The following is a 110,294-nucleotide window of genomic DNA, read 5'->3' as shown; positions in this document are numbered from 1 at the left end:
AAGCTAGTAAGATCCCTGAAAGATGATCAGGTTGATAGGTTCGAGGTGGAAGCATGGTGACATGTGGAGCTGACGAATACTAATAGATCGAGGACTTAACCATATAATATGTAGCAATGTTATCTAGTTTTGAAGGAATATGCCTTCAATAGTTTGGTGATGATGGCAGAGAGGTCACACCCGTTCCCATACCGAACACGGAAGTTAAGCTCTCTAGCGCCGATGGTAGTTGGGACCTTGTCCCTGTGAGAGTAGGACGTCGCCAAGCAAAAACCTAAGTCGTTTCGACTTAGGTTTTTTCGTGTTTATTTATATATATCAAATGTCATAATCCGTAAATTTAGTAATCTTAATGAGAGAAAAGAATGAAAATGAGGCTATTGAGGGTAACTGTTATTTCTTACTACAAGTTTCTTACTACAAGTATATATTTTACATAATGAGAGTAAGAAAAGCGGGATGATATAAGAATGAAAATAAGTATTCAATCATTACAGTAATGAATGCGATACAAAGGAATAGAAACGATATGCTTTATTCCGCATTAACGGGCAGTAAGACCCCCACCTCAAATTTCAGCGGAAGCAAAGAAGCTAGGTGTGGGATCAACTGCCCGTAAAAGCCCGATTGTTGAAGGTTGATTAAAGTTTCACTTTATATAAAAGCATACGGAATTAATATACAAACCGTTTTGTGTATGGTAGATCTCTAGAAATATATATTCTAATTGCTTATCCTTCTTGCATATAGTTACAATTATTCTTTTGAATATAACTAAAACACGAACGTTATTGATGAGTAATAAAAAAACATTCGATTATTTGTTGACATTGTTTATGAAATATTGTTAATATAGCCATAGAAAGAATAATATATAAGACCTCATATAATCGCGGGGATATGGCCTGCAAGTCTCTACCTAACGACCGTTATTCGTTAGACTATGAGGGAAAGTCACTCGGTATTTTTCTATTCACAAGGGATACGTATGCCTGAGTAGAGCGCTTTCTCTCATAGTAAAAGAGAAAATGTTCTATTTCAGGCTTTTTTTATTTGAATCGGGGGGATTCTAATATGAAATCACTAGTTGGAGTCATAATGGGAAGCACGTCAGACTGGGAAACAATGAAATATGCTTGTGACATTTTAGATGAATTAAATATACCGTATGAGAAAAAAGTTGTATCCGCTCATCGGACTCCGGATTATATGTTTGAATATGCAGAGACGGCTCGTGAACGTGGATTGAAAGTTATTATTGCTGGAGCTGGTGGAGCAGCGCATTTACCAGGAATGGTTGCAGCGAAGACGAATCTTCCTGTAATCGGAGTTCCAGTTCAATCAAAAGCGTTAAACGGCTTAGATTCATTATTATCCATCGTCCAAATGCCAGGAGGGGTTCCAGTTGCAACTGTTGCAATTGGTAAGGCTGGTTCAACAAATGCTGGTTTACTTGCTGCACAAATACTTGGATCATTCCATGATGACATATATGATGCATTAGAATTGAGAAGAGAAGCAATTGAAAAAGATGTGCGCGAAGGTAGTGAGCTAGTATGACGAGAATCATTTTACCTGGAAAAACAATCGGTATTATTGGAGGCGGCCAGCTAGGAAGAATGATGGCATTGGCAGCTAAGGAGATGGGATATAAAATTGCTGTTTTAGATCCTACAAAAAACTCACCATGTGCACAAGTTGCTGATATTGAAATTGTTGCATCATATGACGATTTAAAAGCAATTCAGCATTTAGCGGAGATCAGTGATGTTGTCACATATGAATTTGAGAATATTGATTATAGATGTTTACAATGGCTTGAAAAACATGCTTACTTACCGCAAGGCAGTCAGTTGTTAAGTAAAACACAAAATCGTTTTACAGAAAAGCATGCGATTGAGAAAGCAGGATTACCAGTAGCAACGTATAGATTAGTTCAAAATCAAGATCAGCTTACTGAAGCAATCGCTGAATTATCATATCCTTCCGTCTTAAAAACGACGACAGGCGGATATGATGGGAAAGGGCAAGTTGTTTTAAGAAGTGAGGATGACGTTGATACAGCGCGAGAGCTTGCGAATGCAGCAGAGTGTATTTTAGAGAAATGGGTGCCTTTTGAAAAAGAAGTATCAGTTATTGTCATTCGTAGTGTAAGTGGTGAAACGAAAGTATTTCCGGTAGCGGAAAATATTCATGTAAATAACATTTTGCATGAATCCATCGTTCCGGCTCGCATTACAGAAGAACTTTCTCAAAAAGCTATTGCTTATGCAAAAGTGCTTGCGGATGAACTAGGACTTGTGGGAACACTAGCGGTAGAGATGTTTGTTACAGCTGATGGTAAGATTTACATTAATGAATTAGCACCAAGACCTCACAATTCAGGACACTATACACAGGATGCATGTGAAACGAGTCAATTCGGCCAACATATTCGAGCAATCTGTAATTTACCTCTTGGAGAAACAAATTTGTTAAAACCAGTTGTCATGGTAAACATTTTAGGCGAACATATAGAAGGGGTCCTAAGACAAGTGAATAGATTAACCGGGTGCTATTTACACTTGTATGGAAAAGAAGAAGCAAAAGCGCAGCGAAAAATGGGGCATGTTAATATTTTAAATGATAATATTGAAGTCGCTCTAGAAAAGGCGAAGAGTTTGCATATTTGGGACCATCAAGAACAACTGTTGGAGGGAAAAAGATGATTAGTCGTTATACACGCCCAGAAATGGGTGCAATTTGGACGGAAGAGAACAAATTTAAAGCGTGGTTAGAAGTTGAGATTTTAGCTTGTGAAGCATGGGCTGAGCTTGGCGATATTCCGAAAGAAGATGTTAAGAAAATTCGTGAGCATGCATCATTTGATATTGATCGTATTTATGAAATTGAAAAAGAGACACGTCATGACGTAGTTGCATTCACTCGTGCTGTATCAGAAACACCAGCATTAGGCGAGGAACGTAAATGGATTCATTACGGTTTAACATCTACAGACGTAGTAGATACAGCGTTATCTTATATCTTAAAACAAGCGAATGAAATCATATTAAAAGACTTAGAAAACTTCGTAAGTATTTTAGCTAATAAAGCAAAAGAGCATAAATACACGATCATGATGGGAAGAACACACGGTGTTCATGCAGAACCAACAACATTCGGTTTAAAACTTGGTCTTTGGTATGAAGAAATGAAACGTAACGTAGAGCGTTTCAAACAAGCTGCTAATACAGTTCGTGTTGGTAAATTATCTGGTGCGGTTGGTACATATGCAAATATCGATCCATTCGTAGAAAAGTATGTTTGTGAAAACTTAGGATTAGAAGCAGCACCAATTTCAACACAAACATTGCAACGTGATCGCCATGCTCATTACATGTCAACACTTGCATTAATCGCAACGTCTATCGAAAAGATGGCAGTTGAGATTCGTGGTTTACAAAAGAGTGAAACACGTGAAGTTGAAGAAGCTTTCGCAAAAGGTCAAAAAGGTTCTTCTGCAATGCCGCATAAGCGTAATCCAATTGGATCTGAAAATATGACTGGTTTAGCTCGTGTTATCCGCGGTTATATGATGACAGCTTATGAGAATGTTCCATTATGGCATGAGCGTGATATTTCTCATTCTTCAGCAGAACGTGTAATTTTACCAGATGCTACAATCGCGTTAAATTACATGCTAAATCGCTTTGGTAATATCGTTAAAAACTTAACTGTATACCCAGAGAATATGAAACGCAATATGACAAGAACATACGGCTTAATTTATTCTCAGCGCGTAATGCTTACATTAATCGATAAAGGTATGGTGCGTGAAGAAGCTTACGATATCGTACAACCTAAAGCGATGGAAGCTTGGGAAACACAAGTACAATTTAAAGAGCTTGTAGAAGCTGATGAGCGTATTACGAGCAAGTTAACACAAGAAGAAATTAATGAATGCTTCAACTATGAGCATCATATGCAACACGTTGATACAATCTTTGAACGCCTCGGATTAAACGAAGCGTAAAATTTCATATGGCACAGAATAGAGTCATTCTGTGCCATTCTTTATAAAAAAATTATTCACATTTTTCAAACTACAGGGGGCTTGCGAAATGCAAAAGCTAGAATTGCTGTATGAAGGTAAGGCAAAAAGAATTTATCGTACAGAATCAGCAGATATGGTTTGGGTAGAGTACAAAGATAGTGCGACTGCTTTCAATGGGGAGAAAAAAGAGACGATTACAGGAAAAGGTCGTTTGAACAATGAGATTACAACTTTATTGTTCAGAAAGTTACAAGAAGTAGGAATTAAAACACACTTTGTTGAGAAGCTATCTGAAACAGAACAACTTGTTAAAAAAGTGAGTATTATTCCTTTAGAAGTTGTCACAAGAAATGTAATTGCAGGAAGTCTTTCAAAACGATTAGGAATGGAAGAGGGAACTGTACTTGCAGAACCAATCGTAGAATTTTACTTCAAAGATGATGATTTAGGAGATCCGCTTGTAACGGAAGATCATATTCGTGTATTAAACGTTGCATCGCCAGAGCAAGTAAGCGTATTACGAGATATGGCTCTACAAATCAATCAAGTGTTGATTGATCATTTCGCAAGCTGTCGTGTAAGATTAGTAGATTTCAAATTAGAGTTTGGTGTAACGGATGAAGGAGAAATCATTTTAGCAGATGAAATTTCACCAGATACTTGCCGTTTATGGGATGAAACGAGCAATGAGAAGTTTGATAAAGACGTATTCCGTCGTGATCTTGGAAATTTAACAGATGCTTATGAAGAGATTTTAAAACGTTTAGGGGGAATTTCACATGTATAAAGTTAAGGTATATGTAACATTAAGAGAAAGCGTATTAGATCCACAAGGAACAGCAGTAAAAGGAGCACTTCATAGCCTTTCATTCACAGAAGTACAGGATGTTCGAATTGGAAAATACATGGAACTAACAATTGATAAATCGGTAACTGACTTAGATAGCAAGGTAAAGGAAATGTGTGAAAAACTATTAGCAAACGTTGTAATGGAAGACTTCCGTTATGAAGTTGAGGAGGTTGTCGCACAGTGAAATTTGCCGTAATAGTATTTCCAGGTTCGAACTGTGATGTCGATATGTTCCATGCAATTAAAGATGAGCTTGGCGAAGAAGTAGATTACGTTTGGCACGATACAGAGAATTTAGATGAATATGATGCAATTCTACTACCAGGTGGTTTCTCTTACGGTGACTACTTACGCTGCGGTGCTATTTCTCGCTTTGCAAATGCAATGAAAGCAGTACAAAAAGCTGCTGAGCAAGGAAAGCCAATTTTAGGTGTATGTAATGGATTCCAGATTCTTGTTGAATCAGGATTATTACCAGGAGCATTAATGAGAAATGAAAACTTAAAATTTATGTGTCGAACAGTTCAGTTACGTGTTGAAAATAATGAAACGATGTTTACATCACAATATGAAAAAGATGAAGTAATCAATATTCCAATTGCACATGGTGAGGGGAATTACTATTGTGATGAAGAGACTCTTAAACAATTAGAAGAGAATAATCAAATCGCATTTCGTTACGTAGAAAACCCGAACGGAAGCGTTTCAGATATTGCTGGTATTGTAAATGAAAAAGGAAATGTACTTGGTATGATGCCACACCCAGAGCGTGCTGTAGATGAACTACTTGGCGGTGCTGAAGGGTTAAAAGTCTTTCAATCTATCTTAAAACAGTGGAGGGAAACATATGTCGTTAATGCTTGAACCAAATCCAACACAAATTAAAGAAGAGCGCATATATGCGGAAATGGGGCTAACAGACGAAGAGTTTGCCATGGTTGAAAAGATTTTAGGTCGTCTGCCAAATTATACAGAAACAGGTTTATTCTCTGTAATGTGGTCAGAACATTGTAGTTATAAAAATTCAAAACCAGTGCTTAGAAAATTCCCAACAACAGGTGAGCGCGTCTTGCAAGGACCTGGGGAAGGTGCTGGAATTGTAGATATCGGTGATAATCAAGCGGTTGTATTTAAAATGGAAAGCCATAACCATCCTTCTGCTATTGAACCATATCAAGGAGCAGCAACAGGCGTTGGTGGTATTATCCGTGACGTATTCTCTATGGGAGCACGTCCAGTAGCTCTATTAAACTCACTTCGATTTGGGGAATTACAATCACCACGTGTGAAATATTTATTCGAAGAAGTAGTAGCAGGGATTGCAGGATACGGTAACTGTATCGGTATTCCGACTGTTGGCGGCGAAGTACAGTTCGATCCATGTTATGAAGGAAATCCACTTGTAAATGCAATGTGTGTAGGCTTAATTAACCACGAAGATATTAAAAAAGGGCAAGCGCACGGTGCTGGAAATACAGTAATGTACGTAGGAGCATCAACTGGTCGTGACGGTATTCACGGTGCAACATTCGCATCTGAAGAGTTATCTGAAAGCTCAGAAGCGAAGCGTCCAGCAGTTCAAGTAGGAGACCCATTTATGGAGAAACTTCTTATTGAAGCTTGCTTAGAACTTATTCAATCAGATGCACTTGTTGGAATTCAAGATATGGGGGCAGCTGGTTTAACATCATCTTCTGCAGAAATGGCAAGTAAAGCAGGAATGGGTATTGAAATGTACTTAGATGATGTACCACAGCGTGAAACAGGAATGACACCATATGAAATGATGCTATCTGAATCACAAGAGCGTATGCTAATAGTTGTGAAAAAAGGTAGAGAGCAAGAAATAGTAGATTTATTTGAGAAGTATGGTCTTGCAGCCGTTACGATGGGGAAAGTAACGGAAGACAAAATGCTTCGTTTATTCCATAAAGGTGAAATGGTAGCTGAAGTGCCAGCAGATGCCCTTGCAGAAGAAGCGCCAATTTATCATAAACCATCAAAAGAAGCAGCATACTTTGCTGAATTCCAGCAGATGAAAATGGAAACACCAAAAGTAGAAAATTATAAAGAAACGCTATTCGCTCTATTACAACAACCGACGATTGCAAGTAAAGAGTGGGTTTATGATCAATATGATTATCAAGTTCGCACAAGCACAGTTGTTACACCAGGTTCAGATGCAGCGGTTGTACGTGTACGCGGTACAGAAAAAGGATTAGCAATGACGACAGACTGTAACTCTCGCTACATTTATTTAGATCCAGAAATGGGCGGTAAAATTGCAGTAGCAGAGGCAGCACGTAATATCGTATGTTCTGGCGGGGAGCCACTTGCAATTACAGATTGCTTAAACTTCGGTAACCCAGAAAAACCAGAAATCTTCTGGCAAATTGAGAAATCAGTAGATGGTATGAGTGAAGCTTGTCGCACATTACAAACACCAGTTATTGGCGGAAATGTATCAATGTATAACGAACGTAGTGGTGAAGCGGTATACCCAACACCGACAGTTGGGATGGTTGGACTTGTACACGATTTAAAACATGTAACAACACAAGAGTTTAAGCAAGCTGGCGATTTAGTTTATGTTATCGGAGAGACGAAAGCTGAGTTTGGTGGAAGTGAATTACAGAAAATGCTTCACGGCAAAATTTTCGGCAAATCACCAAGTATCGATCTAGACGTAGAATTAAAACGTCAAAAACAAGTATTAGCAGCAATTCAAGCTGGCCTTGTTCAATCTGCACATGACGTTGCTGAAGGTGGTTTAGCAGTTGCGATTTCAGAAAGTGCAATTGGTGCTAACGGCTTAGGTGCTACTGTGAAATTAGACGGGGAAGCAACAGCGGCATTATTTGCGGAATCACAATCTCGCTTCGTGATAACTGTAAAACGTGAAAATAAAGAAGCGTTTGAGAAAGCGGTAGAAGCAATTCAAGTTGGAGAAGTAACAAATACAAATGAAGTGACAATTCATAATGAAGAAAATGAAGTGTTACTTACAGCAAATGTAGATGAAATGAGAAAGGCTTGGAAAGGGGCAATCCCATGCTTGCTGAAATAAAGGGGTTAAACGAAGAATGTGGCGTTTTCGGAATTTGGGGGCATGAAAATGCGGCACAAGTTTCATACTACGGATTGCACAGTTTACAGCACCGTGGACAAGAAGGCGCAGGCATTGTCGTAAATAATGGAGAAAAAATCGTCGGTCACAAGGGGTTAGGCTTAATATCAGAAGTGTTTTCAAGAGGAGAGCTAGAAGGATTGAACGGAAAATCAGCAATCGGACACGTACGATACGCGACGGCTGGTGGAAGTGAAGTGGCTAACGTTCAACCATTACTATTCCGTTTTTCTGATCATAGTATGGCATTAGCTCATAACGGGAATTTAATTAATGCAAAAATGCTTCGCCGTGAATTAGAGGCAGAGGGAAGTATTTTTCAAACAAGTTCAGATACAGAAGTACTTTTACATCTTATTAAACGTAGTACGAAAGATTCGTTAATTGAAAGTGTAAAAGAAGCTCTAAATAAAGTGAAAGGTGCGTTTGCATATCTTTTACTAACTGGAAATGAAATGATTGTTGCGCTAGATCCAAATGGATTCCGTCCCCTTTCAATTGGAAAGATGGGAGATGCTTACGTTGTAGCATCTGAAACATGTGCTTTTGATGTAGTAGGTGCAACATACATTCGTGATGTAGAACCGGGTGAATTACTTATCATTAATGATGAAGGAATTCACGTAGATCGTTTTACAAATGATGTAGAACATGCAATTTGCAGTATGGAATACATTTACTTCGCACGCCCAGATTCAAATATCGCTGGTGTTAATGTCCATGCAGCACGTAAAAACATGGGGAAACGTTTGGCGGCAGAAGCTCCTATTGAAGCTGATGTTGTTACTGGTGTACCAGACTCTAGCATTTCAGCAGCAATTGGTTATGCGGAGGCGACAGGCATTCCATATGAGTTAGGATTAATTAAAAATCGTTACGTTGGACGTACGTTTATTCAACCTTCTCAGGAACTGCGAGAGCAAGGGGTTAAGATGAAGCTTTCAGCAGTAAGAGGTGTAGTTGAAGGGAAACGAGTTGTTATGATTGATGATTCTATCGTACGAGGAACAACGAGTAAACGAATTGTTCGTATGCTTCGCGAGGCTGGAGCGACAGAAGTTCACGTAAGAATAGCTTCACCACCTTTGAAATATCCATGTTTCTATGGCATTGATATTCAAACGAGAAAAGAATTAATTGCAGCAAATCATACGGTAGAAGAAATTCGTGAAATGATTGGTGCAGACTCATTAACATTTTTAAGTGAAGATGGATTAGTAGATGCAATTGGACGTCCATATGAAGGGAAATACGGTGGCCTATGTATGGCGTACTTCAATGGAGATTATCCAACAGCTCTTTATGATTATGAGCAAGAGCTTTTAGAAAGTATAAAATAAGAAGAAAAAAGCTTCTACTTCTTTTTGATGTAGAAGCTAGCTTCTTTCTTAAAACGGCCCGCACAGGATAGGGAGAAATTAAAAGACGAGGTGTAGATAACGATGGCGAATGCATATAAGCAAGCAGGAGTAGATATTGAAGCTGGATATGAAGCGGTATCTCGCATGAAAAAACACGTACAAACAACAATGAGAAAAGAAGTACTAGGCGGTTTAGGCGGTTTTGGAGGTATGTTTGACCTATCAAAATTTGCATTAGAAGAACCTGTATTAGTATCTGGAACAGATGGCGTGGGAACGAAATTGATGCTCGCTTTTATGGCAGATAAACATGACACAATTGGTATTGATGCGGTTGCAATGTGTGTAAATGATATTGTTGTGCAAGGAGCAGAGCCGCTTTTCTTTCTTGATTATATTGCTTGTGGTAAAGCTGAACCTAGTAAAATTGAAAACATCGTCAAAGGTATATCAGAGGGCTGTCGCCAAGCAGGCTGTGCTTTAATTGGTGGAGAAACAGCTGAAATGCCAGGAATGTATTCTACAGAAGAATACGATTTAGCTGGTTTTACAGTTGGGATCGTTGATAAAAAGAAAATTGTAACAGGTGAAAAAATTGAAGCTGGTCACGTATTAATTGGCTTAGCATCTAGCGGTATTCATAGTAACGGTTATTCTTTAGTACGAAAAGTATTACTAGAAGATGGAGAACTATCTTTAGATCGCATTTACGGACGCTTAGAGCTACCTCTTGGTGAAGAATTATTAAAACCAACGAAAATTTATGTCAAACCTATTTTAGAACTATTGAAGAAATATGAAGTATACGGTATGGCACATATTACAGGTGGCGGATTCATTGAAAATATTCCACGTATGTTACCAGAAGGAATCGGTGCAGAAATTGAATTAGGATCTTGGGAAATTCAGCCGATCTTTAGTTTACTTCAAGAAGTTGGCAAGTTGGAAGAGAAAGAAATGTTCAATATTTTTAACATGGGTATTGGTATGGTAGTAGCGGTGAAGGAAGAAGATGCAAAAGATGTTGTTCGTCTTCTTGAAGAGCAAGGAGAAACTGCTCGTATTATTGGACGCACTGTACAAGGAGCTGGCGTTACTTTTAATGGAGGCACAGCGCTATGAGTAGATTAGCAGTTTTTGCTTCTGGAAGCGGATCTAACTTTCAATCTCTCGTTAATGCAGTAGAAGAAAAAAGATTGGATGCGGAAATTAGTTTATTAGTATGTGATAAACCAGAAGCACGCGCTGTTGGGCGAGCACATTATCATCATATTCCGTGTTTCGCTTTTTCAGCGAAAGCATATGAGTCAAAAGAAGCGTTTGAAAAAGAGATATTAAAGAAGCTAGAAGAGTATGAAATTGATTATGTTATTTTAGCTGGATATATGCGTTTAATTGGACCAACTTTACTAGAAGCTTATGGCGGAAGGATTATTAATATTCATCCATCACTATTACCGAGTTTTCCAGGGAAAGATGCTGTTGGTCAAGCGTTAGAAGCAGGTGTGAAAGTAACTGGAGTAACGATTCATTATGTAGACGCAGGTATGGATACAGGGCCAATTATTGCACAAGAAGCAGTAGTTGTTTCTGAAGGGGATACGAGAGAAAGCTTACAAACGAAAATTCAACAAGTTGAACATAAGTTATACGTAAATACAGTGAATCAAATTGTTCAATCTACGAAAGAACCAACTGTTAACTAACATACAACCAGGGGTGAAGGGTAAATGAAAAAGCGTGCATTAGTAAGTGTTTCAGATAAAACAGGAGTAGTAGAATTTGTTAAAGGTTTACTAGAACAAGGGATCGAAGTTATATCAACAGGCGGTACAAAAAAATTACTAGAAGAAAACGGCTTACAAGTAATCGGTATTTCTGAAGTAACTGGTTTCCCAGAAATCATGGATGGTCGTGTGAAAACATTACATCCAAATATTCATGGTGGTCTATTAGCAGTTCGCGATAATGAAACGCATGTAGCACAAATGAACGAGTTAGGTATAGAGCCAATTGATTTTGTTGTCGTTAACTTATACCCATTCAAAGAAACAATCGCTAAGCCTGATGTAACATTTGCTGATGCAATTGAAAATATTGATATTGGTGGCCCAACAATGATTCGCTCTGCTGCGAAAAATCACAAATTTGTATCGGTAATTGTAGATCCAGTAGATTACGATGTTGTATTAGCAGAACTGAAAGAGAACGGTGAAGTAAAAGAAGAAACGAAACGTAAATTAGCAGCGAAAGTATTCCGCCATACAGCAGCATATGATGCGTTAATCTCTAACTACTTAACAGAGCAAATGGGTGAAGAAAGTCCTGAAACATTAACTGTGACATTTGAGAAAAAGCAAGATTTACGTTATGGCGAGAACCCACATCAAAAAGCAACTTTCTATAAAGCGCCATTCGCAGCAACTTCTTCTGTTGCATACGCAGAACAATTACATGGCAAAGAATTATCGTATAACAATATTAACGATGCAGATGCAGCGCTTAGTATCGTGAAAGAATTTACAGAACCAGCAGTAGTAGCAGTAAAACATATGAATCCATGTGGTGTTGGAGTAGGTACGGATATTCATGAAGCATACACACGTGCTTATGAAGCGGATCCAGTATCCATTTTTGGAGGCATTATTGCAGCGAATCGTGAAATTGATAAAGCTACAGCTGAAAAGTTACACGAAATTTTCTTAGAGATTATTATCGCACCTTCTTTCTCGAAAGAAGCTTTAGAAGTGTTACAAAGTAAGAAAAACTTACGTTTATTAACTGTAAATATTGAAAAGGCGACAAGCGCAAGCAAAAAATTAACTTCTGTACAAGGTGGCCTTCTCGTTCAAGAGGAAGATACGTTATCATTAGATGAAAGTACAATTTCAATTCCAACGAAACGTGAACCTTCAGAGCAAGAATGGAAAGATTTAAAATTAGCTTGGAAAGTTGTAAAGCATGTGAAATCAAATGCAATTGTTTTAGCAAAAGATGATATGACAATTGGTGTCGGTGCTGGACAGATGAACCGTGTAGGTTCTGCAAAAATCGCAATTACACAAGCTGGTGAAAAAGCACAAGGTAGCGCACTTGCATCTGATGCTTTCTTCCCAATGCCAGATACAGTGGAAGAAGCAGCAAAAGCAGGGATTACAGCAATCATTCAACCAGGCGGATCAATCCGTGACGAAGATTCTATTAAAGTGGCGGATACGTATGGGATTGCTATGGTGTTCACTGGCGTACGTCATTTCAAACACTAATAGAGGAAGTTTAAAAAGTCCGGTTAAGATAACCTTCCTTTTTAAACTTTGATTGATATGAAAAAGCAAACTAGGAGCATAGCTTCTAGTTTGTACTTATTTAAATATTGGGGGATGAAATATGAATGTTTTAGTAATTGGACGCGGTGGGCGTGAGCATGCTTTAGCTTGGAAGTTTGCACAATCTGAAAAAGTAGAAAAGGTATATGTAGCACCAGGTAATGAAGGTATGCGTGATGTTGCAACACCAATTGATATTGATGAAAATGATTTTGATGCATTAGTTTTATTTGCGAAAGAGAATCATATTGAGTTAACTTTCGTTGGACCAGAAATTCCACTTATGAATGGAATTGTTGATCGTTTTAAAGAAGAGGGACTTCGCGTATTTGGTCCGAATCAAGCGGCTGCTGTTATTGAAGGTAGTAAAGCTTTTACAAAAGAGCTTATGAAAAAATATAATATTCCAACTGCAGCGTACGAAACTTTTACAGACTATGAAGAAGCAGTAAAGTACATTGAAAAGGTTGGTGCACCAATTGTTATTAAGGCAGACGGTTTAGCGGCTGGTAAAGGTGTAACGGTAGCAATGACACTTGAAGAGGCATTACAAGCTGTGAAAGAAATGCTGCAAGATGTAAAGTTCGGGGAAGCGAGTAAGAAAGTTGTTATTGAAGAGTTTTTAGATGGACAAGAATTTTCATTAATGGCATTTGTGAATGGAACAACTGTACATCCGATGGTAATTGCACAAGATCATAAACGAGCTTTTGATGGTGATAAAGGTCCAAATACTGGCGGAATGGGTGCATATTCTCCAGTACCACAAATTTCGGAGTCAGCAGTTCAAGAGGCGATTAAAACGGTGTTACATCCAACTGCTAAAGCGATGATCCAAGAAAATCGATCGTTTACAGGAATTTTATATGCGGGACTTATTTTAACAAATGATGGTCCAAAGGTAATTGAATTTAATGCACGTTTTGGCGATCCTGAAACTGAAGTTGTATTACCTCGTTTAGAAAATGATTTAGTGGACGTATGTAACGCTGTATTAGATGAAAGTGAGTTAACGTTACAATGGTCAGAGGAATCGGTAATTGGTGTTGTGCTTGCTTCGAAAGGATACCCGGAAGCATATAAAAAAGGTGAAATTATTAAAGGGCTAGATGCATTGCAAGATGTAATTGTTTTCCATGCGGGTACAGCAATGAAACATGGTGACTTTGTGACAAACGGTGGTCGTGTACTATTTGTTGCTTGTAAGGCGAATAGTTTACAAGAAGCAAAAGATAAAGTATATAAAGAAATCGGTAAAATTGAGAGTGATGGTCTATTTTACCGAAGTGATATAGGATATCGTGCAATTGGGCATGAGATGACGAGAAATTAATATGTGAAAAATCCCGCTGATTCCTCAGCGGGATTTTTTATGCATCTTTATCCTTTTTTAATTTCCCTTTTTGCTTTGCCATTTCTCGAAGTAAATATTCGATGTGTGCATTGACGCTACGAAACTCATCATTCGCCCATTTTTCGATGACTGCGTGTAATTCAGGATCAATACGTAATGGAAAGCTTTTCTTTTTAGCCATAAGGATTTACAACCTTTTAGTATAGGCTTCCTGTATTAATAACTGGTTGCGCACCTTTGTCTGAAACGATGGCAACTAATAAGTTGTTCACCATATTTGCTTTACGCTCGTCATCGAGTTCTAGTACGCCTTCTTCATCTAACATATGGATTGAATCTTTGGCCATCTTCACAGCACCTTCAACAATCTCTTTTCTAGCAGCTAATACTGCTTTTGCTTGTTGACGTTGTAGCATTGCATGGGCAATTTCTGTTGCGTAAGCTAAATGTGTTAAACGAGTTTCTAATACTTCTACGCCAGCAATTTCAAGGCGTGCTTCTAACTCACGTTTTAATTCTTCAGAGATTTCTTCAGTGTTTCCACGTAACGTAATGCAAGTTTCATCTTGAAAATTGTCATAAGGATATTTCGTTGCAACGTGGCGGATTGCCGTTTCGCTTTGAATTTCTACAAATCGATCATAATGTTCGACGCCGAACATTGCTTTTGCAGAATCAACAACTTTATATACGATAACAGCTGCAATTTCAATTGGGTTGCCGTCGACATCATTTACTTTTAATTTTTTACTATTAAAGTTTTCAACACGTAACGATACAGTTTGACGGAACGCGAACGGAATCGTTAAAAATAAACCGTTTTGACGAATTGTTCCTAAATAATTACCGAAAAACGTAATGACTTTTGCTTGATTTGGCTGAACAATCCCGATACCTGTAGCAAGAACTGCAGCTAAAATAATAGTTAATGCTGCTCCTATGAAAATTTCTTGTACAAGGAAAAATACACCGATAGCGGCTAAAATTAAAATTCCAATAATCCCAAGAAAACCATTAACGTAAAATACTTGTTTTTCTTTCATATGATCGCCTCCTGATATAAAAATGATATCACTTTTATATCATTTTAAGCAAGGGGTTTACACCTAATTTTCTGAATTTTATTGATTATGTATATTTAAATACTTAAAATAAGAATGTACGTTCTGTTTCGTGGTAAAATAAAGAAGACTTAACCGCCCACTGCAGCAGCTAAGTCCCTTTGAGAGCATCTTGCATCGTGACAAATGATTCAAAGCGGTTTTGCCAGGATTATATCTTCAATCGCTGACTCAATCTCTTTGTCAGAAGCGTCATAACTTCCATTTGACTGTGGTTTGTCGTGATTGGAAGTTTGATTCGCTTCTTCTTTAGTATGTCCCTTTTTAGCAAAATCCATGCTAGGCATTTTAAATGCCCCCATGTTCATGTATTTTCCGAATTTCCACATTTCAACAATAGGGCAGAAACGAACAATTCCCTCTGCAACTTTCATTGCACCAATCCATAGCAAAATGTTAGACCAAGTGCACCAAGGTTTGCGCACGAGTTTCGTTGCACTACAACCGAAGAGGACAAGTCCGAGTGTAATTCGAATTAGGGCATTTATTGTACCGATATTTTGCTTCATTAGAAAAACACTCCTTTTATGAAAGTTGAAATAGATAATACTATTTCTTTTATTAGTATCCCTTTTGATTTTTCGGATATGTAATCCAACATTTGACGTGGAAAAAGATGTTGGATTGTGCGTGTGTGTAAGTAGCTTTTTTTGTTATAATGAAAGAATGCATAAAAGGAAGTTCAAAATTAAATCCTCGCGTTTAAAAAATGTGGAACAGGGGATTTCAAGCTTAATTCTCCGCTTTAAACAAATATTTAAGGTGAACTAAAAAAATCCTAATGAAAATAAACTGTTATTTTAAACAGAAATATATACAACTTGAGAAAAGAAAGGGTGTTTTCATGTACGATATTTCCGGATGGAAACATGTATTTAAACTTGATCCGAATAAGGAATTAAGTGACGAACATTTAGAAATGATTTGTGAGTCTGGAACAGATGCTGTTATTGTAGGCGGAAGTGATGGGGTGACAATTGATAATGTACTACACATGCTAGTTAGCATTCGTAGATATGCAGTTCCTTGTGTGTTAGAGGTTTCTGATGTGGAAGCAATTACACCAGGATTCGATTTTTATTATATCCCAAGCGTTTTAAATAGCCGAAAGGTGGAATGGGTAACAGGCGTTCATCATGAGGCTTTGAAAGAATTTGGGGATATTATGGATTGGGACGAAATTTTTATGGAAGGATATTGTGTTTTAAATCCTGAAGCGAAAGTAGCCCAGCTTACAGATGCAAAGTGTGATGTAACAGAAGATGATGTAATTGCATACGCGCGTTTAGCAGACAAGCTATTACGTTTACCGATATTTTATTTAGAATATAGCGGTACGTATGGAGATGTTGAACTTGTTAAAAATGTGAAAGCAGAATTGAAACAAGCTAAGTTATATTATGGCGGTGGTATTTCTAATGCTGAACAAGCGAAGGAAATGGCGCAGTATGCTGATACAGTAGTTGTTGGAAATATTATTTATGATGATATAAAAGCAGCGTTAAAAACGGTTAAAGCAGTAAAAGGAGAGTAGGTGCAGGCATATATGAGTATGACAGATAGATTATTAAATGGTTTAAATCCGCAGCAACAAAAAGCAGTACAAACAACGAACGGACCACTTCTATTAATGGCAGGCGCAGGCAGTGGTAAAACACGTGTGTTAACACATCGTATTGCGTATTTACTTGGTGAAAAAGGAGTAGCACCATGGAATGTACTAGCTATTACCTTTACAAATAAAGCGGCTCGTGAAATGCGCGAGCGTATTGATACACTTGTCGGACCAGAAGCAGAAGATATTTGGATTTCTACGTTCCACTCTATGTGTGTACGTATTTTACGACGTGATATCGATCGCATTGGTATTAATCGTAACTTTACAATTTTAGATTCAGGTGATCAGTTAACTGTAGTCAAAAAAATTATGAAAGAGCGCAATATTGATCCGAAGAAATTTGAACCGCGCTCTATTTTAGCTGGTATTAGTAATGCGAAAAATGAATTGTTATCTGCGGATAAATATGCAAAGAAAATTACAATTGCTGATCCATATGAAAAATTAACGAGCGATGTATATACAGAATATCAAAAACGTCTTTTGAAAAATAACTCATTAGACTTTGATGATTTAATTATGACGACGATTCAACTATTTGAACGTGTTCCAGAAGTACTAGAGTTTTATCAGCGTAAATTCCAGTATATTCACGTGGATGAGTATCAAGATACGAACAAAGCGCAGTACCTTCTTGTTAAACATTTGGCAGCACGTTTTAAAAATTTATGTGTTGTAGGTGACTCAGATCAGTCAATTTATCGCTGGCGTGGTGCGGACATTTCTAACATTTTGTCATTTGAAAAAGATTATGAGAATGCGCAAGTTATTCTGTTAGAACAAAATTATCGTTCATCACAAAATATTTTAAATGCAGCGAATGCTGTCATTGAAAGAAATACGAATCGTAAACCGAAGAAATTATGGACAGATAATGAAGTTGGAAGCAAAATCTCTTACTATCGTGCTGCAACGGAAAAGGACGAGGCGTACTTTGTTGCGAAAAAAATTCGTGACGATATTCAAATGGGAAAACGAAAATATACTGATTTTGCGGTGTTATATCGTACAAATGCGCAGTCTCGTATGGTCGAGGAGATTTTCCTGAAATCTAATATTCCTTACAAAATTGTCGGCGGTACGAAGTTCTACGACCGTAAAGAGATTAAAGACATTTTGGCGTATTTACGCTTAATTGGGAATCCAGATGATGAGATTAGTTTCGCACGTATTATTAACGTGCCAAAGCGCGGAATTGGTGCGACTTCTATCGATAAAATTATTAATTACGGTGTACAAAATGGAATTTCATTAACAGCTGTATTCGATGAGATTGAGCACGTTGGAGTAAGTGCAAAGGTTACAAAGGCAGTAAAAGAATTCGCAGGTTTATTACACAACTGGGTAAATATGCAAGAGTATTTATCTGTTACAGAATTGGTAGAAGAAGTTATTGAGAAAACAGGCTATCGCGACATGTTGAAAAACGAGCGTACGTTAGAAGCGGAAGGTCGTCTAGAGAACTTAGATGAGTTTTTATCTGTTACGCAAACATTTGAATCTCAAAGCGAAGATAAGAGCCTTGTTGCATTCTTAACAGACTTAGCACTTGTTGCAGATATTGATCGTGTAGATGAAGACCCAACTGCTGGTGAGGAAGTTATTTTAATGACGATGCACTCAGCGAAAGGATTAGAATTCCCAGTTGTCTTTATTGTTGGTTTAGAGGAAGGAATATTCCCGCATACTCGTTCTCTAATGGAAGAAGATGAAATGCAAGAAGAGCGTCGTCTTGCTTATGTAGGTATTACTCGTGCAGAAGAAGAGTTGTATTTATCAAATGCACAAATGCGTACTTTATTTGGTAGAACAAGTATGAATGCCGCATCCCGATTCATTACAGAAATCCCGACAGAACTAGTAGAATCATTAAATGAAACAGCGCCGAAGCGTGAAACTTCGTTTGGTGCAAAAGGAAGAACGGCAAGTAGCAGTAAAACGACAACTACAACTACAACACGTTCTCGCTCAGCTTTCGCGCGTCCTGCAGCTAAGACGACAGGCGGCGAACAAATCGGCTGGGCAGTAGGCGATAAAGCTTCCCACCAAAAATGGGGAATCGGTACAGTTGTAAGTGTAAAAGGTGAAGGTGATGCAAAAGAATTAGATATTGCGTTCCCAAGCCCAATTGGTGTTAAACGCTTGTTAGCAAAATTTGCACCTGTGACGAAACAATAGGAAAGGAATGAGGATATGTCAAAAGAGATAGCAAAAAAACGTATAGAAGAACTACGTGATTTGTTAAATACATTTAACTATCAATATCACGTGTTAGACAATCCTTCTGTTTCTGATGCGGAGTATGACCGTAATATGCAGGAGCTTATAAAATTAGAAGCAGAGAACCCAGAGTTTATGAGTGAAGATTCTCCCTCCGTTCGCGTTGGGGGAACGGTTCTTGATATATTTGAAAAAGTAACACACAAGTCACCGATGTTAAGTTTGGGAAATGCATTTAACGAAGGAGATTTACGTGATTTTGACCGACGAGTACGTCAAGGAATTGATGATGCGAATGTAAGATATATATGCGAATTAAAAATTGACGGACTTGCTGTTTCACTTCATTATGAAAAAGGACGCTTCATTCAAGGGGCAACACGTGGTGATGGTGTAACAGGTGAAGATATTACCCAAAATTTAAAAACGATTAAAGCAATCCCGCTTCGTTTAAATGAAGAAGTAACGTTAGAGGCACGAGGCGAAGCTTATATGCCGAAGCGTTCATTCGTTAAGTTAAATGAAGAAAAAGAGCAAAATGGTGAAGATGTATTTGCGAATCCGCGTAATGCGGCAGCAGGTTCAATCCGCCAACTTGATCCGAAAATTGCAGCGAAGCGTAACTTATCTATGTTTGTATACGGTCTTGCGAATGTAGAAGAAAAAACAATCCTATCACATAGTGAATCGCTTGATTTCTTAGGTGAACTTGGATTCAAAACAAATCCAAATCGACGCACATGTGAAACAATTGAAGAAGTTATAGCTTATGTAGAAGAATGGCAAGAAAAACGTCCGCATCTTGATTATGAGATTGACGGGATCGTTATAAAAGTAGATGATGTTGCTCTTCAAGAAAGTCTAGGCACTACAGCAAAGAGTCCAAGATGGGCAATTGCTTATAAATTCCCAGCTGAAGAAGTTGTAACAAGATTAACAGGCATTGAATTAAGTGTTGGTCGTACAGGGGTTGTAACACCGACTGCAGAGCTAGAGCCAGTGCGAGTGGCTGGTACGATCGTTCGTCGTGCTTCTTTACATAACGAAGATTTAATTCGTGAAAAAGATATTCGAATTGGTGACTACGTTGTTGTGAAGAAGGCTGGAGATATTATTCCTGAAGTTGTGAATGTTATTTTCGATAAGCGTACTGGTGAGGAAGAAGAATATCATATGCCAACGCATTGCCCAGCATGTGAGAGTGAACTAGTTCGTTTAGAAGAAGAGGTAGCACTTCGTTGTATAAATCCAACTTGTCCTGCTCAAATTCGAGAAGGGTTAATCCATTTCGTTTCAAGAAATGCAATGAATATTGATGGACTTGGAGAACGTGTCATTACACAACTCTTTGAGGCAGATTATATTCGTACATTTGCTGATTTATATTCGTTGACGAAAGAGCAATTATTACAGCTAGAACGATTTGGAGAAAAATCAGCAACGAATTTAGTACAAGCAATTGAGAATTCTAAAGAAAACTCATTAGAGCGATTATTATTCGGTCTTGGTATTCGCCATGTTGGAGCGAAAGCGGCACGTACATTTGCAGAGCATTTCGAAACGATGGATGCGCTTGTGAAGGCAACGGAAGAAGAACTAAAAGCAATTAATGAAATTGGTGAAAAAATGGCTCAATCCGTAGTAACGTATTTCGATAATGAAGACGTATTAGAGTTATTACAACAATTTAAAGAATACGGCGTGAACATGACATATAAAGGCATGAAAATTGCTGATTTACAAAACGTTGAGTCGTACTTCGCAGGAAAAACTGTCGTTTTAACAGGGAAATTAGAAGTGATGGGACGTAGTGAAGCGAAGAAGAAGATTGAGGCATTAGGTGGAAAAGTAACAGGAAGTGTTAGTAAAAGTACAGATTTAGTTGTTGCAGGTGAAGCGGCAGGTTCGAAATTAGCACAAGCGGAGAAACATAATGTTGAGGTTTGGAATGAAGAGAGGTTCTTACAAGAGCTAAATAAGTAAGAGGTGCAAACTTACCATGAAAAAAATAGCATTAGCGGTATTAAGCCTTGGCCTACTTGTAAGTGGGTGTAGTGCAGGTGCCGATAAAGATGAAAAAGTGGTTGAGAAATCGGGGAAAGCAAAAGAGCAAGCAATCGTCCCGAATTACTCTATTTCGGATGAATATTATAAGACGACTATTCCATTTGAGGGAGGAAACGCACGTGGCTTAGTTGTGCAAGGAGTAAGTAATCGTCTTGATATAGATGAATTTGAAACAGGATTAATGCGTATTGCGAAAGAATCATTTAGTACGAAAGAACATTTCTTTAAAGGTGGAGATGTTCTAGATGCTCAAACTATACAAATGCTTGTTAAAAGAAAGCGTACAGTTGCTGAACAAAAAGAACTAGAGGACAAATTAAAAAAGGATGCAGTTAAGTTTCCAAACATTGGTTTAAACCCAGCGTTAGGTGAAGGATCTGGATCATTAGAGGAAAAAAATAAAAAAAATCCAATATATATTTCGAATATTTTAGAGCATGATTATTATGTGAAAAAAGACGAGAAAGATGAGAAAGGTGAGCTCCAAGGCATTGTAGTTGGCTTAGCGATGAATTCGGTTCATTATTATGAGGAAGAGCATGGTTATCCGCGTGAGGCTAAAATTGAGCAAGAAAAAATGTTAGCTGAAGGGAAAAAAATGGCGCAAGAAATCTTGAAAGTTATGCACGAAAAAAAGTCTGAAGCAAAAAATGTTCCGATAACATTTGCGATTTATCGTCAGGCTCCAAAGTCTTCGCTCGTACCAGGTAACTTTGTTTCTTATGCGAATGTTGAAAAAGGCAGTGAAACGGTTGAGGATTGGAAACAAATTAATGAGAAATACTATTTGTTCCCATCTGAACAAGCGAAAACAGATAATAAACGTGAAGATCTGGCGAGAGTATCAAACTTCAAGGCAAAATTAAGCGATTATTTCCAAGGCGACTATACAGCTGTTATCGGTACTGGTATGTATAGAGACGATGAATTAAGAGAAATAAAGCTCGATATTCCTGTCCAGTTTAATGGGAAAGCAGAAATAATTGGCTTTACACAATATGTAGCCGGGCTTGTTATGGAATACTTCCCGAATTATATGAAAGTACAAGTAACGATTAAATCTGTAGAACGTCCAGAAGCGATTATTATACGTGAGGCGAAGCAAGATGAGCCGTATGTGAAAATTTTAGATTAATTAGAAGGGCCGTTCCTTTATGGAACGGCTTTTTTTCTTGGGTAATTTTGTTATAATTTAAAATGTTATAAATAATGGGATAAGGGGTAAAGCGCATGGACGAATTAAGTTTTCAAGTCATTATTTTATTAATTGCATTCGGTTTTTTAGCAGCTTTTATTGATTCAGTTGTTGGTGGTGGAGGATTAATTTCGCTTCCGGCACTTATGTTTGTTGGTTTACCACCAGCTTCGGCAATTGCAACGAATAAATTAGCTGCAACGATGGGGACGTTTACGAGTGCGATTTACTTTATTCGATCGGGAAAGGTCGATTTTAAAATTGTAGGAAAGTTAATCCCGTTAACTGTTATAGGAGCAGTAGCAGGTGCTTTAGTAGTAAAGTTTATTCCTCCAGATATTTTACGTCCGTTAGTGCTTGTAATGTTGGTATTTATTGCTATTTATATTATTGCGAAAAAGGATTGGGGAAGTGTATCTACCTATAAGAAGATGACGAAAAGAAAAACATTAATATTTTTCTTTGTTATTTTAATGATAGGGTTTTACGATGGATTTTTTGGACCAGGGACAGGATCCTTTTTAATTTTTGCATTTTTATTAATTGGTTTGGATTTTATTCAAGCGGCAGCATCTGGAAAACTTTTGAATTTTGTTAGTAATATCGTATCGTTAATCACTTTTTTATTTTTAGACGTAATTCATTTTGAATACGGTATTATTATGGGATTATCGATGATTTTGGGCGCTTATTTTGGATCGAAATTTGCAGTTCAAAAAGGTGTTGGATATGTAAGAACTTTATTCTTGTTAGTAACTATTTTATTGATTAGCAAAAACGTTTTGGAATATACTCATATTTTGTAGAGTTATACATTTGTATAACTCTGTCTTTTTATTATATTTTAAAAATTAATTAATTTTTAAAATATAAGTCTAGGAATATTTGAATAAATCTAAATTATCGTGTAGAATAATGTTGTAAAATGTAAACGTTTTTCTAAGGGGAGGCTAAAAATAATGGTAGTAGCATACAAACATGAGCCATTTACAGATTTTTCAGTGGAGGCTAACAAATTAGCGTTTGAAGAAGGTTTAAAGAAAGTAGAATCTTATCTTGGGCAAGACTATCCATTAATTATTGGGGGAGAAAAAATCACTACAGAAGACAAAATTGTTTCTGTAAACCCTGCAAATAAAGAGGAACTTGTTGGTCGTGTTTCAAAAGCAAGCCGTGAGTTAGCTGAAAAAGCAATGCAAGTAGCGGATGAAACATTCCAAACTTGGAGAAAATCAAAGCCAGAAATGCGTGCAGACATTTTATTCCGTGCTGCAGCGATCGTTCGTCGTAGAAAACATGAATTCTCTGCTATTCTTGTAAAAGAAGCAGGTAAACCATGGAATGAGGCAGATGCTGATACAGCAGAAGCAATCGACTTTATGGAATATTATGGTCGTCAAATGTTGAAATTAAAAGACGGAATTCCAGTAGAAAGCCGTCCAATTGAATATAATCGTTTCTCTTACATTCCATTAGGAGTAGGTGTTATCATTTCTCCTTGGAATTTCCCATTCGCAATTATGGCAGGTATGACAACAGCTGCTTTAGTTTCTGGTAACACAGTATTACTAAAACCAGCTAGTACAACTCCTGTAGTAGCAGCGAAATTCATGGAAGTATTAGAAGAAGCTGGCTTACCAGCTGGCGTAGTAAACTTTGTACCAGGTAATGGTTCTGAAGTTGGTGACTACTTAGTAGATCACCCTCGTACACGTTTCATTAGCTTCACTGGATCTCGTGATGTAGGTATCCGTATTTATGAGCGCGCAGCGAAAGTAAACCCAGGCCAAATTTGGTTAAAACGCGTTATCGCTGAAATGGGCGGTAAAGATACAATCGTTGTTGATAAAGAAGCAGATCTTGAATTAGCAGCTAAATCTATCGTTGCATCAGCATTCGGATTCTCAGGACAAAAATGTTCTGCATGTTCTCGTGCAGTAATCCACGAAGATGTATACGATCACGTATTAAATCGTGCTGTTGAATTAACGAAAGAATTAACAGTTGCTAACCCAGCTGTATTAGGTACAAACATGGGTCCTGTTAATGACCAAGCTGCATTCGATAAAGTAATGAGCTATGTTGCAATTGGTAAAGAAGAAGGTAGAATTTTAGCAGGTGGCGAAGGAGACGATTCTAAAGGCTGGTTCATCCAACCAACAATCGTTGCTGACGTTGCAGAAGATGCTCGCCTAATGAAAGAAGAAATCTTCGGACCAGTAGTAGCATTCTGTAAAGCAAAAGACTTTGACCATGCACTTGCAATTGCAAACAATACAGAATACGGTTTAACAGGAGCAGTTATCTCTAACAACCGTGACCATATTGAAAAAGCACGTGAAGACTTCCACGTAGGTAACTTATACTTCAACCGTGGATGTACTGGTGCAATCGTAGGATACCAACCATTCGGTGGCTTTAACATGTCTGGTACAGACTCTAAAGCTGGTGGCCCTGACTACTTAGCACTTCACATGCAAGCAAAAACTACTTCTGAAACTTTATAAGAAATAGTAGAAGAGATCTTCGCAGTCTGCGAAGATCTCTTTTTTTTGAAAAACTTTCTATATGTGGATTAAGATACATATAAGTAGAAAAACTAATATAAGGTTTACTTCAGTAAAATAAGGTATATTATATTGGTTGAATAAATTCTCTTTCAAGATAAGAAAAGTAGGTGAACAAAGTGGGAAAATATCAATTGGATTACAAAGGTCAGGTAGCTGTCGCGAAGTTTCATGAAAAACAGACGCCTGTCAAATTTGATAAAAAGCAGCAAATTGAAAAATTGCGTGCGGAGTATTTGAAAAAGAAACAAAAACAAACAGATAAATAATAGGAGAAATTAGTTAATTTGCATTAAAAAACACTTACCATATATTACTATTTGGTAAGTGGAACTAGCTAAAACCTATTCATATCGGGATAAACATGTAAATAGAAATAAAACAATGAGAAAAGTTGACTTATTAGTCACATTTTTTTGTATTCATTTTAAGGATTTCCTGTATAATACAATTTGAAAGAAAATCTATGGTTTGACAAGAAACACTCTTTTCGGTTTTGCTCACTGAAGAGAGTGTTTTTTTGTAGCTAAAAACTCCTCTGTACTCATTACATTTGCATATACGCCATTTAAACTAGCTAAAATTGTATTATGAATATAAACAGCTGGTATCGTAGCATTCTTAAAAGAAAGATCTTTTGTCGCACAAGCATCATGTATAACAGTACATTGCAAGCCGAAATCAAAGGCAGCCCTTACGGTAGCATCAATACACATATGAGTCATCATCCCGCATATGACGAGGTGCTCAATATTTAAACGTTGTAATTGCTCTAGAAGATCGGTTTCGCGAAAACTATTTGGATAATGTTTGAGTATAACGGTTTCTTCTTTAAGTGGGCGTACGCTTTCATGAATATGTACACCTTCTGTATTGGGTAGGAAAAAAGTAGCGTCCTCTTTTATTGCTACATGTTGGATATGAAAAATAGGTTCGTTTTTCTTTCTAAAGAGCTGTAGTAGCCGACGGGCATATGCGCTTGCTTCGACTGGATTACGTAATTCCATTTTGCCGTGTGGAAAATAATCATTTTGAATATCAATGAGTAAAAGAGCTGTTTTCATATATTTATCTTCCTCCGATTTCATATTCAAATAATGGTATTCAATTAGTAGAGAAGATTATCCTTTTAAAAAATATGCAAGAGGAGAATTTTACATAACTTTAAAGATTACTATTTTTTCTTGAATTTTTCATCTGAAAATTTTAATAAAGAAATAATTAATATTTTTCTAAAAAATGTATTGACTCTTATTATTCTGAGTTCTATAATGAGAATTAATTAAACGACAATTAAATCGATACATTCTTATCCAGAGAGGTGGAGGGACTGGCCCTACGATACCTCAGCAACGGGTTTTTTTAATACCGTGCTAACTCCAGCAAGTCTATGAAAGGCTTGGAAGATGAGAAGATGTGAACGAGTACATATAAGTGCTCTCCTTCTTATCTTTATGGTTGATAAGAAGGAGAGCACTTTTTATTTTACCTCGAGAGCTCTGCTTCAAGTTTTCACAGCATATAGGAGGGGAAAAAATGATTTCTTTTAACAATGTAAGTAAAGTATATGAAACAGGTGGGCAATCTGTTCATGCGGTGGAGGATGTAACGTTATCAGTTGAGAAAGGCGAAATTTTTGGCATTATTGGTTTTAGTGGCGCTGGAAAGAGTACGTTATTACGCCTAGTAAACATGTTAGAGAGACCAACGGCAGGAACGATTTCAATAGATGATAAAGAGATTACATCATTATCGACGAAAGAATTACGGAAGCTAAGACAAAGAATCGGGATGATTTTTCAAAGCTTTAATTTATTTAATTCAAGAACAGTATTTGGGAATATTGCTTATCCATTAAAGTTAGCAAAAGTACCAAAGAATGAAATAAAAGAAAGAGTAAATGAATTGCTGAAGTTTGTAGGGTTAGAAGATAAAGCAAACAATTACCCAGAGCAGCTATCAGGCGGACAAAAGCAGCGTGTAGGTATTGCTAGAGCACTTGCAACATCACCAGATATTCTTATATGTGATGAGGCAACATCAGCTTTAGATCCAGAAACAACGACAGAAATTCTAAACTTATTAAAGAAAGTAAATCGAGAATATAATTTAACAATTCTTCTTATTACACATGAAATGCATGTCGTGAAAGAAATTTGTCACCGTGTAGCTGTAATGGAAAAAGGAAAAGTTATTGAAGAAGGAAAACTGTTTGATGTTTTCACACAACCAAAAACAACGACGACTCAAAACTTTGTACGTTCTGTTATTAATGATCATTTACCGGAAAGTGTTTTAGCAAAAATTCAAAATGGTGGTCAGATTTATCGCCTAACATTTACTGGTGAGGAAACAGGACAGCCGGTACTATCATATATCGCAAAAAACTATAACGTGGATGTAAATGTACTGTACGGAAATATTATTGAACTTCAAAATGTGCTATTTGGAAATCTTCTTGTAGAATTGCAAGGTGAACAGAGGGAAATTCAAAAAGCATTACAACATCTAAGACTGCAAGTGCAGCTGAAGGAGGTAGAAGCTCATGCGAGTTGATTGGAGTATATTTTGGCCGCGCATACTAGATGCGACGGGAGATACCCTCTTAATGGTAATTGTAACCCTTATATTCGCTACAATTCTTGGTATACCTCTAGGTTTACTTTTATATGTAACGAGAAAAGGAAACTTTTTAGAAAATAAATGGGTCTTTTCTATTCTTAATATCATCATTAATACAATTCGTCCGATTCCATTCATTATCTTCTTAGTAGCTTTAAGCCCGTTAACAAGAAGTGTTATCGGAACGACAATTGGAACAGCAGCAGCAATTTTTCCAATGACGTTAGTTGCATCAATTGGTATCGCTAGAATGGTTGAAACAAATCTTGTTTCTGTTCCGAAAGGGGTAATTGAAGCAGCGCAAGCGATGGGTGCTTCACCAATTAGAATTGTTTTTGAAATCCTTGTACCAGAAGCGTTAGCACCATTAATTTTAGGTGTTACATTTATGACAGTTGGTTTAATTGAATTTTCTGCAGTTGCTGGGCTTGTCGGTGGTGGCGGTCTTGGTGATTTAGCAATGACATATGGTTATCAACGTTTTGATACATCAGTTATGTTCGTAACGGTCGTTTTACTTATCATTCTCGTACAATTAGCTCAAAACTTAGGAAACTATTTTGCGAAAGTCTTTTTACGCAGATCATAAAAAGGAAGAGGGGAAAAGAAAATGAAGAAAATTTTAGCATTTGCATTATCAGCAATTGTAGGGGTTTCAGCATTAAGCGGCTGCTCAAGTGGAGACACAGGGGCAGGGGCGAAAGAAAAAGTAGTTCGCGTCGGTGTAACTGGAACGGATGGAGACGCTTGGGAAATTTTGAAGAGGAAAGCTGAAAAAGAAGGAATTAAAATTAAACTGGTTGAGTTCTCTGATTACACAACGCCAAATAAAGCGTTAGCTGATGGAGATATTGAATTAAACTCATTCCAGCACATTGCATTCTTAGAACAATTTAAAAAAGAGCATAAGCTAGATATTACAGCTGTTGGTACAACGCAAATTGCGCCAATGGGTTTATACTCTGAAAAATATAAGAAAGCAAATGAAATTCCAGATGGTTCAGAAATTGCAATTCCAAACGATCCAACGAACCAAGCACGTGCATTAAAACTTCTTGATGCAGCTGGATTATTAAAGCTTAAAAAAGACTTTGGTCTATTTGGAGATCCAAGTGGTATTGCTGAAAATCCGAAGAAATTAAAAATTACACCGGTTATCGCACAGCAAACACCTCGTGTGTTAAAAGATGTTGCAGCATCAGTTATTAATAACGGTGTTGCTGGTCAAGCTGGATTAGATCCAGCGAAGGATCCAATTTTCTTAGAAGATCCAAAGAATGAAAATGCGAAGCCATATATTAATATTTTCGCAGCTCGTACGAAAGATAAAGATGATCCAACACTGAAAAAAGTAATTGAATTATATCATTCAAAAGAAGTAACAGATGCAATTAAGAAAGAAACAAATGATGGTTCAATTTCAGTAGATCTTTCACTTGATGAGCTTGAAAAAATCGTAAAATAATGATTGGGTTTAATGGACTAACAGAAGGAACCCCTCCGCTGTTAGTTCGTTCAACATATAATCTACTTAACAAACAAAACAAACCCTAATTCTGTACCTTCCAATTCTGTATAACATAGAATCCAATGTTTGTTAAGTAGAGTAATGGACCAGGAGTTTTCCTGGTCTTTTTTATGAATGAAAGTAGCTAGCGAATAGTAAGGTAATCCAAATTATAATAGGATAAGAAAATAAGCTGAAAGCGAGTGTAATTAAGAATTTATTTTTATGAATTAAGTGTTTTTGGGATGAAAAAAAGAAAATAGAAAAGATAACAATGAAAACTGCGGATATTACGCCAGGATTATAGGAGCGATAAATAAAAAACAAAATAATATGTTGAACAGAGTTGAAGAAGATAGCCCCCTGTATAAAAATAATCCAGTATATAGAAGACAAGATGTTTATTTGATATAGAAAGACGATAAGTAAAACAAAGAGAGTCAATATAGAAATCGCAATGGAAAATTGTTGACTAGTTATAAAAGTAATTGAAAATTGATTAGCAAGATATTGTGGCATTTGGAAAGATTCTTCAAGGTTATGAATGAGAAATAACAAGGGAATTATCCAAAGCATAATAGTGGAATGTTTTTTAAACAACTTACATCACTCCAATATAGAGATAGAAAGCCTAGAAAGGCCCTCTATCCAGAGATGTTCATTCAATTATAATACTTTTCAAATTATCTTCACGATGCCCTTGTTCTTTCGGATAAGCAGCTAGCTCCTCTTGTAAAATATTTAGTATTTGCTTAGCTGATTGCTGGATTGGTGCAGGTAACTCTTCTAATATATGCATACCGATTTTTATTTTTGTACGAATTACCTTCCTTATTAATTCCTCATGCATGCACGACACCTCCAAATCGAATGTTTAGTACATCATCTTCGAATTTTGCTCCTTGAATAGAAAGGTGTGTTAACGTTTTGGGTAATGTGATGTTTCGTTTAACAGAACCAGCACGAATGATAAGCTCGTCACCTTTTTGATTTAATGCAAGTTCACTTTTGTTAGAGAAGGGAATGGACAGAACGAAAATATACTCATCGCCATCTTTTTTTACATATTGAGTGCGACCGTTAAATTTTACTTCAGTAGGACAATAATCTTTTTTAAATAAAGCATCTCCAACGCGTTCTAACATAGGTAAGCCAACAACTTCTTGTTCAAACATTGGAGCTTCGTAAATAGGAAGCGGATCAAAGCTATTTTGAATTAATGTTTTATATTTCTTTTGAGTATCTTTCCAAGCTTGAAAATAAGGATCGATGACAGTGTTAGGGATGACGCGGTTAATCATAATCGCATCTACGTTATAATCGTATAAATTTAAATACGTAAAGCTACGCTGAGCCTCTTTAATAACCATTTTTTCGGGATTTACAACGATGCGGATACTTGTTACGTCTCGGTTTGATAAAATATCTCTCATTTCTCCAAGTTGTTCAAGTGTATTTGTTAATTCGTCCATAATATCATCGGTTGGAAGGGGGACGCCAAGAAGTGGTTGCGCTACAGGGCGAACAACTTTTAAAACTTTTCTTTTAATAGGGAAGAGTTTTTCCATCCACCAGCCGAGCATGTCTGGAAAACTGAGCATGGCTAATGTTTCTCCTGTTGGGGCACAATCAATGATAATAACATCATATGTGTTTTGTTTATAATAATCGAGTACACGAAGTAAGCTAATTAAATCTTCCATACCAGGAAACATCGTTAACTCTTCTGTTGTAATATCATCAGCTGCTTTGGAAGTGAAGAGTAGTGTAATATATTTCTGTAATTTCCCCCAGCCTTTTTCCATCTCATAAATCGTATTAATTTCTTGTGCCCATAGGTTTTCACGAATTTCTAATGGTTCAGAAGATAGTTTTACACCAAATGAATCTCCTAAACTATGAGCTGGGTCTGTGCTCATTACTAAAGTTTTTAATCCTTGTTTTGCGCTTTGAAGTGCAGTTGCTGCTGAAATGCTAGTTTTTCCCACGCCGCCTTTACCTGTATACAAAATAATTCTCATCATTCATATCCCCCTTATTTCGAGTATCGAATATTACGAGTGGCGAAATAAACGATTGAATAAAAACCCAGCTAGGGTTTTATTCAATCGGAATGTTTTTCATTTTAGGTGTTGAAACCTTTTCTTCTGTTTTTTGTTGTGACGTAGCAATGTGATTCATAATCTTTTGGAAGATTTGTAGTAAAAATGCTTTTTCTTCTTCCGATAATGCTTCGGTCACTAGGTTAAAATAATGGGCTGCATTTTGTTTTACTTCTTGAACGAGCAATACGCCGTTTTCTGTTAAACGAATTAATACAATGCGTCGGTCATTTTCGTCACGGTATCTTTCAATATATCCCTTTTTTACAAGACGATTTACAACACCTGTCGTTGTACTCATCGGTATATCAAGAAGGTCAGCGATTTTTGTCATTGTAATATCTGTATTTCGCTCCATCCAAAGTAAACAAAATACTTCAGTTTTAGAAAGTGTTAAATCTAAGCTTACCCATTCTTCAGGATAGAAAAGTTTCTTGGCATTATCTAGCAGTAAGTCTAAAAAATGTTCGTATTGCAACAATTAATTCCACTCCCGTATATTTCGAGGTTCGTAATATTTGTTTTTATTTTATGTAGAATTGAAATAAATGTCAATGGTTTCAATTGTTTTTTCGGATTAGACAGAAAATTCACCTTGAAATATTATTCTTTTATGAAAGATTTATAAATATAAAACTAGAATTTACATAAAGTGAAACTTTAATCAGTGGGGATTTTCTTCATCCCCACTGATTATTAGTTGAACCAATCGGACTTTTATGGGCAGTTGATCCCCCACCTAACTTCTTTGCTTTCGCTGAATTTTGAGGTGGGGGTCTTACTGCCCATTAAAGTGGGATAAAAATTCATCATAGTAAATATACTTATCTATAATAGATGTACAGCTAACGAGGGGGAGAACGATGAGAAGACGTAATACGCAAGCGTTCACGTTTTTAGCATGGACTTCATTTGTTTGCGCGCTTTCAGGTATGCTAATTGGGATTTATACGCTAGATGAAACGCTTAGTGTAAAAGGATACTATTTAATTGGAACACTATTTTTAACGATGTCTTGTTTTGTATTACAAAAAACAATTCGTGATAATGAAGAAGATAACGAGAGATTTCCGAAAAATAAACCGTCAGATAAAGAGTAAATCGTAAAGAAAGGCGTTTGCCTTTCTTTTTTTATGTAAAAATGCTGTAAGTGCCGTGTGTTGACTTGCTTGAAGTACTGAAAATTTGGTATCATCAATAGTATTGTAGATTGAACGATATATTATGGAGGTGGCCTAGCCGTGTCAAGAATTTCCGTTGAGAATGTAAAGCACGTAGCACATTTAGCACGTCTTGCAATTACTGATCAAGAAGCAGAAAAATTTCAAAAACAACTAGATGCAATTGTTACATTTGCAGAACAGTTAAATGAATTAGATACAACAGATGTAAAACCAACAACTCATGTATTAACTATGAAAAATGTTATGCGTGAAGATGTACCAGAAAAAGGTTTACCAGTTGAAGAAGTATTAAAAAATGCACCGGATCACAAAGATAATCAAATCCGTGTTCCAGCAGTATTAGAATAGAGGAGGGGAATTTCGATGTCATTATTTGATCATTCAGTATCAGAGTTACATAAGAAATTAAACAACAAAGAAATTTCCGTTACGGATTTAGTAGAAGAATCTTACAAACGTATTGCGGATGTTGAAGATAACGTAAAAGCTTTTCTTACATTAGATGAAGAAAACGCACGCGCGAAAGCGAAAGAATTAGACGCGAAAATTGGTGCTGAAGATAATGGTTTATTATTCGGTATGCCAATCGGTGTTAAAGATAACATTGTAACTAACGGTCTTCGTACGACTTGTGCAAGCAAAATGTTAGCAAACTTCGATCCAATTTATGATGCGACAGTTGTGCAAAAGCTAAAAGCTGCTGACACAATTACAATCGGTAAATTAAATATGGACGAGTTCGCAATGGGTTCTTCAAATGAAAACTCAGGTTTCTACGCTACGAAAAATCCATGGAACTTAGATTACGTTCCAGGTGGATCTAGTGGTGGTTCTGCAGCAGCTGTAGCAGCAGGAGAAGTATTATTCTCTCTAGGTTCTGATACGGGTGGTTCTATCCGTCAACCAGCTGCATATTGTGGCGTTGTAGGTTTAAAACCAACCTACGGACGTGTATCTCGTTACGGATTAGTAGCATTTGCATCTTCACTTGACCAAATCGGACCGATTACACGTACAGTAGAAGACAATGCATACTTATTACAAGCTATTTCAGGTCTTGACCGTATGGATGCAACTTCTGCTAACGTTGAAGTAGGAAACTACTTAGCTGGTTTAACAGGCGACGTTAAAGGTTTACGCATTGCTGTACCGAAAGAATACTTAGGAGAAGGTGTTGGCGAAGAAGCTCGTGAGTCAGTACTAGCTGCTTTAAAAGTATTAGAAGGTATGGGCGCAACTTGGGAGGAAGTATCTCTTCCACACTCTAAATACGCTCTAGCAACGTATTACTTATTATCTTCTTCTGAAGCATCAGCTAACCTTTCACGCTTTGATGGTGTACGTTATGGTGTTCGTTCTGATAATGTGAATAACTTAATGGATCTTTACAAAAACACACGTAGCGAAGGCTTCGGTGATGAAGTAAAACGTCGTATTATGCTTGGTACATTTGCTCTTAGCTCTGGTTACTATGATGCATATTACAAAAAAGCACAACAAGTACGTACATTAATTAAAAACGACTTTGAAAATGTATTTGCTAACTACGATGTTATTATTGGACCAACAACGCCAACTCCAGCATTTAAAGTGGGCGAAAAAGTTGATGATCCAATGACAATGTATGCAAATGACATTTTAACAATCCCAGTAAACTTAGCAGGTGTTCCAGCGATTTCTGTTCCATGTGGATTCGGTGCTAACAACATGCCACTTGGTTTACAAATCATTGGTAAACACTTCGATGAAGCGACAATTTACCGCGTTGCACATGCGTTTGAGCAAGCAACAGACCATCATACAAAAAAAGCAAGTCTGTAAGGAGGCGAGCATAGATGAATTTAGAAACAATTATTGGTTTAGAGGTTCACGTTGAGTTAAAAACAAATTCGAAAATTTTCTCTGCGAGTCCAACAGAATTCGGAGCGGAACCAAATACACAAACAAGTGTAATTGACTTAGGATACCCAGGAGTACTTCCTACTTTAAATAAAGAAGCAGTTAACTTTGCAATGAAAGCTGCAATGGCATTAAACTGTGAAATCGCAACAGAAACGAAGTTTGACCGTAAAAACTATTTCTATCCAGATAATCCGAAAGCTTACCAAATCTCTCAGTTTGATAAGCCAATTGGTGAAAATGGTTGGATTGAAATTGAAGTAGACGGTAAAAAGAAACGTATCGGTATTACACGTCTTCATTTAGAAGAAGATGCTGGTAAATCAACGCATACAGCTGACGGCTCATTAGTAGACTACAACCGTCAAGGTATGCCTTTAATTGAGATCGTATCTGAGCCAGATATGCGTACGCCAGAAGAAGCATATGCATACTTAGAGAAGTTAAAATCAATCATTCAATACACTGGCGTATCTGATTGTAAGATGGAAGAAGGTTCCTTGCGTTGTGATGCGAACATTTCCCTTCGTCCAGTTGGACAAGAGAAGTTCGGTACAAAAGCGGAACTGAAAAACTTAAACTCTTTTACTTACGTACAAAAAGGTCTTGAGTTTGAGCAAGCTCGCCAAGAAAAAGAATTATTATCTGGTGGTATCATCCAACAAGAAACACGTCGTTATGATGAAGCAACGAAGAAAACAATCTTAATGCGTGTGAAAGAAGGATCTGATGATTACCGTTACTTCCCAGAGCCGGACTTAGTTGAACTTTATATCGACGATGAGTGGAAAGAAGCAGTTCGTGCTTCTATTCCAGAACTTCCAGATGCACGTAAAGCTCGCTACGTTGCAGAATTAGGCTTACCAGCTTATGATGCACACGTATTAACATTAACGAAAGAAATGTCTGATTTCTTTGAAGCAACTGTTGCCGACGGTGCTGATGCGAAATTAACATCAAACTGGTTAATGGGTGAAGTACTTGCATACCTAAACAAACAACAAAAAGAATTAAAAGACGTTGCATTAACGCCTGCTGGTTTATCTAAAATGGTTCAATTAATTGAAAAAGGTACAATTTCTTCTAAAATTGCGAAGAAAGTATTTAACGAATTAATTGAAAAAGGTGGAGACCCAGAAGAAATCGTTAAAGCGAAAGGCCTTGTTCAAATTTCTGACGAGGGTACACTTCGTAAAGTTGTAACAGAAATTCTTGATAATAATGAGCAATCTATCGAAGACTTTAAAAACGGTAAAGACCGTGCAATTGGCTTCTTAGTTGGTCAAATTATGAAAGCTACAAAAGGACAAGCAAATCCACCGCTTGTTAACAAAATCTTACTTGAAGAGATTAATAAGCGATAATAGTAGTAACTTTTAAAGATTAAGCAGAAAAACACCCGTACATGGGTGTTTTTCTAGGTTAATCAAACGTTTGTTTAAATGAGAGAAAATTATTTAAACAAACGTTTGATTAACTGTCAAAAGTGGAAAAATGTTTGTATAGCAACTATGGTATGATAGTTGCAAAAAGGTGGGAATAATGATAAATCTAGAAATAGAGGTTTTTTCATCTCATGAAATAATAGATAATTATTATTCGTTATATGTAAATTGTTGTGAGGAAATAGATGGACATAAATTTTTTGTCAAATAAAACAAAACCATTGAAATGAATATTTACTTTTGATGGGCTACACGAATCGGGTTCTTACTGCCTGTTTGAGCGAGATAAAAGAAGGATAGGAAGATGAGAGGAGGTAGGCATGGGAATACTGAATAGAAGTTCGGTATGTTCTTTGTCGATACATAAAGAAATTTCCTGTGCTAATAAATGATGAAGCGAGCAAGAATTATTTATAATCCTACTTCTGGGCGTGAGCTATTTAAGAAGAGCTTACCGGAAGTATTACAAAAATTAGAACAAGCTGGATATGAAGCATCTTGTCATGCGACAACGGGTCCTGGAGACGCAACTGTGGCGGCGAGGCAAGCTGTAGAGCGTAAATTTGATGTTGTTATTGCGGCTGGTGGTGACGGCACGTTAAATGAAGTCGTAAACGGTCTAGTTGGTCATGAATTCCGTCCGAAATTTGGAATTATTCCAGTTGGAACGACAAATGACTTTGCACGTGCAATCGGTGTACCTCGTTCTATTGAAGAGGCAGCGGATATTATTTGTGAAGGAAAAACTGTGCCATTAGACCTTGGTAGAGCAAACGATACATATTTTATTAACATCGCTGGTGGCGGTCGTATTACAGAATTAACATATGAAGTACCAAGTAAGCTAAAGACTGTATTAGGACAACTTGCTTATTATTTAAAAGGTATCGAAATGCTACCATCACTACATCCAACATACGTTGAAATTGAGTATGATGGAAAATTACTACAAGAAGAAATTACGATGTTTTTAATTACGAATACTCGTTCAGTGGGTGGCTTTGAAAAGGTAGCACCATATGCATCGATTAACGATGGCTTATTTGATTTATTAGTGCTGAAAAAAGGTTCGATTGCCGACTTAATTAAAGCTGCAACACAAGCGCAGCGTGGTGAACATATTAACAATCCAAAAGTACTATACACACAAGCGAACCGAATTAAAGTGCATTCACCAGATAAACTAATGATTAATTTAGATGGTGAATATGGTGGAGATGCACCGATGGAATTCGAAAATATGTATCATTGTCTGGAACTATTTGTTCCTGAACATCAAGAGGATGCCCTGTAAAGGCATCCTTTTTTATTATATAGAAGAATTGTAAATTTGAAGTTAGTTTGATTTTCATGGTATTTTTACAATTCGTTTATTTTATATCCACATTTTATTGATACACTGGAGGATATAAGAAACGAGAGGTGGGGTGTTATGGAGAAAGTAAAAGCAATACTATTTGATAAAGATGGAACATTAATGGATTTTCATTCAATTTGGATAAAAGTGGCTGAAGAACTTGTGGCGGAATGTATCAATTTATATGAACTACCAAAGTCAATGCAGCCTACTTTACTAAAAGAAATCGGTGTGGAGGGGGTATTTGTTAACCCTCGTAGCGCAATAGCGGCAGGAACAAGCCTTGATGTTGCAAAGGGGCTTTGTAAGTATATTACGTCATGTAAGGAAGAGGAAATGCATGAGTGGGTAAGTGAAAAGTTATTTTCTCTTATGTATGAGCATCGTTCCTATATGAAAATGACGGCGGATTTACCGAGAGTTTTACAAGGTTTAAAGGATAGAGGATTTATTTTAGGCGTTGTTACAGCTGATGATTTCGCACCGACAGAATTATTTTTAAAACAGTATCAATTAGAGTCTTATTTTGATTATGTTGTAGCTTCAGATACGTTTCCGGCACAAAAACCAGATAAAAGAATTGTAGAATCGTTTTGCGAAAGGTTTCATTTAGAGGCGTGTGAAGTAGCGGTCGTTGGAGATACACCAACTGATTTATATTTAGCGAGAAATGGCGGTGATTGCTATGCAATTGGAGTGCTATCTGGTACGGGAGACCGTCAAACGTTAGAACCACTTGCTGATTTAGTAGTGCAATCTGTTGGTGAGTTTATTTCTCATTCGGGTGAGTTCATTTGGGAACAAGGAAAGTCTAATGTGTAAGAAAAATAAGTCTATAAAGACTCTTAATGAGTCTTTATAGACTTATTTTTTATGTTGAAATAGAAGGCATATAGGATGAATGCTTGAAAAGAATGTTGGCATACATTTTGCAATGAAAAGAGAAAACAATGTAAAGAAAAGGATGGGATACGTAATGAACACAAAAAAATTTGCTAAAGTAAATGAACAAATTCCTGGACCGAAAGCAGCGTCTTTATTAGAACGCCGCCAAAATATAGTACCAAAAGGAGTAAGTAACGGCATCCCAACGTTTGTACAATCTGCAAATGGTGCTCTTGTAACAGATGTTGATGGCAATCAGTACATTGATTTCGCGGGAGCAATTGGAACAATTAACGTAGGACATTGTCACCCAGCTGTGAAAGAAGCACTCCATAAACAAGTAGATCAATACATTCATACTGGATTTAATGTCATGATGTATGAGCCATATATTGAATTAGCAGAAAAACTTGCGGCATTAGCGCCAGGAAGTTTTGATAAGCAAGTACTATTTCTAAATAGTGGTGCAGAAGCAGTTGAGAATGCGGTGAAAATCGCTCGTAAATATACAAAAAGACCTGGTATTATTGCGTTTTCTAAAGGTTTCCACGGACGTACATTAATGACAATGACGATGACAAGTAAAGTAAAACCATATAAATTTGGATTTGGCCCATTTGCACCGGAAGTATATAAAGCGCCATTCCCATACGAATATCGTCGCCCAGAAGGACTAACTGAAGAGCAGTACGATGACTTTATGATTGAAGAATTTAAGAATTTCTTCATATTAGAAGTAGCACCAGAAACAATTGCAGCCGTTGTTATGGAACCTGTTCAAGGGGAAGGCGGATTTATCGTTCCAAGTAAGAAGTTTGTGCAAGCAGTACGCAATATTTGTTCAGAACACGGCATCTTATTTGTAGCGGATGAAATTCAAACAGGATTTAGTCGTACCGGAAAATATTTTGCCATTGATCATTATGATGTCGTTCCAGATTTAATTACGGTATCTAAATCATTAGGTGCTGGTGTACCGATTAGTGGTGTTATTGGGCGCAAAGAAATTATGAATGAGTCTGCACCAGGAGAACTTGGTGGAACGTATGCAGGAAGCCCGCTAGGATGTGCGGCAGCATTAGCAGTACTTGATGTAATAGAAAAAGAGAATTTAAATGATAGAGCGATAGAATTAGGAAAAGTCGTAATGAACCGATTCGAAGAGATGAAAAATAAATATAATTGCATCGGTGATGTGCGTGGTTTAGGAGCAATGTGTGCATTTGAGCTCGTTCAAGATCGTAAGACGAAAGCACCTGATAAAACGTTAACAGCTAATTTATGCGCAGAAGCAAATAAACGTGGCTTACTTCTACTATCAGCAGGAACATACGGTAATGTTATTCGTGTGCTAATGCCATTAGTGATTACAGATGAGCAACTGGAAGAAGGATTAACAATCATTGAAGAATCGTTGCAAGTCTGTTATGAGAAAGCAAATATTGCTCGTGTTTAAAAGTTAAATAATAAAACAGCAAACATTCTAGCTGACTCTATATAAAATGCAGAAAATTCACTTTATAATAAAGGTATTGAAGTGAATCGATGGATTGGAAGTTAGGGGTGGCTAGGATGGTTGCAGAAAAGGAACGAGTGTTAATGGATTTACAAGATGTATTTGAATATGCGTTTGACGAAATTTTTGTGACTGACGAAAAGGGAATCGTTGTACGTGTAAATAGTACATGTGAAAGGCACTATCAATTGGCTGCAAAAGAGTTAGTAGGTAAACATGTAAAAGAATTGCAGAAAGATGGTATCTTTTATCCATCAGCAACGTTAGAAGTAATTGAAAAAAAGAGGCCAATCGAACTAGTTCAGACCACAAAATCAGGAGAGTATTTACACGTTCGTACAAGGCCTGTTTTTGATGAAGAGGGCAATTTAAGAAGAGTAATTAGTTACTCTCGTGATCTTACAGAACTCTATCAATTACGTCAAAAGGTAGAAGAAATGGATAATCAGTTAAAAACATATAAAAAAGAATTAAGAGAAACATATGAACATGAAGGACTTATTTTTAAAAGTATCGCTATGCAAAAAATAGTCGAGACAATCAAGAAAGTATCCGTAGTAGATAGTACGGTTCTCGTTTTAGGTGAGACAGGAGTAGGAAAGAGTCGATTGGTGCGTCATTTACATGAAGTGAGTAACCGGAAGAATGAAAGTTTCTATGAAATTAACTGTGCGGCATTGCCGACAAATTTAATTGAATCAGAGCTTTTTGGATACTCAGGCGGATCCTTTACAGGTGCGAATCGTGAAGGGAAAAAGGGACTATTAGAATCAGCGCATAAAGGAACGCTATTCTTAGATGAAATTGGCGAAATGCCGCTTGAAACTCAAGCAAAGCTTTTGCAAGTGTTGCAAGAAAAAACGTTTCGCCCTATAGGCGGAAGAGAATTAAAAAAGGTGGACGTTAGAGTTGTAGCGGCAACAAATAGAGATTTAAGTATGATGGTGAAACAAGGAACATTTCGGAAAGATTTATATTATCGTCTGAATGTCATTCCCATTGTAATCCCGCCACTACGGGAAAGAACAGAAGACATTTTGCCACTTATTTATCATTATTTACAACACTTTAACGAGAAATATGGTAGAAATGTAAAATTAGCGCCTAGCACATTACAAATGTTTGTTGGTTACCCGTGGGAAGGAAATAATAGAGAGATTGAAAATGTGATTGAGCGAATTGTTATAACTGCCGATGATATCGTTACGATAGAAGATTTACCAATAGCGATGCAAGAATCAACGGTTGAACAGTCCGGTCAAAGTCTCTATAAAATGTTAGAAGAAGTAGAACGGAATATTATTTTGAAAGCATATAAAACATATGGATCGAGTTATAAGGTAGCGGAGTTTTTAAAAATAAGTCAATCTGCTGCGACTAGGAAAATAAAGAAACTTATAGAGGAGGAAGAGAATATTGGATAAAAAAGCGACGTTTGTAAATGTAGAGAAAAAGGCGATGTATATAAATGGTGAGTGGATTACATTGCAAGAGCAAATCGAAGTAAATAATCCAGCAACGAAGGAAATATTTGCGACTGTACCAAAGGGCGGGGTAACAGAGGCAAAGCAAGCTGTTGATGCTGCGCATGAAGCTTTTAAATTATGGTCTAAGTTAACAGCGGCAGATCGTGCAGCGAAATTAAAAAAATGGTTCACACTTATTGAGGAAAATAAAGAAGAGATTGCAGCGATCATGACGAAAGAACAAGGAAAGCCGTTTGCAGAAGCGCTTGGTGAAGTGAATTATGCAAATAGTTTTGTTGAATGGTATGCAGAAGAAGGAAAACGCGTATATGGTGAAATGATTCCTGCTTCTCATCAGAATAAACGTATTTTAGTCATGAAGCAACCAGTTGGCGTTATGGCAGCTATTACGCCTTGGAACTTCCCGGCTGCTATGATTACGAGAAAGGTAGCTCCGGCGCTTGCAGCAGGATGTACAGCGGTTGTAAAACCTGCAAGTCAAACGCCGTTAACTGCGTTAAAATTAGCTGAATTAGCTCATGAAGCAGACATTCCAAAAGGCGTAATAAATATTGTAACAGGTAGTGCGAAAGCAATTGCTGATACGTGGATGGAAGATGGGCGTGTTCGAAAAGTGTCCTTTACAGGATCAACGGAAATTGGGAAAGAGTTAATGGCTAGTGCGGCACAAACGATGAAAAAGGTTTCACTTGAGTTAGGTGGTCACGCACCGTTTATTGTTATGAATGATGCAGACTTAGATAAAGCAGTAGAGGCAGTAATCGGTTCGAAATTCCGTAACGCAGGACAAACGTGTATATGTACAAACCGAGTATTTGTTCAGGAAGAAGTTTACGAAGTATTCGCAGAGAAGTTTCAAAAGGCAGTAGGGAAGTTGAAAGTAGGAGACGGTTTCGGTGACGGAACGACTGTAGGACCACTTATTGACGAGAATGCAGTTTCAAAAGTACAAGAACATATTGAAGATGCTATTCAAAAAGGTGGAACAGTTTTATATGGTGGTCAAAAGGTTGCAGAGCTAGACGGACACTTTATGCAACCGACTGTAATTGGATTGGCGAATGATACGATGCTTTGTATGAATGAAGAAACATTTGGACCGGTTGCACCAGTTGCGAAATTTAAAACGGTTGAAGAAGTAATTGAGCGTGCAAATAATACGCCATATGGTTTAGCAGCGTACATTTTCACGAAAGATATTAGTCAAGCATTCCAAATTAGTGAAGCGTTAGAGTACGGTATTATCGGTTTAAATGATGGCCTCCCATCAGTTGCACAAGCACCGTTCGGTGGGTTTAAAGAAAGCGGTATTGGCCGTGAAGGTGGTCATTTCGGTATCGAGGAATATTTAGAAATTAAATATATTTCATTAGGACTATAAGTAGTATACTAGAATCTCTATAAGGTAACAGAGAAGGAGATTCTAGTATGGTATATTGGCTATTATTACTTGTAACAATTATTTTTGAAGTAGCTGGAACAATTGCAATGAAATTATCGAATGGTTTAACAAAGCTCGTTCCAAGTGTACTTATTTTCGTATTTTATGGAATTTGTTTCAGCGTATTTGCTATCGTCGTAAAGAAGATTAACTTAAGTATTGCTTATGCAATTTGGTCGGGCCTCGGGACACTTCTTATTACGATTATTAGTGTGTACTTTTTCAAAGAGCATATTAACTTATTCCAAGCATTTTGCATTTTATTTATTGTTTTAGGAGTAATTGGACTGAAAGTGTCATCGGCATCATGAAAGCTATCTTTTGTAGAAGATAGCTTTTTTCTATTTGTGCAGTTAGCAATTACTACGACAAAATATGACAAGAAAAGGTAAAGGGGGTTTGTTATGATATATGAAATGTTGTCTTATGTGGAGGGAAGAGAATGTTCACGATAAAGTTTAAAAAATAGGAAAGATAGTGGACGTGATGGTTTTCCCGATGAAAAATAATAGTAAAAAGGACATACCTTTTGCATTTTACGAATTTGAGATTATCGATACGGGTTCTGGTGCAAAAATAAAGTACATGTATTCCTAGCAGGATTGCATTTTATGCTACTCGCCCAAACAACTGACAAATGAATTTTTTCTGATTTTGAATATAGTGGTCCCGTAAATAAACCTGTACTTTTTGGATTATATACATGGCTTTAAAATAGCTCAATATAGAAATCACTGTTTTGAAATGATTCAAGTCCAACATAGAATGCACAATCTTTTTAATAAAAAGATTGTGCATTCTACTATATTGTTGCAATATCTAACTTGCTTTAGTTTAGGTATATGTTGATTTTCTTTTAACTCTTGGAGTAGCTACAGAATAGGCAGGACTCTTATCTTCTGTTATCACATAAATTTTGAGGGGAAGTGAAAAAGCGCTTGGCTGATTATTTATCTCTTGACTGACTTAGATAAGGCTCAATTGTATAATCTTCTGAATCGACTGCAAGATATAATTATATATGTTTATATTTTATATAAATATATTTTTATCAACTCTACAAGAGTCATTTGTTGGCTTCAGGTTCATTGTGTGAGCAATTGATAATCCTTTTTCTCCATTATTTCCACCATGTTATGAAAGCTCAACTTATATTACTGTTAATAAGATTGGTCACGGCTGATAAGGCTCTCGTTTGAACAAATTCTCTCTGACAGTTACATATAAAATTATGAAGGGGGATTAGGTTCATTTTCAAAAGTAGTGATAGATGTAACTGCAGTTTTTTTAGATACGTAATTTAGAGATGAAATAACTGTAAATATTAATAACGAAGTTTGTAAAACCAATAGAAATTTTTTCATAAAAAATACCTCCGGAATAAATGATTTAATATATATCACTTTAAAATACTGCTAGCAATTTCAGTTGACTTTTGATACGATTTTTTATTTTGAAAATGATTAAAAGCTAACTTTCCATATTCTTTTGCTTCGCTTATACAATTATTTTTTGTAAAGAAGGGTAATGCTTCTTCATAAATATAATCATATAATTGATCATCTTGATTATATTTCATTAGCAATATATTAAATAAAAGGTAATATTTCTTTTCTTTTATTTGCTTAGAAATAATGATTCCATCTAATATAAATTTTTTTAGTGTATTACAGTCATCTATGTGATTCTTTAGTTTGAATGAACAGTGTATATAAGAATATAATGAAGTTAAGTATATATAGGAATTCTTATCTTTTAACTGCATAGACATGCGATAATAGTTAGCAGCTTGTTGGTAGTCTTTTAAAAGTAAGTAATTATAACCAATGTTATGATATATTTTAGATTTTCTTTCTGAATCATCCATATCCCTCAAGAGTAAAAGAAGCTTTTGGAATTTATCTAAAGATTGTTCAATACCGATTCTTTCACCAGAGCTCAGCAATAGTGCTAATAGCATTTCTGCGTCAATAATCCTTTTGAAATTATTGTTATATCTAAAAAGGTCTAGTGCAATTATTATATAATGATAAGAATTTATGTAAGATTTATTATGGTAATATGCCAAGGATAAATAATAAGAATAATCACCATCTTTATCTATTAAATTGTCCAGTTTATTTAAATAAGTTAAGGATTTAACAGAATCACCAGACCATGTATAGTATACACCTAAGCAATAAATAAGTGAATTGAAATCTGATTCTTCCAATAATTTTTGATTTTCCTCAAGGAATTCAGCCAAATCTTTTGCTTCTTTCTTTAAATTCATCATTAAAAGATACCTTAATTTATATAGTAAAACTTTAAATTTTAATGGGGTCAATTGTATATAATCATCCATATCCTCAAGCTTGTCTATTAATGTAGTAGCTGTGGGGGTATCAAGATAGACGATTGAATTGTAGAATTCTTCTAACAATTCTTCCGAATATTCATATTGATGGGTTTCCTCTTCTATTGAAATAGATAAACGTTTACAAATTAATTCAATAACATCACTTGTAACGTTAGTAGTGCCACTTTCTATCTTACTGAGATGCGTTATAGAACAAATCTCTTTACAAAGTTCCCCTTGAGTTATTCCTTTTTTTATACGGTTTAGTTTTATAATTTGGCCAATATTCATTAAAAGCCCTCCGTTAGTACATTAAATAAGTTTAATTAAATTTATAATATTATACTTTTAAATAATATCACTATAATAGGAGATTTGGGGGAAATTCTTTTGAAAAAATAGAATTTTATCCCAATTGAAAATGAATTTGATACTTGTTACATTTAAGTCAGGAAATGGTTACTGAATCGGTAATCACTTCTCATACATAAAAAAAGGAGGAAATGTCATGAACAAAACTGTAGAAAAACAAAATGCACTTAAAGAGGTAGCTAAAGCAAAAAATGAGAAAAAAGCATCTTTATTCACTGTTAAATCTGCACCTGCTTTAGGTCAAGTAGTACGCGAACAATGTTGTATTCGTTAGTTTAAAGAGAAGCAGTCCAAGCTAACAATGCTTGGGCTGCTTTCTTAATTTAAAATTAAGAATAGGAATCCTGTTATAGGAGGAGTTTATATATGGAAGTTACTTATTTGGGACATGCATGTTATTTAATAAAGATAAATGAATTAAATATATTAGTTGATCCTATACTTACCAATAGTTTTCAAGGGGGAACCGCAGCGGTTAGTCCGGCTTGTTCAATAAATGTGGACTCTTTACCATATATTGATGCTGTAATTATTACCCACTGTCATCCAGGACATCTAGAGGTGGATAGTTTAGCTTTATTACCCAATGAAACTGTAGTATTTTACCCTGCTGATCCTACAGTCGAATTAGTATTAGAGGGACTAGGTTTTAATAATCGTAATATCTTAAAAGCTGGCCAAGAAGTGGAGTTTGCTGGGGGGAAATTTATAGTAACAGGGACTACCACAAATGTACCAGAAATAGGGATTGTTTTTCAAGAAGCGGATGCAACCTGTTGGTATTTAGCTGATACCAATGTAACACCTGAAATTATCGGAAGTGTACTGGACGATGTAAAGACTATTGATTTCTTAATATGTAATTTTCCAGGATACCACCATCAATTCTTTACAGGCTCGCATTTAAGCTTCCCTATTAATGACTTGTCAACAACATTGGAACAAGTTTTACGTGTAAAACCTAAGCTTGTTGCTCCAAATTTTAGTGGTTTACGATATCTTGGAGATGCTTCATGGATTAATAGAATAATGTTCCCTATGTCACCAGAACTTTTTTTGGAAGAAGTTAGAAAGTTAAATACAAATCAACAAGTAGCAAATTTGTTACCTGGTGATGTAGTTATAGTTTCAGTTGGAAGTTGTAAGATACATAGCAGAAGATCTGAAATAATAAATTTATTGGAAGAAGTCCAGTTAAATTCCTTTGATCCTATGAAAGAAATCCCGTTATTAAAAGATCCTAATCCTGAAAACTTGGAATCGAAAGAATTAGAATTTCATACTCAAAATTTTCTTTTAAACGAATTAGTACCATGGATAAAGAATAATTGTGATAAACAGGGTAGTTTATTAGCTACATATAAACAGTTGGGCATAAAATTTAGATTAACGGTTATATATCCAAATGAGCTGGAGGAAAATTGGATTATTACCTTGAATAATCAAGAAATTAATTGTGTTAAATTAGAAAATTTAAAAGAATATTCTTTTCACTTTGGATTAAGAATAGCTGCTTCAGTATTAGATAGATGGCATAAAGCTGAAATACCTTATTACCACGTATATTGCTATGCACGTCCATATGGGCAAATATATAAAACCGGAGTAGCATCAGATAATAGTGTTTATGCTGAACAGGTTCCAACAAGGGATCTAGTTTCATTATATTTAAGCGGAAATACTGAAACGGTGTATCATCCTTGGTTACGTAAACAAATAGCTAAATATAGGGGTGTTATAGCATGAAAATAAAACAGTCTTCGGGTTTAATGGTGTTAAATAAGCTAAATAACTTAGAGGTTTATGATTCTATTAGTTTACAGCGCTGGACAGAAGAAATGTTAAATCAAGAAACGCTTGTTTCCTTACTATCTTTTTGTAATGAATGGAGAGAGGAAAGAGAAGTTATAGAATTAATATCGAGTGAGAATAAAGTTGGGGAAAATATAGCTAAAGATTCCTTGGATGAATTGTTATCATTAGGTTTATTAATTACTGAGGAAAATCAAAATCATAACTATACAGGTGAGCATGGTGAACATTGGTTGGGAAAAGGATGGAAAGAACCGTTTGTCTATCATTTTCACACTAATAAAATTCCAAAAGACGATTATAGTTTAGATCCAAAAGGACTAGATGATAAAGCTTCAATGAAGAAATATTTAAGCGAAGAAAATCCCCCTGATAACTATAAAGTAATTAGCGGGCCAAGCATCGAGCTTTTAAAAGATGAAAAGCTCGAACATAAGTCATTAACTACTATTTTTAACGATCATGTAGGGATGTATCGTGATAGCAGGGCTCTTTCATTCCAAGAATTTTCTCGACTTATGTATTTATCATTTGGAGAAACGAGTAAAAGGAAACTTCCTGTCACTGGAGATCATATAGCTAAAACGGTTCCTTCTGGTGGAAGCCGTCATCCATCTGAAATTTATACAATTATCTCCGACGTAGAAGGTATTGATATGGGTTTATATCATTATAACGTTAAAAATCATGCACTAACTTTGATAAAAGAGGGTGACTATAGAGAATTTGTCCAAGAGCATATTATTACGCATCCTGAACGTCCTAATTTTAAGGTAAATGTATGTTTTGTATTTTCAACAATATTTGATCGTAGTATGTATCGATATCGAGAATCAAGATCTTATCGAGTTATGCAATATGATTTAGGGCATTTAATGCAAAATTTAGCATTTATATCAAGTTCTTTAGATAGAAGTTCTTACAGAGGATATTCTTTACATGATAGCAAAGTAGATGAATTTTTGGGGATCGATGGTTTAATGGAATCTACTATGACATTTGCATTAATAGGATAAGGAGGACTTAATCATGGTATTAAAAATTGCTACAGGAAATTTACAACTTAATCCTTTTTTTCGGATTCGTTTAGGATCACCTATTACGTGTGATCTTTTTTTAGAGAATAAAACACTTGAATTACCGAGTCCGTTATATTTAAAGCTGTTTACTAAATTAACCAATCTAATATCAAAAGAAGAAATTATTACAGTGATTCAACAGACTTTTTCATTAGATGATGCTGAATCTAATGAAGTATTAGATAATCTAATTTCCAACAAATTATTGGTGGATTCTAAATACGGTGATGGAAAATTACAAGGGATTCAGCATTGGATTGATAGGGGTTGGTTGGATGCTTTATTATTACACTTAAAAAGTTGTGACTTAGAGTTTGATGATAGTACTAATGATGAACCTGATAACTTTAATTCTGAGGGATTTCGGGAGTTAATAAGGCAAGAAGGTTTACCTGAATTTTGGAAAGAAATTAAAGGTATTAATACTGTAAATTTACCAAACCCAACAAAACTACCAACGAATTATAGTTTTGATGAAATCCTTTTAAAAAGACGTTCTAATCGACCATGGAAACAGAAAATTATAGAATTGCAAGAACTTAGTAACATTCTTCATTACTCTAATATAGAAACAGTAAGATTAAGAACAGAAGCAGAAAAAAATTTAGAAGAAAAGCCAGAATTACTTCTCAATTCCGCATTTTCCGCATTAGAAACCTATTTTTTTGCATTTAATATAGAAGGTCTTGAGCCAGGACTCTATCATTATGATCCTAAAAATCATGCTGTTATTTTAATAAAGGATGGTATGTTTAGAGATGAATTGGTTCATATGGTTATCGGACAAGACCGCCCTAGAAATGCAGCATGTGCTTTTGTAATATCAGCAGTATGGAGCCGATATATGTACCGATATCGTCATCCTCGTGCTTATAGAACACTATTAGTAAATATTGGGGAATTAGCTCAAAAGTATCTTACCCTTGGCACAGCGTATGATTATAGTACGTTTTTAACGCCAGCATTACGTGATGAATATGCCGATTCTATGTTAGAGGTTAACGGTTATGAGGAGGCACCTTTGTATGTCGTCGCAATCGGTTGATCAACAAAATTTAAACGTGTTACAAGCAATGAAAGAATATGCGTGGGCTTCAAATGCATATCATTTTGTTTCTAGTTTTGGCGAATTTAATGAACCGTGTGCTCCCTTTTTTGTATCTTCATCAGATAATGGAGAAATAAAGAAATGGGATATTAATACTAAATTATTGGAGGCATCTTTACATGAAGCACTTACTAGAAGGAAATCTTCAAGAGATTTTGGAGATGACCTTTTAGATTTGGAGAAATTATACACTCTTCTTTGGTCTACGTATGGTTACACTTTTACTGATAATGAAGGGGAGCATAGGACAGTTCCTTCTGCTGGGGCGTTATTTCCGTTAAGAGTGTATGTTATTTCCTTAGGGATAGAAGAACTTAATAAAGGGGTCTATCAATATAATCCATTAAATAATGAAATAAATATTATGGATAATGTGGAACTTCCTCAAAATTTATCAGATTGGTTTCTAACTAAACATATTGACTATGATAAAGCAAGTGCAATCATTTTATTTGTAGGACAAATGGATAGAATTTGTCCTAAATATGGGGAACGAGGGTATCGTTATTTATTACTTGAAGCTGGACATGCTGCCCAGAATTTATGTCTAACTTCTTCAATTTTGTCAATACCTACTGTCCCTGTAGGAGGATTTAATGATTCAATGATTAATCAAGCATTGCATTTAAAAGAAGATTGTGAAGTAACAGTATATAGTGTGGCCTTAGGGAGGACTAAATAGTTGTTGTTAGAAAATTCGTCTTTTAACCTAAAAAATATTCAAGCTCCTTGTGAAGATTGTATTAAATTATGGATATCTTCTGTAGAGGATTATAAAAACATGGGTAATGTAGTTCTTGAGCCGTCCCCTTGTAACAAAAATAAATATCGAGAACTTGAAGTTTCATTTTCTAATGAGGGAGTAGAATACAAAGGTATTTATTTCCCTCACCCTGAATGTACAAGTCATTTAATATCATTACAAAAATATTCACTTGATATTATGGAATCTGGTATATGGAGTCCAATAAAAAAAATAATAAAAAAAGAAGACTGTGACGATGGTGTGTATATATATATAGCACTAATAGATTCACCATCAAATGTAAAATTTCCTTATTTAGTCGGGCGGGGAATTGATAATGATGAATCTTTATCACATATTAAAGCAGTTGCAGAAGCTTTGGAACGGTATAGTGCTTGTTTACCTCCACGTACAAGATTACATTATGGAAAAGCGAATGAATTTGAAAATGTAATTGTTAATTGTATTAAAAATTACACGAAGGACATTTGGTGGTGCGAAGGTGAAGATTTATTAACAAAACAATTAAAATACCTTCCAATTGAATATGTTCAATTAGAGAGTTTAAGTACTGTAAAAGATCCTATTTTCAATTCTGACTCTACTGGAATGGCCATTCATCCAAATTATAAAGATGCAATAAATATCGGATTGTCAGAAGTTTTAGAAAGAAAAGATTTATATGAGATAGTAACGCAAAGCTTTTCGCCAGTTTTGTGGGATAATTCTTCATTACCAGAAGAAGCGAAGAGGTTTATAACCTTATTTGAAAATCGTGGTTACAATACCTTAATAATTCCTCATAGTTCTGTAAAAGGATTTACCTCTTGTATAATTTTACTAGTTAAACAACACAAGACTAATAATGGACCTGCATTAATATGTGGGGCAGGAGGGGCATGGTCAAAAAAAGAATCTCTTCTCAAAGGACTAATGGAAGCCTATGCGCAGCTAATACATGGTTTAGAGGTAGGGGAATTAGACCGTCAAATTAGAGAATATAATTTTAGTGATCCTTACCATCATTTTTTATATTATTTTAATTCAGAAAACGCTAATAATCTATTAGAGAATTGGGGGATTTATCAATCTCTTCATGTTGACTTTAAAGAATATTCTGATTTTAAAACTTCACTAGAAGCTAAAGCGAAAGTTATAGAGAAAGAATTAGTTGTGGTAGATCGCGGAAATATATTAACTGATTTTCTTAATTTAAGTGCTATCCAGATCGTGGCACCTGAAATACCTAGGATTTCTCCTACTACATTAGGACCTGGAAATATGCCACATCCTTTTTCATAAGAAAGGAGAAAATATGAGTTTATACATAAGAAATCCCTTAACCTCAATTGTATATAGCTCAGGGGAATGGGTAATTATAAATTTTCAAAGTAACAAACAGTTAGCAATAGAAGATATGAATGAAGAATCAATGCATATATTGTCAAAAGTAAGTACATTTTGTAATCAAACAAAATCCCAAAAACAAATTATTGATTATATGATTAAATTAGGTATTAATGCCCCTGATGCAAGGCACATTTTTGATGAGTTTAACAATTTAGAGGTTATTGTAGAGTACTTTGATAATGATATATTAAATTTATTTGAAAAAAGCTCTCTTATTAATAGGGAGTTTTTTGAATACTTTTCAGCTAAAGATTCAATAAATCATGCGGATTATTCTAAACCTGATATTTATAAAGAAGATGCGGAAGATATGAAAAGATTTTTACAAGAATCTTCATATCCCGATATAACTAAAAGTTATTTGCATAATTTATTTATTAATTTGCCTCATCCAGCAACAAGTACAGGGACAGAGAGTTTATGGGAATTAGGGAACCTGTTGTTTTGGTCTGGAGGACGTTTGAGAAATGCAACATTTTTAGAAGTACTACCTGTAATGTTAAAACCAGTTCCCTCAAAAGGAGCAAGGACACCTTTCGAGTTTTATTTATCCGTTGGAGAAAATTGTAAATTACCTCAAGGCCTCTATCACTATAATGTAAACAATCATTATCTGTCGTATATTGGTGAAATTAAGACAGATATATCTGAAGGGAATTATACTCTTTTTATAACTGCTATTTATGATCGGTATCAGTGGCGTTATCGTTCTGGATGGGCCTATAAAGATTTGTTTTTTGAACTAGGTCATGTAAAGGAGACAATAAATTTTGTTGCCAGAGAATTAGATATCAAAGTATGCCCTACATACAAATATACTAATGCGTTTCTAGATGAGTTTTTATATGAAGAATGTTTATACTCTATTAAATTGAAAAATATATAAGGAGAAAAAATATGAAAATAACTACAGAAGACGTGTATATTGATTCAAGCAAGGATATAAATCATTCATTGTTAGAAGAATTAGTGAATTTTGATGTTTATTTACAAAAGTCCGCAAGTCATGAATTTCTGTTTGATAACATGTATAAATTGGAAGAAGAATTGTTAGAGCATGGAGTTAGTAAACGTTTATTAGAGGCTATAAAAGAAGGATTAAAATACAATCATTGGGATAATGCAGTATTAGAGTTTGGTTTAGCTCGTGAACAATCTATCAATTTTTATTTAGGACCAATGTGTGCGATGGAAGGAAAAGAGTTTAAGGATGGAATAATTTTAACGAAACAAACTTCAAATTCTTCTAAAATAGTTTCAAAGGTAGAGTCTTTATGTCATGAATTAGGTAATAGATTATTTGGCTTTCCATGTGATTTTCATGATCGTCATATAGAATTTTATGATTTATTGTTTAGTTCGGGACCTTTTTCTGATTCTAATGGGAAATATATTGCACTATTTACACCATTTTATTTAGGGCATTGGAAAGACTCAAACAAACAATTTCAGCATAAACGTTCTATATTATTTCATAATCTAGTCAAAATGAGGTTTTCGACACTTACTTTACCAGTTGCTAAAGCAAATATGAGAATTAATAATATTACACCTACTTTTATAGATGCTAGTAAACAGGATATTGATGATGCACTAACCTTATGGTTAACCCTACATGAATTAATACATGGAAGTGGGCCAATACCATTGTTTAACTCTTCTGTTCAAAAATTACCACTTGGATTAAAGTATGCTGGTATTGAGGAAATGAGAACGGATATGACAGTTTGGTTATTGTTAGATATATGTCAGGATCTCTTTGGAAATATAGCAAAATTAGCTCAGGAGATTATTGTCGCTGAAAGGATATTTAGGTCAGCCAGAGCTGGGTTATGGGCCAATCCAACTCAAGGATGGATACAGAAGAGTTCAGATGGAGAACAAGGTGCTTTGTGGTTGGCATTACTACTTCAACATAATGCTATAGAGTCTAATACAGACTTTATTAATATAGATTATGAAAAGACTAAAGAAACATTACAGTATATTCTTAGCGAGGTTTATGATATAGAATCTAATGCATTGAAATCAGAAAATGGACAACAGAAGTTATTAGATTATGCCGATAAATTAAGAGAAAGAATGTTTAGAAATTTAGATGGAGTATTAATTTATCCAAAGGAATCACTAAACTTTTTAAAACGAATTGAGAATCAACCTACTCATGTAGCATTAAATTACAGATAATTATTTTAAAATACATGTCTTTAGGGAGAAATAAGAATGAAAAATAATAGTGTTCAAACAAAGGCTAAGTTTAAAGATTTAATGTCTCATAAAAACTATTTACTTTTTTTTACTGGACAAGCTATATCGCAATTAGGAGATAAGATGACTTTAATAGCAGTGCCTCTGTTAATATATCATCTAACTAATTCTCCAATTCAACTAGGGATGGCATTTCTTATTGAATCTTTACCGTGGATATTTTTGGGGCCGATTGCTGGAACGATAATAGACCGCTTTAATCCTATAAGGATATTGGTTTTAGTGGATGTTGTAAGAGTTTTACTGTGCTTAACTCTTTTTATGACAGATTCAATTGTTATGATATATGCCATTGGTCTCTTGTCCCAAACTTGTTCTTGTATTTTTGCTCCAGCAAGATCTGCTATTTTTCCGGATTTAACAGGGAAAAAGTTGTTTAATAAAGGATTAACGCTTAGTCTGACTACTGGACAATTAATTGATGTACTAGGACCATCTATTGCTACATTATGTATTAGCATATTTCACGGTCCAAGATTTATATTTGTAATCGACGCTGTTACTTTTACAATATCTGCAGTATTAACATCTTTAATTGTTTTACAACAAGCGAGTATCCAAAAACAAAATTCATCTTTTCAAAGTAGATTTAAAGAAGGATATAGATTTATTAATAAAAATAAGAAAGTGAAATTTTTATTAATAATTGGTTTAATTAGAACAATAGCAACTTCAGCAATACCAATTTTGTTATTATTACAAGCAAAATATATCTTTGGAAATGAATTAGGGGATAGATATTATGGTTTTCTTGTTTCCGCAGTTGCGTTTGGAATAGTAACTGGAAGTTGGATAATTGGTATTATTGATCGAAATACGTTAAGGAAAAATTATATAATTTTTGGAATTATGGTGCAATCTATAATATACGCAATTATATATTATACAGATAATATTGAAATACTATTAGGATTATTTTTCTTATCTGGTGTAGCTACAAGTGGCACTCTTACACCGGTTAGTTCATTTTATGCAGAGTATATCCCAAGGGAAATACGAGGTAGAGTTTTTTCAGCAATAAATTCTATATTGCAGATTATGGGGATGATTGTATACTTTACAATAGGTTTTTTTGCCGAGTTTATCCAACCCAATAAACTATTATTAGGCATAGGGTGTTTAATGACAGTTAGTATACTACTTATGACATGGATTTTTAAAGGGTGGTCTTTATTACGAAATGATGAGGAAAATAAATCCAAAAAAATAGTGGCAAATTGATTTGGTTTTGCTGCAAAAGTATAATAAATTGCATAGATTCCTAAAGGAATTGCGTCTTATGCTACAGACCAAAACAATTGCTGGATGAATTATTTCTGATTTTGGACAGGTTGGTCCTGTAAATCAAACTGTTCTTTTTATGATATGTATGGTTCCTACTCCAGAAAGAATGGATGTAGTTGTGTTAAAATATTTGAATCCTAGCATACGAATTTACTACTTTATAAAGCGACAATCTTGTTCTACTATGTTATTCCAGTACTTTTGTTGCCCAAGTCGCATACCACCAGGTATGCTTTTTCTTTATTTAACTGTTCAATTGCTATAGGATAAGCTGGATTTTTATTGACTATTATAACATGAGATTTTGAAACACGAAAAGACTGCAAGGATTTCTTGAAAAAGTGTTTTGTAGCTTGCGAGTCTCTTGTTTTGTTTAGAAGAAATTTGATTGTATTCTCTTTCGAATCAACAGCACGATACAGGTATATCCATTGACCTTTTACTTTGATATATGTTTCATCGATTTTCCTGGAGTTATTTGTTTATTTAAGGTGAAATTGGATTCGCTTATCTAACTTAGAACCGTGCTGATGAACCAAACGCATAATGGTTATATGAGAAATAGATAAGCTTTGTTTCTTCATCATTTCCGCTAAATCACGAAAACTGAGGTTGTAGCGTAGACACCATCTTACCGTTAATAAAATAATATTAGGGAGAAAGCGCTTTTGTTTGAATGTATTTTCTTTTTTTCATACCAATCAAGCACCTTCTCTAGACTAGTAGTACCAGTATGTCTAAGATTTGTAGATTTGTTGCAATTGTCCTAAAGCCTCTATACCAGAAATAAAATAAGAAAAGTACAAATTTTAAAGAATATGATAGCTTTACCAGTAAAAAGGTAGCACCAGATGAAAAAATCAAGATGTGATGCTATTTGATTCAGCGAAAGAAAATACATATAGGCCTGAGTTTACGCATGAGAATAGAACGATAAAATTTGAATTGAAGCCGAATAAATAAAAACACATTGGGTAATCCAATGTGTTTTTATGATGGTTAACTTAAAACGCCCAGTTACCTTTACGAAAGATAGGCTCATGTCTGCCATCGGCTGTAATACCGTCGATATCAAGCTCAGCTGATCCAATCATGAAATCTTCGTGTGTAATACTAGCGTTTGCGCCATTTTCAGCAAGTTCTTCTTTAGACATCGTTTTTCCGCCAACTAAGTTAAATGCATAAGCATTTCCGATTGCAAGGTGGCAAGATGCGTTTTCATCAAATAGCGTGTTGTAGAATAAAATATTTGTGTTTGAAATTGGTGAATCATGAGGTACTAAAGCTACTTCTCCTAAGAAGTGAGAACCTTCATCTGTTTCTACTAAATGTTTTAAAGCTTCTTCTCCAACTTCAGCTTTATAATCTACGATACGTCCGTTTTCAAATGTTAACGTGAAGTTATCGATAATGTTACCTGCAAATGCTAACGGTTTTGTACTAGATACTTGGCCATTTACACCTGTTTTAAGTGGCATTGTAAACACTTCTTCAGTTGGAATGTTCGCCATAAATGGTACGTTCTTTTCATTTAAGCTACCAGCACCAGCCCATACATGTTTTTCTGGAAGTTCGATCGTTAAATCTGTTCCAGGACCTGTATAGTGAAGAGCTTTATAATGCTTTTCGTTTAAGTAATCAACTTTTGTATGTAATGTTTTATCGTGTTCTTTCCATGCTTCCACAGGATTTTCTAAATCAGCACGAGTAGCTTTGAAAATAGCATCCCATAGTTTTGCTTCTTGTTCTTCTGGTGCAACGTCAGGGAATACTTTCGCAGCCCATTCTTTCGTAGGAACAGAAATGACACACCAGCTTACTTTATCAGCTTGTACGTAATCACGGTATACTTTCATTGCTTCACCAGCTACTTTATGAGCTGTTGCGATACGCGTTGGTTCTACACCTTTTAATAAATCAGGGTTTTCTGCATAAATAGACATAAATGCAGCGCCTTCTTTTGCTAATTCTTCACGAGCGTGTGCTTTCCAAGATGGAAACTCAGCGAATGCTTCTTCAGGAGCTAGATCGAACTTTAAGCGTGTTAACGTCTCATCATTCCAATCCACATATACGTGTTTTGCACCAGATTTATATGCTTTTTCTGTAACGAGGCGTACAAATTGTACAGCTTCAAGAGGTGCGCTAATTGATAATGTTTGTCCTGGTTGAATATTAACACCAACATTGACTGCAAGGGCAGCATATTTCTCTAACGTTTGTTCAAATGACATATGTATAATCTCCTTTAATTTGAAAGATTTCTTACTATATATAATACAAGAAAATTCAAAAAATATATATAAATATAGCGTAAAAAGAGAGCTCAAAATATATTGAGCCCTCATCGTTATTTAATCGAAGAAGCAAACTGTTCTCCGGTCGTCGTATGGTGTATGCGAACACGCTTCATTTTTAACAATTCATCGGGTTCACCTTTTGTAATGAATTTTCCGGGTTTTGTTGTCGTCGCAAATTGATAATATTTCTTCGTTTCTGCAACGACTTTATCATCTACATGACCGAATGGATAAGCAACTGCGATAACGGGTTTACCTGTTATTTTTTCTAACTTTTCTTTTGATCCTTTTAATTCCTCTTCATAGTTTGTAATTTTCGGTAAGTCTGCATGCGTCGCTGTATGAGATTGCACTGAGAAAATGCCGGAATCGACCATTTCTTTTATTTCAGAAGTAGACAGTGATCCTTCTACATCAACGTTATCAACAATCATATATTCTGTTGCCGCCGGTTTAAATGTATCGTCTTTTAGCTTTTGTAAAACATGGAATGCATTCATATTATTTTTCATACCGTCATCAAATGTAACAAAGATAGGTTTATTTACTTTATTAATATCACCCCAACGTTCAAAAGTTAGTAATGTATAGCTGTTGTCTTTTAAATATTTCATTTGGGCTTCAAAGTTAGCAGGTGAGACGAATAAATCTTTAATGCCTTGTCCGTGATAATCATCGATTGCATGATACATAAGAACGGGAACCTTTTGTTCGAAAGTAATAGCAGATTTTGTGAGTGGAATGGTTTTCCCATCTTCTTTTATGCCTATTGCTTCAATTTGGAACTCACCACGTTTTCCTTCAAATTCTTTTATATCAAAAAGAAGTGTAAACTGTTTCTCCTTTTCTTTAGAAGAAAAAGATTTAGTGTGTTCCTTTCCATCAGCAGTACGCCAAATTTTATATTGTACTTCAGTTAAAGTATCTTTTATATCTGTCATATGAATAGTAGTATTTGTAGACTCGTGTGTAATGGGCTGATAAGAAATTTTACCTTGTTCTTGCACAGTTTCTGTTTGTTTCTTAACTTCTTGAACCTTTTTCTCTTTTTTAGGTTCCTGGCTTACATTGCTAGTATTACAACCTGCTAGAATGGCAGATGTACATAAAGCAATTGCTGCGTATTTTCTCATAAAATCACCTTCTATTGTGTAGTATGTTACATATTTACATTAAAATCCCCACCGCTATAAGAGTGGTGGGGGTATACCCTTGTTCATCATATCATTTGAAGAAAATGGATGGAATGAGAAAAGTAACAATAGATAAAAAAATCACCTTACTTCAACGAGTAAGGTGATTTTTACTAAATAAACAATCCAGCGATTGTTGCAGATAAAATAGAAGCAAGTGTTGATGCAAATAGCATTTTCCAACCAAATTTCGATACGACGCTTCCTTGTTTCTCAGAAAGAGCACGAATTGTACCAACGATCGCGCCAATTTGGCTAATACTTGCGAAGCTAATTAAAAATACTGTAACGATTCCAACTGTACGTGGAGATAATGTTGCTGCAACACCTTTTAAATCAAGGATTGCTACAAACTCGTTTAATACAATCTTCGTACCCATAATTCCGCCAGCTGGGATAATATCTTGAGCTGGAATCCCCATTAAGAATGCGAATGGAGCAAGTACGTAACCGAAGATTTGTTGTAACGTAATAGCATGTCCCATTGCACCTGAAGCTGCGCTAATTACGTAGTTTACAACTTCCATAACACCGATGAAAGCGATCATTAATGCGGCAACGATACCAGCTACTTTTAAACCATCAAGCGCACCGTTAATCATTGCGCCAATAAAGCTGTCTCCGAATAAAGTACGATCAAATTTCTGAACTACTTCGTCTTCTTTTTTCGTATCAACAGGTGTTAATAACGAACAAACGATTAAGCTTGAGAATAAGTTTAGCGGAAGAGCTGCTAGTACGTATTTTGCATCTAACATCATTACGTATGATGCTGTAACAGAAGCAGAAACTGAGCTCATTGCAGAACAACAAATGATAAACATACGGTTTTTATTGAAATGTTGTAAATCATTTTTAATAACGATTAACGCTTCACTTGAACCGAAGAATACAGAGTTTACCGCATGGAACGATTCAACGCGTGGTAAACCAGTAATTTTTGAAATCGCACCGCCGACAACGCGAACGATGAATGGTAAAACACCTAAATAACTAAAGATAGAAAGTAGTGCTGAGAAAAATACGATAATTAATAGTACGTTTAAGAAAAAGACAAAGTCTCTTTGAATTCCATTAAAGAGAAAATCAACACCTGTCGTACCAAGTTTAATTAGTTTGTTGAAAACTTTACTAATGAAAATAATGATTTGTTGACCAATCTTTGTGCCAAACATAAACCAACCGATTAAAATTTGAAAACCAATCATAATAGCAATTGCACGGAAGTTGATTTTACTTTTGTTGTTTGACAAAGCAAAACATAAACCTAAAACGACAAGAATACCGATAATACTCATTACATATTGCATGTAGTTGCCCCTTTCAGAAGTTCGTATAAAGTTTGTACATAAAACGCTCGTTATATTACTAAAAATAACACAAATAGGTTTTATGTCATACGTAAGATGTCTGACCTTTTAGAAAAATAAAAATAAAAAAAGACCCATATGGATTCACTTTCATCTATGAGAGAAAGCTAATCAATATGAGTCCTTTTTGCACATGGTCTAATATTCATTAGTTTTCCCCATAGTCCAGCAATTTAAGGTTGCCGGGTAGAAACTCTCGATCCATATTATCGAGTATATATGAGGTAACATCGTCCGTATTAAATTAGTAGTAGCGTAACATTAACAGAGAACTATCGTCAATAGCTTTTTTTCTTCCAATAGAAATAGACCATATAAGTATGATAAAATGTAACGCAGTGTTATGAAAAAGAGAGGTCGGAAAATGAGTACAAAAATGACGCCACCAGTTGAAAAAAACGAGTTTATAGATGTAGTATTTGAAGATTTAACACATGATGGTGCCGGTGTTGCGAAAGTAAAAGGCTATCCTATTTTCGTTAAAAACGGATTACCAGGTGAAGAAGCGCAAATTAAAATTATTAAAGTGAAGAAAAACTTCGCATTCGGTCGTTTAATGAAGCTTCATACAGAGAGCCCATATCGTAAAGATGCCGAATGCCCAGTGTACAATCAATGCGGCGGTTGTCAGCTTCAGCATTTAACATATGAAGGACAATTACAAGCGAAAGAAAAACAAGTACGCGACGTTATGCAGCGCATTGGAGGACTAAGCGATGTTCCTGTTCATCCTGTACTTGGCATGAAGAATCCGTGGGTATACCGTAATAAAGCACAAGTACCAATTGGAGAACGTGAAGGCGGACTTGTAGCTGGTTTCTATCGTCAAGGAACGCATGACATTATTAATATGGAATCATGTTTAATTCAAGCAGAAGAAAACGATACATTGATTCAAGAAGTAAAACGAATTTGTGAAAAACACGGTATTTCGGCGTACAACGAAGAGCGTAACAAAGGAACACTTCGTCACGTAATGGCTCGTTACGGACAAGTAACAGGGGAGATTATGCTTGTCTTCATTACTCGTACAGCAGAACTGCCAAACAAAAAAGCAATCATTGAAGAAATTGCTACGAAATTCCCAGAAGTAAAATCAATTGTTCAAAACGTAAACCCGAAACGTACAAATGTAATCTTCGGAGACAAAACGACAGTACTGTACGGATCAGAATATATTTATGACTTTATCGGCGATATTAAATTTGCGATTTCAGCACGTTCATTCTACCAAGTAAACCCAGAACAAACGAAAGTGTTATACGATAAAACGTTAGAATATGCAAAATTAGATGGCAATGAAACAGTAATTGATGCCTATTGCGGAATTGGATCAATCTCCTTATTCCTAGCACAAAAAGCGAAAAAAGTGTACGGCGTTGAAATCGTCCCAGAAGCAATCGAAGACGCAAAGCGTAACGCAGCATTAAACAACATGACAAACGCTGAATTTGGCGTAGGAGAAGCAGAAGTAGTTATTCCAAAATGGTACAAAGAAGGCGTAATCGCTGACACAATGGTCGTAGATCCACCGCGTAAAGGCTGTGATGAAGCATTACTAAACACAATTATCGACATGAAACCAAAACGCGTCGTATACGTATCATGTAACCCAGCAACATTAGCACGTGACTTAAAAGTACTAGAAGAAGGCGGATATAAAACGCAGGAAGTACAACCTGTTGATATGTTCCCACATACGACTCATGTAGAGTGTGTGGCTTGGCTTAAGTTGGTATAATAGAAAAGCAGTTGATATAGGAAAATCTATACCATCTGCTTTTTGGTTTATTGAGAGTTTGAAATTGTATTCATAGTGAGAGGATTTGAATTTGAAATGATAGATAATTTTTGGCGTGAATTACCACGACCGTTTTTCGTACTTGCACCAATGGAAGATGTGACAGATGTTGTTTTCCGTCACGTAGTAAGTGAAGCTGGTCGTCCGGACGTATTCTTCACAGAGTTTACAAACTCGGATAGCTATTGTCATCCAGAAGGTATGAAAAGTGTACGTGGCCGTTTAATTTTTACAGAAGACGAACAACCGATGGTAGCACATATTTGGGGAGACAATCCCGAATACTTCCGTCAAATGAGTATTGGTATGGCAGAACTAGGATTTAAAGGCATCGATATTAACATGGGTTGCCCAGTACCGAACGTTGCATCAAGAGGAAAAGGGAGTGGCCTTATTCTACGTCCAGATGTTGCGGCAGAACTTATTCAAGCTGCAAAAGCAGGCGGACTACCTGTTAGCGTAAAAACACGACTTGGCTTTAAAGAGTTAAGCGAATGGGAAGATTGGTTAACGCACATTTTCAAACAAGATATTGCGAACCTTTCTATTCATTTACGCACAAGAGAAGAAATGAGCCAAGTAGATGCACACTGGGAGCTAATTCCGGAAATTAAAAAATTACGTGATCGTATTGCACCAAATACGCTACTAACAATAAATGGTGACATCCCTGACCGTAAGACTGGGCTGGAACTTGCTGAAAAATACGGCATTGATGGCGTAATGATTGGACGAGGTATCTTTAAAAATCCGTTTGCTTTCGAAAAAGAACCAAGAGAGCATAGCAGTAAAGAACATCTAGATCTTTTAAGACTACAACTTGATCTTCAAGATCAATATGCAGAAGTACTGCCACGCTCAATCACAGGACTTCATCGCTTCTTCAAAATTTATGTAAAAGGCTTCCCAGGAGCTGCTGAATTGAGAAATCAATTGATGAGTACGAAATCGACTGATGAAGTGCGTGCATTGCTTGATAAGTTTGAGGCGAGTGTTAGTGAGACACAGGGTAGTGAAACGGTGTAACTTTTGAAAGTTAGAGGGGGTGGAGTGTAGTAATTTTATTAGTGTAAGGTGAACCGTATCATAAGTAAGTGAGGTATTCTATATAAAACGAGGGTAAGAAAAGAATACAGGAGAAAATGGTAGGTTGATCTTGATGTTCACTGATATTAGCATGTTTATTTTACCCCGCTATTTGCGGGCAGTAAAACTCCCACCTTAAAATTCTGCTAGTGCAAAGAGGTTAGGTTGGATTCAGGCTGATAATAAGTGGGGGGATGAATCACCCCCCCCTCACTTATTAAAGTTGCACTTTATTACGCCTATAATTGGAGGCTATGCAAATGTTAAGTGATCAGACGAGATATTCTAGGCTCGCGAATATAACCAAAATAATAAATACAAAATTAGAATTACGTGAAGTATTGCAGCGTGTAACAATGGCGATATCAGAGGAGATTGTTAGGTGTGACGCTGTTGGAATTTATTTACCTGAAGAAGATGGAACGTTTAGAGGGTTTGCAGGAAAACCAGAGACCATAAATGGCGTAACGCTCGATACGCAGGTAATTGATCCTGAAGTAGACTTACTGGCAAAAGAAGTTATTGAAACTAAAAAAACCATCTATATTCCTGATACCTCAAAGGATCATCGACCGGATTCGAGACCAGTCGATGCGTTTAAAATTAAGTCTTTATTAGCTCTGCCTATCTCATTTGGGCAAGAGTTATTTGGTCTTGTTTTTTTATTTGATTATGGAGTTCCAATGAACTTAACAGATTCAGAAATTCAAAGTGTTGAAGCTTATGTAAACATGGCGGCGGTCGCCATTCAAAACGCAAAAAATTTAACCCAAAAAGAAAATCTTATTGCCGAGAAGCAGCTGTTACTAAATGTTACCCGTGATTTATCAATGTGTTCCTCAATACAGGAGAGTTTTGATAAATGCTTTTTTTACTTAGGACAGATTTTAGAGAGTAAAAACATGGCTGCCCACCTTTTAGATCCGCTAGACAAAACAACGATTAAGACAACGAAGTTAAGCTCGGGCTGTGATTGGATAGAAGCAGATTGGATGGAGAAAAACTATGAAGCCAAGATTCAAGAGATTATTCGAACAAAAAATATAGATAGTAAGGGTTTACTGATGATTCCATTGGTTTCAATGGGAGAAGTATTAGGGGTAATCGTCGTTGGCAAAGAGGAAAAAACTCATAATTACGATGATTCCCGAATTCAACTGGCAAAATCTATCGTTGATGCCACAGCTCCTACGTTTTCAAACTTGTTATATATGGATCAACTTGAAAGCATGGTGGAAGAAAGAACGAGAGAACTAGCTGCTGCTAATGAAAAAGTTACAAGTGTGATTGAAAGTATTACGGATGGATTCTTGACTTTGAATAATAAATGGGAATTTATGTATGTAAATAAACATCAACATTTCCCGCAAAGAAAAACAGTAAAAGACGTATTAGGTAAGAATATATGGGAGGTCTTCCCAAGTAGCGTAGATACAGTTATATATAAGGAGCTTCATCGTGTAATGTCAGAGCGAACTACAGTCCATTTTGAATTTTTTTCCACCTCCGATGAATATTGGCATGAAGTTATTGCATATCCGTATGATGATGGTATTTGTTGTATTTGTAAAAACATAACAGAAAAAAAGCAATATGAGCAGGAATTGAAAAGGTTATCCAACATAGAGTTAATAGGGCAAATGGCAGCAGGTATCAGCCACGAGATTAGAAATCCAATGACAACAGTACGAGGATTTTTGCAGTTATTAAAAGAAGAGAACAACTATGAGAAACATAGTAAGTACTTTAATTTAATGGTTGAAGAACTTGATCGTGTCAATTCTATTATTACTGAATTTCTCTCAATAGGTAATACAAAGAAATCAGATTTACAGATGTTAGATTTAAATTCGATTATCCACGATATTATTCCTTTAATAAAGATAGATACGCATAATCAAAATAAATATATTCAAGTCGATACAAATGACGTTCCAGTATTACTTTTAAATCGTAATGAGATACGGCAATTATTAATGAACCTATACCGTAATGGCTTAGAAGCGATGAGTACAGGGAAAACTCTAACTATTAGCACCTATAAGGAAGGGCAAAATTGTGTGGTGCTTGCAGTGCGGGATGAAGGGAAAGGTATCAGCCCTGAAGTATTAGAGAAACTGGGGACTCCATTTTACACAACCAAAGATAATGGAACTGGATTGGGATTAGGCGTATGTTATGCCATTGCTACCCGTCATAATGCAAAAATAGAAATTCAAACAGGATCGGAAGGCACTACCTTTTTTGTTAAATTCGATTATCAAGATAATGGAAACTAATCTTATTTAGATTAGTTTTGTTGAACTGTACCAAAAATATTTATATTTGAGTAGTATAAAAAATGGACAAACCTATATTAGATTTGTCCATTTTTAAGTGTGTTAATTAATAGTAAATCCCCAACCGTAATTTCGCACGGTTATCCCATCCTGTTTTGCTTTATTAATATCATCCTCAAAGGAAGGTGCTATCCCACTACCAACTAAAATACCTTTTACAGTATTTAATTTTAATTCTTTTTTACATAGTTTAATATAATGTTTAATTTGATTTAAAGCGTTTCTATCAATAGGTCCTTTCTTAATTTCTACTACAATAAATTCGTTATTAGTAGTATCTCTTAATAACAAATCTAAACGTGATTCATCTGAGAAGATATGTTGGGATTTTTCAATTGTATAGTTTACATCAAGTATTGAAGGGTTAGAAATAATAAATTTCTCGATATCTCTTTCTAAGATTTGAAATACTTCTTCAGCGGTTAAAACTCTATTAGTAAGTCTACCCTTGGACTCATTTTGCTCAATTAAATCTAGTAATAAATTGATATCAGATGTATTCAATTCTTTCCAAGTACGAAGAGCAGAAGAAATTGCACTTAATAAAGATTGATTAGGATTAAGGTTTGAAGGCCTAGATAATTTACTCAATAATTCAGGCGTAATTTCCAAAGGAACTTGAAGGACTTTAGATTGAATAGGGTTTCCAAACGCAATACATTCACTTGGTGTCAGTTGTTGTATCTCTTTCTTTAGGTGGGGATTATCATATTTATTTATGATTAAACGATTCTGTTTGATATCTTTTACAAGCACGACTTCTTCGACCAGATAATATGCGGTTATATATCGCTTGTTATGTATTGTTTTATGAAAGAATAGAAAATCTCCCTTTTGTACTTTTTGGAGTTTGTCGGTATTAGCCCCTGACTCTCCATATGTATATTCTGTTAGCATCGGGTCCTCATGTCCGAAATTTCGTTCAGCATCTTTATAACCAATTAGATAATTCACTATTGATTCCCTCCCATATAAACTCTAGTATCATTATAATCCAATTGGTTTTAAATGGATAATTTTAAGCGCCTAATCAGCATATGTTGCTGTTTTAAAATCATCTCCACAAGCATTAATCCACCTAAGACTACAAAACCACCTCCTAAAATGTTAAAGTAGTAATTTGACGACATTCATTTACACATGCTACAAGCATTATGATAATCAACATTTCAGGAGGAAACCCAATGGCAATGAGCAACAACGATATATTAAAAAGAGTAAGATATGCTTTAGATATAAAAGATATAGATATGGTAGAAATTTTTAAACTTGGCGGAATGGAAGTAACGAAAGAAGACGTAGTTGATATGCTTACAAAAATAAAGAGAGCGCCTCAGCACGAACCTGAAAACCCTGATGTGGAAGAAGATGAGTACGTAAAAACATGCGATATGATGATGTTAGAGGCATTTTTAAATGGATTTATTACTTTAAAAAGAGGTAAGCAAGATCCGAAACCAGGGCAACCGGCACCTGTACAAAGCAAAGAAAGTGCGAATAACCTTCTTCTAAAGAAAATGAAAATAGCACTATCTTTAACGAGTGAGGATGTACTTGATATATTAGATAGCGTAGGCGTTACGGTGACTAAGGGAGAACTAGGCGCTCTATTAAGAAAAAAAGGCCATAAAAATTACAAAGAGTGCGGCGATAGATACGCAAGGAATTTCATTAAAGGATTAGCTGTAAAGTATAGAGGATAATGATTCCGTTAAAGCGGTAAATGATATAATAGGTAGAGTAGGGTGTTCGTATCCTACTCTTTTTTATATGTAAAATAATACGTTAGGTGATGAAATGGTACATACATATTTAGGTGAGACAATTAATTTTCATATAACTTATAAAAAGAAAAGATCGGTGCGTTTTTTGGTAGATTCTTACGGAAATGTGGAAGTACAGGCGCCGAAAGGGACCCCTGTTGAATACTTAATCCAGTTGCTAGAAGAGAAGTGGGATTGGATTCAGACAACACGTAAGGAAATGGCGGAGCGAGCGCGTGGACCACAGGAAAAGGATTATGATCAAGGAGAAGGCTTTTTGTATTTAGGAAGTACGTATCCGATACAAATTTCTCAAGATACAAATATTACGCAAGACAATGCAGTGTTTGAAGGGGATAAGCTACATATTTATGTGAAAGATCTTAAAGATGAGAAAATACAGCAAGCTTTAAAACGATTTTACTATAAGCAGTGTAAGTCATTAGTAGAGAAGAGTATTAAAGCGCATCAAAGTAACTTTAAAACAAAACCACGTTCTATTCGTATTACAGATAGTAGCCGAACATGGGGCACTTGCGATTCAAATTTACAGCTAACATTCAATTGGAAACTAGCGATGGCACCACAGCGAGTAATTGATTATGTAGTTGTCCATGAAATGTGTCATATGGTTCATTTAAATCATGATCGATCTTTTTGGCGTCTTGTCGGGAAAATAATGCCTGATTATAAGGAAATGGAAAATTGGTTAGCGTTATCTAGTTGGAAGATGACGGTTTAGTGTTACGCTTTGTATAGGGTGCGATTATTGTCAATCTTTGTCGGTAAGTCGATATATTTTGGAAATCGCTGATATATTTGGAGTTGCGCCGATATATTTCAAAAATCGCTGATATATTTGAAGTTGCAATCGATATGTTCAATGAAGAGAAAGCAAAAGGAGATGTCACAGCAGACATCTCCTTTTTTTCTGGCGTAGCAATTATCGTCCAAACTTCACAACAAAATCTCCGTCCACTTTCTCCATTTCATACCCGCGATAACCATCCGAAAGCAAAGCCTGCTGTCCAACAGCATCACTCATCGGAACACTCTTAATCTCCGTCCAATCTCTTTCCTTGTCCCCACGCAATTCCTTCACAAAAACATACCGCAGACTCCCACCATACTTTTCCTTCAGCGCAGCAATCTCCATCCCTTGTGAGAACTTATCTTTTAAGCTTGGAATGTTAAAAGGTGCAACGGTGCAGCACACATAATCATATTTGCTGTTTTCTTTTTGTAATTCGTCCATGATGACTGTCGCTAATATTTTTTGCATCCCATTACCTCGGCAGTTCGGGTGAACGTTTGAGATTTCTTGATAGATGACGCGGTGTAGTTCACTTTCTGGTAAGCCGATATCAAGTCCTAAATGTTCATCGTCGATAGGAGGGACGAGTAGGGCGCGAAATGCGATGAGTTCGTTTTCGATAAAAGCACCGATCATCATGCCGTTTCCTTCTAGAATGTATTGAAATTCTTCTAACGATAGTGGTTGTAAGCGACTTTTATCCTCTAGCGTCTCAATTACAACGTTTTGTAGCGATAAGATTTGTTCGATGTTCTCTATTGTGAGTAATGTAACGTGAAATAGCTCGTTATTTTGTTTTAATCTGCCTTCGTATAGAACTGTCATGCGTTAGTCCTCCTTTAGCGTACAACGTCTTGAAAGACGGTGAGTTCTTGCAGGATATCCTCATTTATTTCAATGCCGAGTCCTGGCTGTTCGTTTAAGCGAATAAATGGTACGTCGTAATGTAAGTTTCCGATGTCTTTCGTGAACTTTAATGGACCTGTTAGCTCGACGCTCGTAATGATTTTTTTCGAGAAAGCGACATGGAATCCTGCGGAAGAGGCAACGGATGATTCGACCATGGATCCAACTTGGCATTCGATGCCGACCATTTCTGCTTGGTGAGCGAGTTTTACAGCGGGATATATGCCACCGCATTTCATTAGTTTTATATTTACTTTATCAGCCGCGTCTAATTTAATGATTTGGCGCATTTCACGAGAACCTTTTAATCCTTCATCAATCATAAGCGGAAGGTCTGTTTTCGAACGAATGTGAGCCATTGCGTCAATATCGTCTGCAATGACAGGCTGTTCAATCCAGTCGATGTTTAAATGACCTAATGAACGAAGTGCTGTTAATGTGTTGGCGCTATTTTTCCAACCTTGGTTTACATCAACACGAATCGCAATATCATTTCCTACACGTTCACGTACCGCTTCAATTCTTTTTACATCTTCTTTTACATTTGTACCGACTTTCATTTTGAAAGATTGGTAACCTTTTTGAATCATGGAAGCAGCTTCTTTTGCCATGGCTTCAGGTTCGGCGATACTTAAGACGTGAGTGACAGGAAATTCCTCATGATATCGTCCGCCAATTAATTGATATACAGGTTGATTTAAATTTTTACCCATTATATCGAAACAAGCAATATCTATTGCAGCTTTTGCAGTAGGAACACCGTAAATTGTATTATCCATCATATCGTGTATTTTCTCGATATTCATTGGATTTTGCCCGATAAGAGCAGGAGCTAGTGTATGCTTTAAAGTATGGAAAGTACTTTCCCACGATTCACCTGTAACGTGATCATCAGCGACGCCTTCACCATAACCGATAATGCCTTCGTCTGTTTCCATTTTGACAATAATAGAAGGCATATCAGAATAAGAACCGTAACTAATAACAAACGGATCGCGAAGCGGTAAACGAATTGCATAAAGATGAATAGCTGTAATTTTCATTAGGTAGAGACCCCTTCCTGTTTACAATGGTTTTGTACATTTGATATAGTTGACGTTAAATAGTCGTTAATTAATGATAAGGAGTTAGAGAAATGATGATAAAAATTGCAGTTGTCGGTTCAAAAGAGTTTATGGAGACAATTTTACCTATTGCTCATAAACTAGAAGAAATAGAGATTGATCCATATATTTACCTTCATCCGGCAGAATCTTCTGAACTATTAAAGCGTTTAAAGCCTTGTGATGTCATCTTTTTCTCAGGTGCTTTACCTTATTATATGGCAAAAGAAATAAGAGAACAATTACGAATTCCAAGTACGTACTTACAGCAAGACGAGACAACTGTCGCATCTTCCATTCTTTCTATCATGTATCATCAAAGTATTCAACCACATAACATTTCTATCGATTTAGTAGACCGCTCGTTTATTACAAATGTGTTCCATGATATCGGTATAAAAGAAAGTCCACAAGTGTTTGATTATGAAAATATGCTGTGGAGTAAAGATGAAATAAATAGAGTTATTGATTTTCATGTAGCTAAATATCAATCTGGAGAGGCTCATTTAGCTTTAACTAGTATTCACGCTGTTTACGACGAGCTTCAAAAACTAGGTGTTCCTTCAGAGCGAATGATTGATCCAACACAGTCCATTATACATGGGTTAAAAGGTGCAAAAATAAAAGCTGAGTTAGCAAAAAGCTATTCAGCTACTGTTGGTGCTTGTATTATTTCTTCCTTAGAATTACGAACGAATTTGCTTGAAAAACTAGATGTCATTTCAAAAGAACTACGTGGTTCATTTAAACAAGTGGATGAAATGACATGCATTTTGTATACAACTCGTGGTGATATCGAATCCATTATAAAAACAAATATAATAAATAATTTATTTGCGAGTATAGAAGGAACGATAGCTATTGGATTTGGTTACGGAAAAACTGTGAAAGAAGCGGAGCAAAATGCAAAAATTGCTCAAAGTTTTGCAAAGAATAATCCAATAGATCGTTGTTTTTATATACTAACAAGTGATAAAGATTTATTTGGTCCGTTCCCGAAAGAACAGAGAGTACAAAGTTTGAAAAATGATAATCCGGAACTAATGAAAATAGCGAAGGAAACGAAGCTTAGTCCGGCCAACTTGTCAAAAATTATTCAATTTAGTCAATCGCATCCGTCATTGAAGTTTACAGCAGCTGACCTTTCTGAGTACTTACAAGTGACTCGAAGATCGACAGAAAGGTTGTTAAAGAAATTAGTTGATTACGGGTATGCTCATATTTGCGGCGAGGAAATGCCCTATCAACAAGGGCGACCTCGCGCACTATATGAACTGAATTTACCGCTATTTTTAAGCTTCTAGTTGAGCTTTTTGTTTCTTTAGTAGTTCTGCTTTTTCAATGTCTGATAGTTTTGTAATTGTGAGACCAGTTATACCGTAAATGATTGAGATAATAGGTACAATGAAATTCAAAATAGCATAAGGGGCATATTCAAATGCACCTACGCCAAGTGTTGCGAGAATAAATACACCGCACGTATTCCAAGGAACAAAGACAGAAGTTAATGTTCCACCATCTTCTAATGCTCTGGATAAGTTTTTTGAATGTAGTCCTTTTTCCGTGTATGCATTTGCGTACATTCTTGAAGGGACGACAATTGAAATATATTGTTCAGAGCAAGTAAGGTTTGTTGCAAAGCAAGATGCGATAGTAGAAGCGATAAGCCCTTTTGCTGATGTCGCTAATTTTAAAATTTGATTTACAATGGAGCGAAGAATACCTGTATGTTCTAATACTCCTCCGAAAGTCATAGCGACAATTGTCATAGAGACTGTATTCATCATCGAATCTAAGCCACCGCGGTTAAATAGTTCGTCTACTAGCTTGTTTCCAGTGTCTATAACAAATCCAGCTTGGAGTGCACCGACAGATGCGGAGACAGAACCACCTTGAATAAAGACTTGTGATAAAAATCCTAAAATAATACCGACGAGAATGGCTGGTATGGCAGGAACTTTTTTAGCAACCAATACCATAACAACTACAGGTATGATTAATAGGAAAGGTGAGATAACAAAGTTTTGCTGCAATACTTGTAATGTTTGCTCGATACTTTTGGCATCAATATTGTTAGCACCGAAGCTTCTTCCTAAGAACGCATAAACGATAAGAGTAATAATTAAACCTGGAATTGTAGTAAATAACATATGACGAATATGTGTGAATAAATCTGTATTTGTTAATCCTGCGGCTAAGTTTGTTGTGTCTGAAAGCGGTGACATTTTATCGCCGAAATAAGAACCGGAAATGATAGCACCGGCAACCATTGGAGCTGGGATTCCCATACTAAGGCCAATGCCCATTCCTGCAACACCAATTGTTCCCATTGTAGACCAAGAGCTACCAATAGCTAATGCAACAATAGAACAAATAATTGTAATTGAAACTAAAAATAGTGATGGAGTTAATAGATTTAAACCGTAATAAATCATTGTTGCGACGATTCCACCACCAATCCAAGCACCGATCGTTAAACCTACTAGGATAATGATAACGATAGCGGGTAATGCGAGGCGAATTCCTTTATACATTGCTTCTTCAATGTCGTTCCATTTGTAACCGTAACGCCAAGCGACGATGGAAGCAACGGTTGTACCGATAATAAGTGGGACGTGAGGGCTTTGTTTTAATACAACAATTGTAACCATCATAACTGCAACTGTAATGATAATAGGGATCATGGCTACACCAAAAGGTATTTCTTTTTTCATAAATGTCCTCCTTGTTATGTATGTTTGTTTGTATTTTTAGAATTGTCGTAAAATAGACGTTTATTAGGTTATGATAACTAAAAGTTTATGTAAGCGTCAACATAAAAAACAGAAAATAACGAATGTTCTAGTTGTTTGTTTAGTTTGTAATATAGGTGAGAAGTAAGCTTTTTAAGTATTTAAAAATAAATAATTGACTTTTTTCTTAAAATTCAATATGTTCATAAAAACATCTGTTTTTCATAAGTATAATTAATCCGAATCGTTTGTAATGTGGGAAGGAGACTGGAACGTTGAAAACATTAGAACTACAAGAGCGCTTAACGGAGATTTTTCAGCATTTACACGAAAACCCTGAAGTAAGTTGGAAAGAATATGAAACGACAGCATATATTACTGACTTTTTAAAAGAAGAAGGAATTTCATATAGAACATTTGATGATTGTCCAGGTGTAATTGCTGAGATTGGAGGCGGGAATCCAGTTATTGCGATTCGTGCTGATATGGATGCACTTTGGCAAGAAGTAAATGGAGAATTTAAAGCGAACCATTCATGTGGCCATGATGCTCATATGACCATTGTAATGGGGCTTATTTTACAATTGAAAAATATGAGATGGAAAAGTGGTACGGTTAGATTTATTTTTCAACCGGCAGAAGAGAAGGGTAATGGTGCTTTGAAGATGGTGGAGAAAGGTGCTGTAGATGATGCCGATTTCTTATTTGGCGTCCATCTAAGACCAATTGAAGAACTATCTTTGAAACAAGCAGCCCCATCTATTCGTCATGGAGCAGCAGGGTTTTTAGAGGGTATGATTCATGGGGAGGATGCACACGGTGCAAGACCACACCAAGGTGTGAATGCAATTGATGTCATTTCCATGATTAATATCGGTTTGAAAAATATTTGGCTGCCACCGCAAAGTTCTTATTCAGTAAAAATGACGAGATGCCAAGCTGGTGGTGATAATTTAAATATCATTCCGGGAAATGGTCATTTCAGTTTAGATGTAAGAGCAGAGAGTAATATACTATTAGAAGAATTAAAGAAAAAGATTGAGCATGTAATAGAATCAGCTGCATCGATGGGATCAAAAACTTCATACGAATGGATGGATCTTGCACCAGGAGCAGAGGTTTCCGAAGAAGCTGAGCGCTTTATGCGTAAAGGTATTCTCGAAGTGTATGGGGAAGAGAGATGCACAGGGCCTCTCTATACGACAGGAAGCGATGATTTCCATTACTATACAGTGAAAAGACCACATTTAAAAGCTGTCATGCTTGGACTAGGAGCAGACCTACAACCTGGATTACACCATCCGTATATGAGGTTTGATCATAGTTGTATTATGGATGGGGTAGAAATATTGAAACAAACTGTATTGAAAGTGTTAGAAGACAGGGGCTAGAGAGCTCCTGTTTTTTGGCGTGAATTGTCGGCAAATCGATATATTTGAAAAACCGTTGATATATTTTGAGTTATGATAGATATATTGAGAAAATCGTTGATATATTTGAAGTTACGATAGATATATTAAGAAAACCGTTAATATAATTTCACGTACCTATTAATTTGATGAAAAATGAGCCTCCAGTACATGGTGTATAATAATAAGTACCATTTTCTAATAGGAGAAGACGAATGAACGAACAATATTACGATGCAGTTTTACATATAAAAACAGTCGGTGAGCAAAAAGGGTTTAACAAGTCTATGCATTATCATCGCTATGAACCGACACCGTATAGCGGGTTAGATGAGTTATTGAATCAATATGAAATACGAAGTAGCGACCGAATTGTAGACTTTGGGTGCGGAAAAGGGCGATTAAACTTTTATATGCATCATAAATGTGGTGCTTCAGCAGTTGGAATTGAAATGAGTGAAGAGTTTTATAAAGAAGCGTTGGATAATCTTGATCGTTATGCACGCAAGGTAAGAAACAGTAAAGATAAAATTGGGTTTGAATGCTGTTTAGCGCAGGAATATGAGATTGATCCACGTGATAACCGATTTTATTTCTTCAACCCATTTTCTGTACAAGTATTTATGAACGTAGTAAATAACATTTTACTTTCTGTAGAAGAAACGGGGAGAGAAGTGGATATTATTTTATATTATCCTTCTGAGGACTATATTTTCTTCTTAGAAAATCAGACTGCGTTTGAGCTGAAGAGGGAAGTAAGATTACTTGGGGCTTATGAGAAGAATGGGAATGAGAGGTTTTTAGTGTATAGATTGGAGTGTTAATGTATGGGTGCTTGGGGAGTAGCAATATTATCAGACGATATTGCTGAGGATATTAAGTTACTGTATAAGGATTTGTTAGCAAATGAATATTCAAATGAGGAAGCAAGTAGGATTGTAATTGAGGAATACAAGAATGAATTAGATGATGAAGAGACTATTGTTTTTTGGTTAGTATTTGCTTCCATACAATGGAGGTTAGGGAGACTTCAAGAGAATGTTAAGCAGGAGGCATTGCAAATAATAGAAAGTGGTGCAGATTTAGCCCGCTGGGAAGAAGAACCTAAATTACAGAAGAAACGTGAAGTAGTTTTAAATAAACTAAGAGAGCAGTTACATTCTCGGCAGCCAGAAGCTAAAAAAGTGCCGAAAAGATTTATAGCTAATACTTCTTTAAAAGCAGGTGATGCTGTTAGTTATGAATTAGCATCAGGGAGTTATATTATTCTTAAAGTCATTGAGATTATTGAGGAATGGCACGGAGATCGGTATCCTCTATTTGAAATATGTGACTGGGAAGGCAAAGAAGTTCCTTCAAAGGAACAAATTAACCAATTCGGTTTAAAGAAAAGGATTTATGAAGATGGAAAGCAAGAAATGATGAAACTTGCTATTTATCCTTCAGGAAAAAGAGATAATCCAACTAAGAGAATGCAAGTAGTAGCAGAAAATGTAAAGGTAGTATTGAATGTAGGAACACCTTATACAGTAATGAGTTGGAAGGAACTTGATAACTATTTACATGAAATATAATAAAAAAGACGCGCTACCTATTGGTAGCGCGTCTTTTTTATTAGTTACGGATTAAGTAATCAAATGCGCCTAAAGCTGCGTTTGCACCTGAACCCATAGAGATGATAATTTGTTTGTACGGATTATTTGTACAGTCACCTGCAGCAAACACTCCTGGTACGTTTGTAGCGCCGTGCTTGTCTGTTACGATTTCACCGCGAACGCGTTCAACTGTTTCGCCTAACCAGTCTGTGTTTGGAACAAGACCGATTTGTACGAATACACCTTGTAATTCAACGTGATGAACTTCTTCAGTTTCACGATCGATGTAAGAAATACCGTTTACTTTATCAGTACCAGTAATTTCTTTTGTTTGAACGTTTTTCAGAACAGTTACGTTTGGTAAGCTGTTAAGACGTTCTTGTAATACAGCATCAGCTTTTAATTCTGGCATGAATTCAAGAACAGTTACGTGCTTAACAATACCAGCTAAGTCGATAGCTGCTTCAATACCAGAGTTACCTCCACCGATAACTGCTACGTCTTTTCCAGTGAATAATGGACCGTCACAGTGTGGGCAGTATGCTACACCTTTATTTTTGAACTCAGCTTCACCTGGTACGCCAACATTACGCCAGCGAGCACCTGTTGAAACGATTACGCTCTTACTTTTCAGAATAGCGCCGTTTTCAAGTTCCACTTCAATAAGTTCTTTTTTCTCTAAACGTTTCGCACGTTGTAGATTCATTACATCGATGTCGTATTCTTTAACGTGCTCTTCAAGACTTGCCACTAGCTTAGGACCTTCAGTGCGTTTTACGCTGATGAAGTTCTCAATGCCCATAGTATCCATTACTTGACCACCGAAGCGCTCAGCAACGATACCAGTGCGGATTCCTTTACGTGCTGCATAAATTGCTGCACTTGCACCAGCAGGGCCGCCACCAACAACAAGAACATCGTATGGATCTTTATCAGAAAGCTCTGATGCATCTGGACCGTTACCCATTTTAGCTAAAATTTCTTCAAGTGTCATACGACCGCTGCCGAAAGATTCGCCGTTTAGGAAAACTGTTGGTACTGCCATGATGTCTTTGCTTTCTACTTCCTCTTTGAATGCAGCGCCATCAATCATAGTATGTGTAATACCAGAGTTAAGAACGCTCATTACGTTAAGAGCTTGTACAACATCAGGACAGTTATGACAACTTAGGCTGATATAAGATTCAAAATGATATTCGCCTTGAATGTTTTTAATTTGATCGATTAATTTTTGTTCAACTTTTGGAGCGCGTCCACTTACTTGTAGTAAAGCTAACACTAATGAAGTAAATTCGTGTCCTAATGGAATACCAGCGAATACGACACCAGTGTCTTCACCAGGGCGGTTTACGCTAAAGCTTGGTGTTCTCTCTAATTCAACTTTTTCTACTGTAATCTTAGATGACATAGTAGCTAATTCGTCTACTAGAGCTAACATATCTTTAGATACGTCATCGTCTCCTGCGCTTACTTTAAGTAAAATATCGTTCTCCATTAATTGAAGATATTGGGATAGTTGTGTTTTTATATCTGCATCTAGTATCATTTTGATCGAACTCCTTAGATTTTGCCTACAAGGTCAAGGCTTGGTTTAAGTGTAGCAGAACCCTCTTGCCATTTAGCTGGGCAAACTTCACCTGGGTTGTTACGTACGTATTGAGCTGCTTTAATTTTGTTAACAAGAATGCTTGCGTCACGGCCGATACCGTCAGCATTGATTTCCATAGATTGGATAACGCCGTCTGGATCGATGATGAATGTACCACGAGCAGCAAGACCTTCTTCTTCCATTAAAACGTTGAAGTTTGTAGTGATTGTGCGAGTTGGGTCACCAATCATGATGTACTCGATTTTACCGATAGTTTCTGAGCTATCATGCCATGCTTTGTGAGTGAAGTGAGTGTCTGTAGATACAGAGTATACTTCAACGCCTAACTCTTTAAGAGTTGCATATTGGTTTTGTAAGTCTTCAAGTTCAGTTGGGCAAACGAATGTGAAGTCAGCTGGGTAGAAACAAACTACACTCCATTTTCCTTTTAAACTTTCGTCAGTAACTTGGATAAATTCTCCATTATGGTAAGCGTTAGCTTTAAACGGTTTTACTTCTGTGCCGATTAATAACATATTAAAATTCCTCCTAAATGTTGGTTTTGAGCATCAAAAAATAGTGTGCTCATAAAATATATTTTTTAATTAACTATAATAATTCTAATTCGATATTAATTATCATATAGAAGTGGTTATTTTGTCAAGCGAATAAACGAACTTTATATCAATTTAATTAATATTTATTCTCAATTAAGGATAACAGGGAATGGAAAGGTAATTTTAAGTTTATAAATTTTCAATGAGTGCTTGAAAGAGTAGTGTGTATGTTAGAGATATGATGTAAGTATAAATTCTTAGGAAGGAAATATTTCTTAGAAGTTGTCTTTTTGAAAAGGAACTGCGTATTTCTATTTTACAAAGAATTGTGTGATAAATAAAATAAAATGAACTAGAATCTTTTTGAACAATTTTTGTCCTCTCAAATATATAATTAGGAAGCATATTGCAATGATATAGAAACGTTGACTCAAGATATTAACAAGATATAATAAAACCTAGATATACATTTCAAAAAGAAGAACATATATTATAGGATGAAAGATTTAATCCTATTATTTTTTATAGCTTTTAGAAAACGCTTACAATTAGTGTGGAGGGGAAACCATGTCTAAGTTCACAAAGTATTTTTTAATGGAAGCTAACGATGTGATTGTATATGTGAAAGAGAAATTATCTAAGTTTGAGGATGCAAAGGGGTTACAGTGTAAAGAAATAGGCGATGGTAATTTAAATTATGTATTCCGTATTTGGGATGAACAGGAGAATATTTCTGTCATTGTAAAGCAAGCTGGGGATACAGCGCGGATTTCAGATGAGTTTAAGTTGTCGACGAATCGTATTCGTATAGAATCAGATGTTTTGCAGTTAGAGGAGGAGTTAGCACCTGGGCTTGTGCCAAAGGTATATTTGTTTGATAGTGTGATGAATTGTTGCGTAATGGAGGATTTATCGGATCACACAATATTACGTACAGCACTTATAAATCATGAAATATTTCCGAGGCTTGCGGATGATTTAACTACCTTTATGGTGAATACACTCTTATTAACATCGGATGTTGTAATGAATCATAAAGAGAAGAAGGAGCTTGTGAAGAATTATATAAATCCTGAGTTATGTGAGATTACAGAAGAACTCGTATACGCTGAGCCATTTACAAATCATAATAAGCGTAATGAGTTATTTCCGTTAAATGATGGATGGATTAGAGAACATATTTATAGTGATAAAGAGCTCCGTATAGAAGTAGCTAAACTTAAGTTTTCTTTTATGACGAATGCACAGGCGCTTATTCACGGTGATTTGCATACTGGTTCTGTTTTTGTAAAAAATGATTCCACAAAGGTAATCGATCCTGAGTTTGCCTTTTATGGACCAATGGGATATGACGTTGGGAATGTAATGGCGAATTTAATGTTTGCTTGGGTGAATGCAGATGCAACCATGCCGCCCGGTGCTGAGAAAGATACGTATATGAGTTGGTTACAAACGACAATGGTAGAGGTAATTGATTTGTTTAAGAAGAAGTTTTTAAGTGCATGGGATATTCATGTGACCGAGATTATGGCGAAGGAAGAAGGCTTTAACGAAGTATATTTACAGTCTGTATTAGAGGATACAGCTGCAGTAACAGGCCTTGAGTTAATTCGTCGTATTGTTGGGCTAGCGAAAGTAAAAGATATTACTTGCATTGAGAATGAGGAAGCACGTGCTAGAGCAGAGCGTATTTGTCTTCAAGTAGCGAAGAAATTTATTTTACAGGCGAATCAATATAAAACAGGCACAAGCTTTGTAGAAACGTTAAAAGAACAGTCGATGAACTACGCGAAGTAAGGGGAGAAGATAATGGAAGAGCAATTAATACCAATCCAGTGGAAAGATGATGCTTTAGTTTTATTAGATCAAACATTATTACCGAATGAAGTTGTCTATGAATCTTTTAAAACAGCTGAAAGCGTTTGGGATGCCATTCAAGTAATGAAAGTAAGAGGAGCGCCAGCAATTGGTGTTTCAGCAGCTTATGGTGTGTATTTAGGAACAAAGGAAGTTATTCAAAATAAGATGGAAGACTTTATAGAGGAAGTCAAAAAGGTATGTGCATATTTGGCAACATCAAGGCCAACAGCGGTAAACTTATTTTGGGCACTTGAAAGAATGGAGGCAGTCGCGACAGAGAACGCACACTTATCAATCGCCCAGTTGAAAGATAGATTATTAGAAGAGGCAAAAGAGATTCATAGAGAAGATGAAGAAATTAACCGTCACATTGGAGAACATGCACTAACATTATTCCATGATGGAATGGGAGTATTAACACATTGTAATGCAGGTGCGTTAGCGACGACTAAGTATGGTACTGCGACAGCTCCAATGTACTTAGCGAAAGAAAAAGGATGGGACTTGAAAATCTATTCAGATGAGACACGTCCTAGATTACAAGGTTCAACGTTAACGGCATTAGAATTGCAGCGAGCGGGAATTGACGTCACTGTCATTACAGATAATATGGCAGCTATGGTCATGTCACAAGGGAAGATTGATGCGGTAATCGTTGGATGCGACCGTGTGGCAGCAAATGGTGATATAGCAAATAAAATTGGGACATTAGGCGTATCTATTTTAGCGAAATACTACAACATTCCGTTTTATGTAGCAGCACCAACACCGACAATCGACTTAAAAACACCGACAGGAAAAGAAATTCCGATTGAGGAAAGGGATGTTTCTGAAGTGATTAATCGCTTTGGGCAATATTCTGCTCCGAAAGAAAGTAAAGTATATAATCCAGCATTTGATGTCACGCCACATGAAAATGTAACAGCGATTATTACAGAAAAAGGGATTGTAAAAGCACCGTTTACGGAGAACTTAAAAAATCTATTTCAATAAGTAGATAGATACAAAGTCAGTCATCATAAGCTTCATACTTAGGGGGATGTATATGTTATTACAAAAAGAGAGAGAAGAAATTGTAGCGTATGGAAAGAAAATGATTTCTAGCGGTTTAACAAAGGGGACAGGCGGTAATATTAGTATTTTCAATCGGGAGCAAGGCCTTGTTGCCATTAGCCCAAGTGGTTTAGAGTATTATGAAACAAAACTTGAAGATGTAGTTATATTAAATTTAGATGGTGAGGTGGTAGAGGGAGAGAAAAAACCATCAAGCGAGCTCGATATGCATCTTATTTATTATAGAAAGCGTGAAGATATAAATGCGCTTGTGCATACACATTCTCCTTATGCAAAGACGATTGCATCATTAGGATGGGAACTGCCCGCAGTATCGTATTTAATTGCTTTCGCAGGTCCTAATGTTCGCTGTGCACCGTATGAAACATTTGGTACGAAGCAATTAGCAGAGGCGGCTTTCGAAGGGATGATTGATCGTCGTGCCGTTTTACTTGCGAACCACGGTTTAATTGCAGGTGCAAATAACATAAAAATGGCATTTACCGTTGCAGAAGAAATTGAGTTTTGTGCGCAAATTTATTATCAAACGAAAAGCGTCGGAGAACCGAAGTTATTGCCGGAAGATGAGATGGAGAATTTGGCGAAGAAGTTTGAAGGATATGGGCAGCAGTAGAATAAAAACACCCTCAAGAAAAAATCTTGAGGGTGTTTCTTACGCCTTCTTAAGCAACAAATACATAAAGTAAGGAGCACCAATTAAAGCGACAACAATACCTGCTGGGATACCGTTAGGTTCAACGATATTTCGTCCAATTGTGTCTGCTAATAGCAATAGCCACCCGCCGATTAAAAGGGCGATAGGCATGAAAATTTGATGTCTTGGACCTACTAAAGATTTTGCGATATGAGGAGCCATTAGTCCGATAAAGCTAATTCCTCCTGTTACGGAAACTGCAGCAGCTGCAAGCGCAACGGCTGCCACTAATAAGTATCTGCGTTCTTTTTCAATTTCAATTCCAACGCCAATTGCGACCGGTTCGTTTAATGCTAGAATGTTTAATCGGTTTGCTTTATAGAAAACGAACGGAATGAATACGATTAACCATGGAAGCATTGCTAAAACGAAGATCCAGTCATCTCCCCAAATGTTACCGGCAATCCATTTGGCGATAAAGTCCACTTTCATACGATCTGCGGATGAAATAAGGACAATCATCATTCCAGATAGTGCAAATGCAAAACCGATACCGGTTAATGTTAATCGCACCGGCTGAAGTCCAGTTGATTTACTATATGAAAACAAGTAGATTAGAACAGCTGTTAGAAATGCTCCAATAAATCCAACGACAGGTAGTAAGTAAAGAAATGAGCCTACATCTATTGGAAAGTATAAAAAGAAAATAGCAACAGCAACACCGGCCCCAGAGTTGATTCCGAGAATACCAGGTTCAGCTAAATCATTTCGGGTAATTCCTTGCAGAATAGCTCCTGATAAAGCGAGAGCCATACCAGCTAATAATGTAATGATAATTCTAGGTAGCCTTAAAGAGTATAAAACAAATTCCTCTTTAAAAGTTCCTTGTCCCATTAGTGTTGGGAGTAGTCGCTCATAAGATAAAGATGCTGAACCGAGCCCCATTCCAATTACAATAGTTGTAATGGTTAGTATAAGTAAAGCGAGTATAATAAGACGTTGTTTTCTTAGAATAGATGGGATCATGAGAACATTTTTCCTCCTTTACGTACAATGAATAGGAAGAATGGTAATCCTACAATTGCGACAATAGCGGCAACTGGTGTTTCGTACGGAGCGTTAATGGTACGTCCAATTGTATCTGCAAGTAGCATAAAGGAAGCACCAGCAATTGCTGACATCGGTATAACAAATCGGTAATCTGGACCGACAATTGGGCGTACCATGTGAGGTACCATTAAACCGATAAATGCCATATTTCCGACAAGTGCTACAGACGCACCTGCAAGCAAGATAATAATGATAAATAGAATGGTTTTAATAACAATAATTTTTTGACCTAGTCCAATAGCCACTTCTTCACTGAAACTAAGAACTGTCAATTTTTTTGCTAGTAAGATAGCGATAAAGATACTAATTGAAATGACTGGAATAATAACTTTCAATTGGCTCCAAGTAGTTCCGATTACGCCTCCAGCAGTCCAAAGTGATACATCTTGTGAAATTTTGAAGTAAATGCCGACTCCTTCTGAAATTGCGAGTAGAAATGCTGAAACGGCAGCACCAGCTAATACAATTCGAAGAGGGGAGAGCCCGCCTTTTTTCACCATACCAATTCCAAATACCATAATTGCGCCAACTGCAGCACCGATAAAGCAAGCTAATGTTAAGTAAAGATAGCTTATGGAAGGATTGAAAGCAAGTGTTAGTGCAAGCGCAGCATTTGCTCCACCAGATAGCCCGAGTAATCCAGGATCGGCAAGTGGATTTCTTGTTAATCCTTGCATAATTGCTCCAGAAACAGCAAGTCCAGCTCCTACAAAAATAGCGGCAACTTCACGGGGCAAACGTATTTCGCGAATAATAGATATTTTATCCCCTTTAGCGGAGGAAGTGAGTGCTGACCATACGTCTTTTATTGAAGTATCTGCAGCACCTAATACCATTGCTACCATAAAAATAAGAAAGAATGCAATTATGCTCAAAATTAGTTTGTATGTAAAAGCTATAGAACGTGGATTGTCGTGATCTTTTGTCATTCGTTTCACATCTTTTCTGTTCATAGAATAAAGGAAGAGGAATTCTTAAATTAAGAATTCCTCATGTTTGTATTATTTACCAAGAAAGCTCTTCTTGAAGAAGTCTAGTTGGAAGTCTAATGTAAGTGGATCATTGAAATAGAATTCCATCATGTTTGCTTCGTATACGCGATTATTTTTTACTGCTGGGATGTTTTTATATGATTCTGTCTCTTGGAATGAGTTATCAGTATCTTTGTTTTTACTTAAGATTAAGTAATCACCAGCAAATTCAGGTAATACTTCAGTAGATAATGCGTAGTAACCTTCTTTTAATGCTTTTTCTTTTACTTTTTCAGGCATTTTTAATTTCATTTCTTGGTACAGAATTTCTGTTCCACGGCCCCAGTTTTCGCCGTATACATAAAGCTGTTTGTTGAAGTTTTCTACAACAGAAACTGTTGCATCTTCACCGATTTTTGCTTTAATTTCTTTACCAGCGTCTTGTGCACGTTTCTTGAAGTCATCAACCCAAGTTTTTGCTTCTTTTTCTTTATTTAATAACTTACCGATTTCTAAATGCTGTGTTAAGTAATCAACTTTTCCGTAAGTGTACGTTACAGTAGGAGCGATCTTCTTTAACTTATCAACATTTTTAATATTTGATAAACCAATGATTAAATCTGGATTTAGTTCAGCGATTTTTTCAACATTTTCATCTGATACTTCAGCAACATCTTTCAGTTTGCTATCAAAACGTGGGTTTTGTTTAGACCATGAATCTACCCCAACAAGATTTACATCTAATGACATTACGTTACCAGCGAACGATGATAAAACAACAACACGTTTTGGATTCGCAGGAACTTCTACTTTACCATTTTCAGATTGGTATGTAATTGTTTCTGATTTACTACCTTTTGCATCGTTCTTTTTGTCTGTAGAGCCATTGCTACAAGCACTCATAACAAGAACGAAAAGAACTGTTAGTGAAATAAATAACTTTTTCATTGTCTTTCTCCTTTAACATAGATGGTATGTGTATACGATAATTTGTTTAACTGCAATCTGTTTGAAAGAGTAGTGGTAATGCAAAATATTTATTAAAAATCTTGAATGTGAGATTCTACAATATAGTATTAACCATATTAATGAGAGAAGATGTAATCTCAAATTTACTAATTATTAACAAATTGATAATGATTATCACTATTGATTCTTTAAATAATATAATTTTATATAGGTGTATTGTCAATAGTAATTTTGATTGTAAATTTTGCGGAAACAGGTTATATTTTATTGAGAATGATAATCAATGATTGATAGCTGAGGAGTGAGCACGAATGAATCGAGAAGAATTGTTTGATGTAACTGTGATAGGCGGAGGACCTGCAGGGCTTTATTCAGCTTTTTATAGTGGACTCAGAGAAATGAAAACAAAAATAATAGAATTCCAACCACAGTTAGGTGGAAAAATACATGTTTATCCGGAGAAAATGATTTGGGATATTGGCGGATTATTACCGGTTACTGGTGAAAAGTTAATTGAGCAACTTGTGCAACAAGGATTAACATTTCAGCCAGAAGTTGTATTGAATACAAAAGTAGAATCGATTATTCGTAATAAAGATGGTATTTTTACGTTAAAAACAAGCACTGGAGAAGAACACTTTTCAAAAACAGTGATCGTTGCAACTGGAAGTGGTATATTGAATCCACAAAAGTTATCCATTGAAGGTGCGGAGCGATTTGAAGTATCGAACTTAAATTATACAGTTAAATCGTTAAAACGTTTCAAAGATAAAACGATCATTATTTCAGGCGGAGGTAACTCTGCAATTGATTGGGCAAACGAGTTAGAACCAATTGCGAAAAAAGTTTATTTAACATATAGAAAAGAAGAATTATCTGGTCATGAAGCACAAGTGAAGCAACTTATGAACAGCTCAGCGGAGTGTTTCTTTAATACCTCTATTACAAAATTAATTGCTGGTGATAATCATGAAGCGATTGAATATGTAGAATTAACGAATCATGAGACAGGTGAAGTTTCTCATTTACCTATTGATGAAGTTATTATTAATCATGGATATGAACGTGACATTACATTATTAGAAAATAGTGAGTTAGACGTTGCGATTATAGATAATTATTATATTGCTGGTAATGCAAATAGTGAATCTTCAGTAGACGGATTATATGCTGCTGGGGATATTTTAAAGCATGAAGGAAAATTACACTTAATTGCGGGAGCATTCCAAGATGCTGGAAATGCTGTAAATAAAGCGAAACAATTTATTCAACCAGATGCAAGTGAGTACGGAATGGTTTCTTCGCATAATGAAGTATTTAAGAAGAGAAATCGTGAATTGATCAAGCAGATGATGATGAAATAATAGTAAATAAAACAGAGTGATCTTCTTAGGTCTCTCTGTTTTATTTATATAGATGAATATCATTCGATTATTTCTAAATTCAACGCCTCTAATTCAATGTTCGTTGTAATTAAATCAAGCTTTTTTTCTAAACAATGGGCAATAATAGCATCTCGTGTATCTCTAAAATATAAATCGTTATAGCCGCCTTTTTTTAAAAAAAGGTTAGTTTCAGAAACGTTTAATTGAAAAGCGAAGCATAAGCTAATTAACGTATTTCTACTTGGATGTTTTTGTCCTTTTTTTATTTGGTAAAAATATGATTTACTTAGGTTAGCTGCATTAAAGATATCTGTATTTTTCACATCGAGTTTTTTACAGATGTTTTCAATGTAATAGCTGATTAAGGTTGGTTGTCCTTTTATATCGTTGTTTAACATAGATATCTTTTTAATTAATGCTTTCACATTTAATGCACCTAGGACTATAGACTTTAAGGGATTATACGAGACAGCGCTAGTTGCCAGAGGTCCAAGTTCATTTGTAATCTCTAATATAATATTACGTTCTGATTTCATAGATTTCCTCCGTTTGGTCTGCTTTTAGTGGACCATTTTTTATAAGTATATATGTATAATTAAATTATAGTAACGAATTACAGAAAAAGGTAGGCTATAAAAAAATATAGGGATTGGGTAGTATGGTGAAAAAAATAAAGTGCAGTTTAAAAGAGTGGAGTTACAAATATTTTAATGATGTAGTAATAAAAGGAACTAACGCTAGAAAGATAACGTCTTGGTTTTTTAATATTGGAAATATAACAGCGATGTGTCTTTCATGGGAAAGAAACCACTCAGTATTTTGGTTATTTATTAATACATTTTTTGGATGGTTTTATGTCCTGTATTATTGCGTCGTAAATTTTTTATTTTGATTATATAAGTTAAATAATGAAGGAGTGTAGGATCTATGTTTAATAAGAAAAATATTAAAGAGAAATTTGATAGTAAAAAATTTGAAAAAGAAAATAAAAAGTATCAAAATCGGGCTAGTGCATACTTAGAAGATGAAAGTAAAATACAAACTTTAATACAAAAAGGGATGAAAATATCTCAAAATAATAAAGGGGCTTTAACTGATGTTTGGGATAATCTGCAAGTTTTATTTGAAATGATGAATTGTTGGAGAAAAGGGGAATATCGGGAAATTCCGAAGAAATCACTTCTTGCTATTGTAGGCGCAATTTTATATTTTGTATCACCAATAGATTTAATTCCAGATGTCATTTTAGGATTAGGGCTAATAGATGATGTAGCGATAGTTAGTTTAGCCATTAAACAAGTTAGTAGTGACATTGAAAAATTTAAAGAGTGGAGAAATGAATTGGATAACGAGGATAATGTTAGTAATTTCGAATAAAATGTTTAGGGCCCCCATTTACTTCTCTTTTCGAGTGACGAGAGAGGTAAATGGGGGTTTTCCTGTTTACTATATTTTCAATCATTATAATGACACCGGTTTCATCAGTTCATGTGAAATGAACGTTTTATTTGTAAATCTTCCTATAAAACAATGAGTCTATGTTTTGCTGACGCAGAACAGTCTTACATTATGCTGTTCCTTTAGCTCGTTCGTTAGGAAATGGCATATTTAATATAGAAGCAATGTACTGCTTTCCATGCATTCGAGCTAATGATTCTAATATTTGACGGACACGTTTTGTAAGATGTCCTTGTGCCTTTATAGCTTCACAATATGCGTCATAGAAAGCGTATTTAGCCCAAAGGAAATCATCTTGTTGGAATAAAAAATGATTTTTGTACCATTCCCCAATTGTATGGTAACAATTGTTTTCATGTATTGCTGCGCTTTGAGAAAGAATACGATCAGATAAAGATGTAGTTAAATGCGAAATTGTGTTTTCTGTTTCAACCTGTAATGTTTTTTCTAACATTGTAATGATGTGACGAGTAGCCATATGTTAACTCTCCTTTGTGTAAATGGGTAATACCATTCTATATTTAAAAAAATCCTTACTATATTATTATACAATATATGGAATGCATCCACCTTCTTTTTAAATTGCATTTACAAAATCTTTTTTATCAATTTAGCCAAGAAGACTCCTTCCTCAAGGAACGTGAAGGACGTAGTCCAGTGAGTAGGTGGGAGATGAATTGGCTTCGAACAAGAGATGACAGGAAGTCATCTTAATTGTTCGACATATGTAAAGTGTTACCCAACAATTTGTAATAATCACTTCACTACCAATCGAATGTATGTTTGGTATATAATAGACATATATCGAAATGGAGGTGAAACGAAGGATGATTAATAAAGCGTATAAATTTCGTATCTATCCAAATAAAGCACAAGCGATCCTGATTAATAAAACGATTGGTTGTTCGCGTTTTGTATTCAATCACTTCCTATCTCTATGGGATAATGCATACAAAGAAACAGGAAAAGGTTTGACATATGGTACATGCTCTGCCAAACTTCCTGCCATGAAGAAGGAGTTTGTTTGGCTAAAAGAAGTGGATAGTATTGCTATTCAAGCGTCTGTTCGCAACCTTGCGGATGCTTACACACGCTTTTTTAAAAAACAAAACAGTGCCCCGCGTTTCAAATCTAAAAAGAACAACGTACAATCTTATACCACAAAACAAACAAATGAAAACATTGCTGTTGTGGGAAACAAAATGAAATTGCCGAAACTAGGTCTTGTTCGATTTGCCAAAAGTCGTGAAGTAAAGGGACGTATTTTAAATGCTACGGTTAGACGGAACCCTTCTGGTAGATACTTTGTGTCATTGTTAGTTGAAACAGAAGTGCAAGAACTTCCGAAAACACATTCTTATATTGGAATGGATGTAGGATTAAAAGATTTCGCCATTTTGTCAGATGGAACAACCTATAAAAACCCTAAATTTTTTCGCTCATTGGAAGAGAAGTTGGCAAAAGCACAGCGTGTTCTTTCTAGAAGAATGAAAGGATCTTCTCGCTGGAATAAACAAAGAGTAAGGGTAGCTAGAATTCATGAATATATAGCTAATGCTAGAAAAGATTACTTGGACAAAATCTCAACTGAAATCATCAAAAACCACGATGTTATCGGTATAGAAGATTTACAAGTATCGAATATGTTAAAAAATCATAAGTTAACAAAAGCGATTAGTGAAGTATCTTGGTCACAATTTAGAACATTGCTAGAATACAAGGCAAAATGGTATGGAAAACAAGTCATTCCGGTATCCAAAACATTTGCTTCAAGCCAATTATGTTCTTGTTGTGGGTATCAAAACAAAGACGTTAAGAATCTAAATCTACGTGAATGGGATTGTCCTGCGTGCAATAGTCATCACGACAGAGATATTAACGCAAGTATCAATCTTAAAAAAGAAGCTTTAAGGCTTCTAACCGTAGGAACTACGGGGATAGCCTAATGAATTAGAAGCCACTAGGTTTCTGTACTTAGGAATCTCCCACTTTAAACAGTCCATAAGGACGTTAAGTGGTGAGTAGTTCAATTGTTTACAAAAATAAAGTAAGATACAGTATATAAGAAAAAATAATAAAGGAATGAACACGTTGTATATAACAGTAGAAGAAGCTGCGGAGTATTTGAATTTGCCAAAGTCGTATATTGAAGAGTTAATTCAGCAAAAGAAAATTCGTGCACTATTTGATGGAGAGCAATATTTATTAAATAAAGAACAATTCAATACACATTTAGAACAAATGGAGAAATATAAGCAATTAGTGGAAGAAATATTGAACGAACCAATTCCAGAAGATATGGATGTTAAAGACGAAGATTAAACTATGGGAAATCCCTTATGAAGATATGCAGAAATGTATCTTCATAAGGGATTTTTTTGTTTAAAGATATTAAAAGCATAAGGAGTTCTTAGCCTTTCTTCAAATTTTGATAGGTAGTAGTCTACCATGTTAAAAGCATATTTTTTTCTAGCTAGGACAAACATAGAGAACGTAACCTGTACAGATACATATACTATCAGTGCAAAAGCTTATAAATTAATGGAAGGGGTTTTCTCGTGAGTTTATTTCATTGGGATTTTTTGAAAGACTTAATTGGATCTTTTGTAAGAGTAAACAGGGGTGGTCCAGAATCTCAAAAAGGAACAATAATATCAGTATGTCCGGACTACTTCGTATTGCAGAATGAAAAAGGTGAGCTTTATTACTATCAACTTAATCATCTGAAAAGTATTACAAAAAATGCGAAAGAATGTGGATCAAGTGATTGCGAGTGGGAAGATTGCGCCTGTGCAGAAGACTTTGAAGCACTGCTTGAAAGTTTCAAATATTGCTGGGTGAAAATTAATCGCGGTGGTCCAGAGAAAGTGGAAGGCATTTTACAAGATGTTTCTTGTGACTTCGTAACATTAATCGTAAAAGAAGAAATTATATTAATTGCAATAAAGCATATTAAAAGTGTTAACTATAATGCTTTAGCTTGTGGAGAGAGCGATGAGAGCGACGATAGCAAGGAAAGTAGCGATAATTCAGGTCGTGCTCGTGCACAAAGACAATCAAGTAGAGGAAGATAATAAGAAAGGGGGATACAAAATTGGTATTATGCTGTGACCAAATTAAATGTTTAGTTGGTGAGACTGTAAAAGTAAACCTTCACGGACCAGAAAGTCGAGTTGGTGAGCTTGTATCGTTAGGCAAAGATTATCTAACGTTACAATTACCACATGGTGAATTAGTATATTATCACTTGAAGCATGTGAAGAGTCTAGTTAAGAAAGTAAAAGAAAGTAAATGTGGCGATTGCTATAGTTCATGTTTTTGCTCCGATGAGGATACTTTTCTAGATATATTAAAAGACTTGAAGTATAAGTGGGTAAAAATTAATCGTGGCGGTCCAGAATGTGTGGAAGGTTTGTTAAGTGAGGTACACCATGGCTGCATTACACTAGTAAATGGCGATGAAGTTATTTATGTAGTTAAGTCTCATATTAAGAGTGTGAGTCAAGTAGTTAAATGTAAAAAGAATGAAGATGAATAATGTTTAATAAATAAGAGGGGCATTATGAGGGAAAGAGAAGAACAATTTCTTATTTCGATAGTATGAAAAGGAATTACTTACTATTAAAACAGAACTTTGCCCTGATTATTTTTTTAGAAATGAAAGACAGGAAAGAAGAAATTCATAGGAAGGAGGATATAGATGAATGAGTTAAACAAAAGTATTGGAGAAAATATATATGTTAAATTAATTGGTGAAAAAAGGTTTAAAGGTGTATTAATAGACGTAGGAAATGATATCGTTGTTCTTTACAATGGACAAGACTACGTATATATATCTTTATACCATGTACAATATTATAAATTTTTACGACCACATGATGAAGAAATCTCAAAACCAGATGTGGATTCTGTAATTAAGAGAGAGTCACCTTCAATTTCTTTGAGGAAAGTATTAAGTACTTCCAAAGGGATTTTTACGGAAATTTATGTAGCAGGAAATGCTCCAATACATGGGTATGTTACAAGTGTAATGAACGATTATATTGTTTTTTATAGTCCAGTTTATAAAACTGTATATATATCTTTAAAACACTTGAAATGGTTAATTCCGTATAAAGAAAATCAAGTGCCTTACGCCCTCAATAAAAATGAACTCCCCGTGAATCCCTTAAATATTACGTTAGCTCGAACGTTTGAAGAACAACTTATTAAAATGTCTGGCAAAATTATGGTGTTCGATTTAGGTGAGGAATATAATAAAATCGGAAAGATGGCGAAGATTGATGAAGGGCATATTGAAATATTAAAAGCGCGTGATGCGAAAATGTATGTAAATATTCAACATGTAAAATCTGTCCATTGTCCGTAAGTTAATTGAAAGGGCTGGCTTTTTCTTTTATATGCAGAAGAAAAGGTCGAGCCTATTTGTTTAGCTTGATCTGAATATGAGGGGAAAAATGAATTGAATATAAATATGTTAGTATGACTGTTGAAGAGGAAATTTTGTACTAAATTATAAAGAATATGTACGAGCTATCTTTTGATGTATTCAATTTATTTTTTTGAGGGAGAACTGCTTAACTAATATATTAAAGGGGTTTTGTTGGTGGAGCAGTTTCCAAATTCGTTATCGATTACATTACTTGGTAGTGCTGGTGGAGCAGCAAAAGCAGTTTTAGCGATTTTAAATCAAGCGATAGTAAATGAAAAAGACCCGATTTATGAAGTGATAAAGAATGTTACATTTTATTTGGTTGATATAAAACAAAAAGATAGGACGTATTATGACGAGTTGTTTCCAAATTTGGAAGATCAATTGTTTTTATCCGAAATAGATCTCCAAGATGTAGTGACATTTAAAAAACATTTAAAAGAAAGTAGTACGAGCGTTGTGATTGATGTTTCAGGGGCAGATACGATCAGAGTATTAAGCTGTTGTAATGAACTTGGAATTTGTTATATTAATTCAGCTTTGGAAAACGAGGCAGTAGATCAGGACGATAGTTTAATCGGCTTTCAGCTTACGGAAAGATATACGAGATTTGAGAAGGAAAAAGATAAATTTAAAAATACAAAAGCAATTATAGGTTCAGGTATGAATCCAGGGGTTGTTCAATGGATGGTTGTTGAACTTATGAAGGAACGCCCGAATGAAAAGCCAAGAGCATGCTATATAGTAGAACATGATACGTCATTTTTGAATGATACAGCACTGATAAAGCCTCATACACTGTATGCTTCATGGGCAGTAGAGCGATTTCTAGATGAAGCGATATGGAGTTATCCGATGTATATGAGTCATCATCGTCCTCTTTACTTTTATGAAGATGTATATGCTTCAGAGTATAAAGTAAAGTTGGGAGAGAAAGAGTTTTACGGTTGTTTGATGCCGCATGAGGAAGTTTTAATTTTAGGGAAAAACTTTAACATGGAAGTAGGGTTTCTTTACCGAATTAACGAGTATACAACAAATATAATTAGACAGAATTTAGATAAGGTAGAAGATCTATGGAATTGGAATCGTAAAGTATTTAATCCAGCCGAAGAAGAGATTGCGGGCGAGGATCTAGTCGGTGTATTACTCGTTTATGAAAATAGCGAGACCTATATGTATAACGTGATGAATAGCAGTCAAGTTTTTCATAAATATAAAACGAATGCGACATACTTCCAAGTAGGATGTGGCATTTATGCTGGCTTGTGTAGTTTACTGTTCGATAACTTTAAACAAGGTGCCTATTATGTAGAGGAATTATTATTAAATACAGAAAGTAAGTACGGAGAATATTTGAATTTATATATGAATGATTTTGTAGTTGGTGGAAATGACTTTACGGATGGACTGCTACATGATCGAGTAAGGTGGATATAAATTGTGATGAAAAGGAAGGGGAAATCTCCTTCCTTTTCCCGTTATAAGGTTACAGATTGCTCTGAAAGTAATTTCATACTTATAATTTAATGAGATAATATGTAGAGTTTTTGTATTGATCATGAGGAGTAGCAAGGAAGTATTGCGATTCAAAGTAGCGGAGAGCTAGGAATGAAAGTGGAGATTTTTTTACTGATAGTATAATGTGCTAGAAGAAAATATTTTTCAGAAAAGTGTTCTTGTTGTGTAAATATAAACATTTGATAAAATGTTTCAAGAAGGGTTTTTTTTATAAAATACTTCGTTTATAATGGAGGAAAATATCGACATGAGATTTGTTATTCATGTAACGGTTCGGTAGTGTTAGAAAAAGAAGGGGTGCACGCGCATCCTTTTTTCTATGCAGATATTATGAAAGAGGTGGTATGATGGAATTAACATTAAATTCGACTGTATGCTTGCACACAATTCAATTTCGAAAAGAGCAAAAGAATTATATTGTAAAAGATACAATTACAGGAGAAAAATATGAAATGCCGCCACTTTGGATTGATGCATTGGCAATGATGCGTGACGGTTTTTTATTAGGGGAAATTGAGGAGAAATTAAAAGAAGAGTATCCGGAAGAAGAAATAAATATGTTAGCATTTACGAGGCAACTGTTAGAGCTAGAGCTTGTCGGAATGGTCGATGGGGAAGAAATAGCTTGTACAAAGAAGAAAGAGAAAGATTATTTAGCTTGGTTACGTCCTCGCGTTGAGCAATTCTTTCTTAGTTTAAATAAAAGAAATAGAAGCAAAGGTCAATGATGATCTTTGCTTTTTTGTATAGTTTGTTTAAAAAATTACAGCGAATGCTCTTGCGAAAGCACCGTCGCTATTTTTAATTTTTAAAGGTGCCGCTGAGAAAAAGAAACGTTTCGCATTAATGGCATCTAAGTTTGTTAAGTTTTCGATTAAATAAATATTATTCCCAAGTAGTATGTGATGAATTGGCGATGTTTCTGTCGTTACCTCGTCAGGAGAAATGAAATCTAAACCGACAGATTTTACTTTTAATTGAACTAATTCTTCAGCTAATTCTTCGGAAAGATAAAAGGCTTCTTGTTCATACGCTTCTGTATTCCATTTATTAGATAGGTTGGAATGGAAAATGACAATATCACCTTCTTTTATGTCAGCATTGTGTAATACTTCTTTAGGTAGTTTTCGTTCTTGTACATGAGTTACGTCGATAAGAACAGCTTCACCTACAAATTGGTCTAGGGGCAATTGATCAATAGTCGTTGCGCCTGAAATGAAATGAGCAGGAGCATCACAATGTGTACCAACATGAACGACAGAATGAAAATCTGTAACTTGATAACCTGTTTCTTCAACGCTTGTAATGGCTTCTAAATTGATTTTTGGTGTTCCAGGAAATTGAGACATATTTTTTTCAAATGTTTGGGATAGGTCAATTACTTTCACTTTAAATACCTCCAAATATATATTTTGAAATATAAAAAACTCACCTTTCATAATCAAGAAAGATGAGTTTTGCACACAATAGTTACGTTTTATCTTTCAAAATGCAATGCATTTTGCAGGAATTAGCACCTATTCAGTTTGTATAAACTGAGGTTGCTGGGCTTCAAAGGGCCGGTCCCTCTGCCTCTCTTGATAAAGGTATATTCAATTTAAAGTTCGGAATTTTCGTGATAATAAAATTGTAATTCATTTCCTTTTTCTGTGCAACACAAAATAGGTATTCACCCAAATAAAGTTGCTCGCATATTGTAGCTTATGTAAATAGAATGCTGCGAAGGAGTGAGTGCAGTGACAGGAAATGTATTGAATTATTATGCTGGTGGAAATACAGCTAGAGGATTTCATAATTTATATGAAGAGAATTTAAAAGGACTAAACAGATTATTTATTTTAAAGGGTGGACCTGGAACGGGAAAATCTTCTTTAATTAAGGTAATAGGTCGTGAATGGGTTGAAAAGGGATATGATATTGAATTTTTACACTGTTCTTCTGATAATAAATCGGTTGATGGTGTCATTATACCGAAGTTAAAAGTAGGAATTGTTGATGGAACATCACCGCATGTTATTGAGCCAAAAATGCCAGGAGTTGTCGAGGAGTATATTAATTTAGGAATTGCTTGGGATTCAGATAAGTTAAGAAAGCAGAAAGTGGAAATTGAACGATTTGTTTCAGAAGCAAGCAAAGCTTTTCAAGCTGCTTACGCTTGTTTTAACGAGGCATTAGTTATACATGATGAGTGGGAGAAAATATATATTAGTAATATTGATTTTAATAAAGCGAACGAACTAACCGAGCAGCTCATTCGGAAATTATTTACAGATAAAGTTGGGAAACAATCGCTTGTGAAACATCGGTTTTTAGGAGCAGCTACACCGAAAGGAGCAGTTGATTTTGTTCCTAATTTAACAGAAGGATTACCACATCGTTATTTTATAAAAGGACGCCCAGGTTCTGGGAAATCAACAATGCTCAAAAAATTAGCTAAGGCAGCAGAAGAAAAAGGATTTGAAGTTGAAGTATATCATTGTGGGTTTGATCCAAATAGTCTTGATATGGTGATCGTAAGAGAATTAGGGTTTGCGATTTTCGATAGCACTGCACCACATGAATATTTTCCGAGCCGTGAAGGTGATGAAATTATAGATATGTATGCCCTTATTGTAACACCAGGGACGGATGAGAAGTATGCGGAGGAAATTCGTGACGTCTCTATTCAATATAAAGCAAAAATGAATGAGGCGATGTCTTTTTTAGCGAAAGCGAAATCAGTTCGTGATAAATTAGAACGAATTTATATTGCTGCTATGGACTTTTCAAAAGTAGATGCATACAAAGAGGAGATTCAAAAAGAGTTTGAACGAATTGCGGTTAGTGTAACTGAAAAGAACAAGTAAAAAATAACGAATTTTGACAGGCTGTCGGAAATTTTCTGACAGCTATTTTAGTATGTAGTAAACTTAGTAATATATTTGTCGAATTTCCAAGGAAATAATCAAAAAATGGAGAGGGTATGAAATGAGAGAGAAAATTAAGTTGGAGTTAGAACGAATTGAGAAAGACAATGATGTGAAAATTTTATTCGCTGTGGAGTCAGGGAGTCGTGCATGGGGATTTCCATCAAAAGATAGTGATTATGATGTTAGATTCGTTTATATGCACCCGGTAGAATGGTATTTATCCATTCATGATAAACGAGATGTAATTGAGTATCCGATTAGTGATGATTTAGATATAAGTGGATGGGATATTAAAAAAGCGTTACAACTATTTGCAAAGTCAAATCCAGCTTTACTCGAATGGATTCGATCCCCCATTTTTTATTCGAAAAACTCTAATTTTCCAGAACAGCTTCAGCAAATGAGTGAAAAGAACTTTGATCCGAAAGCAACGATATATCATTACTTACATATGGCTTCAAAAAATTATCGTGAATTTTTGCAAGGTGAGAATGTAAAGTTAAAAAAGTACTTTTATGTATTGCGTCCTATTTTGGCTTGTAAGTGGCTAGAGGAGAAAACAACTTTGCCTCCTGTAGAATTCGATCGATTAATTACAGAATTATCATTGGAGCGTAGCGTATTAGATGAAATTGAACAGTTGTTAATAAAGAAAAAGACAGGTACTGAATTAGATGTTGGATTAAAAATTGATGTGTTGAATCAATTTTTAGAAGAACAAATTCATTACTATCAGCAATATGTAAAAGGAATTGAAAAGGGATTAGGGATCGATATTGAGATTTTAAATACATTGTTTCGAGATATGTTGTTTGCGGGATATGAAAAAGAGCACAAGTAAGTTGAACTGCACCCCAATTGTTAGACACAGTCTAACAATTGGGGTGCAGTTTTTCTATGGCTAAATTTACAGCTGATGAAAAAATACAAATCGTTCTACGTTATTTGAACGGAAATGAAAGTTATCGAGAAATGGGTAAATCGATTGGTATAAGTGACACAATTATTTTGAATTGGGTAAACCAATATAAACAGAATGGTATGGAAGCTTTTCTAAAACGATGTACAAATTACACACAACAATTTAAACTAGACGTACTAAACTTTATGATTGAAAACGGTATGTCCTTATTTGAGACGGCAGCTATCTTTAACATTCCTGCCCCTTCAACGATTTCTGTTTGGAAAAAACAGCTCGAAACACAAGGAATTGATGCCCTTCAATCTAAGAAAAAGGGGCGTCCATCCATGAAAAAAGATTCAAATAAACAAGTAAAACAAGCTTTAGCTGAAGGGTCAGTCGAAGCACTTGAAGCACGTATTCAACAGCTTGAAATGGAAAATGAGTACTTAAAAAAGTTGAATGCCTTAGTTCAAAACAAGGAAAAATCACGAAACAAGACAAGGCACAAGTAGTCTATGAATTAAGGCATAAATATTCGGTGAAGGCACTCGTGGAGCTAGCTGGTATTCCACGGAGTACGTATTATGATTTAGTAAAGAAAATGAATCGTCCGGATCAAGGATGGCATTATCAAATGAGACAATACGTCCGTACACTTGAATCAAGGGGGATCGTACAGAGTATGTCTCGAAAAGGAAACTGTTACGACAACGCAGTAATAGAGAATTTCTTTGGGATTATGAAGTCGGAGTTCCTCTACATAAAAGAGTTTGAAAGTGTAGATCATTTTAAAATAGAATTAGAAAAATATATAGATTATTATAATATGAAACGGATTAAGGCAAAATTAAAAATGAGCTCGGTACAATACCGGACTCACTTTTATCAAGTTGCCTAATGAAATAACCGTGTCTAACTTTTAGGGGTCACTTCAAGTTTGTGCTCTTTTTATTTTGTAGGAATAAAGAAAACAGATATAGCCGCGAGAAGACCTGCAAATGAGAATAAGTAAAAATTCCATACTAAGTCATATTGCATTGTCATAATAATACCGACAAGAATAGGGCCAGCAATCGCACCAACTCGGCCAAGTCCAAGTCCCCAGCCTAAGGAAGTAGCTCGGATATGGGATGGGAAGTATTGTGTCACATATGCATTTAATATTTGAGTAATACCGACCGATCCAATTCCAGCAAGACCAATTAAAAGATAAATGATTGTAACAGATGGTTTAATTGTTAATAGTCCAATACATACAGCTGCCAGAAGATAGGAGATGCTAATAACAATTTTGGCTCCTATACGATCTGCGATTGCTCCAGCAAATAATGCACCGATAGCGGCGGTAATATTTAGCATAAGTAGAAATGATAAACTAGATCCAAGAGGATATCCTGCCTGTCGCATCATCTGAGGCAACCAAGTATTTAAACCGTATATTAAAAACATCCCCATTATATAAGTGATCCAAAAAAGCAGCGTTGCTTTTATGTATTCTTTTGAGAATAAAGTAAGAAATCCATTTTTCTTTCGTATATTAGATGGGGGTTGATGAGTTTTCTCTTTTGCATGGAATTCAATTTGAAAACGATTAAGAATTTTATCCACTTCTTCTTGGCGGTTACGTGATAACAAAAATTGAATGGATTCAGGTAAATAACGAATAATGAAAGGAATGAGGAGTAGTGGAATCATTCCGATGCCAAACATAATTCTCCATCCGAAGTCTTCTAACATAAACATGGACAAAATAGCGCCTAACACGATACCTAAAGGATAGCCAGTAAACATAAGAGCGTAAATAAAAGATTGTCGCTTTTTTGGTGAATATTCAACAGTAAGTGCGGAAGCTGTTGGAATAACACCCCCTAATCCGATCCCTCCAATAAATCGCCATATCCCAAATAATTCAGGAGAAGGAGCGATAGCAGCTAGGCCCATTGTAATAGAAAAAAGTGCTAAACAGCATATAAGCGTCCATTTTCGACCGATTAGATCTGTAATGGTTCCAACTAGAATAGCGCCAATAAACATTCCAAACAAAGCATAGCTTGCAATTGTACCAGCATGAGCTGGTGATAGTGCCCAGCTGTTGTCTTCCAGTAGCTTAGGCAGGACGGCCCCGTAAATACCTAAATCATAGCCGTCAGCTAGAATGGCTAGCCAACAAATAAAAACAACAAGTTTTGTAATAGAGTTTGAAAAGATAGTTTTTGTAGGTTCTAAATGAGGTGGAGCTGAAGGTTGCATAGTATTCACCCCTTTTAATTTGTAGATGAGTATATTATTTTATTTGGTGTTAATATTTTCCTTCTTGTATCGGGATTTATATGAAAAGGTTTTATAACAAATAAAGAAGTTCAACAGAAATCCTGTTGAACTTCTTTATTTATTTACTCATTATCAACTCGTTTTAACGGTTGATCTGCCGGACCTTCAATAACATCTCCCTCAATTGAAAAGCGTGAACCGTGGCAAGGACAGTCCCAAGTACAATCTCCATTATTCCATTCAACTTCGCAGCCGAGATGTGTACAAGTTGTATCGACAATATGTAATTTTCCATCTTTGTCCTTATAAGCACCTGCTCGTTTCCCGTTAACATGTACGACAGATCCTTCACCAACTTCGAGGTCTTCTGGTTTACGTAATACAGTTTCAATCTTTCCTTCAATTAAATGTTTCGCAACATCAAGGTTTTGGGAGAGGAACGTTTTTATATCTGGATTTGCATGGAAGCGTGATGGTGCATACAGTTCTTTATATGGACTGTCTACTTTTAGAATGGAATCCTTCAGTAAATGAGCGGCAGCAGTTCCAGTTGTCATTCCCCATTTACGATATCCAGTTGCAACAAATATATTTGGATTGCTCTCGTTAATATGTCCAATATAAGGGAGCTTATCTAGCGTAATTAAATCTTGTGCTGACCATCTATAAGGAACTTCATCTATTCCAAACGTTGCTTCCGCAAAAGAATAAAGTGCTTCGTAATGAAGCATCGTGTTTATTCCTTGTCCTGTTTTATGACTTTCCCCGCCAATTAAAATTAATTTTTCCCCATTGTTTGTTGTGTAACGTAAGGAGCGTTTTGGGTCATCAATACTTAAATACATGCCACCTGGATAATCTGTTTTTGCTTTAATAGCAAGAGCATAAGAGCGTTCTGCGTACATTCGCGTAAAGAAAAAGCTATTCGCATCATAAAAAGGAAAATGTGAACAAGAGACAATATATTCACAAGTGATGCGATGTCCGCCTTTTGTAATGACTTGTGGATAATCACCCTTTTCTACATCAATAGCAGTCGTTTGTTCATAAACTTTTCCGCCCAACTCCACAAACTTTTCTAAAAGTGTTTTCAAATAAAGAAGGGGATGGAATTGTGCTTGATTTTTCATGACAAGTGCAGATTGTACTGGAATTGGAATCGATAGAGATTGAACATAGTCACAAGGTATATTTAATTTTTGATAGGCTTCATATTCTTTCGATAAATTTCTTAATCCATTATCAGTAGTTGTATATAAATATGAATCTTCATTTGAGAAATTACAGTCGATTTTATATGTTTGCACAGTTTCATTAATAAATTGTAGAGCATGATTATTTGCTTCATAGTAAAGCCTGGCTTTTTCCAAACCGAAATGATTTATGAATTCATCATAAATTAAATCATGTTGAGCTGTTACCTTTGCTGTTGTATGCCCAGTCGTCCCGTTTAAAATAAGCCCAGAATCAATTAACACAACATCGATGCCTTCTTTTGCAAGTAAATAGGCAGTAGTAATACCTGTAATACCAGCACCGATAACAGCAACTTTTGTCTTTATATTTTCAGATAAAGGGGGAAAAGTTGGGATTTGGGTAGATTCAATCCAATAAGATGATGGGAATTGTGGAAACGTATCGCTTGTCATTAAGGAAACCTCCTGATTTAGAACAATTTTCCTTTTAATATTTCCATATGATATGAAATTCATGTGTGCTGTTTGAGAGGGAGGCTATTTTTATTTAAAAGAAAGATGAAATTATCTTAATATAATTATTAGGTGTTGTCGGTATGAAGAGATAGGAGTTGTGCAAAACTAGATTTAGATGAGTGTATTTGTTGTTTACACAGAGAGTTCTTGAATAAGATAGAGTCTATAGCATGTTAAAGTACGTATATGCATAATGGATGAAACCTTATAAAATCTATGTTTTTTCTTTAGTGAAATAAAGTATAATTATAAAAATATAACCAACTTTTATTACTAGGTCATAAAAGTTATTGACAATGTGGAAATTCTATTGATATGATTTATCATGTGGAAAGGTTGATAGAGAGTAAAAAGAGAAATGTTTTTCATTGATAATAAAAGCGAAAAATAAGTGACGATAGAGTGAGTATATTTTCCTTATAATAGATGCTTTTTAATCACCTAGTAAAATCAATCTGGAAGCAAGAATTGATATATGTAAGTTGCGCAAGGCGCGGCATAAGAAAGGGGCAAAAGGATGAAGGAGCTTCATACGTTTGGGTGGTATGCAGCACGTGTATCACCACATTTGCCGAAAAAAGCATTTAAACCAGTTCCTACTCGTTTATTTGGTGGACTGGCTTATTTACTTGTGGCATTGGCGGGGTTAATATCGATTGGTGTATTTGAATTGAATGTGTGGGCTAATCTAGGAATAGCGATCGTTCTTGGATTATGTTTTGCTTCACTTGGGTTTTTAGGGCATGAAATTTTACATGGAACTGTTGTAAGAAAGGCATGGCTTCGTGATTTCTTAGGAGCGATTGCATTTATGCCATTATCAACAGGTCCTAAACTTTGGCGAAAGTGGCATAATGCAACGCATCACGTTCATACACAACATGAAGAGAATGATCCAGATGCATGGCCTACACTTGAGAAGCTTAAAAAGAGTAAGTTTTTGAGCTGGGTATATCGCATGCCTCTTCATGTACGTTCATTCTTTAGTTTTCTGTCACTAACAATTCAATTTACATTGCATTCGACTCGAATGTTCTTTCATTTTATAAAAGAGTTTAAGTCATCCAATCAAAAATCTGTATGGCTTCAACTTCTTTTGCCTTGGACTGTTTGGATTAGTTTATTGTTTATTATGGGACCTGGAAAATGGTTATTTGCATATGTGATTCCATTGTTAATTGCTAACTTTATTGTAATGGCATATATCGCAACAAATCACCGCTTAAATCCAATTGTTCCAGTAAATGATCCGTTAGCAAACTGTTTATCAGTAACAGTGCCGCGTTGGGTAGACGTTTTACATTTCAATTTCTCATATCATACAGAACATCATTTGTTCCCTGCTATGAGCTCTAAATACTACCCGTTAGTAAAAGAGAAAATTAAAGAAATGTGGCCGGAACGCTATCATGAGATGCCGATGACAAAAGCTTTGGCAGCGCTATGGAATACACCACGTGTGTATTATCAAGGAAGTGAATTAGTGGATCCGCATAGAGAGCATTTCTATGGTTCTTTAGGAAATGGGCTAGATCCTCATAATATTTCATATCGTGAGGAACATATAGAGGAAGAAGAGAGTATTAAAAAAGTAAATCAGTAAATATATATACATTTTGAAAAAAGCAAGCTACTGAAAAGTAGCTTGCTTTTTGTTATTTTGTAGCTTGATATACTTTTTGCATGTAGTAGTAACTTTTCTTGAGTCGTGATGTGTATTCGACGACATCACCCCATTTTGAATAGTTATACATAGCATATTCGCCATCTTGTGCAATTGTAATGTTTTCAGCTCCAATTTGAACTGTAAATCCAATTGCGTTAATAATTTGTTTCGTAGTTAAACCATCTATTTCTTCGTTTGCATAAATATCACCAATAAATTCTTTTATGTTTGGTGCTTTTGCATTTAATACCATCCAAGGAATTCGAAGTTCAATGGTTTCTTTTGCAGGAGTAGAAAAATCTGCAAGTGAGTTGTAATCAGCACTAGTCGGATTACTATTTCCCATAGTTAATGCTCCGACATTAAATTTTTCAAATGGCAATTGCTCCTGAGTAAGTGGTAATGTAATTGGCAAACTTAATGCTGTATAAATAGGGGAGAATTGTCCGCTATTTTTTTCAGGTTTTGTATAAGGAACTAGATTTCGTTGGAAACCAAATTCATAAGAGAATACATCATAGTAAGAATCAACAAGTACTTGATTAGATTGTCCACCGTGCAGATCAATTTTAAAATCAGCGCCTTCTTTCATAGAAAGGCCGTTAAATTCTTTATTTCCTTGTTCAGGTAATATGTTTACTCCAATTGTAATAGGTTCCTCTTCAAGAGGCCTAGCTTTTGGACGATCAATGGATAAGTATAAATAGGACTCATCGTGTGTTACGAAAGTCGTGTAACCATTCTTATCTCCAATTTTTGTTTTTGTTTTCCAATCACTCGTATCACCATCGACATTAATAGTATGGGATTCAAATGATAGTAAACCGAAATGTTGTTCAGGAACTTGTACGTTGTTCCAATGTGGTCGTTCTTCCGTATTATCATATTTAGTTGTATTCCAAGAGAATTTAAACCATTCATCTTGCCAAATGAATACAATACCGCCGGCCAATTTCGCCTGAATAATATCTTCGAAGAGCTCTGCATTACGTTTCCCTTGTTCATCTTCATTCATATGCCCTTGGTCTTTTCCATGTATATTTTTATGAGAAATACCTCGGGATCCTGGGATACCAAATTCCGAAATAACAACAGGCATTTCATGTGAATCATGCAAGTCTTTTAAATAAGCAGCGTAACTATTGGATTGCCCTCGATGGTCTTTGAAATTTGCTTTATCTGGATCGAAATTTAAGAAGTCAGGGTAATAAGGATACACGTGATAAGAGGCAAACGCCCCGCTTGGGTAATTCTTATTAGCAAAGATATGATTTGGATTTATAGATACAGCATCTTCACCGATGAACGGTTCAGCAGGGTGATCTAGTAAATCTGTTGTAACCCAGTTGGAAAAAGCGATAGGCTGAGCGGTCTCATATTTGCTAATAGAATATTGAGCGATATGATTCATTCCTTCAGCTAGCCAAATTTCAAATGGACTGGCGTTCTTCGCTTCGAAATATTTCCCCTTAAATGAAGTTTTATCAGCATGTTTTTTATTTGTTTCGATGACCATGTCAGGATCCCACTCAATCCCCAGAATCCAACCAGCTAAATATTGTGACACATCATAATTATATTCACCGTAAGCATGTCCTTTTTTAGCAGCGATTGTTGTATTACCATGAATTACATCGGCTGTTCTTTCAATATTTTTAAAGAGTTCATTTTTTGATTTGTAAGCATCTTTTGTTTCTAACAGTTGTTCTTCTTCAACCCATACACCATGGAAGAAATATAAAGGTTGTTTTGCTTGTTGGTTAAATTCAAATAAAGCCTCGTAAAAAGCAGGAGGGTGAATGGTATAAATACGAATCGTATTTGCACCCATTTCGCTAATTTGTTTCAACCATTTTTTATATTCTGCTTTTGTAATTGCAGCATCACCTGGAAATGCCCCTGGTTTTGCCATACCTAGGTTCACACCTTTAATTGTCCAATCTTCCCATTTGCCCCCTGTATAATGCTGAAGGGTTTGCTTATTTCGCTCTGCTTTAAAACCATATGAAATATTATCTGCAGTGCTTTTTAGGAGCGTTGGTTGCAATCGGTGTTTTGTTGCATCTATCCCGAAAATAATTGCTAAAATAATTAGGATAAAGGCAATTCTTCGTAGCCACCAAAAACGTTCTGAAGATTGGTTTTCAAGAGATTTACGTTTCATTTTCCCCCAACCTTTAATTCGGAAAAGACTTTGAAACAGTCCTAAAAATCGGTACCAAACAGTCAGTGGACGATACCATAATGATTCAGTTAACGACCAGAGAAGTAAGAGTGTGAAATCTTTAATACTATTTTGCTTTTTCATACTCCATTCTTCTAATAAAACAACTCCTACGGATAGGAATGATCCGTAGAGTACGGTAGCAGCTAACAGTAAAAATACATATTCTGTGAAAATTTCATCGAATAGTAAATGATATAGTAGTAGTAAATAGCCAAGTATTTCAATAATAGGACCGAGCCATTCTAGTAATAAATAAAAAGGCATTGCAATCATACCGAAAGCTTTATATTTTGGACGGAATAAAATATCCTTATGGCGCCATAAAGTTTCACCTAAACCACGGTGCCAACGACTCCGTTGTTTGCGGAAGGTTGTTAAATCATCGGGAGCCTGTGTCCAACAAATTGCGTTTGGATTATAAATGATTTTCTTCTCTTCTCCATCTTGTAAAGCTTTTTTATGGAGGTGAACGACAAGTTCCATATCTTCTCCGACAGTTTTTCGTTGATACCCTCCAACACGAATAACTTCTCCTTTATCGAAAATACCAAATGCGCCAGAAATGATAGGAAGAATATTATACTTGCTCCATGCTAAGCGACCAAATAAGAATCCACGCAAATACTCGATAATTTGCATGAGCGCAAGAGGTTGTTTTGGAAGACGATTTTCAATCATTTGTCCATTTTGTATGTAAGAACCGTTCACAATTCGAACACTCCCGCCAGTTACCATAACTTTTTCTGGAGATTCATAAATTGGTTTCATAGCTTTCATAAGTGCATCACGTTCTAAGAGAGAATCAGCATCTAATGAACAAACGTACGGATAGTTGGAAATATTGATACCTGCATTTAATGCATCTGCTTTGCCGCCGTTTTCTTTATCGACAACGATAATTTGTTTATTAACAGATGAGCGATATATTTTTCGAATAGTCTCTGTTTCCAATTGTAATCTAACCACGTTCTGAATTTCGTATAGCTGGAAATGATCTTTTAATTGCTCTAATGTATCATCGCTTGATCCATCGTTTACGACGATTACCTCAAACTCAGGGTATTCTAAAGTTAAAAGTGATTGGACACTTGATACGATAGTGACTCCTTCGTTATAGGCAGGAACAATAATAGAGACAGGTCGAGTAATACCAGACTGTAAATAATGAAGTAATTCCCTATTTTCATCACGTTCCCGTTTTTTTCTTAAGGTGAATGCAGAAATAAGAAATATAGCTGTATAGAATAAGATAGCAACACCCATGTATAGTAAGAAGAGCCATTGTGAAATTTTTAAAAATATATCAAGATAATGCATATGTTGTCACATCCTTTCGTGCTAAAGCCTCTAATGCACTTTCACGTGCGAAACGATCAGGGTGATGTAAGGCAATTTCAATATACTTTTCTTGCCAGTTTGAATAATATTGAATTGCATGTTGGACTTCACGACGTACCCACCAAGATTGATGCCCTGCTTGTTCTACTAAATAAGGGAAGTATCCTTCATCTTTAAAGGGGGTTATTACACGAATAAGCATGAGGTGAATTTGCCAACTGTCCTTTTTAAATAAATGTTCAATGTGCTCTTTTGTTTCTGTTTTCGGCATTAACTTTGAAATAGCATGTAACGAGCGAATAATAATTTCCTCATCTTCATTCATTAAGTTTTGAATGAGGAAAAGATAGCAGCTATTCTCTTCACGTGTACCAATTGCATTTAAAATTTCATATTGAAATTGTTTAGGCAATGTATAAAAAAATTCAACCCAGACAGAAAAATTTTCAGTTTGAGAAATACTTAAAGCAATCATAGTGTTGGGAATAGCGTCATGGACTCTTGTAGCAAGTAAAATTGCTTGCCTTGTGTTTAATGTACTTAATGTAGTAAATGCTTGATGCTGGATAGATCCAGATGTTTGAGTGCAGATATCTTTTACCTCATTTTCAAACTTTTTTATTTTGAAGAAAGAAATAATATCTAATATATTTTGTTTTTCTATATGAGTGCCGTGAACTAATTTTTCTTTATAATGGGGAAACAAATAGACTTGTAATAAATGATGAATGCGCTGTTTTTCATCAATCCCGGATACGAGCTGTGTAGCTTTAATGCAGAGAGATTCTAGTGCGTGAATATCTGCTGTATGTTCAATTTTGAAATCATGGCATTTATTATGCATGATAAATTCATATAGAAATTTTCTATTTTCTTCTTTCCATTTATGATTTTTTCTTTTGAAATTTCTACTACGTAATTTTAGTGAAATTAAATATATATACGCTATAAGAATAGCAACTATTAAAAAGATAACTATGGATTGTACAATTGTAACTATAATCAATAGCCTTCATTCCTTCCTTCTAATAAGTGCGCCAAACGAACCTTAAATTCTAAAGGTGAAAACGGCTTTTCAATAAAATCATCAGCACCGGCTTTAAATGCTTCCTCCAGGTGGTGGGCTGTTGATTTAGTAGAGGTCATAAAAATTCGGAAATGTCGACTAGGCAACAATCTCTTTAATCGATTAATAAGTTCTAAACCATCCATTTGTGGCATCATCCAATCCACAATTAGTATGAAGAATGGAAACTGTTCATAGATTTTTTCTGTGAAAAAGTGCTTTCCGCTAGTGAAATGATATACGTTTAGTAAAGTTGTGTATTCAGTTTTTATAAATTTTGTTAATAAGTCGTCAGCGGTTACTACTAATAGTGGAGGGGTTTGGCGAGATACTGACATATATTTTTGTAATCTCTTCTGGATTGTTTCAAAAGGTAATTTTGTATGTAACACCTCTTGTACTACGTGATGCATAATTTGTTCATCATCTACGTTCTCATAAAAATAAATGATAGGCTGTTGTATGAAATAAGAAGGGATAGTTTCTTTATATACAACAACACAATCAGCATTATTTATGTTGTCGAAAATTTGAATGGAGGCATTTTGAAGTACCTCAGGGATAGTACCAATTATATAAATTTTAAGTAATTGATCATCCTGTTTAAAGGAAAGCATCATTTCTGTGATATGCTCGACTACATCGTAGACAGAGCTAGAATCTTTTAACGTTGTAGATAATTGTTGTAAATCCTTTTGTAATTGATAGAATCCTAATGTTTCAGCCAGGCTAATTAAGTTGTTTATGTAGCTTGTAAGTTGCTGAAGATTATAAATTTGATATTTTTGTTTCAGCCAATCTTTATAAATTAAATCCAGCATATTGACCTCCTTATACTATTTAAGACGTCTAGATGTGCATATCCATCTTTACTATATTATGGATAATTTTATGATGTGTAAAGAGGGAGACTGTAGAAATATAATGAATTTCTTATACATAGAAAAATATTATTGGAGTAAAAAGTATGGAGAAGAAACAAAAACAGGTTAAGGAAATAGTCCTTAACCTGTTAGTTTGTTCAAAGAGAAATTTCTTTTGTTTTCTTTTTGGCAGTCTGTATAGAGTTTGTTTCTTTTCGCTGTAATCGTTTTTCTAAAAGATTAACAAGGTAAGTGAATAGGAGAACAAGCACGAGATAATATAAACCAACGATTATGTATGTTTCTAATTGTTGGAAGTTACCTGCAGCAATAGATAAACCTGATCCCCATAATTCGGACATTCCTACGTAAGCAACAAGTGAAGAATCTTTTAATCCAATAATGAATTGATTTCCTAAAGGAGGAAGAGATTGACGAAATGCTTGCGGTAATACAATACGTCGCATTGCTAAAGAATACGGCATCCCTAGAGAGCGAGCAGCTTCCATTTGTCCACGATCGACAGATTGGATAGAACCGCGGAAAATTTCAGTAATATATGCACCGTTATGGATTGCTAAAGCAATGGCTCCTGCCCAAAAAGGAGTAAAAACAACAACGGATGTAATCCCAAAATAGAGAATGGCGATTTGAACAATTAAAGGTGTACCACGAATAATGGCGATATATACGTGAGCAATACTATTTAAAACTTTATTGTTAGAGATTCGAAAGAAAGCGAATAGTAATCCAATTAGTGAACCGAGTAATAGGGATGTTAGTGTTAATTGTAATGTGACAATAGTAGCTTTTAAGAGTGTGGGATAAGTAGACATAAAAATTTCAAACATATGTGTCACCTCATATTGTATGGATTTTGGTAGGGAATGAAATACCCCACTGATTAGTATCTCGCACCAATTGGGAGTTTTACTGCCCATAAATAGCGGGATAAAAAGTGGGGCGTAATGGATGAAACTTTTGAATAACTAGTTTACTTCGTTTTTTCCTCCTCACCAAGAATATTACGACCAAACCATTTTTTACTAATCTTTTCATACGTACCATCTTTAATAATTTCATCTAAAGCTTTATTTACTTTCTCAACCATTTCTTTATCATCTTTACGAATAGCAATTCCCATTTCATCAAGATTTAATGGTTTTCCAGCTTCTTTTATATTTGATTTACCTTCTTTGATCATTCTTAAACCAACCATTTGATCAGTGATTACCGCATCAATACGTCCAGGCTCTAAATCCATAAGTGCAGTAATATCGCTATCGTATTCTGTAATTTGATCTGTATGTTTTGCAACAAGGTTTTTAAAGGTACTAGCTTTTACAACACCAACTTTCTTACCTTTCAAATCCTCTGGAGAAGAGATAGATGCATTCTTTTTAGCCACAAAAATTTGGGCACCAGAACGGTAATAAGGGTTGGAGAAATTAACAGCTTTTAAGCGTTCTTCTGTAATGGCCATACTGCCCAGTATTACATCATACTTTTTCGCTTTGAGACCTTGGATTAGCGTTTCCCATGGATTTGTAATAGGAGTAGGTTTCATGTTCATTTTTTTGGCAAGTGCCTCACCTATTTCTACATCAAAACCGACAAGCTTTCCGTCATTTTCTTTATAGTTAAAAGGCTTATATAAGCCACTCATCGCATAACGAAATTCTTTTTCACCATTTGAAGAAGTAGTAGAGCTTTCCTTACTACATGCTCCTAGTATGAAAGATGTACATAATGTAATACTCGCAACAATGGTTAATAGTTTTCTTTTCATAAAACCCCTCCTATATATTGATCATACGGATGGCTTTAAGTATGTTATTGAAATATTGTATTTAGATGATTAGTTGTGCACCGTATGAATGTATTTCTTTTCGTTTGAAACAGAAGTTACACTATAAAACGTTGCGTAAAAATTGTTTTGCTCGTTCGTGGGATGGAGCTGAAAAGAATTGTGCTGGCGGAGCATCTTCTACAATTTTTCCGTCATCCATAAAAATGACGCGATCAGCTACATCTCTTGCGAAATTCATTTCATGAGTAACAATAACCATAGTCATTCCTTCTTCAGCAAGTTCTTTCATAACTTGCAATACTTCTCCAACAAGTTCAGGGTCTAAGGCTGAAGTAGGTTCATCAAATAGCATAATTTTAGGATTCATAGCAAGAGCTCGTGCAATAGCAATGCGTTGTTTTTGACCACCTGACAGGAGGTGGGGCGTTACATCCGCTTTGTCTTGTAAGCCGACTTTTTGCAGGAGCTGATTTCCGATTTCCTTTGCATTTGCTGTTTCTAATTTTTTCACATGAATAGGTGCTTCTATGATGTTTTCTAATGAGGTCATATGGGGAAAGAGGTTAAAGTGTTGAAAAACCATACCGACATTTTCACGGACTTTGTTTAAATTGGAGTGCTTGGGATCGATTTGTTCACCTTGTAAGTGAATTTCACCTTCATCGTACATTTCTAAAAAGTTAAGACAGCGAAGTAATGTACTTTTACCGGAACCACTGGCACCAATTAAAACGACAACTTCTTTTTCTTGTACTTCTAAATCAATTCCTTTTAAAACTTCAAGTGAGCCAAATGATTTTACTAGATTTCGAACCTGAATCATACAAAACCCCCAGTCAAAAATAAATTTTACAAATG

At 35.6% G+C, this 110,294-nt stretch carries 97 protein-coding genes, 2 rRNA genes, 3 pseudogenes and 4 riboswitches; of the genes and pseudogenes, 69 read left to right on the top strand and 33 right to left on the bottom strand.

The genetic code is table 11. From position 1 onward, the window contains the following. The 14 genes from ACTFSI_RS17420 to purD form a co-directional block, all read left to right on the top strand. Positions 1–103 (top strand): 23S ribosomal RNA (locus ACTFSI_RS17420); the annotation flags it as partial. Between the two features lie 49 nt (positions 104–152). Next, a 5S ribosomal RNA gene (gene rrf, locus ACTFSI_RS17415) occupies positions 153–268 on the top strand. A 594-nt stretch (positions 269–862) separates the two neighbouring features. Next, a riboswitch (purine riboswitch) is annotated at positions 863–964 on the top strand. A 110-nt stretch (positions 965–1,074) separates the two neighbouring features. Further along, the gene (gene purE, locus ACTFSI_RS17410; protein ID WP_000839371.1) at positions 1,075–1,560 is read left to right on the top strand and encodes a 5-(carboxyamino)imidazole ribonucleotide mutase; all 486 of its coding nucleotides are present in this window, start codon (positions 1,075–1,077) and stop codon (positions 1,558–1,560) included. After that, positions 1,557–2,708, top strand: a complete 1,152-nt coding sequence (gene purK, locus ACTFSI_RS17405) for a 5-(carboxyamino)imidazole ribonucleotide synthase (protein WP_138322542.1) — start codon at positions 1,557–1,559, stop codon at positions 2,706–2,708. Before purE ends, purK begins: the two co-directional genes overlap by 4 nt. Next, complete coding sequence (purB, locus tag ACTFSI_RS17400) at positions 2,705–4,012, top strand: adenylosuccinate lyase (RefSeq protein WP_000625677.1); 1,308 nt, start codon at positions 2,705–2,707, stop codon at positions 4,010–4,012. Before purK ends, purB begins: the two co-directional genes overlap by 4 nt. A gap of 88 nt (positions 4,013–4,100) precedes the next feature. Next, positions 4,101–4,820 carry a phosphoribosylaminoimidazolesuccinocarboxamide synthase gene (gene purC, locus ACTFSI_RS17395; RefSeq protein WP_001170542.1) on the top strand — a complete coding sequence of 240 codons (720 nt, stop codon included), beginning with the start codon at positions 4,101–4,103 and terminating at the stop codon, positions 4,818–4,820. Beyond that, positions 4,813–5,067, top strand: coding sequence for a phosphoribosylformylglycinamidine synthase subunit PurS (gene purS, locus ACTFSI_RS17390; protein WP_000278826.1), 255 nt, complete (start codon positions 4,813–4,815; stop codon positions 5,065–5,067). Before purC ends, purS begins: the two co-directional genes overlap by 8 nt. Then, on the top strand, positions 5,064–5,747 hold the full coding sequence (gene purQ / locus ACTFSI_RS17385) for a phosphoribosylformylglycinamidine synthase subunit PurQ (RefSeq protein ID WP_000666779.1): 684 nt from the start codon (positions 5,064–5,066) through the stop codon (positions 5,745–5,747). Before purS ends, purQ begins: the two co-directional genes overlap by 4 nt. Then, positions 5,731–7,950 (top strand): phosphoribosylformylglycinamidine synthase II, encoded by a 2,220-nt coding sequence (gene purL, locus ACTFSI_RS17380; RefSeq protein WP_000055576.1) that lies wholly within the window; start codon positions 5,731–5,733, stop codon positions 7,948–7,950. Before purQ ends, purL begins: the two co-directional genes overlap by 17 nt. Continuing rightward, entirely contained in the window at positions 7,935–9,350 is a 1,416-nt protein-coding gene (gene purF, locus ACTFSI_RS17375; protein WP_000879024.1) for an amidophosphoribosyltransferase, read from the top strand. The genes purL and purF overlap by 16 nt, the downstream gene beginning before the upstream one ends. Before the next feature lie 102 nt (positions 9,351–9,452). Next, positions 9,453–10,493, top strand: coding sequence for a phosphoribosylformylglycinamidine cyclo-ligase (purM, locus tag ACTFSI_RS17370; RefSeq protein WP_001262432.1), 1,041 nt, complete (start codon positions 9,453–9,455; stop codon positions 10,491–10,493). Beyond that, complete coding sequence (gene purN / locus ACTFSI_RS17365; RefSeq protein ID WP_000088582.1) at positions 10,490–11,077, top strand: phosphoribosylglycinamide formyltransferase; 588 nt, start codon at positions 10,490–10,492, stop codon at positions 11,075–11,077. The genes purM and purN overlap by 4 nt, the downstream gene beginning before the upstream one ends. Positions 11,078–11,101: 24 nt before the next feature. Then, entirely contained in the window at positions 11,102–12,637 is a 1,536-nt protein-coding gene (gene purH / locus ACTFSI_RS17360; RefSeq protein ID WP_000745404.1) for a bifunctional phosphoribosylaminoimidazolecarboxamide formyltransferase/IMP cyclohydrolase, read from the top strand. Between the two features lie 121 nt (positions 12,638–12,758). Then, on the top strand, positions 12,759–14,030 hold the full coding sequence (gene purD, locus ACTFSI_RS17355) for a phosphoribosylamine--glycine ligase (protein WP_138322541.1): 1,272 nt from the start codon (positions 12,759–12,761) through the stop codon (positions 14,028–14,030). 37 nt (positions 14,031–14,067) lie between these two features. Here purD and ACTFSI_RS17350 read toward each other — a convergent pair whose 3' ends face one another. The 3 genes from ACTFSI_RS17350 to ACTFSI_RS17340 form a co-directional block, all read right to left on the bottom strand. Next, positions 14,068–14,232, bottom strand: coding sequence for a toxin-antitoxin system HicB family antitoxin (locus ACTFSI_RS17350; protein WP_001085171.1), 165 nt, complete (start codon positions 14,230–14,232; stop codon positions 14,068–14,070). Positions 14,233–14,248: 16 nt separating this feature from the next. Then, positions 14,249–15,094 (bottom strand): SPFH domain-containing protein, encoded by an 846-nt coding sequence (locus ACTFSI_RS17345; protein ID WP_000660683.1) that lies wholly within the window; start codon positions 15,092–15,094, stop codon positions 14,249–14,251. A gap of 209 nt (positions 15,095–15,303) precedes the next feature. Next, positions 15,304–15,681 (bottom strand): YgaP family membrane protein, encoded by a 378-nt coding sequence (locus tag ACTFSI_RS17340; protein WP_000812349.1) that lies wholly within the window; start codon positions 15,679–15,681, stop codon positions 15,304–15,306. Positions 15,682–16,016: 335 nt separating this feature from the next. On the opposite strand from ACTFSI_RS17340, the gene ACTFSI_RS17335 reads away from it, so the two are divergent. From ACTFSI_RS17335 to ACTFSI_RS17305, 7 genes are all read left to right on the top strand, one after another. Beyond that, positions 16,017–16,706, top strand: coding sequence for a heptaprenylglyceryl phosphate synthase (locus ACTFSI_RS17335; RefSeq protein WP_000272090.1), 690 nt, complete (start codon positions 16,017–16,019; stop codon positions 16,704–16,706). 12 nt (positions 16,707–16,718) lie between these two features. Continuing rightward, positions 16,719–18,968 carry a DNA helicase PcrA gene (pcrA, locus tag ACTFSI_RS17330; RefSeq protein WP_014481546.1) on the top strand — a complete coding sequence of 750 codons (2,250 nt, stop codon included), beginning with the start codon at positions 16,719–16,721 and terminating at the stop codon, positions 18,966–18,968. 15 nt (positions 18,969–18,983) lie between these two features. Then, a complete protein-coding gene (gene ligA / locus ACTFSI_RS17325; protein WP_000031440.1) occupies positions 18,984–20,993 on the top strand; it encodes an NAD-dependent DNA ligase LigA in 2,010 nt (669 codons plus the stop codon). 16 nt (positions 20,994–21,009) lie between these two features. Continuing rightward, positions 21,010–22,212 (top strand): CamS family sex pheromone protein, encoded by a 1,203-nt coding sequence (locus ACTFSI_RS17320; protein ID WP_000717042.1) that lies wholly within the window; start codon positions 21,010–21,012, stop codon positions 22,210–22,212. Positions 22,213–22,307: 95 nt separating this feature from the next. Then, entirely contained in the window at positions 22,308–23,078 is a 771-nt protein-coding gene (locus tag ACTFSI_RS17315) for a TSUP family transporter (RefSeq protein WP_000343968.1), read from the top strand. A gap of 153 nt (positions 23,079–23,231) precedes the next feature. Then, positions 23,232–24,779, top strand: coding sequence for an L-glutamate gamma-semialdehyde dehydrogenase (gene pruA, locus ACTFSI_RS17310; protein WP_000259550.1), 1,548 nt, complete (start codon positions 23,232–23,234; stop codon positions 24,777–24,779). A gap of 194 nt (positions 24,780–24,973) precedes the next feature. Beyond that, entirely contained in the window at positions 24,974–25,108 is a 135-nt protein-coding gene (locus tag ACTFSI_RS17305; protein ID WP_254915810.1) for a hypothetical protein, read from the top strand. 231 nt (positions 25,109–25,339) lie between these two features. On the opposite strand, the gene ACTFSI_RS17300 is transcribed toward ACTFSI_RS17305, so the two are convergent. Beyond that, positions 25,340–25,903 (bottom strand): cysteine hydrolase family protein, encoded by a 564-nt coding sequence (locus tag ACTFSI_RS17300; RefSeq protein WP_000844889.1) that lies wholly within the window; start codon positions 25,901–25,903, stop codon positions 25,340–25,342. 242 nt (positions 25,904–26,145) lie between these two features. Next, positions 26,146–26,252, top strand: a riboswitch (SAM riboswitch). A 123-nt stretch (positions 26,253–26,375) separates the two neighbouring features. Between ACTFSI_RS17300 and ACTFSI_RS17295 the strand changes: the two genes are divergently transcribed. Genes ACTFSI_RS17295 through ACTFSI_RS17285 form a run of 3 tightly spaced genes read left to right on the top strand, consistent with a single transcriptional unit; the run spans position 26,376 to position 28,926 of the window. Then, a complete protein-coding gene (locus tag ACTFSI_RS17295; RefSeq protein WP_044790894.1) occupies positions 26,376–27,395 on the top strand; it encodes a methionine ABC transporter ATP-binding protein in 1,020 nt (339 codons plus the stop codon). Continuing rightward, positions 27,385–28,050, top strand: coding sequence for a methionine ABC transporter permease (locus ACTFSI_RS17290; protein ID WP_001261859.1), 666 nt, complete (start codon positions 27,385–27,387; stop codon positions 28,048–28,050). The genes ACTFSI_RS17295 and ACTFSI_RS17290 overlap by 11 nt, the downstream gene beginning before the upstream one ends. A 21-nt stretch (positions 28,051–28,071) precedes the next feature. After that, positions 28,072–28,926, top strand: coding sequence for a MetQ/NlpA family ABC transporter substrate-binding protein (locus tag ACTFSI_RS17285; RefSeq protein ID WP_000721604.1), 855 nt, complete (start codon positions 28,072–28,074; stop codon positions 28,924–28,926). Between the two features lie 171 nt (positions 28,927–29,097). On the opposite strand, the gene ACTFSI_RS17280 is transcribed toward ACTFSI_RS17285, so the two are convergent. From ACTFSI_RS17280 to ACTFSI_RS17265, 4 genes are all read right to left on the bottom strand, one after another. Continuing rightward, positions 29,098–29,568: an HXXEE domain-containing protein gene (locus ACTFSI_RS17280; protein ID WP_138322540.1), complete on the bottom strand. Its 471-nt coding sequence runs from the start codon at positions 29,566–29,568 to the stop codon at positions 29,098–29,100. Positions 29,569–29,626: 58 nt separating this feature from the next. Beyond that, positions 29,627–29,818, bottom strand: coding sequence for a DUF3926 domain-containing protein (locus ACTFSI_RS17275; RefSeq protein ID WP_000544083.1), 192 nt, complete (start codon positions 29,816–29,818; stop codon positions 29,627–29,629). Beyond that, the gene (locus tag ACTFSI_RS17270; protein WP_000984536.1) at positions 29,811–30,992 is read right to left on the bottom strand and encodes an ArsA family ATPase; all 1,182 of its coding nucleotides are present in this window, start codon (positions 30,990–30,992) and stop codon (positions 29,811–29,813) included. The genes ACTFSI_RS17275 and ACTFSI_RS17270 overlap by 8 nt, the downstream gene beginning before the upstream one ends. A 76-nt stretch (positions 30,993–31,068) precedes the next feature. Further along, positions 31,069–31,551, bottom strand: coding sequence for a MarR family winged helix-turn-helix transcriptional regulator (locus tag ACTFSI_RS17265; protein WP_044821657.1), 483 nt, complete (start codon positions 31,549–31,551; stop codon positions 31,069–31,071). A gap of 382 nt (positions 31,552–31,933) precedes the next feature. Between ACTFSI_RS17265 and ACTFSI_RS17260 the strand changes: the two genes are divergently transcribed. The 10 genes from ACTFSI_RS17260 to ACTFSI_RS17215 all read left to right on the top strand — a co-directional run bounded on the left by ACTFSI_RS17260 (position 31,934) and on the right by ACTFSI_RS17215 (position 42,595). Then, positions 31,934–32,170 (top strand): YiaA/YiaB family inner membrane protein, encoded by a 237-nt coding sequence (locus ACTFSI_RS17260; protein WP_001254394.1) that lies wholly within the window; start codon positions 31,934–31,936, stop codon positions 32,168–32,170. 141 nt (positions 32,171–32,311) lie between these two features. Next, entirely contained in the window at positions 32,312–32,602 is a 291-nt protein-coding gene (gene gatC / locus ACTFSI_RS17255) for an Asp-tRNA(Asn)/Glu-tRNA(Gln) amidotransferase subunit GatC (protein ID WP_000086999.1), read from the top strand. A 15-nt stretch (positions 32,603–32,617) separates the two neighbouring features. Further along, complete coding sequence (gatA, locus tag ACTFSI_RS17250) at positions 32,618–34,075, top strand: Asp-tRNA(Asn)/Glu-tRNA(Gln) amidotransferase subunit GatA (protein WP_000051445.1); 1,458 nt, start codon at positions 32,618–32,620, stop codon at positions 34,073–34,075. A 14-nt stretch (positions 34,076–34,089) separates the two neighbouring features. After that, a complete protein-coding gene (gene gatB, locus ACTFSI_RS17245; protein ID WP_001047674.1) occupies positions 34,090–35,517 on the top strand; it encodes an Asp-tRNA(Asn)/Glu-tRNA(Gln) amidotransferase subunit GatB in 1,428 nt (475 codons plus the stop codon). A gap of 469 nt (positions 35,518–35,986) precedes the next feature. After that, the gene (locus tag ACTFSI_RS17240; protein ID WP_000977677.1) at positions 35,987–36,892 is read left to right on the top strand and encodes a diacylglycerol kinase; all 906 of its coding nucleotides are present in this window, start codon (positions 35,987–35,989) and stop codon (positions 36,890–36,892) included. Between the two features lie 138 nt (positions 36,893–37,030). Then, positions 37,031–37,777, top strand: a complete 747-nt coding sequence (locus ACTFSI_RS17235; protein WP_000416643.1) for an HAD family hydrolase — start codon at positions 37,031–37,033, stop codon at positions 37,775–37,777. Positions 37,778–37,931: 154 nt separating this feature from the next. Next, entirely contained in the window at positions 37,932–39,296 is a 1,365-nt protein-coding gene (gene gabT, locus ACTFSI_RS17230; RefSeq protein WP_197225429.1) for a 4-aminobutyrate--2-oxoglutarate transaminase, read from the top strand. 116 nt (positions 39,297–39,412) lie between these two features. Beyond that, positions 39,413–40,780, top strand: coding sequence for a sigma-54 interaction domain-containing protein (locus tag ACTFSI_RS17225; RefSeq protein ID WP_000225165.1), 1,368 nt, complete (start codon positions 39,413–39,415; stop codon positions 40,778–40,780). After that, positions 40,773–42,224 (top strand): NADP-dependent succinate-semialdehyde dehydrogenase, encoded by a 1,452-nt coding sequence (gene gabD, locus ACTFSI_RS17220; RefSeq protein ID WP_070805114.1) that lies wholly within the window; start codon positions 40,773–40,775, stop codon positions 42,222–42,224. Before ACTFSI_RS17225 ends, gabD begins: the two co-directional genes overlap by 8 nt. Positions 42,225–42,271: 47 nt before the next feature. Then, a complete protein-coding gene (locus ACTFSI_RS17215) occupies positions 42,272–42,595 on the top strand; it encodes a DMT family transporter (RefSeq protein WP_002115657.1) in 324 nt (107 codons plus the stop codon). 1,088 nt (positions 42,596–43,683) lie between these two features. Here the strand turns inward: ACTFSI_RS17215 and ACTFSI_RS17210 are convergent. Further along, the gene (locus ACTFSI_RS17210) at positions 43,684–44,913 is read right to left on the bottom strand and encodes a helix-turn-helix domain-containing protein (protein ID WP_001020656.1); all 1,230 of its coding nucleotides are present in this window, start codon (positions 44,911–44,913) and stop codon (positions 43,684–43,686) included. A 217-nt stretch (positions 44,914–45,130) separates the two neighbouring features. Here ACTFSI_RS17210 and ACTFSI_RS17205 point away from each other — a divergent pair, with 217 nt between their 5' ends. The 9 genes from ACTFSI_RS17205 to ACTFSI_RS17165 all read left to right on the top strand — a co-directional run bounded on the left by ACTFSI_RS17205 (position 45,131) and on the right by ACTFSI_RS17165 (position 54,637). Beyond that, the gene (locus ACTFSI_RS17205; RefSeq protein ID WP_014481550.1) at positions 45,131–45,268 is read left to right on the top strand and encodes a hypothetical protein; all 138 of its coding nucleotides are present in this window, start codon (positions 45,131–45,133) and stop codon (positions 45,266–45,268) included. Between the two features lie 92 nt (positions 45,269–45,360). Next, entirely contained in the window at positions 45,361–46,740 is a 1,380-nt protein-coding gene (locus ACTFSI_RS17200) for an MBL fold metallo-hydrolase (RefSeq protein WP_014481551.1), read from the top strand. Next, the gene (locus ACTFSI_RS17195; protein ID WP_000695082.1) at positions 46,737–47,822 is read left to right on the top strand and encodes a SagB/ThcOx family dehydrogenase; all 1,086 of its coding nucleotides are present in this window, start codon (positions 46,737–46,739) and stop codon (positions 47,820–47,822) included. Before ACTFSI_RS17200 ends, ACTFSI_RS17195 begins: the two co-directional genes overlap by 4 nt. A gap of 13 nt (positions 47,823–47,835) precedes the next feature. Next, entirely contained in the window at positions 47,836–48,930 is a 1,095-nt protein-coding gene (locus ACTFSI_RS17190) for a SagB/ThcOx family dehydrogenase (RefSeq protein ID WP_000243160.1), read from the top strand. Then, entirely contained in the window at positions 48,911–49,675 is a 765-nt protein-coding gene (locus ACTFSI_RS17185) for a SagB/ThcOx family dehydrogenase (protein ID WP_440045517.1), read from the top strand. The genes ACTFSI_RS17190 and ACTFSI_RS17185 overlap by 20 nt, the downstream gene beginning before the upstream one ends. Continuing rightward, positions 49,676–51,040, top strand: coding sequence for a YcaO-like family protein (locus ACTFSI_RS17180; RefSeq protein ID WP_000923699.1), 1,365 nt, complete (start codon positions 49,676–49,678; stop codon positions 51,038–51,040). Positions 51,041–51,053: 13 nt separating this feature from the next. Then, positions 51,054–52,034, top strand: coding sequence for a SagB/ThcOx family dehydrogenase (locus ACTFSI_RS17175; protein ID WP_440045516.1), 981 nt, complete (start codon positions 51,054–51,056; stop codon positions 52,032–52,034). Between the two features lie 11 nt (positions 52,035–52,045). After that, on the top strand, positions 52,046–53,335 hold the full coding sequence (locus tag ACTFSI_RS17170) for a hypothetical protein (protein WP_044790841.1): 1,290 nt from the start codon (positions 52,046–52,048) through the stop codon (positions 53,333–53,335). Between the two features lie 36 nt (positions 53,336–53,371). Continuing rightward, a complete protein-coding gene (locus tag ACTFSI_RS17165) occupies positions 53,372–54,637 on the top strand; it encodes an MFS transporter (protein ID WP_000794852.1) in 1,266 nt (421 codons plus the stop codon). Between the two features lie 89 nt (positions 54,638–54,726). On the opposite strand, the pseudogene ACTFSI_RS17160 reads toward ACTFSI_RS17165, so the two are convergent. Continuing rightward, positions 54,727–55,350, bottom strand: a pseudogene (locus tag ACTFSI_RS17160) (IS6 family transposase). Between the two features lie 140 nt (positions 55,351–55,490). Here ACTFSI_RS17160 and ACTFSI_RS17155 point away from each other — a divergent pair. Then, positions 55,491–55,663, top strand: a pseudogene (locus tag ACTFSI_RS17155) (DUF4352 domain-containing protein); the annotation flags it as partial. A 41-nt stretch (positions 55,664–55,704) separates the two neighbouring features. Here the strand turns inward: ACTFSI_RS17155 and ACTFSI_RS17150 are convergent. The 3 genes from ACTFSI_RS17150 to ACTFSI_RS17140 form a co-directional block, all read right to left on the bottom strand. Then, positions 55,705–56,934, bottom strand: a complete 1,230-nt coding sequence (locus ACTFSI_RS17150) for an aminopeptidase (RefSeq protein ID WP_000007360.1) — start codon at positions 56,932–56,934, stop codon at positions 55,705–55,707. A 116-nt stretch (positions 56,935–57,050) separates the two neighbouring features. Beyond that, positions 57,051–58,133: a polysaccharide deacetylase family protein gene (locus ACTFSI_RS17145; protein WP_001233742.1), complete on the bottom strand. Its 1,083-nt coding sequence runs from the start codon at positions 58,131–58,133 to the stop codon at positions 57,051–57,053. A 173-nt stretch (positions 58,134–58,306) separates the two neighbouring features. Beyond that, entirely contained in the window at positions 58,307–59,503 is a 1,197-nt protein-coding gene (locus ACTFSI_RS17140; RefSeq protein WP_001200502.1) for a NupC/NupG family nucleoside CNT transporter, read from the bottom strand. 201 nt (positions 59,504–59,704) lie between these two features. Beyond that, positions 59,705–59,806: riboswitch (purine riboswitch) on the bottom strand. Between the two features lie 121 nt (positions 59,807–59,927). On the opposite strand from ACTFSI_RS17140, the gene rlmD reads away from it, so the two are divergent. The 3 genes from rlmD to ACTFSI_RS17125 all read left to right on the top strand — a co-directional run bounded on the left by rlmD (position 59,928) and on the right by ACTFSI_RS17125 (position 64,729). Then, positions 59,928–61,304: a 23S rRNA (uracil(1939)-C(5))-methyltransferase RlmD gene (gene rlmD, locus ACTFSI_RS17135; protein WP_000105046.1), complete on the top strand. Its 1,377-nt coding sequence runs from the start codon at positions 59,928–59,930 to the stop codon at positions 61,302–61,304. Between the two features lie 96 nt (positions 61,305–61,400). After that, positions 61,401–62,390, top strand: coding sequence for a tRNA dihydrouridine synthase (locus ACTFSI_RS17130; RefSeq protein WP_044790840.1), 990 nt, complete (start codon positions 61,401–61,403; stop codon positions 62,388–62,390). A 320-nt stretch (positions 62,391–62,710) separates the two neighbouring features. Then, positions 62,711–64,729, top strand: coding sequence for a GAF domain-containing sensor histidine kinase (locus ACTFSI_RS17125; protein WP_440045515.1), 2,019 nt, complete (start codon positions 62,711–62,713; stop codon positions 64,727–64,729). A gap of 102 nt (positions 64,730–64,831) precedes the next feature. Here the strand turns inward: ACTFSI_RS17125 and ACTFSI_RS17120 are convergent, their stop codons facing one another. Next, positions 64,832–65,743, bottom strand: a complete 912-nt coding sequence (locus ACTFSI_RS17120; protein ID WP_138322537.1) for an endonuclease NucS domain-containing protein — start codon at positions 65,741–65,743, stop codon at positions 64,832–64,834. 230 nt (positions 65,744–65,973) lie between these two features. Here ACTFSI_RS17120 and ACTFSI_RS17115 point away from each other — a divergent pair, with 230 nt between their 5' ends. Further along, positions 65,974–66,492: a DUF1456 family protein gene (locus ACTFSI_RS17115; protein WP_001251709.1), complete on the top strand. Its 519-nt coding sequence runs from the start codon at positions 65,974–65,976 to the stop codon at positions 66,490–66,492. A gap of 94 nt (positions 66,493–66,586) precedes the next feature. Next, positions 66,587–67,294, top strand: a complete 708-nt coding sequence (locus ACTFSI_RS17110; RefSeq protein ID WP_070805118.1) for a M48 family metallopeptidase — start codon at positions 66,587–66,589, stop codon at positions 67,292–67,294. 201 nt (positions 67,295–67,495) lie between these two features. Here the strand turns inward: ACTFSI_RS17110 and ACTFSI_RS17105 are convergent, their stop codons facing one another. After that, on the bottom strand, positions 67,496–68,191 hold the full coding sequence (locus ACTFSI_RS17105) for a GNAT family N-acetyltransferase (protein ID WP_138322536.1): 696 nt from the start codon (positions 68,189–68,191) through the stop codon (positions 67,496–67,498). A 14-nt stretch (positions 68,192–68,205) separates the two neighbouring features. After that, a complete protein-coding gene (locus ACTFSI_RS17100; RefSeq protein WP_440045514.1) occupies positions 68,206–69,315 on the bottom strand; it encodes a mandelate racemase/muconate lactonizing enzyme family protein in 1,110 nt (369 codons plus the stop codon). Between the two features lie 92 nt (positions 69,316–69,407). Here ACTFSI_RS17100 and ACTFSI_RS17095 point away from each other — a divergent pair, with 92 nt between their 5' ends. After that, positions 69,408–70,679, top strand: a complete 1,272-nt coding sequence (locus ACTFSI_RS17095) for a hypothetical protein (protein WP_000972829.1) — start codon at positions 69,408–69,410, stop codon at positions 70,677–70,679. Here the strand turns inward: ACTFSI_RS17095 and nhaC are convergent. After that, positions 70,668–72,089, bottom strand: a complete 1,422-nt coding sequence (nhaC, locus tag ACTFSI_RS17090) for a Na+/H+ antiporter NhaC (RefSeq protein ID WP_000711543.1) — start codon at positions 72,087–72,089, stop codon at positions 70,668–70,670. The two genes, ACTFSI_RS17095 and nhaC, sit on opposite strands and share 12 nt — an antisense overlap. Positions 72,090–72,382: 293 nt before the next feature. Here nhaC and ACTFSI_RS17085 point away from each other — a divergent pair, with 293 nt between their 5' ends. The 3 genes from ACTFSI_RS17085 (at position 72,383) to ACTFSI_RS17075 (ending at position 75,090) form a co-directional block, all read left to right on the top strand. Then, complete coding sequence (locus ACTFSI_RS17085) at positions 72,383–73,498, top strand: M20 peptidase aminoacylase family protein (protein ID WP_000853516.1); 1,116 nt, start codon at positions 72,383–72,385, stop codon at positions 73,496–73,498. Between the two features lie 233 nt (positions 73,499–73,731). Further along, positions 73,732–74,340, top strand: coding sequence for an SAM-dependent methyltransferase (locus tag ACTFSI_RS17080; protein ID WP_138322534.1), 609 nt, complete (start codon positions 73,732–73,734; stop codon positions 74,338–74,340). A 3-nt stretch (positions 74,341–74,343) separates the two neighbouring features. Further along, the gene (locus ACTFSI_RS17075) at positions 74,344–75,090 is read left to right on the top strand and encodes a hypothetical protein (protein ID WP_000501505.1); all 747 of its coding nucleotides are present in this window, start codon (positions 74,344–74,346) and stop codon (positions 75,088–75,090) included. A 40-nt stretch (positions 75,091–75,130) separates the two neighbouring features. Here the strand turns inward: ACTFSI_RS17075 and ahpF are convergent, their stop codons facing one another. Together ahpF and ahpC are read right to left on the bottom strand one after the other, a co-directional pair. After that, entirely contained in the window at positions 75,131–76,657 is a 1,527-nt protein-coding gene (ahpF, locus tag ACTFSI_RS17070) for an alkyl hydroperoxide reductase subunit F (RefSeq protein ID WP_000599492.1), read from the bottom strand. Positions 76,658–76,671: 14 nt separating this feature from the next. After that, on the bottom strand, positions 76,672–77,235 hold the full coding sequence (gene ahpC, locus ACTFSI_RS17065) for an alkyl hydroperoxide reductase subunit C (protein WP_000924422.1): 564 nt from the start codon (positions 77,233–77,235) through the stop codon (positions 76,672–76,674). A 588-nt stretch (positions 77,236–77,823) separates the two neighbouring features. Between ahpC and mtnK the strand changes: the two genes are divergently transcribed. Genes mtnK through ACTFSI_RS17050 form a run of 3 tightly spaced genes read left to right on the top strand, consistent with a single transcriptional unit; the run spans position 77,824 to position 80,803 of the window. Further along, positions 77,824–79,053 carry an S-methyl-5-thioribose kinase gene (mtnK, locus tag ACTFSI_RS17060; RefSeq protein ID WP_138322533.1) on the top strand — a complete coding sequence of 410 codons (1,230 nt, stop codon included), beginning with the start codon at positions 77,824–77,826 and terminating at the stop codon, positions 79,051–79,053. Positions 79,054–79,065: 12 nt separating this feature from the next. Continuing rightward, positions 79,066–80,109, top strand: coding sequence for an S-methyl-5-thioribose-1-phosphate isomerase (mtnA, locus tag ACTFSI_RS17055; RefSeq protein WP_138322532.1), 1,044 nt, complete (start codon positions 79,066–79,068; stop codon positions 80,107–80,109). Positions 80,110–80,161: 52 nt separating this feature from the next. After that, positions 80,162–80,803 carry an L-fuculose-phosphate aldolase gene (locus tag ACTFSI_RS17050; RefSeq protein ID WP_138322531.1) on the top strand — a complete coding sequence of 214 codons (642 nt, stop codon included), beginning with the start codon at positions 80,162–80,164 and terminating at the stop codon, positions 80,801–80,803. Positions 80,804–80,842: 39 nt separating this feature from the next. On the opposite strand, the gene ACTFSI_RS17045 is transcribed toward ACTFSI_RS17050, so the two are convergent. From ACTFSI_RS17045 to ACTFSI_RS17035, 3 genes are read right to left on the bottom strand one after another with little or no spacing between them, the layout of a single operon-like run. Further along, complete coding sequence (locus tag ACTFSI_RS17045; protein ID WP_000613094.1) at positions 80,843–81,850, bottom strand: FecCD family ABC transporter permease; 1,008 nt, start codon at positions 81,848–81,850, stop codon at positions 80,843–80,845. After that, positions 81,847–82,887, bottom strand: coding sequence for a FecCD family ABC transporter permease (locus ACTFSI_RS17040; protein WP_044790832.1), 1,041 nt, complete (start codon positions 82,885–82,887; stop codon positions 81,847–81,849). Before ACTFSI_RS17040 ends, ACTFSI_RS17045 begins: the two co-directional genes overlap by 4 nt. A gap of 48 nt (positions 82,888–82,935) precedes the next feature. Beyond that, a complete protein-coding gene (locus ACTFSI_RS17035) occupies positions 82,936–83,853 on the bottom strand; it encodes an iron-hydroxamate ABC transporter substrate-binding protein (protein WP_044790831.1) in 918 nt (305 codons plus the stop codon). 332 nt (positions 83,854–84,185) lie between these two features. Here ACTFSI_RS17035 and ACTFSI_RS17030 point away from each other — a divergent pair, with 332 nt between their 5' ends. Beyond that, positions 84,186–85,238, top strand: coding sequence for an NAD(P)/FAD-dependent oxidoreductase (locus tag ACTFSI_RS17030; RefSeq protein ID WP_440045513.1), 1,053 nt, complete (start codon positions 84,186–84,188; stop codon positions 85,236–85,238). A gap of 59 nt (positions 85,239–85,297) precedes the next feature. Here ACTFSI_RS17030 and ACTFSI_RS17025 read toward each other — a convergent pair whose 3' ends face one another. Beyond that, a complete protein-coding gene (locus tag ACTFSI_RS17025; protein ID WP_052587746.1) occupies positions 85,298–85,795 on the bottom strand; it encodes a transcriptional regulator in 498 nt (165 codons plus the stop codon). A 391-nt stretch (positions 85,796–86,186) separates the two neighbouring features. On the opposite strand from ACTFSI_RS17025, the gene ACTFSI_RS17020 reads away from it, so the two are divergent. Then, positions 86,187–86,636, top strand: coding sequence for a YkvA family protein (locus tag ACTFSI_RS17020; RefSeq protein WP_000482304.1), 450 nt, complete (start codon positions 86,187–86,189; stop codon positions 86,634–86,636). A gap of 190 nt (positions 86,637–86,826) precedes the next feature. Here ACTFSI_RS17020 and ACTFSI_RS17015 read toward each other — a convergent pair whose 3' ends face one another. Further along, positions 86,827–87,195, bottom strand: coding sequence for a hypothetical protein (locus tag ACTFSI_RS17015; RefSeq protein WP_000235479.1), 369 nt, complete (start codon positions 87,193–87,195; stop codon positions 86,827–86,829). 349 nt (positions 87,196–87,544) lie between these two features. On the opposite strand from ACTFSI_RS17015, the gene tnpB reads away from it, so the two are divergent. The 7 genes from tnpB to ACTFSI_RS16980 all read left to right on the top strand — a co-directional run bounded on the left by tnpB (position 87,545) and on the right by ACTFSI_RS16980 (position 93,398). Continuing rightward, the gene (gene tnpB, locus ACTFSI_RS17010) at positions 87,545–88,663 is read left to right on the top strand and encodes an IS200/IS605 family element RNA-guided endonuclease TnpB (RefSeq protein ID WP_070805128.1); all 1,119 of its coding nucleotides are present in this window, start codon (positions 87,545–87,547) and stop codon (positions 88,661–88,663) included. 136 nt (positions 88,664–88,799) lie between these two features. Next, a complete protein-coding gene (locus tag ACTFSI_RS17005; RefSeq protein ID WP_080559614.1) occupies positions 88,800–89,039 on the top strand; it encodes a helix-turn-helix domain-containing protein in 240 nt (79 codons plus the stop codon). A gap of 236 nt (positions 89,040–89,275) precedes the next feature. Then, positions 89,276–89,791, top strand: coding sequence for a hypothetical protein (locus ACTFSI_RS17000; RefSeq protein ID WP_000051637.1), 516 nt, complete (start codon positions 89,276–89,278; stop codon positions 89,789–89,791). A gap of 20 nt (positions 89,792–89,811) precedes the next feature. Further along, positions 89,812–90,255: a hypothetical protein gene (locus ACTFSI_RS16995; RefSeq protein WP_000242037.1), complete on the top strand. Its 444-nt coding sequence runs from the start codon at positions 89,812–89,814 to the stop codon at positions 90,253–90,255. Between the two features lie 162 nt (positions 90,256–90,417). Continuing rightward, positions 90,418–91,086: a hypothetical protein gene (locus ACTFSI_RS16990; RefSeq protein WP_001004273.1), complete on the top strand. Its 669-nt coding sequence runs from the start codon at positions 90,418–90,420 to the stop codon at positions 91,084–91,086. Positions 91,087–91,323: 237 nt separating this feature from the next. Continuing rightward, positions 91,324–92,589 (top strand): hypothetical protein, encoded by a 1,266-nt coding sequence (locus tag ACTFSI_RS16985; protein ID WP_000434741.1) that lies wholly within the window; start codon positions 91,324–91,326, stop codon positions 92,587–92,589. A 428-nt stretch (positions 92,590–93,017) separates the two neighbouring features. After that, entirely contained in the window at positions 93,018–93,398 is a 381-nt protein-coding gene (locus tag ACTFSI_RS16980; RefSeq protein ID WP_000424113.1) for a hypothetical protein, read from the top strand. A 27-nt stretch (positions 93,399–93,425) separates the two neighbouring features. Here ACTFSI_RS16980 and ACTFSI_RS16975 read toward each other — a convergent pair whose 3' ends face one another. Continuing rightward, positions 93,426–94,058, bottom strand: coding sequence for a cyclase family protein (locus ACTFSI_RS16975; protein ID WP_000862957.1), 633 nt, complete (start codon positions 94,056–94,058; stop codon positions 93,426–93,428). Positions 94,059–94,144: 86 nt separating this feature from the next. Next, positions 94,145–94,257: riboswitch (SAM riboswitch) on the bottom strand. A gap of 149 nt (positions 94,258–94,406) precedes the next feature. On the opposite strand from ACTFSI_RS16975, the gene ACTFSI_RS16970 reads away from it, so the two are divergent. From ACTFSI_RS16970 to ACTFSI_RS16960, 3 genes and pseudogenes are all read left to right on the top strand, one after another. After that, a complete protein-coding gene (locus ACTFSI_RS16970) occupies positions 94,407–95,516 on the top strand; it encodes a PRK06851 family protein (RefSeq protein ID WP_044790828.1) in 1,110 nt (369 codons plus the stop codon). Positions 95,517–95,637: 121 nt separating this feature from the next. After that, positions 95,638–96,420: a nucleotidyltransferase domain-containing protein gene (locus ACTFSI_RS16965; protein ID WP_138322530.1), complete on the top strand. Its 783-nt coding sequence runs from the start codon at positions 95,638–95,640 to the stop codon at positions 96,418–96,420. A gap of 56 nt (positions 96,421–96,476) precedes the next feature. Further along, positions 96,477–97,381 (top strand): annotated as a pseudogene (locus ACTFSI_RS16960) (helix-turn-helix domain-containing protein). A 50-nt stretch (positions 97,382–97,431) separates the two neighbouring features. On the opposite strand, the gene ACTFSI_RS16955 reads toward ACTFSI_RS16960, so the two are convergent. Both ACTFSI_RS16955 and ACTFSI_RS16950 read right to left on the bottom strand, forming a co-directional pair. Further along, entirely contained in the window at positions 97,432–98,733 is a 1,302-nt protein-coding gene (locus ACTFSI_RS16955; RefSeq protein ID WP_001183073.1) for an MFS transporter, read from the bottom strand. A gap of 143 nt (positions 98,734–98,876) precedes the next feature. Next, positions 98,877–100,403: an FAD-dependent oxidoreductase gene (locus ACTFSI_RS16950; protein WP_000199950.1), complete on the bottom strand. Its 1,527-nt coding sequence runs from the start codon at positions 100,401–100,403 to the stop codon at positions 98,877–98,879. A 580-nt stretch (positions 100,404–100,983) separates the two neighbouring features. Here ACTFSI_RS16950 and ACTFSI_RS16945 point away from each other — a divergent pair. Then, positions 100,984–102,069 (top strand): fatty acid desaturase family protein, encoded by a 1,086-nt coding sequence (locus tag ACTFSI_RS16945; RefSeq protein ID WP_000661225.1) that lies wholly within the window; start codon positions 100,984–100,986, stop codon positions 102,067–102,069. A gap of 52 nt (positions 102,070–102,121) precedes the next feature. Here the strand turns inward: ACTFSI_RS16945 and ACTFSI_RS16940 are convergent, their stop codons facing one another. The 6 genes from ACTFSI_RS16940 to ACTFSI_RS16915 form a co-directional block, all read right to left on the bottom strand. Then, a complete protein-coding gene (locus tag ACTFSI_RS16940; protein ID WP_139896014.1) occupies positions 102,122–105,676 on the bottom strand; it encodes a glycosyltransferase family 2 protein in 3,555 nt (1,184 codons plus the stop codon). After that, complete coding sequence (locus tag ACTFSI_RS16935) at positions 105,663–106,703, bottom strand: HEAT repeat domain-containing protein (RefSeq protein ID WP_000587809.1); 1,041 nt, start codon at positions 106,701–106,703, stop codon at positions 105,663–105,665. Before ACTFSI_RS16935 ends, ACTFSI_RS16940 begins: the two co-directional genes overlap by 14 nt. Continuing rightward, positions 106,700–107,584, bottom strand: coding sequence for a response regulator (locus ACTFSI_RS16930; RefSeq protein ID WP_014481563.1), 885 nt, complete (start codon positions 107,582–107,584; stop codon positions 106,700–106,702). The genes ACTFSI_RS16935 and ACTFSI_RS16930 overlap by 4 nt, the downstream gene beginning before the upstream one ends. A gap of 200 nt (positions 107,585–107,784) precedes the next feature. Continuing rightward, positions 107,785–108,477 (bottom strand): amino acid ABC transporter permease, encoded by a 693-nt coding sequence (locus ACTFSI_RS16925; RefSeq protein WP_138322528.1) that lies wholly within the window; start codon positions 108,475–108,477, stop codon positions 107,785–107,787. Positions 108,478–108,620: 143 nt separating this feature from the next. Continuing rightward, positions 108,621–109,415, bottom strand: coding sequence for an ABC transporter substrate-binding protein (locus ACTFSI_RS16920; protein WP_000823758.1), 795 nt, complete (start codon positions 109,413–109,415; stop codon positions 108,621–108,623). Between the two features lie 121 nt (positions 109,416–109,536). After that, positions 109,537–110,259: an amino acid ABC transporter ATP-binding protein gene (locus tag ACTFSI_RS16915; RefSeq protein WP_000616947.1), complete on the bottom strand. Its 723-nt coding sequence runs from the start codon at positions 110,257–110,259 to the stop codon at positions 109,537–109,539. Positions 110,260–110,294 lie beyond the last annotated feature (35 nt).

The sequence above is a fragment of the Bacillus cereus group sp. MYBK101-2 genome (genome assembly GCF_051918845.1).
GTDB lineage: Bacteria > Bacillota > Bacilli > Bacillales > Bacillaceae_G > Bacillus_A > Bacillus_A paranthracis.
Note: the sequence above shows the minus strand (reverse complement) of the source record. Positions and strands in the feature narration are given on the sequence as shown.

Excerpts from the sequence above, each read along its gene's own strand:
- purE (WP_000839371.1), top strand. The coding sequence starts at position 1,075 with ATGAAATCACTAGTTGGAGTCATAATGGGAAGCACGTCAGACTGGGAA.
- purK (WP_138322542.1), top strand. The coding sequence starts at position 1,557 with ATGACGAGAATCATTTTACCTGGAAAAACAATCGGTATTATTGGAGGC.
- purB (WP_000625677.1), top strand. The coding sequence starts at position 2,705 with ATGATTAGTCGTTATACACGCCCAGAAATGGGTGCAATTTGGACGGAA.
- purC (WP_001170542.1), top strand. The coding sequence starts at position 4,101 with ATGCAAAAGCTAGAATTGCTGTATGAAGGTAAGGCAAAAAGAATTTAT.
- purS (WP_000278826.1), top strand. The coding sequence starts at position 4,813 with ATGTATAAAGTTAAGGTATATGTAACATTAAGAGAAAGCGTATTAGAT.
- purL (WP_000055576.1), top strand. The coding sequence starts at position 5,731 with ATGTCGTTAATGCTTGAACCAAATCCAACACAAATTAAAGAAGAGCGC.
- purF (WP_000879024.1), top strand. The coding sequence starts at position 7,935 with ATGCTTGCTGAAATAAAGGGGTTAAACGAAGAATGTGGCGTTTTCGGA.
- purM (WP_001262432.1), top strand. The coding sequence starts at position 9,453 with ATGGCGAATGCATATAAGCAAGCAGGAGTAGATATTGAAGCTGGATAT.
- purN (WP_000088582.1), top strand. The coding sequence starts at position 10,490 with ATGAGTAGATTAGCAGTTTTTGCTTCTGGAAGCGGATCTAACTTTCAA.
- purH (WP_000745404.1), top strand. The coding sequence starts at position 11,102 with ATGAAAAAGCGTGCATTAGTAAGTGTTTCAGATAAAACAGGAGTAGTA.
- purD (WP_138322541.1), top strand. The coding sequence starts at position 12,759 with ATGAATGTTTTAGTAATTGGACGCGGTGGGCGTGAGCATGCTTTAGCT.
- ACTFSI_RS17350 (WP_001085171.1), bottom strand. The coding sequence starts at position 14,232 with ATGGCTAAAAAGAAAAGCTTTCCATTACGTATTGATCCTGAATTACAC.
- ACTFSI_RS17345 (WP_000660683.1), bottom strand. The coding sequence starts at position 15,094 with ATGAAAGAAAAACAAGTATTTTACGTTAATGGTTTTCTTGGGATTATT.
- ACTFSI_RS17340 (WP_000812349.1), bottom strand. The coding sequence starts at position 15,681 with ATGAAGCAAAATATCGGTACAATAAATGCCCTAATTCGAATTACACTC.
- ACTFSI_RS17335 (WP_000272090.1), top strand. The coding sequence starts at position 16,017 with ATGTACGATATTTCCGGATGGAAACATGTATTTAAACTTGATCCGAAT.
- pcrA (WP_014481546.1), top strand. The coding sequence starts at position 16,719 with ATGAGTATGACAGATAGATTATTAAATGGTTTAAATCCGCAGCAACAA.
- ligA (WP_000031440.1), top strand. The coding sequence starts at position 18,984 with ATGTCAAAAGAGATAGCAAAAAAACGTATAGAAGAACTACGTGATTTG.
- ACTFSI_RS17320 (WP_000717042.1), top strand. The coding sequence starts at position 21,010 with ATGAAAAAAATAGCATTAGCGGTATTAAGCCTTGGCCTACTTGTAAGT.
- ACTFSI_RS17315 (WP_000343968.1), top strand. The coding sequence starts at position 22,308 with ATGGACGAATTAAGTTTTCAAGTCATTATTTTATTAATTGCATTCGGT.
- pruA (WP_000259550.1), top strand. The coding sequence starts at position 23,232 with ATGGTAGTAGCATACAAACATGAGCCATTTACAGATTTTTCAGTGGAG.
- ACTFSI_RS17300 (WP_000844889.1), bottom strand. The coding sequence starts at position 25,903 with ATGAAAACAGCTCTTTTACTCATTGATATTCAAAATGATTATTTTCCA.
- ACTFSI_RS17295 (WP_044790894.1), top strand. The coding sequence starts at position 26,376 with ATGATTTCTTTTAACAATGTAAGTAAAGTATATGAAACAGGTGGGCAA.
- ACTFSI_RS17290 (WP_001261859.1), top strand. The coding sequence starts at position 27,385 with ATGCGAGTTGATTGGAGTATATTTTGGCCGCGCATACTAGATGCGACG.
- ACTFSI_RS17285 (WP_000721604.1), top strand. The coding sequence starts at position 28,072 with ATGAAGAAAATTTTAGCATTTGCATTATCAGCAATTGTAGGGGTTTCA.
- ACTFSI_RS17275 (WP_000544083.1), bottom strand. The coding sequence starts at position 29,818 with ATGCATGAGGAATTAATAAGGAAGGTAATTCGTACAAAAATAAAAATC.
- ACTFSI_RS17270 (WP_000984536.1), bottom strand. The coding sequence starts at position 30,992 with ATGATGAGAATTATTTTGTATACAGGTAAAGGCGGCGTGGGAAAAACT.
- ACTFSI_RS17260 (WP_001254394.1), top strand. The coding sequence starts at position 31,934 with ATGAGAAGACGTAATACGCAAGCGTTCACGTTTTTAGCATGGACTTCA.
- gatA (WP_000051445.1), top strand. The coding sequence starts at position 32,618 with ATGTCATTATTTGATCATTCAGTATCAGAGTTACATAAGAAATTAAAC.
- gatB (WP_001047674.1), top strand. The coding sequence starts at position 34,090 with ATGAATTTAGAAACAATTATTGGTTTAGAGGTTCACGTTGAGTTAAAA.
- ACTFSI_RS17240 (WP_000977677.1), top strand. The coding sequence starts at position 35,987 with ATGATGAAGCGAGCAAGAATTATTTATAATCCTACTTCTGGGCGTGAG.
- ACTFSI_RS17235 (WP_000416643.1), top strand. The coding sequence starts at position 37,031 with ATGGAGAAAGTAAAAGCAATACTATTTGATAAAGATGGAACATTAATG.
- gabT (WP_197225429.1), top strand. The coding sequence starts at position 37,932 with ATGAACACAAAAAAATTTGCTAAAGTAAATGAACAAATTCCTGGACCG.
- ACTFSI_RS17225 (WP_000225165.1), top strand. The coding sequence starts at position 39,413 with ATGGTTGCAGAAAAGGAACGAGTGTTAATGGATTTACAAGATGTATTT.
- ACTFSI_RS17215 (WP_002115657.1), top strand. The coding sequence starts at position 42,272 with ATGGTATATTGGCTATTATTACTTGTAACAATTATTTTTGAAGTAGCT.
- ACTFSI_RS17210 (WP_001020656.1), bottom strand. The coding sequence starts at position 44,913 with ATGAATATTGGCCAAATTATAAAACTAAACCGTATAAAAAAAGGAATA.
- ACTFSI_RS17205 (WP_014481550.1), top strand. The coding sequence starts at position 45,131 with ATGAACAAAACTGTAGAAAAACAAAATGCACTTAAAGAGGTAGCTAAA.
- ACTFSI_RS17200 (WP_014481551.1), top strand. The coding sequence starts at position 45,361 with ATGGAAGTTACTTATTTGGGACATGCATGTTATTTAATAAAGATAAAT.
- ACTFSI_RS17195 (WP_000695082.1), top strand. The coding sequence starts at position 46,737 with ATGAAAATAAAACAGTCTTCGGGTTTAATGGTGTTAAATAAGCTAAAT.
- ACTFSI_RS17190 (WP_000243160.1), top strand. The coding sequence starts at position 47,836 with ATGGTATTAAAAATTGCTACAGGAAATTTACAACTTAATCCTTTTTTT.
- ACTFSI_RS17185 (WP_440045517.1), top strand. The coding sequence starts at position 48,911 with ATGTCGTCGCAATCGGTTGATCAACAAAATTTAAACGTGTTACAAGCA.
- ACTFSI_RS17175 (WP_440045516.1), top strand. The coding sequence starts at position 51,054 with ATGAGTTTATACATAAGAAATCCCTTAACCTCAATTGTATATAGCTCA.
- ACTFSI_RS17170 (WP_044790841.1), top strand. The coding sequence starts at position 52,046 with ATGAAAATAACTACAGAAGACGTGTATATTGATTCAAGCAAGGATATA.
- ACTFSI_RS17165 (WP_000794852.1), top strand. The coding sequence starts at position 53,372 with ATGAAAAATAATAGTGTTCAAACAAAGGCTAAGTTTAAAGATTTAATG.
- ACTFSI_RS17150 (WP_000007360.1), bottom strand. The coding sequence starts at position 56,934 with ATGTCATTTGAACAAACGTTAGAGAAATATGCTGCCCTTGCAGTCAAT.
- ACTFSI_RS17145 (WP_001233742.1), bottom strand. The coding sequence starts at position 58,133 with ATGAGAAAATACGCAGCAATTGCTTTATGTACATCTGCCATTCTAGCA.
- ACTFSI_RS17140 (WP_001200502.1), bottom strand. The coding sequence starts at position 59,503 with ATGCAATATGTAATGAGTATTATCGGTATTCTTGTCGTTTTAGGTTTA.
- rlmD (WP_000105046.1), top strand. The coding sequence starts at position 59,928 with ATGAGTACAAAAATGACGCCACCAGTTGAAAAAAACGAGTTTATAGAT.
- ACTFSI_RS17130 (WP_044790840.1), top strand. The coding sequence starts at position 61,401 with ATGATAGATAATTTTTGGCGTGAATTACCACGACCGTTTTTCGTACTT.
- ACTFSI_RS17125 (WP_440045515.1), top strand. The coding sequence starts at position 62,711 with ATGTTAAGTGATCAGACGAGATATTCTAGGCTCGCGAATATAACCAAA.
- ACTFSI_RS17115 (WP_001251709.1), top strand. The coding sequence starts at position 65,974 with ATGGCAATGAGCAACAACGATATATTAAAAAGAGTAAGATATGCTTTA.
- ACTFSI_RS17110 (WP_070805118.1), top strand. The coding sequence starts at position 66,587 with ATGGTACATACATATTTAGGTGAGACAATTAATTTTCATATAACTTAT.
- ACTFSI_RS17105 (WP_138322536.1), bottom strand. The coding sequence starts at position 68,191 with ATGACAGTTCTATACGAAGGCAGATTAAAACAAAATAACGAGCTATTT.
- ACTFSI_RS17100 (WP_440045514.1), bottom strand. The coding sequence starts at position 69,315 with ATGAAAATTACAGCTATTCATCTTTATGCAATTCGTTTACCGCTTCGC.
- ACTFSI_RS17095 (WP_000972829.1), top strand. The coding sequence starts at position 69,408 with ATGATGATAAAAATTGCAGTTGTCGGTTCAAAAGAGTTTATGGAGACA.
- nhaC (WP_000711543.1), bottom strand. The coding sequence starts at position 72,089 with ATGAAAAAAGAAATACCTTTTGGTGTAGCCATGATCCCTATTATCATT.
- ACTFSI_RS17080 (WP_138322534.1), top strand. The coding sequence starts at position 73,732 with ATGAACGAACAATATTACGATGCAGTTTTACATATAAAAACAGTCGGT.
- ACTFSI_RS17075 (WP_000501505.1), top strand. The coding sequence starts at position 74,344 with ATGGGTGCTTGGGGAGTAGCAATATTATCAGACGATATTGCTGAGGAT.
- ahpF (WP_000599492.1), bottom strand. The coding sequence starts at position 76,657 with ATGATACTAGATGCAGATATAAAAACACAACTATCCCAATATCTTCAA.
- ahpC (WP_000924422.1), bottom strand. The coding sequence starts at position 77,235 with ATGTTATTAATCGGCACAGAAGTAAAACCGTTTAAAGCTAACGCTTAC.
- mtnK (WP_138322533.1), top strand. The coding sequence starts at position 77,824 with ATGTCTAAGTTCACAAAGTATTTTTTAATGGAAGCTAACGATGTGATT.
- mtnA (WP_138322532.1), top strand. The coding sequence starts at position 79,066 with ATGGAAGAGCAATTAATACCAATCCAGTGGAAAGATGATGCTTTAGTT.
- ACTFSI_RS17050 (WP_138322531.1), top strand. The coding sequence starts at position 80,162 with ATGTTATTACAAAAAGAGAGAGAAGAAATTGTAGCGTATGGAAAGAAA.
- ACTFSI_RS17045 (WP_000613094.1), bottom strand. The coding sequence starts at position 81,850 with ATGATCCCATCTATTCTAAGAAAACAACGTCTTATTATACTCGCTTTA.
- ACTFSI_RS17040 (WP_044790832.1), bottom strand. The coding sequence starts at position 82,887 with ATGAACAGAAAAGATGTGAAACGAATGACAAAAGATCACGACAATCCA.
- ACTFSI_RS17035 (WP_044790831.1), bottom strand. The coding sequence starts at position 83,853 with ATGAAAAAGTTATTTATTTCACTAACAGTTCTTTTCGTTCTTGTTATG.
- ACTFSI_RS17030 (WP_440045513.1), top strand. The coding sequence starts at position 84,186 with ATGAATCGAGAAGAATTGTTTGATGTAACTGTGATAGGCGGAGGACCT.
- ACTFSI_RS17025 (WP_052587746.1), bottom strand. The coding sequence starts at position 85,795 with ATGAAATCAGAACGTAATATTATATTAGAGATTACAAATGAACTTGGA.
- ACTFSI_RS17020 (WP_000482304.1), top strand. The coding sequence starts at position 86,187 with ATGTTTAATAAGAAAAATATTAAAGAGAAATTTGATAGTAAAAAATTT.
- ACTFSI_RS17015 (WP_000235479.1), bottom strand. The coding sequence starts at position 87,195 with ATGGCTACTCGTCACATCATTACAATGTTAGAAAAAACATTACAGGTT.
- tnpB (WP_070805128.1), top strand. The coding sequence starts at position 87,545 with ATGATTAATAAAGCGTATAAATTTCGTATCTATCCAAATAAAGCACAA.
- ACTFSI_RS17005 (WP_080559614.1), top strand. The coding sequence starts at position 88,800 with ATGAACACGTTGTATATAACAGTAGAAGAAGCTGCGGAGTATTTGAAT.
- ACTFSI_RS16990 (WP_001004273.1), top strand. The coding sequence starts at position 90,418 with ATGAATGAGTTAAACAAAAGTATTGGAGAAAATATATATGTTAAATTA.
- ACTFSI_RS16980 (WP_000424113.1), top strand. The coding sequence starts at position 93,018 with ATGGAATTAACATTAAATTCGACTGTATGCTTGCACACAATTCAATTT.
- ACTFSI_RS16965 (WP_138322530.1), top strand. The coding sequence starts at position 95,638 with ATGAGAGAGAAAATTAAGTTGGAGTTAGAACGAATTGAGAAAGACAAT.
- ACTFSI_RS16955 (WP_001183073.1), bottom strand. The coding sequence starts at position 98,733 with ATGCAACCTTCAGCTCCACCTCATTTAGAACCTACAAAAACTATCTTT.
- ACTFSI_RS16950 (WP_000199950.1), bottom strand. The coding sequence starts at position 100,403 with ATGACAAGCGATACGTTTCCACAATTCCCATCATCTTATTGGATTGAA.
- ACTFSI_RS16945 (WP_000661225.1), top strand. The coding sequence starts at position 100,984 with ATGAAGGAGCTTCATACGTTTGGGTGGTATGCAGCACGTGTATCACCA.
- ACTFSI_RS16940 (WP_139896014.1), bottom strand. The coding sequence starts at position 105,676 with ATGCATTATCTTGATATATTTTTAAAAATTTCACAATGGCTCTTCTTA.
- ACTFSI_RS16930 (WP_014481563.1), bottom strand. The coding sequence starts at position 107,584 with ATGCTGGATTTAATTTATAAAGATTGGCTGAAACAAAAATATCAAATT.
- ACTFSI_RS16925 (WP_138322528.1), bottom strand. The coding sequence starts at position 108,477 with ATGTTTGAAATTTTTATGTCTACTTATCCCACACTCTTAAAAGCTACT.
- ACTFSI_RS16920 (WP_000823758.1), bottom strand. The coding sequence starts at position 109,415 with ATGAAAAGAAAACTATTAACCATTGTTGCGAGTATTACATTATGTACA.
- ACTFSI_RS16915 (WP_000616947.1), bottom strand. The coding sequence starts at position 110,259 with ATGATTCAGGTTCGAAATCTAGTAAAATCATTTGGCTCACTTGAAGTT.